General features: G+C 71.4%; 101 protein-coding genes and 2 pseudogenes (2 of these 103 only partly in view). 43 read left to right on the forward strand and 60 right to left on the reverse strand.

The annotated features are described in order from the left end of the window. Positions 1 to 243, forward strand: partial view of a proteasome activator gene (locus tag INTCA_RS16900; protein ID WP_013494143.1) — the 3' portion only. 381 nt of this gene lie to the left of the window's left edge; the window shows 243 of its 624 coding nt (coding positions 382-624); the start codon falls outside the window, past its left edge; it ends in the stop codon at positions 241 to 243. A 20-nt stretch (positions 244 to 263) separates the two neighbouring features. Beyond that, positions 264 to 2,027, forward strand: coding sequence for a metallophosphoesterase family protein (locus INTCA_RS16905; RefSeq protein WP_013494144.1), 1,764 nt, complete (start codon positions 264 to 266; stop codon positions 2,025 to 2,027). Between the two features lie 74 nt (positions 2,028 to 2,101). Here the strand turns inward: INTCA_RS16905 and INTCA_RS16910 are convergent. From INTCA_RS16910 to INTCA_RS16925, 4 genes and pseudogenes are all read right to left on the reverse strand, one after another. Continuing rightward, positions 2,102 to 3,821: pseudogene (locus tag INTCA_RS16910) on the reverse strand (AMP-binding protein). A 65-nt stretch (positions 3,822 to 3,886) separates the two neighbouring features. Continuing rightward, positions 3,887 to 4,513 (reverse strand): PH domain-containing protein, encoded by a 627-nt coding sequence (locus INTCA_RS16915; RefSeq protein WP_013494145.1) that lies wholly within the window; start codon positions 4,511 to 4,513, stop codon positions 3,887 to 3,889. 70 nt (positions 4,514 to 4,583) lie between these two features. Beyond that, positions 4,584 to 5,171, reverse strand: coding sequence for a DNA-3-methyladenine glycosylase I (locus tag INTCA_RS16920; RefSeq protein ID WP_013494146.1), 588 nt, complete (start codon positions 5,169 to 5,171; stop codon positions 4,584 to 4,586). A 65-nt stretch (positions 5,172 to 5,236) separates the two neighbouring features. Then, positions 5,237 to 5,860 (reverse strand): FMN-binding negative transcriptional regulator, encoded by a 624-nt coding sequence (locus INTCA_RS16925; RefSeq protein ID WP_013494147.1) that lies wholly within the window; start codon positions 5,858 to 5,860, stop codon positions 5,237 to 5,239. Between the two features lie 46 nt (positions 5,861 to 5,906). Between INTCA_RS16925 and INTCA_RS16930 the strand changes: the two genes are divergently transcribed. The 3 genes from INTCA_RS16930 (at position 5,907) to INTCA_RS16940 (ending at position 9,339) form a co-directional block, all read left to right on the forward strand. Then, positions 5,907 to 6,755: a phosphatase PAP2 family protein gene (locus INTCA_RS16930; protein ID WP_052338048.1), complete on the forward strand. Its 849-nt coding sequence runs from the start codon at positions 5,907 to 5,909 to the stop codon at positions 6,753 to 6,755. 93 nt (positions 6,756 to 6,848) lie between these two features. Beyond that, positions 6,849 to 8,165 carry an MBL fold metallo-hydrolase gene (locus tag INTCA_RS16935; protein ID WP_013494149.1) on the forward strand — a complete coding sequence of 439 codons (1,317 nt, stop codon included), beginning with the start codon at positions 6,849 to 6,851 and terminating at the stop codon, positions 8,163 to 8,165. Positions 8,166 to 8,217: 52 nt separating this feature from the next. Further along, entirely contained in the window at positions 8,218 to 9,339 is a 1,122-nt protein-coding gene (locus tag INTCA_RS16940; RefSeq protein WP_013494150.1) for an MBL fold metallo-hydrolase, read from the forward strand. Positions 9,340 to 9,401: 62 nt separating this feature from the next. On the opposite strand, the gene INTCA_RS16945 is transcribed toward INTCA_RS16940, so the two are convergent. Further along, positions 9,402 to 10,928 carry a sensor histidine kinase gene (locus tag INTCA_RS16945; RefSeq protein WP_013494151.1) on the reverse strand — a complete coding sequence of 509 codons (1,527 nt, stop codon included), beginning with the start codon at positions 10,926 to 10,928 and terminating at the stop codon, positions 9,402 to 9,404. Next, positions 10,906 to 11,652, reverse strand: a complete 747-nt coding sequence (locus tag INTCA_RS16950; protein WP_013494152.1) for a response regulator transcription factor — start codon at positions 11,650 to 11,652, stop codon at positions 10,906 to 10,908. Before INTCA_RS16950 ends, INTCA_RS16945 begins: the two co-directional genes overlap by 23 nt. Positions 11,653 to 11,802: 150 nt before the next feature. On the opposite strand from INTCA_RS16950, the gene INTCA_RS16955 reads away from it, so the two are divergent. Then, the gene (locus INTCA_RS16955) at positions 11,803 to 12,570 is read left to right on the forward strand and encodes a VIT1/CCC1 transporter family protein (RefSeq protein WP_013494153.1); all 768 of its coding nucleotides are present in this window, start codon (positions 11,803 to 11,805) and stop codon (positions 12,568 to 12,570) included. 283 nt (positions 12,571 to 12,853) lie between these two features. Continuing rightward, entirely contained in the window at positions 12,854 to 15,034 is a 2,181-nt protein-coding gene (locus INTCA_RS16960) for a DEAD/DEAH box helicase (protein WP_013494154.1), read from the forward strand. A 34-nt stretch (positions 15,035 to 15,068) separates the two neighbouring features. Here the strand turns inward: INTCA_RS16960 and INTCA_RS19920 are convergent, their stop codons facing one another. Both INTCA_RS19920 and INTCA_RS16965 read right to left on the reverse strand, forming a co-directional pair. Next, entirely contained in the window at positions 15,069 to 15,245 is a 177-nt protein-coding gene (locus tag INTCA_RS19920; protein WP_013494155.1) for a hypothetical protein, read from the reverse strand. A 158-nt stretch (positions 15,246 to 15,403) separates the two neighbouring features. Further along, positions 15,404 to 17,446: an NAD(+) synthase gene (locus INTCA_RS16965; protein ID WP_013494156.1), complete on the reverse strand. Its 2,043-nt coding sequence runs from the start codon at positions 17,444 to 17,446 to the stop codon at positions 15,404 to 15,406. A 170-nt stretch (positions 17,447 to 17,616) separates the two neighbouring features. Between INTCA_RS16965 and INTCA_RS16970 the strand changes: the two genes are divergently transcribed. Continuing rightward, positions 17,617 to 18,057 carry a pyridoxamine 5'-phosphate oxidase family protein gene (locus tag INTCA_RS16970; protein ID WP_013494157.1) on the forward strand — a complete coding sequence of 147 codons (441 nt, stop codon included), beginning with the start codon at positions 17,617 to 17,619 and terminating at the stop codon, positions 18,055 to 18,057. 16 nt (positions 18,058 to 18,073) lie between these two features. Here the strand turns inward: INTCA_RS16970 and INTCA_RS16975 are convergent, their stop codons facing one another. Together INTCA_RS16975 and INTCA_RS16980 are read right to left on the reverse strand one after the other, a co-directional pair. Continuing rightward, a complete protein-coding gene (locus INTCA_RS16975; RefSeq protein ID WP_013494158.1) occupies positions 18,074 to 19,138 on the reverse strand; it encodes a tellurite resistance/C4-dicarboxylate transporter family protein in 1,065 nt (354 codons plus the stop codon). A gap of 17 nt (positions 19,139 to 19,155) precedes the next feature. Next, a complete protein-coding gene (locus INTCA_RS16980; protein ID WP_013494159.1) occupies positions 19,156 to 20,349 on the reverse strand; it encodes a glycine C-acetyltransferase in 1,194 nt (397 codons plus the stop codon). Between the two features lie 367 nt (positions 20,350 to 20,716). Here INTCA_RS16980 and INTCA_RS19925 point away from each other — a divergent pair, with 367 nt between their 5' ends. Then, positions 20,717 to 20,896, forward strand: a complete 180-nt coding sequence (locus INTCA_RS19925; protein WP_169312932.1) for a hypothetical protein — start codon at positions 20,717 to 20,719, stop codon at positions 20,894 to 20,896. Positions 20,897 to 21,085: 189 nt separating this feature from the next. On the opposite strand, the gene INTCA_RS18820 is transcribed toward INTCA_RS19925, so the two are convergent. Beyond that, complete coding sequence (locus INTCA_RS18820; protein ID WP_052338049.1) at positions 21,086 to 21,304, reverse strand: hypothetical protein; 219 nt, start codon at positions 21,302 to 21,304, stop codon at positions 21,086 to 21,088. Positions 21,305 to 21,472: 168 nt separating this feature from the next. Here INTCA_RS18820 and INTCA_RS16995 point away from each other — a divergent pair, with 168 nt between their 5' ends. Next, positions 21,473 to 21,916 (forward strand): TIGR03668 family PPOX class F420-dependent oxidoreductase, encoded by a 444-nt coding sequence (locus INTCA_RS16995; RefSeq protein ID WP_013494160.1) that lies wholly within the window; start codon positions 21,473 to 21,475, stop codon positions 21,914 to 21,916. A 43-nt stretch (positions 21,917 to 21,959) separates the two neighbouring features. On the opposite strand, the pseudogene INTCA_RS20695 reads toward INTCA_RS16995, so the two are convergent. The 3 genes and pseudogenes from INTCA_RS20695 to tdh form a co-directional block, all read right to left on the reverse strand. Continuing rightward, positions 21,960 to 22,019: pseudogene (locus INTCA_RS20695) on the reverse strand (hypothetical protein); the annotation flags it as partial. Between the two features lie 33 nt (positions 22,020 to 22,052). Then, positions 22,053 to 22,751 carry an alpha/beta fold hydrolase gene (locus INTCA_RS17000; protein WP_013494161.1) on the reverse strand — a complete coding sequence of 233 codons (699 nt, stop codon included), beginning with the start codon at positions 22,749 to 22,751 and terminating at the stop codon, positions 22,053 to 22,055. A gap of 4 nt (positions 22,752 to 22,755) precedes the next feature. Further along, positions 22,756 to 23,793 carry an L-threonine 3-dehydrogenase gene (gene tdh / locus INTCA_RS17005; RefSeq protein ID WP_013494162.1) on the reverse strand — a complete coding sequence of 346 codons (1,038 nt, stop codon included), beginning with the start codon at positions 23,791 to 23,793 and terminating at the stop codon, positions 22,756 to 22,758. A gap of 94 nt (positions 23,794 to 23,887) precedes the next feature. Between tdh and INTCA_RS17010 the strand changes: the two genes are divergently transcribed. After that, positions 23,888 to 24,424, forward strand: a complete 537-nt coding sequence (locus tag INTCA_RS17010) for a Fur family transcriptional regulator (RefSeq protein ID WP_013494163.1) — start codon at positions 23,888 to 23,890, stop codon at positions 24,422 to 24,424. A 33-nt stretch (positions 24,425 to 24,457) separates the two neighbouring features. Here the strand turns inward: INTCA_RS17010 and INTCA_RS17015 are convergent, their stop codons facing one another. Beyond that, on the reverse strand, positions 24,458 to 24,973 hold the full coding sequence (locus INTCA_RS17015) for a GNAT family N-acetyltransferase (RefSeq protein WP_041307925.1): 516 nt from the start codon (positions 24,971 to 24,973) through the stop codon (positions 24,458 to 24,460). A 154-nt stretch (positions 24,974 to 25,127) separates the two neighbouring features. Between INTCA_RS17015 and INTCA_RS17020 the strand changes: the two genes are divergently transcribed. Further along, entirely contained in the window at positions 25,128 to 25,640 is a 513-nt protein-coding gene (locus INTCA_RS17020; protein WP_013494165.1) for a hypothetical protein, read from the forward strand. A gap of 107 nt (positions 25,641 to 25,747) precedes the next feature. Here the strand turns inward: INTCA_RS17020 and INTCA_RS17025 are convergent, their stop codons facing one another. Then, positions 25,748 to 26,281, reverse strand: coding sequence for a hypothetical protein (locus INTCA_RS17025; RefSeq protein ID WP_013494166.1), 534 nt, complete (start codon positions 26,279 to 26,281; stop codon positions 25,748 to 25,750). A gap of 214 nt (positions 26,282 to 26,495) precedes the next feature. Between INTCA_RS17025 and INTCA_RS17030 the strand changes: the two genes are divergently transcribed. Next, positions 26,496 to 27,077: an ABC transporter permease gene (locus tag INTCA_RS17030; protein ID WP_013494167.1), complete on the forward strand. Its 582-nt coding sequence runs from the start codon at positions 26,496 to 26,498 to the stop codon at positions 27,075 to 27,077. A gap of 61 nt (positions 27,078 to 27,138) precedes the next feature. Here the strand turns inward: INTCA_RS17030 and INTCA_RS17035 are convergent, their stop codons facing one another. The 4 genes from INTCA_RS17035 to INTCA_RS17050 form a co-directional block, all read right to left on the reverse strand. Further along, on the reverse strand, positions 27,139 to 27,759 hold the full coding sequence (locus INTCA_RS17035) for a superoxide dismutase (protein WP_013494168.1): 621 nt from the start codon (positions 27,757 to 27,759) through the stop codon (positions 27,139 to 27,141). A 117-nt stretch (positions 27,760 to 27,876) separates the two neighbouring features. Further along, positions 27,877 to 31,320, reverse strand: coding sequence for a DEAD/DEAH box helicase (locus INTCA_RS17040; RefSeq protein WP_013494169.1), 3,444 nt, complete (start codon positions 31,318 to 31,320; stop codon positions 27,877 to 27,879). 52 nt (positions 31,321 to 31,372) lie between these two features. Continuing rightward, a complete protein-coding gene (locus tag INTCA_RS17045) occupies positions 31,373 to 32,392 on the reverse strand; it encodes an LLM class flavin-dependent oxidoreductase (protein ID WP_013494170.1) in 1,020 nt (339 codons plus the stop codon). A 22-nt stretch (positions 32,393 to 32,414) separates the two neighbouring features. Then, a complete protein-coding gene (locus INTCA_RS17050) occupies positions 32,415 to 32,948 on the reverse strand; it encodes a DUF1697 domain-containing protein (RefSeq protein WP_013494171.1) in 534 nt (177 codons plus the stop codon). A gap of 52 nt (positions 32,949 to 33,000) precedes the next feature. Between INTCA_RS17050 and INTCA_RS17055 the strand changes: the two genes are divergently transcribed. Together INTCA_RS17055 and INTCA_RS17060 are read left to right on the forward strand one after the other, a co-directional pair. Further along, positions 33,001 to 33,477 carry an acyl-CoA thioesterase gene (locus INTCA_RS17055; protein ID WP_013494172.1) on the forward strand — a complete coding sequence of 159 codons (477 nt, stop codon included), beginning with the start codon at positions 33,001 to 33,003 and terminating at the stop codon, positions 33,475 to 33,477. Next, on the forward strand, positions 33,474 to 33,944 hold the full coding sequence (locus tag INTCA_RS17060) for a TY-Chap domain-containing protein (protein WP_013494173.1): 471 nt from the start codon (positions 33,474 to 33,476) through the stop codon (positions 33,942 to 33,944). Before INTCA_RS17055 ends, INTCA_RS17060 begins: the two co-directional genes overlap by 4 nt. A 36-nt stretch (positions 33,945 to 33,980) precedes the next feature. Here INTCA_RS17060 and INTCA_RS17065 read toward each other — a convergent pair whose 3' ends face one another. Further along, complete coding sequence (locus tag INTCA_RS17065; RefSeq protein ID WP_013494174.1) at positions 33,981 to 34,949, reverse strand: NADPH:quinone oxidoreductase family protein; 969 nt, start codon at positions 34,947 to 34,949, stop codon at positions 33,981 to 33,983. A 31-nt stretch (positions 34,950 to 34,980) separates the two neighbouring features. On the opposite strand from INTCA_RS17065, the gene INTCA_RS17070 reads away from it, so the two are divergent. Together INTCA_RS17070 and INTCA_RS17075 are read left to right on the forward strand one after the other, a co-directional pair. Next, the gene (locus tag INTCA_RS17070) at positions 34,981 to 36,258 is read left to right on the forward strand and encodes a DUF4921 family protein (RefSeq protein ID WP_013494175.1); all 1,278 of its coding nucleotides are present in this window, start codon (positions 34,981 to 34,983) and stop codon (positions 36,256 to 36,258) included. Positions 36,259 to 36,358: 100 nt separating this feature from the next. Beyond that, complete coding sequence (locus INTCA_RS17075) at positions 36,359 to 38,389, forward strand: NADPH-dependent 2,4-dienoyl-CoA reductase (RefSeq protein WP_013494176.1); 2,031 nt, start codon at positions 36,359 to 36,361, stop codon at positions 38,387 to 38,389. Between the two features lie 104 nt (positions 38,390 to 38,493). On the opposite strand, the gene INTCA_RS17080 is transcribed toward INTCA_RS17075, so the two are convergent. Continuing rightward, positions 38,494 to 39,522, reverse strand: coding sequence for an LLM class flavin-dependent oxidoreductase (locus INTCA_RS17080; protein ID WP_013494177.1), 1,029 nt, complete (start codon positions 39,520 to 39,522; stop codon positions 38,494 to 38,496). Positions 39,523 to 39,638: 116 nt separating this feature from the next. Here INTCA_RS17080 and INTCA_RS17085 point away from each other — a divergent pair, with 116 nt between their 5' ends. From INTCA_RS17085 to INTCA_RS17095, 3 genes are all read left to right on the forward strand, one after another. Then, complete coding sequence (locus INTCA_RS17085) at positions 39,639 to 40,124, forward strand: PH domain-containing protein (RefSeq protein WP_013494178.1); 486 nt, start codon at positions 39,639 to 39,641, stop codon at positions 40,122 to 40,124. Then, complete coding sequence (locus INTCA_RS17090) at positions 40,121 to 41,638, forward strand: PH domain-containing protein (RefSeq protein ID WP_013494179.1); 1,518 nt, start codon at positions 40,121 to 40,123, stop codon at positions 41,636 to 41,638. The genes INTCA_RS17085 and INTCA_RS17090 overlap by 4 nt, the downstream gene beginning before the upstream one ends. A gap of 129 nt (positions 41,639 to 41,767) precedes the next feature. Continuing rightward, complete coding sequence (locus INTCA_RS17095) at positions 41,768 to 42,199, forward strand: Hsp20/alpha crystallin family protein (protein ID WP_013494180.1); 432 nt, start codon at positions 41,768 to 41,770, stop codon at positions 42,197 to 42,199. Positions 42,200 to 42,372: 173 nt separating this feature from the next. On the opposite strand, the gene INTCA_RS17100 is transcribed toward INTCA_RS17095, so the two are convergent. Then, entirely contained in the window at positions 42,373 to 43,020 is a 648-nt protein-coding gene (locus INTCA_RS17100) for a 4a-hydroxytetrahydrobiopterin dehydratase (RefSeq protein ID WP_041307928.1), read from the reverse strand. A 115-nt stretch (positions 43,021 to 43,135) separates the two neighbouring features. Beyond that, a complete protein-coding gene (locus tag INTCA_RS17105) occupies positions 43,136 to 44,524 on the reverse strand; it encodes a C4-dicarboxylate transporter DctA (protein ID WP_013494182.1) in 1,389 nt (462 codons plus the stop codon). Positions 44,525 to 44,650: 126 nt separating this feature from the next. Between INTCA_RS17105 and INTCA_RS17110 the strand changes: the two genes are divergently transcribed. Beyond that, a complete protein-coding gene (locus INTCA_RS17110; RefSeq protein WP_244859849.1) occupies positions 44,651 to 46,270 on the forward strand; it encodes a sensor histidine kinase in 1,620 nt (539 codons plus the stop codon). After that, the gene (locus tag INTCA_RS17115) at positions 46,267 to 46,971 is read left to right on the forward strand and encodes a response regulator (RefSeq protein WP_013494184.1); all 705 of its coding nucleotides are present in this window, start codon (positions 46,267 to 46,269) and stop codon (positions 46,969 to 46,971) included. The genes INTCA_RS17110 and INTCA_RS17115 overlap by 4 nt, the downstream gene beginning before the upstream one ends. 488 nt (positions 46,972 to 47,459) lie before the next feature. Here INTCA_RS17115 and INTCA_RS17120 read toward each other — a convergent pair whose 3' ends face one another. After that, positions 47,460 to 47,972, reverse strand: coding sequence for a gamma carbonic anhydrase family protein (locus tag INTCA_RS17120; RefSeq protein ID WP_013494185.1), 513 nt, complete (start codon positions 47,970 to 47,972; stop codon positions 47,460 to 47,462). A 73-nt stretch (positions 47,973 to 48,045) separates the two neighbouring features. Beyond that, on the reverse strand, positions 48,046 to 48,555 hold the full coding sequence (locus tag INTCA_RS17125; RefSeq protein ID WP_013494186.1) for a MarR family winged helix-turn-helix transcriptional regulator: 510 nt from the start codon (positions 48,553 to 48,555) through the stop codon (positions 48,046 to 48,048). 141 nt (positions 48,556 to 48,696) lie between these two features. Between INTCA_RS17125 and INTCA_RS17130 the strand changes: the two genes are divergently transcribed. Then, entirely contained in the window at positions 48,697 to 49,983 is a 1,287-nt protein-coding gene (locus tag INTCA_RS17130) for an MFS transporter (RefSeq protein WP_013494187.1), read from the forward strand. On the opposite strand, the gene INTCA_RS17135 is transcribed toward INTCA_RS17130, so the two are convergent. The 5 genes from INTCA_RS17135 to INTCA_RS17155 all read right to left on the reverse strand — a co-directional run bounded on the left by INTCA_RS17135 (position 49,908) and on the right by INTCA_RS17155 (position 54,904). Further along, positions 49,908 to 50,681 carry a DUF5995 family protein gene (locus INTCA_RS17135; RefSeq protein WP_013494188.1) on the reverse strand — a complete coding sequence of 258 codons (774 nt, stop codon included), beginning with the start codon at positions 50,679 to 50,681 and terminating at the stop codon, positions 49,908 to 49,910. The two genes, INTCA_RS17130 and INTCA_RS17135, sit on opposite strands and share 76 nt — an antisense overlap. A gap of 16 nt (positions 50,682 to 50,697) precedes the next feature. Then, the gene (locus INTCA_RS17140) at positions 50,698 to 51,909 is read right to left on the reverse strand and encodes an aminotransferase class I/II-fold pyridoxal phosphate-dependent enzyme (protein ID WP_013494189.1); all 1,212 of its coding nucleotides are present in this window, start codon (positions 51,907 to 51,909) and stop codon (positions 50,698 to 50,700) included. After that, the gene (locus INTCA_RS17145) at positions 51,906 to 52,349 is read right to left on the reverse strand and encodes an SRPBCC family protein (protein WP_013494190.1); all 444 of its coding nucleotides are present in this window, start codon (positions 52,347 to 52,349) and stop codon (positions 51,906 to 51,908) included. Before INTCA_RS17145 ends, INTCA_RS17140 begins: the two co-directional genes overlap by 4 nt. A gap of 79 nt (positions 52,350 to 52,428) precedes the next feature. After that, positions 52,429 to 53,370: a formate transporter FocA gene (gene focA / locus INTCA_RS17150; RefSeq protein WP_013494191.1), complete on the reverse strand. Its 942-nt coding sequence runs from the start codon at positions 53,368 to 53,370 to the stop codon at positions 52,429 to 52,431. Between the two features lie 10 nt (positions 53,371 to 53,380). Continuing rightward, positions 53,381 to 54,904: a molybdopterin-dependent oxidoreductase gene (locus INTCA_RS17155; protein ID WP_013494192.1), complete on the reverse strand. Its 1,524-nt coding sequence runs from the start codon at positions 54,902 to 54,904 to the stop codon at positions 53,381 to 53,383. Positions 54,905 to 55,204: 300 nt separating this feature from the next. Between INTCA_RS17155 and INTCA_RS17160 the strand changes: the two genes are divergently transcribed. The 3 genes from INTCA_RS17160 to INTCA_RS17170 all read left to right on the forward strand — a co-directional run bounded on the left by INTCA_RS17160 (position 55,205) and on the right by INTCA_RS17170 (position 60,296). After that, on the forward strand, positions 55,205 to 56,275 hold the full coding sequence (locus tag INTCA_RS17160; RefSeq protein ID WP_013494193.1) for an alpha/beta fold hydrolase: 1,071 nt from the start codon (positions 55,205 to 55,207) through the stop codon (positions 56,273 to 56,275). Positions 56,276 to 56,388: 113 nt separating this feature from the next. Further along, positions 56,389 to 57,570 carry a hypothetical protein gene (locus tag INTCA_RS19930; protein WP_169312933.1) on the forward strand — a complete coding sequence of 394 codons (1,182 nt, stop codon included), beginning with the start codon at positions 56,389 to 56,391 and terminating at the stop codon, positions 57,568 to 57,570. After that, positions 57,567 to 60,296, forward strand: a complete 2,730-nt coding sequence (locus tag INTCA_RS17170) for a multicopper oxidase domain-containing protein (protein ID WP_013494195.1) — start codon at positions 57,567 to 57,569, stop codon at positions 60,294 to 60,296. Before INTCA_RS19930 ends, INTCA_RS17170 begins: the two co-directional genes overlap by 4 nt. 67 nt (positions 60,297 to 60,363) lie before the next feature. Here INTCA_RS17170 and INTCA_RS19935 read toward each other — a convergent pair whose 3' ends face one another. Further along, complete coding sequence (locus INTCA_RS19935; RefSeq protein WP_013494196.1) at positions 60,364 to 60,540, reverse strand: hypothetical protein; 177 nt, start codon at positions 60,538 to 60,540, stop codon at positions 60,364 to 60,366. Beyond that, positions 60,537 to 61,205 (reverse strand): hypothetical protein, encoded by a 669-nt coding sequence (locus INTCA_RS17175; protein ID WP_013494197.1) that lies wholly within the window; start codon positions 61,203 to 61,205, stop codon positions 60,537 to 60,539. Before INTCA_RS17175 ends, INTCA_RS19935 begins: the two co-directional genes overlap by 4 nt. Before the next feature lie 389 nt (positions 61,206 to 61,594). Here INTCA_RS17175 and INTCA_RS17180 point away from each other — a divergent pair, with 389 nt between their 5' ends. From INTCA_RS17180 to INTCA_RS17190, 3 genes are all read left to right on the forward strand, one after another. Continuing rightward, the gene (locus INTCA_RS17180) at positions 61,595 to 62,803 is read left to right on the forward strand and encodes a M20 metallopeptidase family protein (RefSeq protein ID WP_013494198.1); all 1,209 of its coding nucleotides are present in this window, start codon (positions 61,595 to 61,597) and stop codon (positions 62,801 to 62,803) included. Positions 62,804 to 62,987: 184 nt separating this feature from the next. After that, entirely contained in the window at positions 62,988 to 63,431 is a 444-nt protein-coding gene (locus tag INTCA_RS17185) for a Fur family transcriptional regulator (protein WP_013494199.1), read from the forward strand. Positions 63,432 to 63,490: 59 nt separating this feature from the next. Beyond that, a complete protein-coding gene (locus tag INTCA_RS17190) occupies positions 63,491 to 65,071 on the forward strand; it encodes a catalase (RefSeq protein ID WP_013494200.1) in 1,581 nt (526 codons plus the stop codon). Positions 65,072 to 65,132: 61 nt separating this feature from the next. On the opposite strand, the gene INTCA_RS17195 is transcribed toward INTCA_RS17190, so the two are convergent. The 7 genes from INTCA_RS17195 to INTCA_RS17225 all read right to left on the reverse strand — a co-directional run bounded on the left by INTCA_RS17195 (position 65,133) and on the right by INTCA_RS17225 (position 72,750). Next, positions 65,133 to 65,507: a DoxX family membrane protein gene (locus tag INTCA_RS17195; RefSeq protein ID WP_013494201.1), complete on the reverse strand. Its 375-nt coding sequence runs from the start codon at positions 65,505 to 65,507 to the stop codon at positions 65,133 to 65,135. 92 nt (positions 65,508 to 65,599) lie between these two features. Further along, on the reverse strand, positions 65,600 to 65,836 hold the full coding sequence (locus INTCA_RS20510) for a YbdD/YjiX family protein (RefSeq protein ID WP_013494202.1): 237 nt from the start codon (positions 65,834 to 65,836) through the stop codon (positions 65,600 to 65,602). A 2-nt stretch (positions 65,837 to 65,838) separates the two neighbouring features. Then, positions 65,839 to 68,079 carry a carbon starvation CstA family protein gene (locus INTCA_RS17205; protein ID WP_013494203.1) on the reverse strand — a complete coding sequence of 747 codons (2,241 nt, stop codon included), beginning with the start codon at positions 68,077 to 68,079 and terminating at the stop codon, positions 65,839 to 65,841. A 157-nt stretch (positions 68,080 to 68,236) separates the two neighbouring features. Then, a complete protein-coding gene (locus tag INTCA_RS17210; RefSeq protein ID WP_013494204.1) occupies positions 68,237 to 69,172 on the reverse strand; it encodes an ABC transporter permease in 936 nt (311 codons plus the stop codon). Then, entirely contained in the window at positions 69,169 to 72,054 is a 2,886-nt protein-coding gene (locus tag INTCA_RS17215; protein ID WP_013494205.1) for an alpha/beta fold hydrolase, read from the reverse strand. Before INTCA_RS17215 ends, INTCA_RS17210 begins: the two co-directional genes overlap by 4 nt. A 40-nt stretch (positions 72,055 to 72,094) precedes the next feature. After that, positions 72,095 to 72,349, reverse strand: coding sequence for a hypothetical protein (locus INTCA_RS17220; protein ID WP_013494206.1), 255 nt, complete (start codon positions 72,347 to 72,349; stop codon positions 72,095 to 72,097). Continuing rightward, entirely contained in the window at positions 72,346 to 72,750 is a 405-nt protein-coding gene (locus INTCA_RS17225) for an ankyrin repeat domain-containing protein (protein ID WP_013494207.1), read from the reverse strand. The genes INTCA_RS17220 and INTCA_RS17225 overlap by 4 nt, the downstream gene beginning before the upstream one ends. A 131-nt stretch (positions 72,751 to 72,881) precedes the next feature. Here INTCA_RS17225 and tpx point away from each other — a divergent pair, with 131 nt between their 5' ends. Continuing rightward, positions 72,882 to 73,373, forward strand: coding sequence for a thiol peroxidase (gene tpx, locus INTCA_RS17230; RefSeq protein WP_013494208.1), 492 nt, complete (start codon positions 72,882 to 72,884; stop codon positions 73,371 to 73,373). Between the two features lie 67 nt (positions 73,374 to 73,440). Here tpx and glpK read toward each other — a convergent pair whose 3' ends face one another. Continuing rightward, positions 73,441 to 74,949, reverse strand: coding sequence for a glycerol kinase GlpK (gene glpK / locus INTCA_RS17235; RefSeq protein WP_013494209.1), 1,509 nt, complete (start codon positions 74,947 to 74,949; stop codon positions 73,441 to 73,443). Between the two features lie 162 nt (positions 74,950 to 75,111). Further along, complete coding sequence (locus INTCA_RS17240; protein ID WP_013494210.1) at positions 75,112 to 77,370, reverse strand: immune inhibitor A domain-containing protein; 2,259 nt, start codon at positions 77,368 to 77,370, stop codon at positions 75,112 to 75,114. A gap of 233 nt (positions 77,371 to 77,603) precedes the next feature. Between INTCA_RS17240 and INTCA_RS17245 the strand changes: the two genes are divergently transcribed. The 4 genes from INTCA_RS17245 (at position 77,604) to INTCA_RS17260 (ending at position 82,303) form a co-directional block, all read left to right on the forward strand. Next, positions 77,604 to 79,316 (forward strand): glycerol-3-phosphate dehydrogenase/oxidase, encoded by a 1,713-nt coding sequence (locus tag INTCA_RS17245; protein ID WP_013494211.1) that lies wholly within the window; start codon positions 77,604 to 77,606, stop codon positions 79,314 to 79,316. Positions 79,317 to 79,324: 8 nt separating this feature from the next. Beyond that, the gene (locus tag INTCA_RS17250) at positions 79,325 to 79,642 is read left to right on the forward strand and encodes a hypothetical protein (protein WP_013494212.1); all 318 of its coding nucleotides are present in this window, start codon (positions 79,325 to 79,327) and stop codon (positions 79,640 to 79,642) included. 115 nt (positions 79,643 to 79,757) lie between these two features. Next, positions 79,758 to 81,620, forward strand: coding sequence for a putative nucleotidyltransferase substrate binding domain-containing protein (locus INTCA_RS17255; protein WP_013494213.1), 1,863 nt, complete (start codon positions 79,758 to 79,760; stop codon positions 81,618 to 81,620). Continuing rightward, on the forward strand, positions 81,617 to 82,303 hold the full coding sequence (locus INTCA_RS17260; protein WP_013494214.1) for an exonuclease domain-containing protein: 687 nt from the start codon (positions 81,617 to 81,619) through the stop codon (positions 82,301 to 82,303). Before INTCA_RS17255 ends, INTCA_RS17260 begins: the two co-directional genes overlap by 4 nt. Here INTCA_RS17260 and INTCA_RS17265 read toward each other — a convergent pair. From INTCA_RS17265 to INTCA_RS17275, 3 genes are all read right to left on the reverse strand, one after another. Further along, on the reverse strand, positions 82,294 to 83,202 hold the full coding sequence (locus INTCA_RS17265) for an Fpg/Nei family DNA glycosylase (RefSeq protein WP_013494215.1): 909 nt from the start codon (positions 83,200 to 83,202) through the stop codon (positions 82,294 to 82,296). The genes INTCA_RS17260 and INTCA_RS17265 overlap by 10 nt on opposite strands. Positions 83,203 to 83,303: 101 nt before the next feature. Further along, complete coding sequence (locus tag INTCA_RS17270; RefSeq protein WP_041308996.1) at positions 83,304 to 88,112, reverse strand: ATP-dependent helicase; 4,809 nt, start codon at positions 88,110 to 88,112, stop codon at positions 83,304 to 83,306. Between the two features lie 98 nt (positions 88,113 to 88,210). Beyond that, on the reverse strand, positions 88,211 to 88,741 hold the full coding sequence (locus tag INTCA_RS17275) for a dihydrofolate reductase family protein (RefSeq protein WP_013494217.1): 531 nt from the start codon (positions 88,739 to 88,741) through the stop codon (positions 88,211 to 88,213). A gap of 249 nt (positions 88,742 to 88,990) precedes the next feature. On the opposite strand from INTCA_RS17275, the gene INTCA_RS17280 reads away from it, so the two are divergent. The 4 genes from INTCA_RS17280 (at position 88,991) to INTCA_RS17295 (ending at position 94,668) form a co-directional block, all read left to right on the forward strand. Continuing rightward, on the forward strand, positions 88,991 to 89,410 hold the full coding sequence (locus tag INTCA_RS17280) for a CBS domain-containing protein (protein WP_013494218.1): 420 nt from the start codon (positions 88,991 to 88,993) through the stop codon (positions 89,408 to 89,410). A 60-nt stretch (positions 89,411 to 89,470) separates the two neighbouring features. Continuing rightward, positions 89,471 to 90,556 (forward strand): FUSC family protein, encoded by a 1,086-nt coding sequence (locus tag INTCA_RS17285; protein ID WP_013494219.1) that lies wholly within the window; start codon positions 89,471 to 89,473, stop codon positions 90,554 to 90,556. A gap of 70 nt (positions 90,557 to 90,626) precedes the next feature. Beyond that, on the forward strand, positions 90,627 to 93,851 hold the full coding sequence (locus INTCA_RS17290) for a DEAD/DEAH box helicase (RefSeq protein ID WP_244859850.1): 3,225 nt from the start codon (positions 90,627 to 90,629) through the stop codon (positions 93,849 to 93,851). Then, positions 93,844 to 94,668, forward strand: coding sequence for an SWIM zinc finger family protein (locus INTCA_RS17295; RefSeq protein ID WP_013494221.1), 825 nt, complete (start codon positions 93,844 to 93,846; stop codon positions 94,666 to 94,668). The genes INTCA_RS17290 and INTCA_RS17295 overlap by 8 nt, the downstream gene beginning before the upstream one ends. 63 nt (positions 94,669 to 94,731) lie before the next feature. Here the strand turns inward: INTCA_RS17295 and INTCA_RS17300 are convergent, their stop codons facing one another. From INTCA_RS17300 to INTCA_RS17320, 6 genes are read right to left on the reverse strand one after another with little or no spacing between them, the layout of a single operon-like run. Further along, a complete protein-coding gene (locus INTCA_RS17300) occupies positions 94,732 to 96,012 on the reverse strand; it encodes an FAD-dependent oxidoreductase (protein WP_013494222.1) in 1,281 nt (426 codons plus the stop codon). 35 nt (positions 96,013 to 96,047) lie between these two features. Next, the gene (locus tag INTCA_RS17305) at positions 96,048 to 96,770 is read right to left on the reverse strand and encodes a maleylpyruvate isomerase family mycothiol-dependent enzyme (protein WP_013494223.1); all 723 of its coding nucleotides are present in this window, start codon (positions 96,768 to 96,770) and stop codon (positions 96,048 to 96,050) included. Further along, entirely contained in the window at positions 96,770 to 97,633 is an 864-nt protein-coding gene (locus tag INTCA_RS17310; protein WP_013494224.1) for a fumarylacetoacetate hydrolase family protein, read from the reverse strand. The genes INTCA_RS17305 and INTCA_RS17310 overlap by 1 nt, the downstream gene beginning before the upstream one ends. A gap of 31 nt (positions 97,634 to 97,664) precedes the next feature. Further along, positions 97,665 to 98,858, reverse strand: a complete 1,194-nt coding sequence (locus INTCA_RS17315) for a cupin domain-containing protein (RefSeq protein ID WP_013494225.1) — start codon at positions 98,856 to 98,858, stop codon at positions 97,665 to 97,667. A gap of 11 nt (positions 98,859 to 98,869) precedes the next feature. Next, positions 98,870 to 99,121, reverse strand: coding sequence for a hypothetical protein (locus INTCA_RS20405; protein WP_244859851.1), 252 nt, complete (start codon positions 99,119 to 99,121; stop codon positions 98,870 to 98,872). A 15-nt stretch (positions 99,122 to 99,136) separates the two neighbouring features. Continuing rightward, the gene (locus INTCA_RS17320) at positions 99,137 to 100,213 is read right to left on the reverse strand and encodes an MFS transporter (protein WP_244859852.1); all 1,077 of its coding nucleotides are present in this window, start codon (positions 100,211 to 100,213) and stop codon (positions 99,137 to 99,139) included. Positions 100,214 to 100,263: 50 nt separating this feature from the next. On the opposite strand from INTCA_RS17320, the gene INTCA_RS17325 reads away from it, so the two are divergent. The 5 genes from INTCA_RS17325 (at position 100,264) to INTCA_RS17345 (ending at position 105,569) form a co-directional block, all read left to right on the forward strand. Next, a complete protein-coding gene (locus INTCA_RS17325) occupies positions 100,264 to 101,046 on the forward strand; it encodes an IclR family transcriptional regulator (RefSeq protein WP_013494226.1) in 783 nt (260 codons plus the stop codon). A gap of 59 nt (positions 101,047 to 101,105) precedes the next feature. Further along, complete coding sequence (locus INTCA_RS17330; protein ID WP_013494227.1) at positions 101,106 to 103,652, forward strand: DEAD/DEAH box helicase; 2,547 nt, start codon at positions 101,106 to 101,108, stop codon at positions 103,650 to 103,652. A 51-nt stretch (positions 103,653 to 103,703) separates the two neighbouring features. Next, positions 103,704 to 104,051, forward strand: a complete 348-nt coding sequence (locus tag INTCA_RS17335; RefSeq protein WP_013494228.1) for a PadR family transcriptional regulator — start codon at positions 103,704 to 103,706, stop codon at positions 104,049 to 104,051. Next, positions 104,048 to 104,674 carry a hypothetical protein gene (locus INTCA_RS17340; protein ID WP_013494229.1) on the forward strand — a complete coding sequence of 209 codons (627 nt, stop codon included), beginning with the start codon at positions 104,048 to 104,050 and terminating at the stop codon, positions 104,672 to 104,674. The genes INTCA_RS17335 and INTCA_RS17340 overlap by 4 nt, the downstream gene beginning before the upstream one ends. 106 nt (positions 104,675 to 104,780) lie before the next feature. Further along, positions 104,781 to 105,569, forward strand: coding sequence for a DUF1206 domain-containing protein (locus INTCA_RS17345; protein ID WP_013494230.1), 789 nt, complete (start codon positions 104,781 to 104,783; stop codon positions 105,567 to 105,569). Between the two features lie 35 nt (positions 105,570 to 105,604). Here the strand turns inward: INTCA_RS17345 and INTCA_RS17350 are convergent, their stop codons facing one another. The 9 genes from INTCA_RS17350 to INTCA_RS17390 all read right to left on the reverse strand — a co-directional run. Then, a complete protein-coding gene (locus tag INTCA_RS17350; protein WP_013494231.1) occupies positions 105,605 to 106,312 on the reverse strand; it encodes a phosphatase PAP2 family protein in 708 nt (235 codons plus the stop codon). Then, entirely contained in the window at positions 106,299 to 107,180 is an 882-nt protein-coding gene (locus INTCA_RS17355) for a phosphatase PAP2 family protein (protein WP_013494232.1), read from the reverse strand. The genes INTCA_RS17350 and INTCA_RS17355 overlap by 14 nt, the downstream gene beginning before the upstream one ends. Next, complete coding sequence (locus INTCA_RS17360) at positions 107,173 to 108,105, reverse strand: diacylglycerol/lipid kinase family protein (RefSeq protein WP_013494233.1); 933 nt, start codon at positions 108,103 to 108,105, stop codon at positions 107,173 to 107,175. The genes INTCA_RS17355 and INTCA_RS17360 overlap by 8 nt, the downstream gene beginning before the upstream one ends. Before the next feature lie 175 nt (positions 108,106 to 108,280). Next, positions 108,281 to 109,540, reverse strand: a complete 1,260-nt coding sequence (locus INTCA_RS17365) for an ATP-grasp domain-containing protein (protein WP_013494234.1) — start codon at positions 109,538 to 109,540, stop codon at positions 108,281 to 108,283. Positions 109,541 to 109,688: 148 nt separating this feature from the next. Further along, the gene (locus INTCA_RS19680; RefSeq protein ID WP_013494235.1) at positions 109,689 to 110,177 is read right to left on the reverse strand and encodes a LysM peptidoglycan-binding domain-containing protein; all 489 of its coding nucleotides are present in this window, start codon (positions 110,175 to 110,177) and stop codon (positions 109,689 to 109,691) included. Between the two features lie 158 nt (positions 110,178 to 110,335). After that, positions 110,336 to 110,854 carry a DUF4395 domain-containing protein gene (locus INTCA_RS17375; RefSeq protein ID WP_013494236.1) on the reverse strand — a complete coding sequence of 173 codons (519 nt, stop codon included), beginning with the start codon at positions 110,852 to 110,854 and terminating at the stop codon, positions 110,336 to 110,338. A 24-nt stretch (positions 110,855 to 110,878) separates the two neighbouring features. Then, positions 110,879 to 111,622: a DUF6498-containing protein gene (locus INTCA_RS17380; RefSeq protein ID WP_013494237.1), complete on the reverse strand. Its 744-nt coding sequence runs from the start codon at positions 111,620 to 111,622 to the stop codon at positions 110,879 to 110,881. Positions 111,623 to 111,692: 70 nt separating this feature from the next. Further along, a complete protein-coding gene (locus INTCA_RS17385) occupies positions 111,693 to 113,264 on the reverse strand; it encodes an MFS transporter (RefSeq protein WP_013494238.1) in 1,572 nt (523 codons plus the stop codon). Between the two features lie 123 nt (positions 113,265 to 113,387). Next, a protein-coding gene (locus INTCA_RS17390) for an ABC transporter ATP-binding protein (protein ID WP_013494239.1) crosses the window boundary here: on the reverse strand, positions 113,388 to 113,713 show its end. It continues 706 nt past the right edge of the window; only the last 326 of its 1,032 coding nucleotides appear in the window; its start codon lies beyond the right edge, outside the window; it ends in the stop codon at positions 113,388 to 113,390.

Below are 113,713 nucleotides of genomic sequence, written 5' to 3' on the forward strand. Positions count from 1 at the left end.
GACCCCGAGCTGCGGATCGCCCAGGCCCAGCTCGTCGGTTGGCTGGAGGGTCTCTTCCACGGCATCCAGACCGCGCTCGTCGCCCAGCAGATGGCCGCCCAGCAGCAGCTGCAGCAGATGCGGGCGCTGCCGGCTCCCGGCGCCTCCTACGGCACCCCGCCCGGCGCCGGACCCGGCCCGGGCCAGCCCGGTGCCCACCCCGTGCCCGGCGGCGAGCCCGGACCCACCGGCCAGTACCTCTGACCGCTGGTGCGGTTGCCACCATGCGGTTGACGAGGGGACACCCCGGATGGGCCCGGGTCGGCCTCGTTGCCCGCTGGGTCGCCATCCTCGCCGCCTGCTACCTGGGTGGCGTCGCGGCGACGAACCTGTCGCCGACGACGGTCGAGACCTCCCACTACCGAGCCACGCTGCGCCTCGACCCGGTGCCCCGACACACGCCGACCCTCCACAGCCCGACCATCGTCGGCGACGTCGATCTCGCCTTCACATCCCCCGTGCTGGCGCCCGGCCTGGACGTCGCGGTGTCCGTGCGGGAGGAGATCACCGACCTGCTCAGCCGCGGCCCGGTCAGTGTCCGCGCGCTCCAGCCGACCGACGAGGAGGTGTCCGCGGCGGTCCGCGAGGCCGCGGTCGGACTGGGCTGGCGCTTCGCCCTCGGGGCGGCGGTCGTCGCGCTCGCGATGTCCGTCGCCGTCCACTACGCGCGGCGGCGACGCCCCGAGGCGATCCACCTGGTCATGGTGGCGACGGCGCTCGTCGTCGTCTCCGGCGGCACCGGCCTCAGCACCGCCCTCACCTACCAGCCCGAACGGTTCGCCGCCCTGTCGACGACCGGTGTCCTCGGCACGGTGCAGCGCAACGCCGGGCTGCTCGCCGGGGTCGAGTCCCGGGCGGAGCAGGCGACGCCCTACCTTCGCAACCTCCTCGCCCTGTCCCAGGCACTCCAGGAGAAGTTCGTCCCGGCCGACCTGACCCAGCCCGTCGTCTCGGCCCGCATCCTGCTCGTCTCGGACATCCACGGCGCCAACCAGTACTCGCTGATGCGCACCATCGTCGAGGAGGAGGGGGTGGACGCTGTCATCGACACCGGCGACATCATCAACTTCGGGCAGGTGCAGGAAGGCGAGGCGGCCGGCATCTTCCGCGGCATCGAGTCGCTCGGAGTGCCCTACATCTTCGTCAGCGGCAACCACGACCAGTCCTCGCCCACCGACCGGGCACTGCTCCGGCGGATGGCCCGGGTCCCCAACGTCGTGCTGCTCCAGGACCCCGAGGGTGTCCACCGGGAGCTGTCCTTCCACGGGCTGCGCCTCTCCGGGTTCAACGATCCCCGCTACTTCGGTGACGACGGCGAGGACCCCGCGGGCAAGCAGGCTCCAGCGGTCGACGCCTACAACGCGGCGATGGAGGACGAGCCGGAGAGCGACCTCGTGCTCACCCATGAGCCGTATGCCGCGACCGGCGTCGCCCGCGGCCGCGTCCTGCTCAACGGGCACATCCACACGTCCGTGCTCGACGGGTCGCGGATCCAGGTGGGCACCTTCACCGGAGGCGGTGTCGTCTCCCACTTCATCGCCACGGAGGACGAGGAGCTGCGTGGGCAGCCCTACGCCTTCGACGTGCTCAGCTTCGGCCCCCACTGTGCTCTCACGCAGCTGACGCGCTACACCTACCGCAACCTCATCGAGGGTCGACCTGCCTACGACAACATCCAGGTGGTCAACGGCGCCACGATCGATCCCCGCGGCGCGGAGGAGACCCGGGCCGCTGAGGCGGCGCCCCCCGCGCCCCCCGCACCCCCGGCGCCCTCAGGGTCGCCGGAGTCCCCGGAGTCCCCGGAGTCCTCGGGCGCGCCGGTGGCCGAAGGGGAGCAACCGCGGACGTGCAGCCCGCTGGCAGAGACGACGCTCCGCCAGATCCCGACGGGGTCACCGGAGGACGGCAGCACCTCGACGCCGGCGAGCGTGACGACCTCGACGCTCGGGAGCGCGACCGCGACCTCGTCGGGGACCTTCACTCCCTAGGGCCGCCAGGGCCGTGGTTGCTGCGGATGCGTGGCTTCGGCCCGACTGCGGAAGAACTCGGCGGCCGCTCCCCGTCAGCCTCGGAGGTCGGGGAACTGCTCGTCGCGCCACTCGAGCGCGGGCTGCGCCGCTCCGGTGGCGTCCAGCTCCTCCTCGCGTCCGCGCAGCTCGACCCGGCGGATCTTGCCCGAGATCGTCTTCGGCAGCTCGTAGAACTCGATCCGGCGGACGCGCTGCCACGGCGCGAGCCGCTCGCGGGCGTGCGCGAGGATCGACCGGGCGACGTCCGCTCCGGGCTCGTAGCCCGCGACGAGCGCCACGTAGGCCTTGGGCACGGCGAGCCGCACCGGGTCCGGCGACGGGACGACAGCCGCCTCGGCGACGGCGACGTGCTCGATGAGGACCGACTCCAGCTCGAAGGGGCTGATCTTGTAGTCGCTGGCCTTGAACACGTCGTCGGTCCGGCCGACGTAGGTGACGTAGCCGTCGTCGTCCACGGAGGCGACGTCGCCCGTGTGGTACCAGCCGCCCTCCATCGCCGCTGCGTTGCGCTCGGCGTCGCCCTGGTAGCCGGTCATGAGGGGGACGGGTCGCTTCGACAGGTCGAGGCAGATCTCGCCCTCGACGGGGCCCCCTCCGTCGGGCGGGGGGACGAGGACGTTGGTCAACGGGTCGACGACGGCGACGGGCACCCCGGGCAGTGGTCGGCCCATCGAGCCGGGCTTGACCCGCGCGCCGGGCGTGTTGCCGATGGCGGCGGTCATCTCGGTCTGGCCGAACCCGTCGCGGATCGTCATCCCCCACGCCTTCTCCACCTGGGCGATGACCTCGGGGTTGAGGGGTTCACCGGCCCCGATGACCTCGCGGAGCGAGCCGGGGCCGCCGGACAGGTCGGCGTTGATGAGCATCCGCCACACCGTCGGTGGGGCGCACAGCGAGGTGACCTCGTGGGTGCGCAGCACGCGGAGCAGGGCGGCCGGGTCGAACCGCGAGTAGTTGTAGATGAAGATCGTCGCCTCGGCGATCCACGGCGCGAAGAACGAGGACCAGGCGTGCTTGGCCCAGCCGGGGCTCGAGATGTTGAGGTGGACGTCGCCGGGGCGCAGGCCGATCCAGTACATCGTCGAGAGGTGGCCGACCGGGTAGGAGCGCTGGGTGTGCTCGACCAGCTTGGGCTTGCTCGTCGTGCCGGAGGTGAAGTAGAGGAGCAGGCGGTCGTCGGGTCCGGTCCCCGGGTGCGTGGCCGGCTCCGGCTGGGTCGGACGGGTCGGCGCCCATGGCGATGCGCAGGTAGTCACCCGGTACGTCGTCGAACTTGTGGCACTCCGTCGCGTTCGTGATGACGGCTCGGGCGGCTCCGCGCTCCATCCGGTCGACGAGGTCCCCCGGACCGACTGCGACGGTGGTGGGCATGATGACGGCGCCGAGCTTCATGACGCCGAGCATCGCCTCCCACAGCTCGACCTGGTTGCCGAGCATGAGGACGACGCTGTCGCCCTTGCGGACCCCGAGCCGCGCGAGGTGGGCGGCGACCTGGTCGGAGCGCCGGGCCATCTCGTCGAAGGTGAGGGTCTGGACCGACTCGTCCTGCTCGACGATGGTCAGCGCGGGCTTGTCGTTGCCGCGCGCGACGGCGTCGAACCAGTCGACCGCCCAGTTCCACCGGTCGCCGACGTCGGGAAAGGCGAACTCGGACACGGCCCGGTCGTAGTCCTCGCGGAGCTCGACGAGGAGGTCGCGCGCCGCGCGGTAGGTCTCGGTCACGCCGGGAGTGCTGTCCATGGTCGCCGTCATGGCAAAACTCTAGGACGTCCTAGCAATCTGCATGCGTGACATCGCCCACACCCCTGAACACCCCGTCACTCCTCGGCCAGCTCGGGTCGGTCCCGTCGGCGCCCGTCCGAGCCCAGCGGCATACGGCCGTCGTCGTCCTCCTCAGCCGTCTCGTAACCCGGCCGGCCGTGCGCAGCCCGCCCCTGCGCGACCAGGCGTCGGCGCGTGTCGTCCTCGTCGATGAGCCGGTTGATCAGCTGTTGGACGTGGTTGCTGTGCGGGATGTTCCGCAGCTGCTCGTCGGGGCTGTCCCCCGCCGACTCGATGCGCAAGGACCCCGAGTTGATGATCCGGTCGACGAGCGACTGCTCGAACGAGACGTCGGTGATCTTCGAGAGGGTGATGTCCTTGCCCGACTTGCGCAGGATGCCGCGGCGGACCATGACCCGGTGCGACGTCACGACGTAGTGCGTCGTCCGCCACCGGAGGAACGGCACGACCACGGCAGGCACCGCGATGAGCACCGCGACCGCCACGAGGACCCACTGCAGGAGGTCGCCGCGCGAGTCGTCGGGCGTCGCGACGACGGCGAACCCGGCTCCGGCGGCGAGCACGAGGCCGAAGAGCACCGGGCCGGCCACGGTGAGCCAGTGCGGGTGGATGCTGCGCTCGACCCGCTCGCCCTGGGCGAGGACGTTCTCGGGGAATCCCATGCCGCCAGCCTATTGCGCGCCGCTCCCCCGCGCCCTCCCCGCAGGACACCCAGGGCCGGTGCGGTCCGCCCTAAAGCGGCCACACCCCAGAGGTCCCACGCCGGTGGCTCGTCACGAGGTGGGTGTCGATGATCCCCACCGCCTCCATCAGGGCGAACATCGTCGTCGGCCCGACGAAGGCAAAGCCCTTCTTGCGCAAGGCCCGGGACAGCGCCTTGGACTCGTCGGACACGGTCGGCACCTCCGACTGCTCGCCGGGCCTCGGCGTCTCCGCCGGCTGGAACCCCCACACGAAGTCGACGAGGCCGCCCTCGTCGCGCAACGCCACCGTCGCACGTGCGTTCTGGATCGTGGCGGTGATCTTCATCCGGTTGCGGACGATGCCCGCGTCGCCCATGAGCCGCTCGACGTCGCCCGCGCCGAAGCCCGCCACCACGTCGGGGTCGAAGTCGGCGAAGGCGGCCCGGAAGCTCGGCCGTTTGCGCAGGATCGTCGCCCACGACAGGCCCGCCTGGAAGCCCTCGAGACAGATCCGCTCGTAGAGTCCCTGCTCGTCGCGGACCGGCACCCCCCACTCCGTGTCGTAGTAGTCCCTGAGGAGCGGGTCCACCGAAGCCCACGCAGGGCGCGCCAGCCCGTCAGCGCCAATGACCGTCATGGTCCGACGATAGGGCGACGAGCCGACAGCCTGCCGCCCATGGGAGCTGTCGTATGCCGCCGGGCTCAGTCCCCGAGGACCGCTCGCATCGCGCGGGCGACCTCGTGCGCCGCGGGCCCCGGCTCGGCCTCGAGCCCGGCGATCGCCCCCATGCGGTCGGCCGGCGACCGGTTCTGGCTGAGCTTCGCCTTGGCCGAGACCGCCTCGACCCGCAGCTCGACGCCGACGACGGCCCGGAGCTGGCCCTCGACGTAACGCTCGGGCGCGTCGGTGACCGCCCACGGCTCGGCGCGGTGGTCCTCGTGACGATGGGTGAGGCGGGTGACGACGTCGCGGACGAACTCGAGGTCGTCGTGGACCGTCACCGGGCCGCTCAGCTGGACCTCGCTGTAGTTCCACGTCGGCACCGTCCGCCCGTGCTCCGCCTTGGACGGGTACCAGCCCGGGGACACGTACGCGTCCGCGGCGGTCACGACGATGACTCCCGGCGAGCCGGCGGCGATGCGTCGCCAGTGCTCGTTCGCCCGGGCGAGATGGGCGAGGACGCGACCGTCCTCGACCACGAGGGGCAGGAGCGTCACGTCCGGGCGGCCGTCCGGACCGACCGTGACGAGGTGGCCCGCGGGGTGGGCGTCGAGGAAGTCGGCGGCCGCGGCGGCGTCCATCGCGTTGAAGTGGGGTACGTACACACCGACATTGTCAGGGCAGCGGAGGGTGGTTGGGCAGACCGTGCGGATGGGAGCTGGAGCAGAGGGGCCGGTCCGTGAGCCGGAGCAGATCGGCTCGCGGGACCTCACCACGTGGCCGACCCGGCTGGGGCGGCTCCTCGTCACCGCGGGGGCCGAGCTGGGTCGACGCCTGCCGTGGGTGGGCCGGCTCTACGGGTGGTCCACCGCCAACGTCGCGTTCGTCGTGTTCGCCGGTCTGGCGCTGGGCGTGGCGGTCGCCCTCACCCGGGCCGCCGCCGAGGTCTACCAGGCGGTCACCGACCACAACGGCATATCGACGATCGACCAACCCGTGCTCGACGCGGCGGTCGGGCAGCGCACTCCCCGGCTCGACGAGGCCGTCACGTGGTTCACCGACATCGGTGGGCCGGTCGGGATGCCGGTCCTCGTCGCGGTCGTCGTCGGCCTGCTCGCCCTGCGGTGGCGGACCTGGCTCCCCGTCGTCGTGACCGTCGTCGCGGCTGCGGGCTCGCTCCTCATGACGATCGCCACCAAGGGCCTGGCCGCCCGAGCGCGTCCTCCCGTGGCGCTCGCGGTGCCGCCCTACGAGTCCTCCCCCAGCTTCCCCAGCGGGCACACCCTCAACGCGACGGTCCTCACCGCTGTGGTGGTCTACCTGCTCCTCCTCCGGAGCACCGCGACGTGGCACCGCGTCCTGGCCGTCCTCGCCGGCCTGGTGTTCGTCGTCGCCATGGGCCTCAGCCGGGTCTTCCTCGGCCACCACTGGCTCACCGATGTCGTCGCCGGATGGGCGCTCGGGCTCGCCTGGGCGTTGGCCGTGATCACGGCGCACCGGTTGTTCCTCACCCTGCGGCCTCGGGACGAGGGCCGCGGAGCCGACCCGCGTCCGGGCTGACGGCCAGACTCGCCGGCTTGGGCCTTTCCGGCCGGGCCGGCCCCAGAATGGAGATGTCCGCGCGGCTGCGCGGCTCCGACCGCAAGGAGTGTCATGCGCAGTCTGGCCACCTCGGACCGGCGGTTCGCCCGCGCCCTCTCGCGCACCATCGCCACGGTCTCGACCACCTCCCATGCGCGAGAGGTGCTCCAGGTCTTCTACCGGATGGGCGCCTCGCCCACCAGGATCGTCCCGGCAGTGCGCACCTCACCCAACTACCGCAGCCGGCGGTTCGAGGCGGACGAGCCGTCGCTCCGACCCCGGCTGCGCGCGCAGACGAGCGCCCTCCTCGCGGCGATCCGGGTGCACGGGCGGGGGCGCCCCGTCGGCGCCGTGCCGCGCGTCGTCCCTCGGCTCCCTGAGCAGGCGGGCGACCTCGCGGTCACGTGGTACGGGCACGCCACGACGCTCCTCGAGCTCGACGGGGTGCGCATCCTCATCGATCCCGTCTTCGGCGAGCGGGTCTCCCCCTCGGAGCGCTTCGGCCCGCGGCGGCTGCACCCGGTGCCGGGGCCGATCGAGGACCTGCCCGGCGTCGACGTCGTGCTCATCTCGCACGACCACTACGACCACCTGGACGCGCCGTCGATCGCGACGCTGGAGCGCACTCATCGCCCGCATTACGTCGTGCCCCTCGGCGTCGACTTCCACCTGCGGGCCTGGCGCGTGCCCACGGACCGCATCACCGCGCTCGACTGGCGCGAGTCCACCGACCTGTCCGGGCTGCGCCTGACCTGCACCGAGGCGCGCCACAACTCGGGCCGTGGCCTCGTCGACAGCCAGACGCTCTGGGCCGGCTGGGCGATGCACGGCCCCCGTCACTCCGCCTACTACGCGGGCGACTCCGGGACGTCGAAGCGGTTCGCCCACATCGGGGCCGACCTCGGTCCGTTCGACGTCACGCTCCTGCCGATCGGGGCCTACGACCCGTTCTGGCCGGACCTGCACCTGGAGCCGGAGCAGACCGTGGCGGCGCACCGCGACGTCAACCGCATCGGCAGCGCGGCCGAGGCGGTGACGGCAGACGCTGCGGGCGTGGCGGACGGCTTCATCGAGGGAGACCAGCGGATCGACACGCCCGGCGGGGCCCACGAGGAGGGCGAGACGACCACGACGGGCCGGCGCGCCGCGACCGCGGCCCGCACGTCGGTGCTCTTCCCGGTCCACTGGGCGACGTTCAACCTCGCGATGCACTGGTGGGCCGAGCCGATGCGCCGGGTTCGCCGCGCCGCTGCGGCGGCCGAAGTCCCCGTGGTCTCTCCGCGGCTCGGCGACCGCGTCGACCTGACCCAGGCGGAGCCCGACGTGGTCGCCGCCACGTACGCCGACCCGTGGTGGGACGAGTGCTCCGCACCCGAGGACCGTGACTGAGCGGCCCTCGGGGGCACGGTTCGGGGAAGGCGGGTTACCGTGGCCCGTGACCATGCTCAGGACTGCGGCCGCCAGGTCCGGCAGACGGTTCCCGATCCTGCGTCGGCTCGGGGCCCCGACGACGGCCCTGCGTGACCGGGTGCGGTCGTCGGCGCACTACCGGGACGGCCAGTTCCGGTCGCACGAGCCCACCCACTGGGTCCCGGCACCCGAGGGTGAGGGGCTGGGCCACCCGGCGGTCGCCGCGTATCGCGCGCGCGGCCGCGGCCGCCCGCAGGGCACCATCCCGGTCGAGCGGCCGGAGTGGCCGGACGCGGCCGCCGACCTCGCCGTCACCTGGCTCGGCCACGCGTCGAGCCTGGTCGAGCTCGACGGACACCGCCTCCTCCTGGATCCCGTGTTCGGTGACCGGGTGTCGCCCTCCGGCCTGGTCGGACCGCGTCGGCTCCATCCCGTCCCGTGCACCGTGGCCGAGCTACCACCGCTGGACGCGGTGCTCATCAGCCACGACCACTACGACCACCTCGACGAGCCCACCATCGCCGAGCTGGAGCGCACCCATCGCCCGCGCTACGTCGTTCCCCTGGGCGTCGATCTCCACCTGGAGACCTGGGGCGTTCCTGCGGAGCGGATCACGGCCCTCGACTGGCGCGAGGCGACGACGGTCGGCGGCCTCGTCGTGACGTGCACGGAGGCGAGGCACTTCTCGGGCCGCGGCCTCGTCCGCAACCAGACCCTCTGGGCCGGGTGGGCCCTGCGCGGTCCCCGGCACGCCGTCTACTTCGCCGGGGACTCCGGCCCGACCCACCGTTTCGAGGACATCGGGCGCGACCTCGGCCCCTTCGACCTGACCGTGATCCCCGTCGGGGCCTACAGCGAGCACTGGCCGGACATCCACCTCGACCCCGCCCAGGCGGTCCGCGCCCACCTCGACGTCAACCGCGGGGACGCCACGGGCTCGGCCCTGCTGCCGGTCCACTGGGCGACGTTCAACCTCGCCATGCACTGGTGGTCCGAGCCGATCAGATGGGCCCGCCGCTGCGCCGACGAACATGCCGTCTCCCTGCTGACACCGCGGCCGGGCGGCCGCATCTCCCTCGATGAGGGCGTCGGGGTCGCGGGGGTGGCTGAGGCGTGGTGGGAGCCGTGCGCGGCCCCCGAGGACCACGACTGAACCCAGGGCCGTATGCCGCTGGGCTCGCTCCCCGGGGGGCCGCGCGGTCCCGCTCCGGCGGGTCAGGACGTGGGCAGCACGAAGGCGAACGTCGTGTCCCCCGGACGGCTCGACAGCTCCACCCGCCCGCCGTGGGCCCGGGTCACGGCCGCGACGATCGACAGGCCGAGGCCGGTGCTCCCCCCGGCCCGGGTGCGCGCGTTGTCCCCGCGGGCGAACCGCTCGAACACGTTGGGCTGGAGGTCGATCGGCACCCCCGGACCGTCGTCGTGGACGGAGATCCGCACCCGGTCGCCCTCGGGCCTGACGGCGGTGGTGACCCGCGTGCCGGCGGGAGTGTGGGTGCGGGCGTTGGCCAGCAGGTTGGCGACGACCTGGTGCAGCCGCGCGGAGTCGCCGCGCACCTCGACCGGGTCGGGCGGCAGGTCGAGGTCCCACCGGTGGTCCGGCGCGGCCGCGTGCGCGTCGCTCACCGCGTTGACGACGAGCATCGACAGGTCGACGGGCTCGGACGCGAGCGGGCGACCGGCATCGAGCCGCGCCAGCAGGAGCAGGTCCTCGACGAGGGAGCCCATCCGCCCGGCCTCCGACTCGATCCGGCTCATGGCGTGCGTGACGGACTCGGGCAGGGCGTCCGGCTCCCGCCTCGACAGCTCGGCGTAGCCCTTGATCGACGCGAGGGGCGTGCGCAGCTCGTGCGACGCGTCCGCGACGAACTGGCGCACGCGCTGCTCACTCCGATGGCGCGCGTTCAGGGCCTCGTCCACGTGGTCGAGCATCTCGTTGAACGCCGCACCGACCTGCCCCACCTCGGTCCGGGTGTCGGTGTCCTCGGGTGCCACGCGCTCGACGAGCTGCACCTGGCCCTGGTGCAGGGGCATCCGCGAGACGCGCGTCGCCGTATCGGCGACCCGGCGCAACGGCTCCAGGCTCCGCCGGACGATCCACGTGCCGAGCCCACCGACGAGGAGGACGCCGGCCGCGACGCTCGAGGCCGCGATGAGGACCATCCGGGCGAGGGTCGCGTCGGTGGGTGCCATCGAGAGCCCGACGACCAGGGTGACGGGGACGAGGTCGTTGCCGCTGCGCAGGTTGGCCTGCTCGGCCACCATGCGGAAGCGGCCGAGAGCGCCACCCAGGTCGACGGTGCGGGGGGTCGAGCCGAGGTCGGCCGCGGTGATCGCGGCCAGGGCGGTGCCGCCGAGCTTGGTGTCCCGCTCCGGCGAGAGGACCCAGCCGAGGGCTGAGCCGGGGGTGAACTGGGCGACGAGGCTGTCGGCTCCCGGACCACCACGCCTCATGTCGTTGTCCATCATCCGCGGCGCGTGCATCGAGGCGCGCAGCTGCTCGTCGACCTGGGCGACGAGGTGCTGGTTGAGCGCGGCCACCGTGACCGCCGCCGTGGCGAGACTGAGGACGGTGAAGAGGGCCAGCATGGCGGCCATCAGCTTGGCCCGGAGCGTCCAGGTCGACAGCGGCCGGATCCGCGCGCGCACCGTGCCGAGGGCGGCGCGCGCTCGGTCGGCCGTGTCGCGGGTGGCCGTCGGTGCAGGGGTGGACGTGGCCTCAGACGGCTGGTCTGAGGACATAGCCGGCTCCTCGCATCGTGTGGATCATCGGGTCGCGCCCGGCGTCGACCTTCTTCCGAAGGTAGGAGATGTACAGCTCGACGACGTTCGCCTGGCCACCGAAGTCGTAGTTCCAGACCCGGTCGAGGATCTGCGCCTTGGACAGGACCCGGCGGGGGTTGCGCATGAGGTAGCGGAGCAGCTCGAACTCGGTCGCCGTGAGGTGAATCTCCTCGCCGGCCCGGTAGACCTCGTGGCTGTCCTCGTCGAGCGTCAGGTCCCCGACGACGAGCACCGAGTCCGATGAGCTGACCGACATCGTCGTCCGCCGCATCAGGGCGCGGACGCGGGCGACGACCTCCTCCAGGGAGAAGGGCTTGGTGACGTAGTCGTCCCCACCAGCGGTCAACCCCGAGACCCGGTCCTCGACGGCGTCCTTGGCCGTGAGGAAGAGCACCGGGACGTTCGGGTTGTCGGTTCGCATCCGACGCAGCACCTCGAGCCCGTCGAAGTCCGGCAGCATCATGTCGAGGACGACCGCGTCGGGGTCGAACTCGCGGGCCGCCCGGACCGCCTGCATCCCCGTGGCAGCCGCCCGGACCTCCCAGCCCTCGTAGCGCAGCGCCATGCCGAGCAGCTCGGTGAGGTTGGGCTCGTCGTCGACGACGAGCACGCGGACTGCAGACCCGTCGAGGCGCTGAAGTCTGGCAGCCGACGTCTTGCCCTGGTTGGTCATGGGACTCATCGAACTCCCCAGCCCTGTGCCTTGACCAGCCCTTTCCTGTGTGGTTTCTGTGAGCCTGCTGTCCCCCGTCACGCCCGGTCTGGTTCCCGCAGGGCCGGTTGGCGGACAGGGGCCCTGCGGGAGTGTCAAGATCGGGCCGTGACGACACGTGTGCCCGACGAGCCCACCCAGCCCACCCAGCCCACCCAGCCCACCCAGCGTGGGCAGCTGAACGACCAGGACCGCGACGAGCCGCACGATGACTCGATGGGCTCGCGAATCAACTGGCTCCGGGCGGCCGTTCTCGGAGCCAACGACGGGATCGTGTCGACCGCCGGCGTCGTCGTCGGCGTGGCCGGCGCGACGAGTGACAAGGCGGCCATCATGATCGCCGGGCTGGCCGCGCTCGTCGCCGGTGCGATCTCGATGGCGGCCGGAGAGTACGTCTCGGTCAGTACGCAGCGGGACTCGGAGCGCTCCCTGCTCCAGCTGGAGCGCCACGAGCTGCGCGAGGATCCCGACGGCGAGCTCGAGGAGCTGACCCAGCTGTACGAGGCCAAGGGGATCAGCCGGCCCCTCGCCGAGGACGTCGCCCGCGAGCTCACCGCGCACGACGCCCTGGCCGCCCACGCCGAGGTGGAGCTCGGTATCGACCCCGACGAGCTGACCAACCCGTGGCATGCTGCCTGGGCCTCGATGGCGGCCTTCACCACCGGGGCGGTGCTGCCCATGGTGACGATCACCTTCGCCCCGGCCGAGCTGCGCACCTGGGTCACGGTGGTCAGCGTCGTGCTCGCGCTGGCGCTCACCGGCTGGCTCGGCGCCCGCCTGGGGCACAGCCCACGACTGCGCCCCGTGGTCCGCACCGTCACTGGCGGGCTGCTCGCCATGGGCGTCACCTATCTCATCGGCGCCCTGGTGGGCACCACGCTCGGCTGACCGAGCGTCGCCGCCCGGCCGCTGCTCCGGCGGGCGGGGTGGATCTCGGCGAGTGCGTCGCTGCGTGGGTGCACGGGTGGGGTAAACTCGACGCGTCCAGAGAGCGTGGACGTCGACCCGGACTCCCGGCCATTCGGCCCCATCGGCATTCGCTGGGATCGATCTCGACGCACGTGTGGACATCGGGCTGGCTGTGCCACCCGAGAGCCGAACCTTCGGTGTGACCCCGCTGCTCAGGGCTACCGCGTCGGGACGGCCCGCACATCGCATCACCAGGAGGAAGATGCCCACGCGAGTCCGCCAACGGTCCGCCACCAGCTCCGCGAGCGCTGCCGGTCCTGCAGGCACGAACGGCCCGTCACGCTCCCGGTCGACCCAGCGAGAGGACGACCCGGCACCGATCATCCCCATCCTTGCGCGGCGGGTGCGCGAGGTGGAGGCCCGAGTCACCTCCAAGGGACGGGCCACGCCGACGAACCGGACCAAGTTCCAGGTCGTCGCCCTGCTCATGCGGGCCGAGCGAGCGCGGGTCAAGGACGCCCCGATACCCGGAGGGCTCCGCGCCGACCTGCTGAAGCGACTCGACGGCATCGCCGGCATCCTCGCCCAGATCGCCGCTCGCGACACCAGCCTGCTCGCCCTCCTCGACCCCGCGGCGAAGCCCGGCCCCGCCGCGCAGCAGATGCGCCGCGACTGGCTGCTCGAGTCCGGCGCCGAGCTGGCTCCGGAGGACCTCGTCATCACGCGGCCCGAGCCGGTCCAGTCGGTCATCCCCCCTGAGCTCGCGGCCAAGCAGGTCACCCCCCAGTCAGTGCCGGCTCGCGTGCGGGCCAACCCGTTCCTCACCCCCGATGTCTCCGCCGCCCACCGTCAGGAGTACGTCGGACGCCTGACGGGCTGGGAGCTGCTCGGACCGCTCTACCGCGCCTTCGAGCAGGGGTCCGGTGGCGAGGCCGCGTCGATGGACCTGCCGCCGAAGCCGCGCATCGACCGCTTCTCCCCGCCCGGCTCGCAGCTCATGGTGCACCAGTCGCGCTTCCTCCAGGCGGTGCAGCAGGGCCACCGGACATTCCTCCTCGCGGACGAGCCCGGACTCGGGAAGACGGCCCAGTCCGTGCTGGCAGCGTCGGTCGCCGACGCCTATCCCATGCTGGCCGTCGTCCCCAACGTCGTGAAGATCAACTGGGCGCGCGAGGTCGAGCACTGGACTCCGCAGCGCCGGGTGACCGTGATCCATGGTGACGGCGAGGACGTGGACGCGTTCGCGGACGTCTTCGTGGTCAACTACGCCATCCTCGACCGGCACTTCGGCTGGCTGTCCACCTTCGGCTTCCGGTCGATGGTCGTCGACGAGGCGCACTTCATCAAGAACATCCAGTCACAGCGGTCGCAGCAGGTCCTCGCCCTGGCCGACCGGCTGCGCGCGTCGGCTCCGGGCGGCAACCCGCTCCTCATGGCGCTGACCGGCACGCCGTTGATCAACGACGTCAAGGACTTCGACGCGATCTGGCGGTTCCTCGGCTGGATCAAGGACGGCAAGCCGGTCGCCGACATCGTCCGGCGCCTCGACGAGACCGGCTACACCCCGATGGACCGAGCGTTCTATCCGGAGGCCCGGCAAGCCGTCATCGACATGGGCATCGTCCGGCGACGCAAGGTCGACGTGGCGAGCGACCTGCCGGACAAGCGGATCGCCGACATCACCGTCGAGCTCGACGACGAGGCCGGCCGCTCCATCGAGCGGGCCGAGCGGGCCCTGGGTGAGCGACTGGCCCGCCGATACCGAGCCCAGCTCGCCGAGGGCCACGGCCACGAGGTCGACGGCGAGCCCGACGAGGCACTGCTCCGTCGGGTCGCGATGGCGGAGCTCAAGGCGCCGTCGGGCGAGGGCACCGGCGAGAACGTCTTCACCCTCGTCCGACGCATCGGGCAGGCCAAGGCGTCCCTCGCCGCCGACTACGCGGCGCAGCTGTCCCACTCGGTCGGCAAGGTCGTCTTCTTCGCCAAGCACATCGACGTCATGGACAAGGCCGAACGGATCCTGGCGGACGCCGGGCTGCGGACCGTCTCCATCCGGGGTGACCAGACCGCCAAGCAGCGACAGGAGGCGGTCGACGCCTTCCAGAAGGACCCCGAGGTCTCGGTGGCGGTGTGCTCCCTGCTCGCGGCCGGCGTCGGCGTCAACCTGCACGCCTCGTCGAACGTCGTGCTCAGCGAGCTCTCGTGGACGGCCGCGGAGCAGCAACAGGCGATCGACCGCGTGCACCGCATCGGTCAGGACGAGCCCGTCACGGCGTGGCGGATCCTCGCAGCGGGAACCGTCGACTCACGCATCGCCGAGCTCATCGACGCCAAGCAGGGGCTCGCGGCGCGCGCCCTCGATGGCAGTGACATCGAGGTGTCGAACACCGACACGGTCCAGCTCGACGCCCTGGTGACCCTGCTCCGGCAGGCCCTCGCCTGAGAGCCGCCGACCGCGGGTCACCCGAGGGGACGGCTCAGTCTGGCGTCTGGGTCGACTCCCGCCGGGTCTCCTCCGGATACTCGGTGCGCTCGCTCGACTCGTCGAGGATGGCCGCGGCCTGAGCCTCGGGATCGTCGCTGCCCACCGCTTGCTCCTCGGGGAGCAGCTCGGCGCGCTGGGAGATGTCGGACTCGTCAGGTTGTCCACTCATGCCCTGACCGTAGCAACCCGGCCCACATCGAAAGAGCAGTTCGTCCGCCCTCCTTCGGCTCGCCGCCGGAGTCAGCCACGCCGGGGCGGGACGAACTGCTCTTTCGATGGGTGGGGGTCCGCGATGCAGGCGGGACGAACTGCTCTTTCGATGGGTGGTCAGGCGTCAGGCACGTTGGCGTCGAGCTCGTCGAGCCACGCCGCCCCCGAGGCATCCGAGGGCATCCGCCAGTCACCTCGCGGCGAGAGGGAGCCACCCGCTGCGACCTTGGGGCCGTTGGGCAGCGCCGACCGCTTGAACTGGTTGGCGAAGAACCGCCGGAGGAACACCTCGAGCCAGCGCCGGATGGTCGCGAGGTCATACTCCGCACGCTCCGCAGCGGGATAGCCGGCCGGCCAGTCCCCGGACTCCGCATCGTGCCAGGCGTGCCAGGAGAGGAAGGCGATCTTTGACGGGCGGTAGCCCCATCGCAGCACGTGGTAGAGGTTGAAGTCCTGGAGCGAGTAGGGCCCGATCTGGGCCTGGGTCGACTGCGGCTTCTCCCCCTCCTTGGCCGGGATGAGCTCGGGCGTGATCTCCGTCGCGAGGATGGAGAGCAGCGTCGCGTTGACGTGCTCCTCGAACTGAGCGGATGACACGACCCACCGGATGAGGTGCTGCATCAGGGTCTTCGGGACGCCGGCGTTGACGCCGTAGTGCGACATCTGGTCGCCCACCCCGTAGGTGGACCACCCGAGGGCGAGCTCGGACAGGTCTCCCGTGCCCAGCACGATGCCGCCGCGCTGGTTGGCGATCCGGAAGAGGAAGTCGGTGCGCATCCCGGCCTGGACGTTCTCGAAGGTGACGTCGTAGACCTCCTCGCCCCGGGCGAACGGGTGGTCCATCCCCTTGAGCATCTCCGTCGCGGCGGGCCTTATGTCGAGCTCCTCCCACGTCACCCCGAGCGACTCCATGAGCCGGATCGCGTTGTCCTTCGTGTGCGCGGAGGTGGCGAAGCCCGGCATGGTGAAGGCGAGGATGTCACTGCGCGGTCGTCCGAGGCGGTCCATCGCCTTGGCCGCCACGATCAGCGCGTGCGTCGAGTCGAGGCCGCCCGAGACCCCGATGACGATGCGCGGCTGGCCGATGGCCCGGAGCCGCTGCTCGAGCCCCGACACCTGGATGTTGTACGCCTCGTAGCAGTCGAGGGCGAGGCGCGCCTCGTCGTCCGGCACGAACGGGAAACGGTCGACCTTGCGCATCAGGCCGATGTCGCCGCCGGGGGGGCCGACCTCGAACTCGACGGTCCGGAAGCCCGAGACGCGGTCCGTGAGCGTGCGCCGGTTGTCGTCGAACGTCCCCATCCGCATCCGCTCCTGGCGCAGCATGTCGAGGTCGATGTCGGCGACCGAGCGCCGCGGCCCGTCGGGAAAGCGCTCGGTCTCGGCCAGGAGCGTCCCCCGCTCGTAGATCATCGTCTGTCCGTCCCAGGACAGGTCGGTCGTCGACTCACCCTCACCAGCGGCGGCATAGAGGTAGGCGGAGAGGCAGCGGACCGAGGCGCTCCGGCAGAGCAGGTGGCGGTCCTCGGCCCGGCCCACGGTGATGGGTGAGCCAGAGATGTTCACGAGGATGGTCGCCCCCGCGAGCGCCGCCTCGGCGCTGGGCGGCACCGGGATCCACATGTCCTCGCACACCTCGACGCCGAGGACGAACCCTTCGAGGTCGGTCGCGCGGAAGAGCAGGTCCGTCCCGAACGGGACCGACCACCCGGCCACCTCGATGGTCTGGCCCCGCTGGTCGTCGCCCGCGCCGAAGTGCCGCCGCTCGTAGAACTCCCGGTACGTCGGCAGGTAGGCCTTGGGCGCGACTCCGAGGATCGCGCCGCGGTGGATGACGACGGCGCAGTTGAAGACTCGGGCGCCCCGGACGAGCGGGGCGCCGACGACGAGGACCGGCAGCAGCTCGGCGGACGCCTCGACGAGGCGGGCGATCGCCTCCTCGGCGGCGTCGAGGAGGGGGTCCTGGAGCAGCAGGTCGTCGATCGCGTAGCCGGTGAGGCACAGCTCCGGGAAGATGGCGACCGCCGCTCCCTCGTCGCTGCACGCTCGGGCCTGCTCGAGAACGGCGTCGGCGTTGCGGGCCGGGTCTGCCACCGCGACCGGCAGGGTGCAGGCAGCGACTCGGGCGAAGCCGTGGGCGTAGGAGCTGGCGAAGTCCATGGGGACAGTCAATCCCACTCGCGCCCGGAGACCGCGGAGGTGGCCCTCCTCACTACGCTGTGACCGAGCCGGTGATCCACCTCGCACGGGTCCCGTGGACCGCGAGAGCGACTACTACACTGAGTAGTACCTGAAGATCCGGGAGCCAGCCACCAACGAGGGAGACTGAGATGTACGAGATCGAGGACGACGGTCCGACGCACGTCCTGCACCCTGAACAGTCCTGGGACTTCCTCCGGGCCCGGGAGTTCGGTCGGCTCGCCTTCCATCTCGTCGGCGAGGTTCACATCGCCCCGATCAACTACGCCGTGGATGCGGAGGACCGCATCATCTTCATCACGAGCGAGGGCAGCAAGGTCTTCGGTGTCACGGCGAATCCCGACGTCGCCTTCGAGGTCGACGAGATCGTCGACGACCGCGCGACGAGTGTCATCATCCGGGGCCGGGCCCGCATCCTCGAGGGGCAGGACGCCTACGTCGTCGAGCAGCTGCCGATCCGCCCCTGGGTGCCGAGCCCCAAGACGGTGGTCGTCGCCATCCGGGTCGACGAGATCTCGGGCCGCTCGTTCGACCTGAGCCGTCCCTGGCTCCACGACATCCCGCGGGCCTAGCCGCACCGGCCGCGGTTCAGGTCCGGTCGGGGCGGACCAGGGCGGTGCCGACGCTGCGGGTCATCGCGATGAAGACGAGCAGCCAGGCAGTGACCGCGACCCAGAGCCAGCTGGACCCAATCGCCTCGACGATCGGCAGCCGATCGGCCCGTCCCAGGTAGATGCCGGCCACGGCGTACATGCCCAGGGGGAAGATGATGCTCCAGAGCGTGGGGACGTAGACCAGCGGCACCTTGCGGACGTAGTGGCGCCAGACCCCCGCGGCAACGAGCACCGGGATGAGCCAGGTCGCGAAGGCCCAGAACACGACCGACAGCCCAGCCACCAGGCCCTGCGTCGCGTCCGCCATCGGCGCTGACTCCATCTCGACGATGCGCGCGCCGGCGACCACCGTGATGGCCACGGCCCCCATCGCCACCCAGTACGGCGGGTCGAAGTCCTTCGGGTCGAGCTCGTAGAGCATGATCCGCAACGCCACGATGATCGCCGAGGCCGCATACAGGAAGACGCCGACCGACCACGAGAGCACCGCCAGGATGGCCAGCCAGGCGCGGGCATCCTCCATGACCACCTCGAGCGTCGCGGCCGACACCGCGACCGACTGGCTCGCGACGACCCAGATGAACCAGGTGCCGTTGGCGAGCGCCACCGCCGGCCGCTCCGCTCGACTGAGCACCGCGCTCCACGGGATCACGTAGCCGAGAACCAGCCAGACGCTGAACGAGACGACGAGCAACCAGGCCGTCAGCGAGTACCAGCCCTCGGCGGCTGCTCGCGCACCGAGGACGTTGGTGCCGGCCACGAACGTGAAGAACCCGAACGCCCGCTTCGGGTCCTTGAAGTCCTCGACCATGGCGTGCCGGAACGACGCGAACCGCCACAGGTTGAGCCCGAGCAGCACGACGTAGGCGACGATGCAGACCGTGAAGAGCAGGACCGAGAGAAGGCGAAACCCGGTTAGCCCCAGTCCGATCGAGATGATGCCGCTCGCCATGACCAACGCGAAGTAGCCAGGGGTGAGTCGCTCCACCAGGCCACCCACGCGACCCGGCGACGACTGCGCAAGCGAGCTCAGCGGCATACGGCCTCCTCTTGTTCTCAGCCGACCGCGTCCCGGGCCGCGATGAACGCGTCGACACACGCGCGGACGTCGTCCTCGGAGTGGGCCGCGGACAGCTGCACCCGGATGCGCGCCTTGCCCCGCGGCACGACCGGGAAGCTGAACGCGATGACGTAGACGCCACGGCCGAGCATGTGGTCGGCGATGTCGGCGGCCCGTCGCGCGCCGTCCTCGCCGGGGAACATGATCGGGCGGATCGGGTGGGTGCCCGGGAGGACCTCGAAGCCCGCCTCGCGCATGAGCCGGTCGAACAGCTCGGTGTTGCGGGCGAGGGTCTCGCGCTTCTCGCCGGACGACTCGACGAGGTCGAGCGCTGCCGTCGAGCCGGCCACGACCGCGGGCGCCACCGAGTTGGAGAAGAGGTAGGGCCGGGACCGCTGGCGCAGCAGGTCGACGACCTCCTGGTGGCTCGCGACGTAGCCACCCGACGCGCCGCCGAGCGCCTTGCCCAGCGTGCCGGTGATGATGTCGACGCGGTCCTGGACCCCGAAGAGCTCCGGCGTGCCCTTCCCGCCGCTCCCGACGAAACCCACCGCGTGCGAGTCGTCGACGAAGACCATGGCGCCGAACTCCTCTGCGAGGTCGCAGATCCCGTCGAGCGGCGCGTAGGAGCCGTCCATCGAGAACACGCCGTCCGTGACGACGACCTTGCGCTCCGCGCCGGCGGCGACAGCGGCCTCGAGCTGCGCGCGCAGGTCAGCGAGGTCGGCGTTGCGGTAGCGGTAGCGCATCGCCTTCGAGAGGCGCACGCCGTCGATGATCGACGCGTGGTTCAGCTCGTCGCTGATGATGGCGTCGCGCTCCCCGAAGAGGACCTCGAAGACGCCGCCGTTGGCGTCGAAGCACGAGGAGTAGAGGATGGCCGCGTCAGTGCCGAGGAAGTCGGCGATCTTGCGCTCCAGGGCCGTGTGCTGGGTCTGGGTGCCGCAGATGAAGCGGACCGAGGCCATCCCGAAGCCCCACTCGTCGAGCGCCTTCTTGGCCGCCTCGATGACGGCCGGGTCGTCGGCCAGCCCGAGGTAGTTGTTCGCGCAGAAGTTGAGTGCCTCGGCCTTGAGGGTCGTCACGTGCGCCGACTGCGGCGACGTGAGCTCGCGCTCGTTCTTGTAGAGGCCGGCGTCGTTGATCTCCTGCAGGGTTGCCGCAATGTCGTCCTTGACGGTGCCGTACATCGGTGTCCTTCGCGGGTGGGTCGGGTGACAGAGGCCAGCGTATGCCGCTGGGCTGGCTTCGCGCACCGGGGCCGCGGTTCCGTTGTGGGAACGGTGGAAGGCGAACCCGCAGGAGCTGGCTGGTTGTGGATTCAACTGCAGGGCAGGGCAATCCATTCGGATGGGCCGGGGCCGGGATCAGGTCGCCGGAGCACTTTCTCGTCCTTCGGGCCGGGCTGAGCCGGGGGCAGGCGCGAGCCGTCGTCCTCCTGGCTCAGCGCTCGGTCGAACTGCCCGCCACGACGCGGGCCCTACGGGAGGGGCGGATCAGCAACGTCTTCCTCGACACGGCCGGCGGGTGGTTGCTCGGTCGGCCGAGGCTGCCCTCGTGCCGAGCTCCTCGGATCCGGGTGGACTCCCCGCGCTCGCTGACGATCCGGGACCACCGCCGAAGGGCAGCGGCGGGGCTGGACGCCGCTACCGCGGCCCGAGCGGCGACGTGCTCCACCTGTCACTGGTCGACTTCACTCCGCGTCAGGGCGCTGCACCGGTCCTGTCCGACGGCTGATCTCAGCGGCGGAGCCGGGCGAGCGCCGGCGTGACGTCGCGGCCCTGTGCCTCTGCGACCAGCGTGACCAGAGAGGCCTCCTCCACAGGCCGGGCAGGCCCGGAGGTGGACGAACATCGCGTTCATCGACTGAGTGTCAGGCTCTGCGAGGATCAGCTCGGCGAACTGGTCGGACAGATCGAAACACGTTCAGGTCATGATGTGCCTCGAGGAGTCGGATCTGCCGGTAGGTGGCCGCTCGCCAGCCCCGCCGCTCGTGCCGAGGCGATCGGCGAGGACGTCGATCGGCACCTCGTCCACGAGCAGGGCCACGGCGATGCGCCGCTGGTAGTTGGTCAGTGCGACCTGCATCGCGAGCCGGACCGCGCCGGCCAGGTCGGCTGCGTCCGCGATCGTCTCGGGAGTCACGAGCGCCGAGCCACCGTCCTCGTCGCGGAGCTCGACCTCGCGGGAGGACCACGCCTGGCGGCGGATCTCGTTGGCCGCTTGGAGGATCGCGAACTTGTAGGCCCACGTGGTGAACCGGCTTCGACCCGTCCAGCGGACGACCGACCTCGCGCCCTAGGCTGTCGGAGCATGGAACCTGCCCAACAGCCATGGGCGCGTGACCGGTTCGCGACCGCCCCGGTTGCCCGGCTCGCCACCATCACAGCGGACGGGAGCCCGCACCTCGTGCCGGTGGTGTTCGTGCTAGAGCCCGACCGAGACGTGGTCTGGCATGTCGTCGACGCCAAGCCGAAGTCAACCCGCGCCCTGCAACGCCTGGCCAACATCGGCGCCCACCCTCGCGTCAGCCTTCTCGTGGACCACTACGAGGATGACTGGTCGACGCTCTGGTGGGTTCGCGCCGACGGCGACGCGACGGTCGTCGGACTCGCCCATCCCGAAGCGTCCCCCGCCCTCGATGCCCTCATCCTGAAGTACCCCGCCTACGCCGTCGAGCGCCCCGAGGGGCCGATGGTCCGGGTCGCGGTCGACGCGTGGCGTGCCTGGGCGGCCACCCCGTCGGCAGGACCGTGAACGCAGCAGCGACGGCAGCACCCAACACGAGGACCTTGACGGCAGGGGTCAACCGCGGCACCCGGACGCGGGCACGCGGTGCCGCGAAGAGCCCCCACGCCACCGCGGCGACCAGGGGCAGGCCGAGTCCGTGCCGTCATTCTCCTTCCTCGAGGAACTCCTTCGTCAGCTCGGCGAGCTCGCGCGGGTGGTCGGCGTTGAGCAGCGAGCTGCCGCCCTCGACCGTCGCGAGACGCGAACCGGCCACGGCCCCGAGGACCTGACGGGCGGCGACGATCCCCATCCGGTCGCGCGCCCCGACGACGACGAGGGTCGGCGCCGCGATCCTGCTGACCATGTCGAGGCCGTCGAAAGCGCGCAGGGCGTCGAACACCGCCAGCATCCGGGGCCGGGACACGCCCATGTCGACGAGCTTGCTCTCCGGCAGGAGCCGCAGCGCGAGCTTCTGCATCCGGAGCGCACCGGCGGACGGCCGGACCAGCGGCCCCGCCAGCACGAGCCGCCCGACCAGGTCCGGCCGCTCGACCGCCAGGTGCATGGCCACCGAGCCGCCGACGGACACCCCGAGGACGTCAGCCCGGCGGATCCCCTGCAGCTCGAGCTCCTGGGCCAGCCCCGCTGCGGCGGCGGCGAGGTCGAAGCCCACCGGGTCGCGCGGACGCAGCCCGACCATCCACGGAGCGTGCATCGGCCGGCCGGCGCCGAGCGCCGACACGAAGTCCTGCCAGACGATCGGGGACTGGCCGAGGCCGTGGAGCAGGACGAGCGGACGGGGCCCCGGTGGACCCGGCGCGGCGCCCGAGGGGACGTCGGCACCCGGCGAGCTCAGCGGCATCAGGTCAGCTCCAGTCGAGGACGACCTTCCCGCACTGCCCCGAACGAGCGGTGGCGAAGGCCTCCTCCCACTGCTCGGCGGGGAAACGGTGCGTGATGACCTGGGTGACCGCTGACCGGAAGGTCTCCGAGGTCGCGATCATCTGGGACATGGCGTACCAGGTGTCGTACATCTCGCGCCCGTAGATGCCCTTGAGCGTCAGCATGTGCGTGATGACCTTGCCCCAGTCGAGCTCGTAGGCCTGGTGCGGCAGTCCGAGCAGCGCGATCCGGCCGCCGTGGTTCATGTTGGTGATGAGGTCGGTCACCGCGGGCGCCGCGCCGGACATCTCGAGCGCGATGTCGAAGCCCTCCTTCATGCCGAGCTGCCGCTGGGCGTCGGCGAGCGACTCGCGGGTGACGTTGATGGTGAGGTCCGCTCCGGCCGCCGTCGCGAGGCCGAGCCGGTAGTCGCTCGCGTCCGAGACCACGACGTAGCGCGCCCCGGCGTGCCGGGCGATCGCGGCCGCCATGACGCCGATCGGACCGGCGCCGGTGATGACGACGTCCTCGCCGACCATCGGCCACTGGAGCGCCGTGTGCGTCGCGTTGCCCAGCGGGTCGAAGACGGCCCCGAGATCCGGGTCGAGCTGCGCCGGCTGCACCCAGACGTTGCTCGCCGGGATGACGACGAAGTCCGCGAAGGCGCCGTCCCGGTTGACCCCGATCCCCTGGGTCCGGATGCACAGGTGGCGCCGGCCGGCGCGGCAGTTGCGGCACACGCCACAGACGATGTGCCCCTCGCCGGAGGCGCGGTCGCCGACGGCCACGTGGTCGACGTCCTCGCCGATCTCGACGACCTCGCCGTAGAACTCGTGGCCGATGACGAGCGGCGGCTGCACCGTCGCTGCCGCCCAGTCGTCCCACTCCTGGAGGTGGAGGTCGGTCCCGCAGAGGCCGGCCCGAAGGACGCGGATCTTGACGTCGGTCGGGCCGCACTGCGGCTCCGGACGATCAACCAGTTCGAGGCCGGGCCCCGCGGTCAGCTTGGTGAGAGCGCGCACGAGAAGCAGTGTGCCGTATGCCGCTGGGCTCGGTCGCGCGGCCCGGGCCGGCCCAGCGCGGTGGAGCAGTGGGGCTCTCGCCGATAATGGCCCCGTGAGCGCGAACCGTGACGTCGCCCGGGTCGACTGGGCGCTGGCCCGACTTCGGGTGCTCGGCGAACGGGTGACCCCCGCGCGCGAGGCGGTGCTGCGCGTCATCGACGCCGCGGACCGCACCGACGAGCACCTCACAGCGGAGCAGATCGGCGAACGCGTCACGCAGCTCGAGCCGTCGGTCCACCGGGCGACCGTCTACCGGACGTTGACGTCCCTCACCGATGCCGGGGTGCTCTCGCACATCCACCTCGGCGGCAGCGCGACCGTCTACCACCTCGCCGTGACCCCGGGCGAGCCGGTTCGCGAACCCGGCCCGGCGTCGGTCGGTCCGGTCGACGGCGACCCCCTCGGCGACGGCCCTCTCAGCAACGGCCACCTGCACGTGCAGTGCTCGGTCTGCGGGCGGGTCCAGGACGCGCCGGTCGCCGTGCTCGACGAGGCCGGCCGCCGACTGCGCGAGGAGCTCGGGTTCGAGCTCGACACGACCCACGCGGCCCTGCTCGGCCGATGCGCGGACTGCGGCGGTACCGCATAGGCAAACCGCTGCGACAGGCCTGGTCGGGCCGGTTCAAGCTGCTGGTTCAGGCTCGGTCAGGTCGCGGCGGTAGGCCAGCAGGTCGATCCCTGGCATCGGCTGCCAGTCCCGCTCGGGCACCCGCACGAAGCCGAGTCGCTCGTAGACCCGATGCGCGGCGCGCATCGACGGCTGGGTCGAGAGGGCGACTCCCGTGAGGCCGAGGGCGCGGGCCCGCTCGAGGCACCGGACCATCAGCGCCTCACCGATCCCCTGCCCCTGCGCCGCCGGGTCGACCGCGAGCATCCGCACGTCGGCCTCCCCCGCTTCGGCAATCTCGTGGAACGGCGTCCCCGGGGCGGCGAACGTGACCGTGCCGAGCACGCGCCCGTCGGCGTCGTCCGCCGCGACCCACAGCTCCGCCCCTTCGGCACGCCGGCTCGCGTCGGCCAGGGTCTGCACATACGTCGACCCCTCGTGCAGGTGGCCGCCGCTGAGGTAGGCGCGCACCGTGACCTCGCCGACCGCGGTGAAGTCGTCCGGCACCGCGACCCTGATCGTGAACGCCATGGCCGCGATTGTCACCCAGCCACCTGCTCGACCGCACCACCGTCCCGGGGAGCGAGCCCAGCGGCATACGGCATCGGGACGTTCGCCCCTGCTGCGGCCGCGATGGCGGTGCCTAACCTCCGGTGTGCGCCATGTCACAGGAGGAGGAGACACCATGCGCAAGCAACTCACCGCACTGGCCGTGGGGGCGGCCGTGCTCACGACGGGCCTGCCGAGCGCGGCGGCGGCCGAGGGGCCGGCCCGGCCCCTCAAGGGGTGGTCGGCGCCCGCACCGGATGCCTACGGGCCGCCCGTCGACTGCCCGGAAGGAACGAGCTGGCGGTACGGCCAGACCTCGACCGGGTGGTTCTCACACTTGGGCCGGGTGACCGTCACGGTGACACACTGCACGTACGCGCTCGAGGGGCGGTTCGACCACGGAGCGACGATCCTGACTGCCGCCAACGGCGACCAGGTGTGGATGTCGTACTGGGGGACCTTCCAGCTCGACTCTCTGGAGAACCCGACGCGCAGTGACGTCTCCCTGACGTGGACCATCGCCGGCGGCACTGGACGGTTCGCGGGCGCAACGGGCGACGGGACCGGTACGGCGGTCGGCACGATCTCGGGACCGGACGGCTCCACGTGGGGAACCTGGACCGGCGACATCACCTACGGGACCACGTGAGCTGACCTGGCGCCGCACGTCCTGCGGCGCTTGCGGGGGGCACAGGTTGTCCGGCACCAGGTGCCGGACAACCTCTTGCGAGTGAGTCAGGTGGACCAGCGCAGTCCTCACCGGACGGCTTGGAGGATCCACTGGTTCACGATCTTGCCGTTGTCGAACTGGAAGACCATCAGGGCCGGCCCGAAGGCGCTGTCGAAGGACTGCATCACCAGGTCACCCTTCTGGATCGCCGTGCCCGCGTTGTCCAGGCGGAAACCTTGGTAGTCCCACCAGCTTCCGATGGCCGACGCAATGGCCTGGTCACCGGTGACGAGCCAGGGCTCGTCCGACATCCACGCGACGTTGCTCGACATCGTCGCGTCCGTCGCGTAGAGGCCGGCAATGTCAGGCTTGACACCGCTGTTGACCACGGCCGCGTAGTCGGTCAGCAGCTGGGACACCGTGGTTCCAGCGAGGTCACGTGGGGGTGCAGGGGCTTTCGCCTCGGGCACCGTGGCGCGACCGATGAGGAACCCGGCGGCCAGCCCGACCGCCAGGAGGATCACCATGAGCCAGGCCACCCAGGCGTTCCGCCGGGGAGCGATGGTCTCGGGGTGCCTCATCTCGGACGGTGTGGTCACGGGTCTTTCAATCGTTGCCATGTGTACTCACCTCCTCCCCTCTTCCTCTCCCGTTCCAGCCATATGCCCGTCGGACGGCCCGGTCCAGAGGCAAAGGTCCCCGTCTGGCAGGCAGGACGAAGGGCGGAGTGTCACGCGGGGTTGAGAGGCGGGACGTTCGGCCCTTCCCGGTCCCCGGACGGGCTGGCTGCCACGGCCGGCGGGGAGAGCGTGATCTCCTTCCGACTGCCCGGGGGTGTGGGTCTGGCGGAGGTTCCCGCGGTCGGTCCGGGCCACGCCGCTGCCCCTGTGGCTGCTCGTCCTGGGCAGGGTCATCGGGGCACTCTTCGTCGCTGTGCTGACCCTGCTGGTCATCGCCGCGGTGACGGCCGCGCTCTACCGGCCCGGACTCCCAACCGGCTGGGCCGTGGCCCTGCTGGTCCTGGTCGTGTCAGCCATCGCATTCTGCGTCATCGGGCTGGCCGTGGCCTCGATCGCGCGCACCGCCCAGTCCGCGATCGGGATGAGCCTCGGCACCCTGCTTCCGCTGTGCTTCGTCTCGGACATCTTCGTCATCGGCCCGAAGTTCCCGACGTGGCTCGACACGATCTCGTGGGTCTTCCCGCTGCGGCACGCCTCCAGGGCCCTGACCGACGCCATGACGCCGGGGGTCGAGCTCTGGCCCTCGACCGGCCTGCACCTGCTCGTCCTGCTCACCTGGACGATCGGGGCGGCGCTCCTGCTGAGCCGGACCTTCCGCACGGAACCCGGCGGTCGCCCGACTGCAGCCGAGCACGCTACTGAGCCCAGCGGCATACGGCAGAAGGTGGTTGCTTGAGCGGTGCGCAGAGGGCGGGCTCCCGTGCGGAGGCCCGCCCTCTGAGTGCGACTGCCTTGAGTCAGGCGGAGATGATCAGGCCCGCGGTTGCCTTGGCGCGCTCGAGGCGGGCCGCGACGTCCTGCCAGTTGACGACGTTCCACCAAGCGTTGACGTAGTCAGCCTTGACGTTCTCGTACTGGAGGTAGAACGCGTGCTCCCACATGTCGAGCTGGAGGAGCGGGATCTGGCCGACCGGGATGTTGCCCTGCTGGTCGAACAGCTGCATGATGTGCGGCCGCGCGGCGAGGGTGTCCCAGGACAGAATGGACCAGCCCGAGCCCTGGATGGCGTTGGCGTTGGCGTTGAAGTGCGCCTGGAACTTGTCGAAACCGCCGAAGTACTCGTCGATCGCGGCCGCGACCTCACCCTCGGGTCGTCCGCCGCCGTCCGGGCTCATGTTCTTCCAGAACACCGAGTGGTTGGTGTGGCCACCGAGGTGGAACGCGAGGTTCTTCTCGACGCCGTTGACCGCTGCGTAGTCGCCCGACTCGCGCAGCTCCTCGAGCTTTGCGACTGCGGCGTTCGCGCCGTCGACGTAGGCCTTGTGGTGCTTGCTGTGGTGCAGCTCCATGATGCGAGCGCTGATGTGCGGCTCGAGGGCTGCGTAGTCGTAGTCGAGCTCGGGAAGCGTGTAAGCCACTTGTCGTTCCTTTCCTAGAAGACGTTCAGGGGCCGCGTCCACTCTATGACGCGCGTGAGGGCGCGGGACAGGGCGCCCTGACCCGCCGCCCGTCGTGGCGGGCCCACTGACGGGCGCTCACGCCAGGTCGAGCAGGTCCTTGACGTCGTCCGCCGTGATGGCGCCAGCCAGCGCACCGCCCTCGTCCACGACGCGCTGGAAGAGATCGCGCTTGCGCTCCTGGAGGGCGACGACCTTCTCCTCGATCGTGCCGGCGGACACGAGCCGGTAGACGGTGACCGGCTTGTCCTGCCCGATGCGGTGCGCCCGGTCGATGGCCTGCGCCTCGGCGGCCGGATTCCACCACGGGTCGAGGACGAAGACGTAGTCGGCCTCCGTCAGCGTCAGGCCGAACCCACCAGCCTTGAGGCTGATCAGGAACGCCGTCGCATCACCGTGGCGGAAGCCCCGGATGACCGAGGGCCGGTCCGTCGTCGAGCCGTCGAGGTAGGCGGTGCGCAGGCCGGCAGCCGCGAGCGCGCCCTCGACGACTCGCAGGAAGCCGGTGAACTGGCTGAACACGAGGGCACGGTGGCCCTCCGCGGCGAGCTCGCGGAGCTGCTCGACGAGGAACTCGACCTTCGCGGCGGTCGCCTTGCCACGGTGCGCCTCGTCAACGAGCGCGGGGTCGAGGGCGAGCTGGCGCAGCCGGGTGAGCGAGGCGAGGATGGCGACCCGGTTGCCCTCGGCGTCGGCGAGCAGGCCGAGCACGCGTTGCCGCTCGCGTTGCAGGTGCTGGTCGTAGATGTGGCGGTGGACCGGGTGGGGATCGAGCGGCACGACCTGGACCTGCTTGGGCGGGAGGTCGAGCGCCACCTGCTCCTTCGTACGGCGCAGCATGAGTGGGCGGATGCGGCGACGGAGGTGGTCCAGCAGCTCCGGCCGGGTGCCGGACTCGATCGGCTTGCGATAGTTCTTCGTGAACACGTCCGGCCTCGGGTAGAGGCCGGGCGCGGTGAGGGACAGCAGCGCCCAGAGGTCCATGAGCGAGTTCTCCAGGGGTGTGCCGGTGACGGCGACGGTGAAGGGTGCACCGAGGCGGCGGATGGCCACATGCGTCTTGGCCTGCCGGTTCTTGACGAACTGCGCCTCGTCGAGCACCACCCCTCCCCACTGGACCGCGTGGAACGCCGCGTCGTCGAGCCGCAGCACGGCGTACGACGTCACCACCACCTGCGCGGCACCGATGGCCTCGGTGACTGTCGTGCCTCGCTTGCGGCTCGTCTCGGTCAGGGCGACGACGCGAAGGTGGGGCGCGAAGGTCTCGAACTCGCCGAGCCAGGTGCCGACGACGCTCGTCGGGGCGACGATGAGGACCGGCCCACGCCCCTGACGACCGGCGTCGTCGAGCGGTCCGAGGTCGCCGCGCTCGTCGGCCCGGGCCAGCACGGCGATGACCTGGAGCGTCTTGCCGAGTCCCATGTCGTCGGCGAGGATCCCGCCGATCCGGGCGTCCCAGAGCCGGGCGAGCCAGTGGTAGCCCTCGACCTGGTAGGGCCGGAGGGTCGCTCGGAGAGCCGCCGGCACCGGGGGCGCCGGCGTGTCCACCTCGGAGCGCAGCGCCGCGATGTTCCCGGCCCACCGGGCGCTCTGGCGGTCGACGACACCGAGAGCCGCCAGCTCCTCCCAGAGGTCGACGTGGTGAGCCGAGAGTCGCAGCCCGCCGGTCTGCGGGTCGGCGATCTCCCGCGCCTCCGCGATGAGGTCACGCAGGTGGACGAGCTCGGGCCGGTCGAGCCGGAACCATGCCCCCGACTCGAGGAGCATCACCTCCTCACCGCCGGCGAGCGCCGCGAAGAGCGGCTCGAACGGGACCTCCTCACCGTCCACCTCGACGGACACGCGCAGGTCGAACCAGTCCGTCGCGGCTCCATCGCCGGCCCCGGGACCGAACGCGGCACCATCGGACTCGCGGTCGGAGGTGCCCAGGCGGATGACGGGGGCGCTCGTCACCTCCTCGTAGACGGGCAGCTCGCCGTCGACCTCGACGAGCACGTGCTCGTCGCTCTCGAGCTCGTCCAGGTGCTCCACGAGGAAACGCGCCGCATCGACCCCCTTGAGATCCAGCCGACTCGTCAGGTGGAGGTGGCCGGTCGAGTCGCGCCAGGTCGCACGCGGAACGGCCAGCAGCGCGGTCGCCGCCTCGAGCACCGCCTGCTCGGCTGACCGGTCGCGTGTCGCGCCGCCGAACCGGGGTGTCGTGAATGCTCGGACGTGCCCGTCATAGGCGAAGCCGAGGTCGAGGCGCAGCTCGCCGGGCACGTCGGCCAGCAGGTGGACGTGCACCTGGACCCGCTGCGGGCTCGGGACGGAGTCCGCCTCCGGCGCGGGCAGGGGCACCTCGGAGCGGATCCGGACGTGGTCGCGCAGCCCCGGGACCGCCGCCCGGAGGAACGTCGCGCGCTCGTCGGCCGGCACCCTCAGTCCGTCCTCGGCCTGGCGGATCGCCTCGCGACCCAGCCCGAGGTCCTGCTCCAGCGGCAGGAGGGTGAGCGACCCGTCGGCGCCCTCGATGGCGACGCCGTGGACCGGCTCGCCCACGAGGAGCAGCTCGCCCTGCGTCTCCGGCAGGCCCTCCACCGTGACGCGCAGCAGCAGGTCGCCGGAGTCGTCCGCGGCGCGCAGGACGTGGAGCACGAGCCGGGCCGGGTCGTCGAGCACCGCCACCGGGCCCACGACGCCCTCGCCGGGAAGGATGGCGATCCCCGCGTCCCTCGCCTCCACGAGCAGGGGCCAGACCTCGGGGCCGGCGTCGAGGGCGAGCGGGGTGGCGGCGGTGAAGTAGGTGGTGTTGCCGGACCCCTTGCGGACCTCGTCGCGCAGGCGGGTCATGATCCGCTCGTGCTCCGGCAGGTAGCGCATCCCGGAGCGCCACTGGGGCAGGGCGTCGTGCCAGCTGAGGCTCTGGTGCCACGTGCCGGTGCGCGTCCGGCGGGTGGCGCGCAGCCCGTAGCCGATCTCCGGCTGCCGTTGCCACCCGGCGCCGCGGTAGATCGTGTCCACGAAGAGCCCTGCGGGCATGAGGTCGCCGCGCGGCTCGGGCGACGCAGGTGCCTGGTCAGGCTCACGCGGTCGGGGGCGCACGTGGCCGAGAACCTCCGACCAGTGCGTCTCCCGCGGTGGGCCGACCGGCGCGCCGGGGACAGCCGGCCCGTCGACCCCGACGGGCTCGGCGCTCGGGGCGGGCGGCTGCTTGCCGTGCGCGACGTCACGGGCCAGGAGGAGCAGCGCCACGACGTGCTTGCAGTCCGAGCCGACCGGGCAGCTGCAGCGACCGGACCACAACGGGGCGCGGCCCTTCGGGTGGGGCCGTGCCTCGACGATGGCCTGGTAGGTCTGTGAGCCGGTGCCCTCGACGGTCCCGAGGATCATCATCCCCTCGGGCCGCGCCGCGAGCGAGCGCACCCGGTGCTGCGCGGCGTAGTGCGAGCCGCGCTCGAAGGTGCGGGTGCCGACCTGCTGCGCGATCTCGGGGTCGGTCAGGTCCCCGACCCACGTCGCCCGACCCACGCTCCACACCATGGACCGACTCTAGGCTGGCCGTGCGACACCACGTCCGGTCGATCCACAGGCGTCAGCGCCAGCCGAGCTCCGGGGCGACGTGGGTCAGGACGCTCTCGATGACATGGGCGTTGTAGTCGACCCCGAGCTGGTTGGGGAGGGTGAGGAGCAGGGTGTCGGCCGCCGCGACGGCCTCGTCCCCGGCCAGCTCGGCGACGAGCCGTTCGGGCTCACCGGCGTAGCTCTTCCCGAAGCGGGCCAGGCCCCCTTCGAGGTGGCCGACCTGGTCCTGGCTCGCCGTCTCGCGGAGGAAGAGCTGGCGGTCGAGGTCGCTCACGATCGGGAAGATGCTGCGGCTCACCGAGACCCGCGGCTGGCGCTCGTGACCAGCGGTCCTCCAGGCCTCGCGGAACCGTTCGATCTGCTCGGCCTGGAGCTGGTGGAACGGCACTCCGGTGTCCTCGGTGAGCAGGGTGCTGCTCATCAGGTTCATCCCCAGCTCCGCGGTCCACTCGGCCGTGGTCCGCGTCCCCGCACCCCACCAGACCCGGTCGCGCAGCCCCGGCGAGTGCGGCTCGAGGCGCAGCAGGCCGGGTGGGTTGGGGAACATCGGCCGGGGGTTGGGCTCGGCGAAGCCCTCACCCTCGAGCACGTCGAGGAACACCCGGGCGTGCTCGCGGGCCATCGCCGCCGCGTCCGAACCCTCGGCCGGCACGTGACCGAAGTAGCGCCACCCGTCGATGACCTGCTCGGGTGAGCCGCGGCTGATCCCGAGCTGGAGACGACCGCCCGAGATGAGGTCGGCGGCACCGGCGTCCTCGGCCAGGTGGAGCGGGTTCTCGTAGCGCATGTCGATGACGCCCGTGCCGATCTCGATCCGGCTCGTGCGAGCGCCGATCGCGGCGAGCAGGGGGAAGGGCGAGGCGAGCTGGCGCGCGAAGTGGTGGACGCGGAAGTACGCACCGTCGGCTCCGAGCTCCTCGGCGGCGACGGCGAGCTCGATCGACTGGAGCAGCGCGTCGGCGGCGGACTGCGTCTGCGAGTGGGGCGACGGGGTCCAGTGCCCGAAGGACAGGAAACCGATCTTCTTCATCAGACCTCCGCGTGCATCGGTGTCAGCCCCACTTCTCGGCGAGGGCATGGATGACCTTGACGTTACGGTTCGTCGCCGGACCGAGGACCTTCTCGATCGCGGCGTTCGAGATCTTCGCGGCGTGGTAGGGCACGTCGAACTGGAAGTGGACGGCCCTGTTGCGCACGAGGATCCGCTCGCCTTCGCGTGAGAGTGCCTCCACCCGTTCGCGTTCCGCAGCGCTGGGGGCCGACTTGAGCAGGCTGACGTACTGGCCGTATGCCGCTGGGCTCGCTTCCGCCAGGCCGGTCGCGTCGTGCGCCACCTGGGTCAGCTCCCGCGGGGTGAACGCCATCGTCACCACGGGAAAGCGGCGGTCTGCCTCGAACAGCGCCTCGAGTGCCCCCTCGACCTTGGCGCGGGAGCGCATCGGGCTCGTCAGTCGCACGTTGCCGGTCTGGATGTGCGTCTCGACGTCGCCGTACCCCTCCTTCGTGAGGAGGTCGCGCAGCTCGGCCATCGGGTACGTCCGGGCCCCGACGTTGACGGCGCGCAGGAAGACGATCCAGGTGGACATGAAATGCAGGCTACGTGGCCCACGGCCGCGTGTCGTCGGGCAGGATGGGCGGGTGGTCGACCCGCGCACGCTGACGCTCTCCGACTTCCCGGTCCATCGCCCGGTGACGACTCGATGGTCCGACAACGACATGTACGGGCACCTCAACAACGCCGTCTACTACGAGCTGTTCGACTCGGCGATCAACGGCTGGCAGGCCGACCACGTCACCATCGACCCCCTGACCGACCCGACCCAGGGCGTCGTCGCCGAGTCAGGGTGCACGTTCTACGCGGAGGTGGCCTTCCCGACCCCGATCGTCGTCGGCCTGCGCATCACGCGGCTGGGGACGAGCAGCGTCACCTACCAGCTCGGCCTCTTCGTCGACCCCGCGGCCGCCTCCGTGGGCGACGGCGCACCGAAGGCGGTGGGCCACTGGGTCCACGTGGAGATCGACGCCGACACCCGCAAGCCCACGCCGATCCCGGAGCACCTCCGCCGGCTGCTCGAGTCGGCGGTCGTGGACGATCCGTCACAGGACGAGCCGTGAGCATCGAGTCGGCGGAGGAGCCCTGGGACTCGTGGAGCGCCCGCACGGCTGAGCTGCTGGCCGAGCTGGGTCCCGACGACTGGGTGACCTTCGTCGTCCACGTGGACTCCGCGGCAACCGTCGCGGAGCGGAGGGCGCAGGCGCGGAAGGGGTGGCGCCGGGCGCTCGCACCACCGCGACCCCCCGCAACCGTTCCGGACACCTTCCTCCAGGCCCGGCTCATCGAGGGCGTCCTCGCCCTCGAGTGCATCGCCGACGCCGAGTTCGAGGGCGTCACCGACCTGACACCTCGAGAGCTCGACACGCTCGTCACGCTCGGCTGGGAGCGCCCCGGGGCTGAGCCCGACCTGACCGCGACCTTCCCGGTGTGGGAGGCGGCTGACGCCGCGGACCTGCTCGCCGCGAGCCTCCGTGGCGTGCTGGGCGCCGAGGTGCCGAGCAAGGTCGACGTCCGCCGCGGCCCCTGACCCGGTCAGGAACTGCACACTCGACGGGGGGCCGGCTCAGCGGACCCGCAGCGTCAGCTTGCCCACGGCCCGTCGCTCGTCGATCTCGGCCAGCGCGACGGCGGCCTCGGCGAGCGGGTGGGTGCCGCCGATGGGAGGGTCGATGGCGCCGTTCTCGAGGAGGGGTGTGATGGCGTCCCACTGGGCCCGGAGGTAGCCCGGCTCCCCCAGCCACATCGCACCCCAGGCGACCCCGACGACGCTGATGTTGTTGAGGAGCAGCCGGTTCACCTTCACCTCCGGGATCGCACCCGCGGTGAACCCGATGACGAGGAGGCGCCCCTCGGGGGCGAGGCTGCGGAGGCTGTCGGTGAACCGGTCGCCCCCCACGGGGTCGACGACGACGTCGGCCCCCCGGCCCCCCGTGAGGTCCTTGGCCGCGGCGAGGAATCCCTCGGTGAGGATGACGTGGTGCGCGCCGGCCCGCTCGGCGACGGCGCGCTTCTCCTCGGACGAGACGACCGCGATGACCTGGGCACCCATGCCCCGGGCCAGCTGGACCGCGGCCGTGCCGATGCCGCCGGCCGCACCGTGGACGAGCACCGTCTCACCGCGCTCGAGCCGCGCCCGCCGCACGAGCGCGAAGTGCACCGTGAGGTAGTTCATCAGGAGGGCCGCGCCGGTCGTGAAGGAGACGCTGTCGGGCAGCGGGAAGACCATCGCCTCGGGCACCGCGACCGTCTCGGCGAAGGCGCCGAGGATCGGGAAGGCAGCGACTCGGTCGCCGGGCTCGAAGCGGCTGCCCTCCGGCGCCTCCCGCACGACCCCGGCGCACTCGGCCCCGAGAACGAAAGGGAGGTCCGGCTTCATCTGGTAGAGGCCCCGGGTCAGCAGCACGTCGGGGAAGCTCACCCCCGCCTCGTGCACGTCGATGAGGACGTCGCCGGGCTGAGGTGTCGGCTCGTCCACCTCGTCGACGGTGACGGCCGCGGGTCCGTCGAGGGCAGAGACTCTGGCTGCGCGCATGGACGGGAGACTAGCGGCCTAGGCTGGCCGGGTGCTCGATCCGCTGACGACGCTCCCCGACGGGACCATCAAGCAGGTCAACCCGTTCACCGGCACGAAGGTGTGGACGCTGCCGGGCCGGGGTCGCCGCCCGATCGACCGGGTCGCCCGCCCCCCGCTGCCGATCGACCCTGCGGACGCCGACCGGATCTGCGCCTTCTGCCCGGAGCGGGTCCTCGAGACGACCCCGGAGATCGCGCGGCTCGTCCGCGACGAGGCGTCCGCGGACGGGTGGCGGGAGGTGCGGGGCCTGACCGCGGAGCAGGTCGCGGCCTCCCCGGCGGACTTCCGGCTCGTGCCGAACCTCTTCGAGATCCTGTCCTTCGACTACTGGCACCTGACCCACGGCTGGGAACCGACCGCGGAGATGACGGCGCGACGCGAGACCTACCTGTCGACGCCGGTGGGGCGCGAGCACGTCGAGCGGCTGGCGCGGATCCGGATCGCCGCTCGATCCGCCGAGGGCACCGTCGACGGCCCGCTCACCGATGCGGAGGTCGAGCGCGAGGCGACCGGGCTGTTCGCCGGCAACCACCTGCTCGTCGTCGCGCGCCGGCACTTCGAGGAGGGCGCCCGGGACGACTCGCGCCTGCGCGGCTCGGGTCGGCTCACCCCCGAGGAGCACCGGACGTACGTCGACTTCTCCATCGGCACGATGCGCGACGTCTATCGCGACAACGAGCACGCCCGCTACGTCAGCGTCTTCCAGAACTGGCTCCAGCCCGCCGGAGCCTCGTTCGACCACCTGCACAAGCAGGTCGTCGCCATCGACGAGCTCGGCGCGGACCTCGAGCGGGAGGTCGAGCACCTCGCCCAGGAGCCCGACCTCTACGAGCGATGGGGGCAGCGGTATGCCGCTGAGCGCGGTCTCCTGGTCGCGCGCACTCCCAGCGCGGTGGCCTTCGTCGGGATCGGGCACCGCTTCCCCTCGCTGGAGGTGCACTCGCTGGTGACGGACCGGTGCCCGTGGGAGCTGACCTCCGACGAGGTCCGTGACTTCGCCGACCTGCTGCACGCCTGCCACGCCGCGACCGGGGTGGAGGTCCCGAGCAACGAGGAGTGGCACCACCGCCCGCCGTCGGTGGACCTGCCGATGCCGCTCCGGGCCGTGCTGAAGTGGCGGATCTCGACCTTGGCCGGGTTCGAGGGCGGGACGAAGATCTACGTCAACACCGTCAGCCCCTGGTCCGTCCACGAGCGGGTGGTCGGCCGGTTGCGGGGGCTCGTCGAGGCTGGGGCGGTGTCTGCGACGGTTCGGCCCGCCGACTGAGCGTCCGGACGGCGGCGAGCCCGGCGGGGGCAGGCAGGCCATTGTGACGTATGCCGCTGGGCTGGCTACCCGGGAGTAGCGGCCCGATACGCTCGGGCGGGTGAGTAGCTACCCCCGCCTCCTCCAGCCGCTGGACCTGGGCTTCACGACGCTGCGCAACCGCGTCGTCATGGGCTCGATGCACACCGGTCTCGAGGACCGGGCCGCGGAGGTGGACCGCCTCGCCTCGTACTTCGCCGAGCGGGCTCGGGGCGGGGTCGCCCTCATGGTGACGGGGGGCTACGCGCCGAACCTGGAGGGTTCCCTCTACCCGGGAGGGTCCGTCCTCATGACGCCCCGCCAGGCCCGCCGGCACCGGCGGGTCACCGACGCAGTGCACCGCGAGGGCGGCAAGATCGCCCTGCAGATCCTCCACGCGGGGCGGTACGCCTACCACCCGCTCGGCGTGACGGCGTCGACGAGCAAGGCCCCGATCTCGCGCTTCACGGCCCGCGGCCTGTCCGAGGCCGGCGTCCGCCGGCAGGTGGAGGCCTACGCCCGCTGCGCCCGGCTGGCCCGCGAGGGCGGGTACGACGGGGTCGAGATCATGGGGTCGGAGGGCTACTTCCTCAACCAGTTCCTCGCCCCGCGGACCAACCAGCGCACCGATGCCTACGGCGGCACCCCGGAGAACCGCCGACGCCTCCCGGTCGAGGTGGTCCGAGCGGTGCGCGAGGCGGTCGGGCCGGACTTCATCGTGATCTACCGGCTGTCGATGCTCGACCTCGTCCCCGACGGCCAGTCCTGGGAGGAGATCGTCGCCCTGGCCAAGGAGGTCGAGGCGGCCGGCGCGACCATCATCAACACCGGGATCGGCTGGCACGAGGCCCGGGTCCCGACGATCGTCACCTCGGTCCCCCGAGGCGCGTTCGTCGAGGTCACCGCACGGCTGCGGCCCGAGGTGTCGATCCCGGTCATCGCCTCGAACCGGATCTCGATGCCGGACCTCGCGGAGCAGGTCGTGGCCGACGGCAAGGCCGATCTCGTATCGATGGCGCGGCCCTTCCTCGCCGACCCCGACTGGGTGCTCAAGGCGGCCGAGGGACGGGCCGACGAGATCAACACGTGCATCGCCTGCAACCAGGCGTGCCTCGACCACACCTTCGCGAAGAAGACGGCCTCCTGCCTCGTCAACCCCCGGGCGGGCCACGAGACGCTGCTCGTGCTGGCTCCGACCCGCACGGTCAGGCGCGTCGCCGTCGTCGGGGCCGGACCGGCGGGCCTGGCCACGGCCGTGGCGGCTGCCGAGCGCGGCCACGAGGTCGAGCTCTTCGAGGCGGCTGACGACATCGGGGGTCAGTTCGCCATCGCGATGCGGATCCCTGGCAAGGAGGACTTCGCCGAGACGATCCGCTACTACCGGCGCCGCCTCGACGTCACGGGCGTCAAGGTCCACCTGGGGCGGCCAGCCTCCGTCGACGACCTGACCGAGTTCGACGAGGTCGTCGTCGCGACGGGCGTGGAACCGCGGATCCCTGACCTTCCGGGGGTCGACCACCCCAAGGTCATCACGTACGCCGAGCTGGTCCGTGACGGCGCACCCGTCGGGCGGACCGTGGCCGTCATGGGCGCCGGTGGGATCGGGGTCGACGTGTCCGAGTTCCTGACGCAGGGGCACCACACCGTCGACTCCCCGTTGTCCGTGGCGGAGTGGATGGCCGAGTGGGGGGTCGGTGCGCCCGATGCCTCGCGCGGCGGCCTCGTCAGGCCGGCCCCGGCACCGTCGCCGCGGGAGGTGCACCTCCTCCAGCGCAAGAGCACGACCATCGGGAAGGGGCTCGGCAGGACGACAGGCTGGGTGCACCGGGCGGCGTTGAAGGCCAAGGGCGTCCACCACCACGTCGGGGTCAACTACGAGCGGATCGACGACGCTGGGCTGCACATCAGCTTTGGGGAGGACCATCGCGACCCGCAGGTGCTCGACGTCGACACGATCGTCCTCTGCACGGGGCAGGAGTCGGTCAACGGTCTCGCCCCGGCCCTCCGGGGCCGCGGCGTGAACGTCCACGTCATCGGCGGTGCGGACGTCGCCGCAGAGCTCGATGCGAAGCGCGCCATCAAGCAGGGCACCGAGCTCGCCGCCAGCCTCTGACCGACCCGACATGGGCTGCGCTCTCGACCCACCACCGTCGAGTGCGCAGAACCTGCCGTCCCATCGCCCCTCGCGCGGCGAACCCATCGCGAGGAGCAGGAGCCTCACGCCAGCAGCTCGCGGACCCGGGGCGCCACCTCCGTGGCATAGAGCCGGATGCTCTCCATCCGCAGCTCGTGCGGCAGCGTGCCGACCGAGTACTTCAGCTGGAACCGGGTCGCCCCGAGGACCTGCACCGTGTCGGCGATCTTCCGGGCCACGGTCTCGGGGGACCCGCAGTAGACCGCACCCTCGGGGCCGAGCTGCTCCCTCGCCTGCTCCATCGTCATGGGCGCCCAGCGGCGCTCGCGTCCCAGCTTGTTCATGTACGCGACCTGGTGCGGGAGGAACTCCTCGAGGGCCTGCTCGTCGGTCGCCGCGACGTAACCGGGCGAGTGCACCCCCACGGGCCGCGGCTCCTTGCCCATCTCCTCGAGGGCGCGCCGGTAGAGGTCGGCGAGAGGAGCGAACTGCCGCGCCGACCCGCCGATGATGGCGATGACGACCGGGAAGCCGTAGTGCGCCGCCCGGACCACCGACTGCGGCGTGCCGCCGACCCCGACCCAGACGGGGAGATGACCGGACTCGGTCGCCGGCTGGACGAACTCGACCTCGACCGGGGGTCGGATCGAGCCCTGCCACTTCACCGGCTGCTCGGCGACGACCGCCGCGAGGAGGCTCAGCTTCTCGTCGAAAAGCGTCTCGTACTCGGACAGGTCGAGGCCGAACAGGGGGAACGACTCGATGAACGAGCCTCGCCCGACGGTGATCTCGGCTCGGCCGCGGGAAATCGCGTCGACCGTGGAGAATCGCTGGAAGACCCGGATCGGGTCATCGGACGACAGGACGGTGACCGACGTGCCGAGCCGGATCCGCTCGGTCCTGGCCGCGAGCGCCGCGAGCACCGTGTCGGGCGCGGAGATCGCGTAGTCCTTGCGGTGGTGCTCCCCCACGCCGAAGAAGTCGAGACCGAGCCGGTCCGCCAGCTCCCCCTCGGCGAGCACCTCCCGGATGACGACCGCCGGGTGGAGCGGCTGCCCGTCCGGGCCGTTCGCGATGTCGCCGAAGGTGTCGAGGCCGAGTTCGAGGCTCATGGACCCCACCGTAGGCGACTGTCCCCTCGGAAGGCAGCGGACTCCGGGGGCGTCGGGGAGCGAGCCCAGCGGCATACGGCCTGAGGGGACCCCGGCACATGTGAAACGGTGGGCACGTGCAGCTGCGTGAGCCCGCCAACCTCGTCTCTCCGAGGGCCGTCCGGATGTGGACGGTGGAAGCGGTCCTCGGCGCGCTCTTCCTCGGCGCCGCTCAGGTCGGCTGGTGGCTGCTCGACCACGCAGCCGACCGCACCCTCCACGTCGTCCTCGCCGTGGCCTGGCTCGTGCTCTCCACCGCCTACGCGATCGGGATGCCCCGCTGGCGCTACCGCGTCCACCGCTGGGAGGCGACGCGGCACGCGATCTACACCCAGACGGGCTGGCTCAACCAGGAGCGCCGGATCGCCCCTCTCTCCCGCGTGCAGACCGTCGACCTCGAGCGGGGACCCCTCGCCCAGCTGTTCGGCCTCGCGACGGTGACCGTCACGACCGCGTCGGCCGCCGGACCGCTGGAGATCGCGGGGCTGGACCTCGAGGTCGCGCGCGGTCTCGTCGACACGTTGACCACGGCCGCCGTCGCGGAGAAGGGTGACGCCACGTGACCGAGACGCGGCGACCGCTCCCCGAGCCGGAGTGGCGACGCCTCGACAAACGGATGCTCCTCATCCACCCGCTCCAGACGCTGCTCCAGGCGCTGCCGGCCATCCTGGCGATCTTCGTGGCCCGGATCGGCGCTGAGGACTCCGACCGCTGGGAGCTGCTCGCGCTGCCCGTGATCGTCGCCTTCGGACTGCTCCGCTGGCTCACGACGCGCTACCGGATCAGCAGCGAGCAGATCGAGCTCAAGCACGGGCTGCTCCACAAGCAGACCCGGACGGCGCGACTCGACAAGGTGCGAACGGTGGACCTGACCGCCCAGCTGCACCACCGCGCGCTGGGCCTGGCCAAGGTCGAGATCTCCACGGGCAGCGGCGGCAAGGACCGGCTCGTCCTCGACTCGCTCAGCATCGCGGAGGGGCGGCGGCTGCGCGGCGAGCTGCTGCACCGGCTCGGGGCGGGTGACCCGGTGACCGCGACCCTGCCCGCTCCCACGGGACCCGCCGTGGACATGGAGGCGCCTCCCCCCGGCACGGAGGCGGCAGGCGCGGACGAGGATCTGCTGCGGCTCGACCCGTCGTGGGTCCGGTTCGCGCCGTTCACGATGACCGGCATCGGCACGGCGGCGGCGATCTTCGGGTTCGTCAGCCAGGGGCTCGGGCGCTTTTCCGAGCAGGGCGACCTGTACGAGTCCGGGGCCACCTGGGTCCGTGAGCTGGCCTGGTGGGTCAACCTGCTCGGGGTGGTGGTCATCGTGTCCCTCCTCGCGGTGGGCGCCTACGTCCTGTCGTTCTGGGGATTCCGACTGTCACGGAGCCCGACCGGCAGCCTCCACACGCGACGCGGCCTGCTGACCAGCCGGGAGGTCGGGATCGACCACACGCGGGTCCGGGGCGTCGAGCTGGGGGAGCAGCTGGGCCTCCGGCTCGCCGGCGGTCGTCGCCTCAAGGCCCTGAGCACGGGACTGCAGGGCGAGGCCGGGGGCGGCTCCGACTGGCTGTCCCCACCCGCCCCCGTCGACGTCGTCGCCGGCGTCGCGACCCTCGTGACCGGGGACGCCGGTGCGGTCTCCGACGCCCTCATCCCGCACGGACCCGCGGCGGGCCGACGCCGCCTCACTCGAGCCGTCCTGCTGCCGCTGGCCCTGACGGCGGCGCTCGCCCTGGGGTGGATGGTGGGGGACTGGCCCGGGTGGCCGCTGTGGTTCGCGCCAGGGTCGGTGGCCGGCGCCTGGCTCCTCGGTCGAGACCGTTACCGCGGCCTCGGCCATCTGGTCACCGACCGGCACCTCGTCAGCCGCAGCGGCTCGCTGGACCGGCGCCGCATCCTCCTCGCACGCGACGGGGTCATCGGCTGGAAGATCCGGCAGTCCTTCTTCCAGCGGCGCGCCGACGTGGTCACCCTCGTCGCCACCACGGCTGCCGGTCGCCAGCACTACGACGTGGTGGATCTGCCTCCGGACCGGGCGTACGAAGTGCTCGGCGAGGTCAGCCCCGAGCTGGTGACGCAGTTCACCTGATCGATTCTGGGGACGTCTTGACGTGGTCGGGAATTGGTTGCAAAGTTGAGTCGTTACCACTCAAGAAAGGTGCGTCTGCTCGGCTCTCCGCCGCGCAGCTGTTCGAGTTCAGTTGAGGAGTGACTGCACATGACCAGGACCTTCGACCCGTTCCGGGAGATGGACCGACTCTTCGGCGAGGGGTTCCGCACGGCCACGCCGGCCCCCATGCCGATGGACCTCTACCGCCGCGGTGAGACCTTCGTCGCGCAGATCGACCTGCCGGGAGTCGACCCCGGCTCGATCGACATCGACGTCGAGGACAACACCCTCACCGTGCGCGCCGAGCGCCTCAGGGAGAACCTCGACGACGTCCGCTGGCTGTCGCACGAGCGGCCGACGGGGACGTTCGCCCGCCAGCTCTCGCTGGGGCGTGGGCTCGCTCTCGACGACATCCAGGCGGACTACCGCAACGGTGTCCTCACCCTGACGATCCCCGTCGCCGAGGAGGCCAAGCCGCGCAAGATCGCCGTGTCGCACGGCGACGACCAGAAGGCGGCGATCGAGAGCCAGGCCAGCTGATCACCAGCGACCGCTGAGCCGTCCGCGTCCCAGCGGTCGCAGGCACCTCGGGAAACCCCCCTCTCCGAGACGGCAGGGCCCCGCCTCCTCCGAGGCCGGGGCCCTTACCGCGGGTCCAGTGGCTCGGCTCCCGTGAGGCCCTCACCTGCAAGGAGTCCGCGCGCTGCATAGGCTCAGCGGTCGAGGCAGGTGCAGACGCAGGCCCGGTTGCCCTCCGGGTCGGCGAGGACGACGAAGGACGGCGCGTTGTCGTTGTCGACGACGGCACCACCCGCAGCGACGGCCGCAGCGATCCGCTGCTCGGCGATGTCGTGCGGCACCCACACGTCGAGGTGGAACCGCTGACGTGGAGTGCGATGAGCGTCCGTGTCCTGGAACCAGAGCAGCGGCACCCGCCCCTTGGGGTCGACGACGTCCGCGCCGTGCAGCGCCTCAGCGCTCCCCGTCAGCAGCGCCGCCCAGAACGGGCCCACCGCAGCGACGTCCGCCGTGTCGAGGGCGAGCTCGATCTCGGCCACGGCGTGCGGCTCGGCCGCGACGCCCTGCTCGCGCGCGATCTCGCTGATGCGGTGGGCGAGGTCGAGATCCCGCTCGGTCAGGGCGCCGACGTCGTGGCTCATCAGCTTCAGGTCGACGTGCGGATAGGTGAGGGTCACGTCGGGGTGGTGGTTCATGGCCTCCGCCGCCTCACCGATCGCGGTGACGAACCGCAGTCCCGCGGCGAAGTCACCAGTGAGGTAGCGGGCGTGGAGCGCCTGGGCCAGCTTGCGCCAGTCGACGAGGCCGGCGTCGAGAATCTGCACTGTCGTGAGGCTGTCCATCACCTCAGTATGGTCCTGCCGGTTCGTGGGTGAGGGCTGCCGTAGGGCGCCTCACCCGCGCCGCCGCTGGACCCGCCTCCGAGCGGAAGCGAGCCCAGCGGCATCCGGGCTGATGTCAGCGCGCGCTGGCGGTGACCGGCGCGGGGTCCTCGAGAGCGGGAGCCGGGGAGTGCTCCGCATCGATCATGCTCGCTTCGTCGAAGGGGACATGCCCGTCGAGCACTGCCGCAACCTGCACGCGGTCGATCTGGCCCGTCCACGTGCCGACGAGCACGGTGGCGATCGCGTTGCCGGCGAAGTTCGTCAGGGCGCGCGCCTCACTCATCATCCGGTCGATACCCACGATGAAGCCGACGCCGTCGACGAGGTCGGGGCGGTGTGACTGCAGACCTCCCGCCAAGGTGGCGATCCCGGCGCCGGTCACCCCGGCCGCGCCCTTGGACGCGATCATCATGAACACGAGCAGGCCGATCTGCTCCCCCAGGCTGAACGGCTTGTCCATCGCCTCGGCGATGAAGAGGCTGGCCATCGTCAGGTAGATGGCGGTGCCGTCGAGGTTGAACGAGTAGCCGGTCGGCACGGTGATGCCCACGACGGGGCGGGCGACGCCGAGGTGCTCCATCTTGGCGATGAGACGCGGCAGGGCCGACTCGGACGACGAGGTCGAGAGGATGAGGAGGAACTCCCGACCGAGGTACCGCAGCAGCGAGAAGACGCTCACGTGGCTGACGATGCGCAGGATCGTGCCGAGCACCCCGAAGACGAACAGGGCGCACGTCACGTAGAACGCCACCATGATCAGGCCGAGGCTCTTGAGGGCATCGACCCCGGTGGCCCCCACCACGGCAGCCATGGCGCCGAAGGCGCCGACCGGCGCGAGCCACATGACCATGGCCATGAGGCGGAAGACGAGCTTCTCCACGTGCTTGATGCCCACGAGGATCGGCTCACCGGCCGGACCCATCTTCTGCAGGGCGAAGCCGACGAGCACGGCCACGAGGAGGGCCTGCAGGACGGACCCGGCGGTGAGGGCCGACACCAGGGTCTCTGGGACGAGACCGAGGATGAAGTCGGTGGTCGTCTCGGCTCCGCCCGACACCTGCTTCTGGCCTGCCGCAGCGAGCTCGTCCGTGAGGTGCAGACCAGCACCGGGCTGGACGATGTTGCCGACGACGAGCCCGATCGCGAGGGCCACGGTCGACATCGTGAGGAAGTAGCCGAGGGCGAGGCCGCCGACCTTGCCGACCTGGGCGGCGCGGCGCACCGAGCCGATCCCGAGGACGATGGTGCAGAAGATGATCGGGGCGATCATCATCTTGATGAGGCTGACGAAGAAGGTGCCGAGCGGCTTGAGCTCCTTGCCGAGCTCCGGCCAGATCAGCCCGACGGCGATGCCGAGGAGCATCGCGATGATGACGGCGACATAGAGGAAATGGGTGCGGTCGCGCCTCGTCGTCGCCCGGGGCTTCGGGGCGTCGACGGCGCTGTCGGCGGTGTGACTCACAGGGGGCCTCCGTTGGCTGGGCCCGGCGGTCCCGGGCCTGAGTGATGTGATGAGCGTCGCGGCCGAACTGACTAGGGTCACGATTGTGTTCATTGAGTTCTCGGACGCATCGCGGCAGCACCACTCGTGGCGGCACCGCTCGTGGCTGCCGTGAACCCGAGCCGCTGGAGCGTCGCGACGCAGACGTTCGTCCTGCAGGTGGGTCTCGCGGTTCTCGTCATTGCTGCCGGGCTCGCGGGGACCTTCGTCCAGGCCCAGCACGCCGGCGACCGGGAGGCCATCGCGCGGGTCACTGCGGTCGCGGAGACGGTGGCGGCCACACCCGCGGTGGTGGCGGCCGTTCAGGGCAGCGCACCGACAAAGGCCCTCCAGCCCTACGCGGAGCGGGTCCGGCTGGAGTCCGGCACGGACTTCGTCGTCATCATGGACCGGGACGGCACCCGCTTCACCCATCCCGACCCGAAGCAGATCGGAGGAACCTTCATCGGCCACACGTCGGCAGCCCTGGCCGGCGGCGTCGTGATGGAGAACTTCACGGGCACGCTGGGGCCGTCGACCCGGGTCGTGGTGCCGGTGGTCGACTCGACCAAGCCTGCGGCTGCACAGGTCGTGGCCCTGGTCGCCGTCGGCATCCGCACGTCGGCTGTCGGTGAGCGGGTCCGCGTCCAGCTGCCGGGCATCCTGGCGGCTGGGCTGGCGGCGGCGGTGCTCTCCGGCCTCGGCACCGCTCTCGTGGCCCGTCGCGTCCGCCGTCAGACGCACGGGTTGGGTGAGCGCCAGCTCCGGGAGATGTACGAGTACTACGACGCCGTGCTCCACGCCGTGACCGAGGGTCTCGTCATCACCGACCTCGGTGGGCGGCTACGGCTGGCCAACGACGAGGCGGTCCGACTCCTCGGCCTCCCCGACGACGCGATCGACCGGCCCGTGTCATCGCTCGGCCTCACGGCCCCGCTCACCGCTGCGCTCAGTGACGACGAGCCGCGCGAGGACGAGCTCCACGTCACGTCGGCCCGGGTCCTCGTCCTCAACAAGGGACCTGCCCTGTGGAGAGAGCGGCGGCTCGGGCACGTCACCACCCTCCGCGACCGGACCGACCTGGAGGCCCTGACCGGTGAGCTCGACTCGGCTCGCGGTCTGACCGAGGCGCTCCGGTCGCAGGCCCACGAGACGGCGAACCGGCTGCACACCATCGTCAGCCTGATCGAGCTGGGCCACACCGACCGGGCGCTCGCGTTCGCCACGGACGAGCTGCACGTGAGCCAGGTGCTGACCGACCAGGTCGTCGGGTCGGTCGAGGAGCCGGCCCTCACCGCGCTCCTCCTCGGCAAGGCCGCCGAGGCGAACGAGCGGGGCATCGAGCTCCTCGTCGCCCCCGACGTGCGCTGGCCCCCCGGGGCAGCGCCCGTCAGGGACGTGGTCACCATCGTCGGCAACCTCATCGACAACGCGCTGGACGCGGTGGCCGGGTCGCCGGGCGAGCGGCGGGTGGTCTTCGAGGCCACCGTGGAGGGTCCGGCTGCCGTCGTGCGCGTCTCCGACACCGGCCCGGGTCTCCCGGACGGCGCAGTCTCCGACGCGTTCCGGCGCGGGTACTCGACGAAGGAGGCCGGTCGGGCCGGACGACGTGGCATCGGGCTCGCTCTCGTCTCACAGACCGTCGAGCGCCTCGGCGGGACGCTCGACGTCAGTGGCCCGCCCGGCGCGACCTTCACCGTGCGCCTGCCGTGGGGTGGTGGACCATGACCACCGAGGCGCTGAGGGTCCTCGTCGTCGAGGACGAGCCGGTGGCGGCCGAGGCCCACACGGCCTATGTCGACCGGGTGCCGGGCTTCACCGTCGTCGCGACCGTCGCAACGAGCCAAGCGGCCTTGAAGGCGTTGCAGGACAGGGACATCGATGTCGTCCTGCTGGACATGAACCTCCCCGACCGACACGGCCTCGATGTCGTCCGGGCCATGCGCGCGGCGGGCCACCGGGCGGATGTCATCGCCGTCACGTCCGCCCGCGACCTCCAGGTCGTGCGGGCCGCCGTCTCTCTCGGCATCGTCCAGTACGTCCTCAAACCCTTCGTCTTCGCCACGCTGCGCGACCGGCTCCTCGCCTACCGCGACTACCGCAACCAGGTCACGGCCGGGACCCAGGTGGACACCCAGGCCGAGGTCGATGAGGTCTTCGCCGGGGCCCGGGTCCATGCGGAGGCGCGTCTCCCCAAGGGGATGAGCGCGGAGCTGCTCTCCCGGGTGTCCCGGGAGCTGCGTGAGTCGACGTGGTCGGAGCAGGACCAGCGCGGACTCTCGGCGCGTGAGCTGGGCGAGGCGCTCGGGATCAGCCGGGTCACCGCCCGGCGCTACGCCGAGCACCTGTGCGACACGAAGGTGGCGGTCCGACGCTCCCGCTACGCCGGCGCGGGGCGACCCGAGGTGGAGTACCTCTGGTCGAGGTGAACGAGCCTCCCGGCCGCTCGCGACAGCCGAAGTAGGCGGTGCCGATCTGGACGATGAGGTCGCCGCCCTGCCGGTGGTGCCCCGCCCATCACCTTGGCGCCCGGCAGCCAGGCCTCCTGACCGGCGTGGGCGAGGGTCCGCTGCTTGATGACGGGGTAGCCCTCGGTGTACTCGATGTCGTTGTCGGTGCCGAACCCGCGGTAGTTGTTCTCGAGCTTCGCCGATGCATGGATCCAGGCCCGCTGGTCGCGGCTGAACGGCCGCTCCTCGTCGTTGCCCGCGACGATGTAGTGGCGCAGCTCAGGACCGATCCTCTCGATCAGGTAGCGTCCGTGTCCGACGACGGGGAGGTTGCGCAGCAGGGCGTGCTTCCGCTGGATCAGGTCGTAGGCGGCGACGCCGCCGAACCGACGAGGGACAGCCCGGTCTTCGTCAGTGCCGGCCTCAGGGCGCGGGTCCTTCCGTGGGTCGGCCCGCTGCCGGGACCCTCAGGCGCGGGCGTTCTGGTGGACGTCCTTCAGCCCCACGTACCCCTCGGCGTTGGCGCGAATCCGCTCGAGGTCGGCGTCGGTCAGCTCGCGCCGCACCTTGCCGGGCACGCCCGCGACGAGGGACCGGGGCGGGATGACGGCGCCCTCCTGGATGACGGCTCCTGCGGCGATGAGGGAGCCGGCGCCGATGTGCGCCTCGTTGAGGACGATCGCGCCCATCCCGATGAGGCAGTCGTCCTCGATCGTGCAGCCGTGCAGGACAGCCCGGTGGCCGACGGAGACGCCGGCGCCGATGGTCGCCGGCTTGCCCGCGTCGGTGTGGACGATGACCCCGTCCTGGAGGTTGCTGCGCTCGCCGAGCACGATCGGCTCGAGCTCGGCACGGAGCACGGCCGTGTACCAGACGCTCGAGTCCGCCCGGAGCTCGACGCGGCCGATGAGGTCCGCACTGGGGGCCACCCAGGCGGTGGCGTGGACGTCGGGGGTGTGGTCACCGAGGGGAATCAGCATGAGGAGAGGGTATGCCGCTGGGCTCGCACCGTGCCCCCGGGCACCTTTGCGGGTGGCCGGCGGTGCGTTCGGCTCAGGCCTCGACCCGGTCGAGCTGCTCGATGACGCGCTCGAGGAGCCCGGCGAGCTCGGCTCGTTCGTCAGCTGTGAGACCACGGAGGATGTCGCTCTCGACGACGTTGGACTCGCGGATCGCCTCGCTGAACAGGTCCCAGCCGTCGCCGGTGAGCGAGATGAGGGTCCGCGTGCGGTTGGCCTCGTCGGGGCTGCGCCTGATCAGGCCACGCTCGGCCATCTTGTCGAGGCGGTGGGTCATCGACGACGGTGCGACATTGGTCAGGTCGGCGAGCTGGCTCGGAGTCAGGCAGGTCTCCCCGGCCTTGGCGAGGGCGGCGACGACGGCCCACTCCCCCTGGGTGAGGCCGAGGTCGGCGAGCTGCCGGCCGTACCACTGGTCGAGCTTCTTGGTCACGCCGTAGATCGCGGTGATGACGCGCTGGACCGACTCCTCCCCACCCGCCGCCACGTAGGCCGCGACGGCCTTGCGGTGCTGCTCCTGGGCCGTCCTCGGTCGTGTCGCCACAGTCCGATTGTGGCACGAGTTGTTTGACTGCTAACCTTTCGATATCGAACTTAGGGTTCGAAATGTTCGGCATCGAAGCCGCGAAGCCCACGGGCGGTCGCCGAGTCGCCCCCACGACACCAGAAGGGGTGTGACACTGCCATGCGCGCCAAGCTGCTCATCCTCGCGTCCTCGATCGGGATGCTGGGCTGGGGCGCCGTGCTCCCGTACCAGTACGCGTACGCCGCGGACACCCGCGGCTGGGGGGCTCTCGCAGCCGCGGCGGCCTCGTCGCTCTTCTCCGTCGGGGCGCTCGTCGCAGCGCCCTTCGCCGGCCGGCTCAGTGACCGGTTCGACCCGGTGCGTGTGGCCGTCCTCGCCCAGCTCCTCGGCGCGGCCGGTGTCGGCGCCCTCGTCCTCGTCGACACGCCCGCGACGTTCCTGCTCGGGATGTTCGTCTTCGGCCTCGGCCTGTCGGCTGCCATGCCTGCGAAGCAGGTCATCGTGCTGCGCTGGGTCGGGATGCACGACCGCCGGAAGGTCTTCGCCTACAAGTTCACCGGCGAGTCCATCGGGATGGCGATCGGCGCCTACGTCGCGGGTCACCTCGTCGACCTCGCGCGGGCGGACGGGCTCGACGTCGGCTTCGTCACGGCCGCGCTCGGCTTCGTCCTCTCGTCGGCGATCATCTGGAGCGCCGGCTTGGGGGCCACGACCCACCCGGACAGCGGCTTGGACAGCAGCACGGCAAACCCGGGCCGGCCGCTGGATGCGCTCCGGGCCATCGGCTCCAGCCCGGCCCTACGGTGGACAGCGGTCATCACCGTCACGCTCGCACTCGGCTTCTACGCGCAGTTCGAGGCGGGCCTGCCGGCCTATGCGATCACCGTCCTCGACGTCGACTCGGCGGCGATCGGCACTGCTGCGGCGGTCAACGCGATCATCATCGTGCTGCTGCAGGTCGTCGTCGTGCGCCTCACCGCGCGGCGCAGCGCCCCCGCCCTGCTCATGGCGGTCGGCTCGATCTGGGTCCTCGCGTGGCTCATCCTGTCGGCGGCGCAGTTCCGGCCGGAGATCGCCGCGGCCCTGTTCATCACGACGTTCGGGGTCTTCGCGGTCGGCGAGACGATGTACTCGCCGGTGCTCAACCCGCTGACCGCGGCGCTCGCCCCGCAGGGGATGGTCGGCCAGACCCTGGGGACGTTCGCGGCTCTGCAGACGACGTTCTCGGCGATCGGCCCGCTCGTCGCCGGCGCCCTGCTCGGTGCCGGGCTGGCGGGCAGCTTCCTCGCGCTCCACCTCGGCATCAGCGTCGTGGCGGTGTATGCCGCGTGGCGGCTGCGGCGCGTCATGGCGGCCCGCCCGGCGCCCGTTCAGACGAGCTCGTCGACCGGGGTCAGCAGCAGCCGGCCGGCCAGGCCGACCGAGCGGGAGAGCGTGGCCGCGTAGTCGCTGCGCAGCGGCTCGTGCCCGTCGAGCCGCCAGAGCACGTTGGCGTTCGTCCACGCGGCGTCTCTCGCCCGGTTGATGCTCCAGGCGCCGACGAGGTCGGCCACGGGGCCGGCGTGGGCCCGGTCGACCTCGAGCGCGAGGCCGTCGAGGAACGTCCGGCGCACCTCCTGCTGGACGGCCGCGAGCAGGGCGTTGACCTTGAGGTAGTCGTCGCGGATGCCCGGGCTCGTGGGCGCGAGGTGCAGCTCGCGGCAGGCCGCGACGACCGCCATCGGGAGATCGTGGTTGATGTGGGCGTTCATCCCGGCCAGGGCGAACTGGATCGGCAGGCGGCCAGGCGCGCTCCGCAGCTCGAGCACCGGCGCCCACGCGGCTGTCGGCGCGTTGCTGCGGAGCGTGTCGAGATAGAGGCCGGCGAAGAGGATGTCGAGCCGGGTCAGGAAGCGGACGTTGCGGAAGTGGCCCTCCGTCGCCCGCTCCAGGACGAGCTCGGTGACGCGCAGATACATGCGACTGAAGGCGCGCACCCCGTCGGCCGGGTCGAGGGTCGCGTCCACGGCCCGCATTCGCTCGACGAGCGCCTCGATGGTCGCGATGGACCCGACCTCACCCACCGGCGCGGCCGGCCCTGAGCCCGGCCGACGGCCGGTCCACCAGGAGCGAACCCCGTCGACGATCCCCGAGAGCCAGCCCATGCTCGACGGTAGCGGGTCAGCCCTGGTCGTGGAACCGGCTGATGCGCTCGATCGCCTCGCCGACCGCCGCCGAGCCGGCGGCGAAGCTGAGGCGGACCGAGCGGGTGCCGGCTCGGTCGTCGAAGTCGGCACCGGGCGTCAGGGCGACCCCTTCGCGGTCGAGCAGGTCGGAGGCGTATGCCGCTGAGCTCGGCCAGCGGTCCAGCTGACCTCCCAGGTCGGCGTAGTAGTAGAACGCGCCGTCGGCGGGCGCTGCCGTCCCCCAACCCAAACTGGGTGCATGGTCGAGGAGGAGCCTGCGGGTTCGGGCGAACTCCTCGACCGCCTCGTCGCACTCGGCGTAGGACTCGTCGGTGAAGGCCTCGACCGCGGCGTACTGCGCGGGGGCCGGCGGGCAGAGCGCGACGTTGCCGGCCAGGGCGTCGACGGGGCGGACCAGGTCCTCGGGGAGGAGCAGCCAGCCGAGCCGCCATCCGGTCATGCCCCAGTACTTGGAGAACGAGCTGACGACGATGGCCGAGTCGTCGAGCTCCCACGCGCACACGCCGCGGGGGTCGGGAGCGCCGGGCTCGGGGTAGGTCACCCCGTGGTAGATCTCGTCGCTGACGAGGCGGACGCCGCTGGCCGCGCACCACTGGCTGATCGCCGTGAGCTCGGCCCGGTCGACCATGGTCCCGGTGGGGTTGGCGGGCGAGGCGACGATGAGGCCCGCGAGCGGCGCCTGCCGATGCGCCGCCTCGAGCAGCTCGGGCGTGGGCTGGAAGCGCACGTCCGGCCCACAGTCGATCTCGACCACCTCGCAGCCGAGGGCCGCGAGGATGTTGCGGTAGGCCGGGTAGCCGGGGCGGGCGAGGGCGACGCGGTCACCGGCGTCGAAGGCGGCGAGGAAGGCGAGCAGGAACCCGCCGGACGAACCCGTCGTGATGGCGACGCGGGCGGGATCGACGTCGAGGCCGTACCAGCGGCGGTAGTGGCCGGCGAGCGCCTCACGGAGGGGGCAGATCCCGAGAGCAGAGGTGTAGGTGAGGGGCTGGCCGGAGGCGTGCACGGCGGCCGCCGCACGCGACACCGCGCTGGGCGCACCGCCCGACGGCTCTCCCGCACAGAGCGAGATGATGTCTCGTCCGGCTGCACGGAGGACGGCCACGCGGTCGAGGACGTCCATCACCTCGAAGGGCGGGACGTCGGAGCGGCGGGACGGCTGGAGCCGGTGGGGCGTGCTGGTCACGCCTCCAGTGTCCTCGACTCGAGGAGCCGCTTGGCCGTGTCCAGGCCGGCGACCTCGGCGCCCATGCTCTTCTGCACGATCGGTCCGAGGAAGAGCTTCTTCACCCCGGTCAGCGGAGCGGAGATCGACATGGTCACCCTGGTCCCGCCCTCGACCGGCTCGAAGTCGTAGGCGACGTCCGGCCGGAGCGGACCCGCGACCCCGACGAACGCGACGCGACGACCCGGCACGAGCTCGGTCACGCGGATGTCGGCCGGGACCGTCCCGCCGCCCGGGCCCGAGACGCGCTGCCGGAAGACGGTGCCGACGGCGAGGGGGCCGTCGGCCGAGATCTCGGCGAGGGAGCTCCGCCAGGCGAGGCCGTTCGTGGGGTCGGCCAGGAAGGCGAACACCTCGTCGACCGGACGGGCGATGACCACGGAGCGTTCGACGGCCGGCATGCCGCCAGTGTCCCGGAGACGGGCGGGCCGCGCCATGCGGTCCGGACACCGGGGCGGCGGCAGGACGTGCACACCCGACTCAGCGGGAGGCCGCCCTCCTGCGCTCGAGGCGGTGGAAGACCGTCCAGTAGAGGATCCCGATCATGACGCCGCCTCCGACGATGTTGCCCAGGGTGACCGGCAGCAGGTTGCCCGTGAGGAAGTGCGACCAGGTGAGGTCGGCGAAGGTCGCCGGGTCGAGTCCGGTGCCGGCCCAGAAGTCCGCACCGGCGAAGTCCTTGATGAGGATGCCCAGAGGGACCATGAACATGTTGGCGACCGAGTGCTCGAAGCCGGAGGCGACGAAGAGCGCGATCGGCATGGTGACCGCGAGCACCTTGTCGGTCGTCGTCCGGCCCGAGTAGGCGGCCCACACGGCGAGGCAGACCATGAGGTTGCAGAGCACGCCGAGGAAGAACGCCTCCGTCATGGTGTGGTGGAGCTTGTACGACGCCGTGGAGAGCACCACCTTCCCCCAGCCACCGCCGGCGCTCTGCCACGTGCCGGCGAGGAAGACGAGCCCGACCATCGTCAGCGAGCCGATGAAGTTCGCGACGTAGACGACCGTCCAGTTGCGCAGCAGCTGGAGCCAGGTGATTCGTCCGCTGGCGGCGGCGGTCAGGGTGAGGGTCGACGACGTGAACAGCTCGGCGCCCGTGAGGACGACGAGGGTCAGGCCGGTGGAGAAGGTGAGCCCGCCGAGGACCTTGGCGACACCCCAGGGGAGGACCTGCGCCCCCACCTGGCTCGTCGTGAAGAAGATGAAACCGAGGGCGATGTACCCACCGGCCGTGAGGCCGAGGAGGAAGGACTTCAGCTGGCTGCTCGTGGCCTTCGCGAAGGCGGCGTCCTCCGCGGCCTTCGCCATCTGCGCCGGGGACAGGATGGTGAGCGACGGGGCGATGGGCTCGCTGGTCTGGACCGCCGGGGCGGGTGTGCCGGCCCGGGCGTTCGCCGCGGCGCCGGTCGCAGTGGTGGTCATGGCTTTCCCCTCAGATCCGCGCGTTGATGGCCTGGTAGCCGGAATCCTCACGCGTGCCACCCATGCCGTCGCCGACGGTCCGGTAGTCCGCGATCCACTCGGCGGAGCGGAGGTACTTGATCATCTTGTAGCCGACGTAGGACTCGACGCGGATCCGCAGGGGGGCCCCGAACGTCCAGGGCAGCGGCTTGTCGTTCATCGACCACGCGAAGATCGACTCGTCCTCGGAACAGTCCTCGATCGGGATGCACGAGTAGAACGGCTCGAGCGGGCGCCCGTCGTGCATGCTCTGCGCCAGGCCGAACGAGGTGACGAGCAGGTACTTGGCGTCGGCCGGCGGGGGCCCGGCCAGTGCCATGACGTCCATGACCTTGGGCCCCTTCCACTTGGCGATGCCGGTCCACCCCTGCATGCACGCGTGCGCGACGATCTGCTCCTGCTGCGGCAGCGCCTTGAGCTGCTCGAACGGCACTCGGACGATCCTGTCGGGATCGTTGGACGGACCGATCTCGAGGACGTAGTCCCGGAAGTCGTTCGCCGCCAGCTCGTGCCACTCAGGCGACTCGTCGGGCTTGGGGTAACGGCCGTTGGTCCAGTGGTAGGGCGAGATGTCCTTCTCCGTGTAGGCCTGGCCCTTGCGGTTGCGCGGCTTGAGCTTGTTGACCGTCAGCCTGCGGAACGGCTCGAGCAGGGCGAAGAGGAACTTCTGCGTCGCACGCCGGTCGCGGAGGCTCAGGTGGCTGATCGCGATCCACGCGATCACGACGAGGGCGATCGTCGTGAGCAGGATCGTCGTGGCCTGCGCGACCCGCGCCGGGTCGTACTCGCCGAACACCATGTGCGTCACGTTGTACTCGCGGTGCGAGATGAACACGAGCGCGACGTGTCCGAGGATGAACCCGGACAGGACGACCATCCCGAGGAAGTGGATCGACCGCGCGGCCTGGCGACCGCCGAACAGCTTCGGGTACCAAGGGAACCGGCTGCTCACGGCCGGGGACATGACCGGACCGGTCACCATCATGAGCGGGGCGACGAGGAAGACGATGCTGAAGTACGTGAGCCGCTGGAGCGCGTCGTAGGGCGTGAAGTGCTCGATGGACGGCACTCCGAAGCCGACATAGATCTTGAGCGACCCCCATGCCTCGGGGAAGACGCTCCACGACGTGGGCACGATGCGCTGCCACTCACCGGTGAGGAACAGCAGCGACACGTACACGAGTCCGTTGAGGACCCAGAGCATGGTCACGAGGCCGTGCCAGTGACGGCCGAGGCCGGGGTTGCGCCCGCCCGGAAGGGTGAGCCAGCTCGGCGGCTCCAGCTCGTCGTCGTGAGCCGTGTAGGCGCCCTCCTCCGGCGGCACGACCCGCTTGGTGAACTTGATCCACTCGGTGCCCGGCCCGCAGTCGCTGCGCCAGTAGAACCGCGGATGGGTGGCGATGATCTGCCAGCCCGAACGCAGCAGGAGGCCGATGAGGAAGAAGTTGAGCAGGTGGGTGATGCGAAGCCAGGAAGGGAAATCGAACTCGGACATCGAGGACTCCGGTGTAGGTCGGTGGCGGCTACTACGTCACGTAGGACTACGGTGCGTAGTATTTATACGGCCGCGGCCGTGGTAAATCAATCGATGTGACGCACCACACGTCGTCAGCGAGTCGACCCACCCGCTACCGGATCATGCGGTGGCTGGTCCACACGACCACCAGTCGGCCTCGCACGTCGCACCCGACTTCCACATCGACCCGGCGGACGTGTGGGCTGACGACACACTGACTGACCCGCGTCCGGGTGGTAGACACGACGTCGTTCGCCCGACCGCCGAAGGGACTGCACCGTGGCCACTGAATCGGACTTCACCTGCTCCATCGTCACCACTCCACGACTCGCGATGAACGTGTGGACCAGCGGCCCAGAGGACGGCCGTCCCCTGCTCCTCATCCATGGCAACCTCACGACCGGCGGCTTCTGGCGGTACGTCGCAGCAGAGCTGCCCAGTGAGGTGCGCGTCATCGCGCCGGACATGCGCGGCTTCGGCCTCACCGACGCAGCACCCATCGACGCCACGCGCGGCCTCGGCGACATGTCGGACGACGTCCACGCGCTGCTCGAGACCCTCGGCCTGGCCGGGGCTCGGCGCGTCACCGCGGCCGGATGGTCGATGGGCGGCGGCATCCTCCAGCAACTGCTCCTCGAGCACCCGGACGACCTCGGCGCCCTCGTGCTCCTCGCACCCGTCTCCCCCTACGGCTTCGGCGGGACTGTCGATGCCGAGGGCCGGAAGGCCTTCGATGACGCCGCCGGAAGCGGTGGCGGTGGCGCGGCGCCCGAGTTCGTCCGGCGCATGCGGGAGAAGGACCGGAGTGAGGACGACCCGACGTCGAGCCCCCGGATCATCCTGCGCTCCTTCTTCGGGGCCGGCGCCAACGCCGCGAACGTCGACGAGGACTTCCTTCTCACCGAGGCACTGACCACGCGGATCGGCGACGACTTCTATCCGGGCGACAGCCGACCCTCCGAGAACTGGCCCACGCTCGCCCCCGGCGATCGAGGCGTGCTCAACACGATGTCGCCCATGCACTACAACACCTCGGCCATGGCGCGGAGCACGGCCGGCATCCCGATCACCTGGGTGCACGGGAGCGACGACGCCGTCTGCGCCGACCGCTCCATGTTCGACTTCGGCACGCTCGGTGAGCTGGGGGCGGTCCCCGGATGGCCGGGCGCCGGAGTGCTGCCACCGCAGCCGATGAAGCAACAGACCCGCGCCGTGCTCGCCGGCTACGCCTCCCAACCCGGGCAGGAGGACCTCGTCAAGGAGGTCGAGCTGGAGGGCATCGCGCACGGGCTGCCCCTCGAGGTCCCTGACCGGATCGCTGCCGAGATCGTGGCACTCACCCCCCGCTGAGGTGGGGGCGGCTGGGAGGGAGCCCAGCGGCATACGGGATGGCGGTGGCGCTGTGGCGGATCACACCGGCCCCCGGCTTGGTGCTGACCACGGGATTATCTACTGTGGGTTCCGTGCAAAAACATAGGCCGGGTGTCTCGCTCACCCGGGCCGTCTTCCTCCTCCCCGCCGGCCTGGCGATGCTGGCCGGCGCCGACGCCGCCCTGCTCCTCGTCGGAGTCGGCGCTCCCGTCACCGCGGCGCGCCTCGGCGACCTGCACGGCATGCTCATGGTCGCCGGGTTCCTCGGCACCCTCATCGCGATGGAGCGCGCCGTCGCCCTGCGGCACCCGCTCGCCTTCGTGGCCCCCGGACTGCTCGGGCTCGGCGCGATCGCCCTCCTCACCCCCGCACCGCTCGCGCTCGGCCAGCTCCTCCTCGTCGACGGTTGCATCGCCCTCGTCGCCGTCTACGGAGCGCTCTGGCGCCGCAACCACGACGACGTCGTCCTCGTCGAGCTGCTCGGCGCCGTCCACCTCACCCTCGCCGCCGCCCTCTGGCTGCGCCTCGACGTGCCCTGGCTCATGCCGTGGCTCGTCGGCTTCATCGTCCTGACCATCTGCGCCGAGCGCGTCGAGCTGGCCCGCCTCGCCATGCCCGCGTCCGGCGGCCGCACGCTCGTCGTGCACGCCGCGGCGCTCACCGGCACCCTCATCCTGACCCTCGTCGCCCCCGACGTCGGCGCCCGCGCCACAGGCCTCGTGCTCGCCTCGATCGTCATCTGGCTGGTGCGCCACGACGTCGCCCGGCGCACCGTCCGCACCTCCGGGCTCCCCCGGTTCAGTGCCGCGGCCCTCCTGGGCGGCTACGCCTGGCTCCTCCTCGCCGCGGTCACCTGGGTGGTAGCCGGGGCCCAGACCGAGGGGTTCGCCTACGACGCCGTCGTCCACGCCGTGATGCTGGGCTTCGGCATGTCCATGGTCATGGCCCACGCGCCGATCATCCTCCCGGCCGTCCTCAAGCGCCCCCTGCCCTACCGGTCCATCATGTGGCTCCCCCTGGCGCTGATGCACGTCGGCCTGATGACGCGCATCGTGGCGGGCGACTTCGGTGGGCTGCGGACCGTCTGGCAGGTCGGCTCGGTGACCAACGTCGTCGCACTGCTGCTCTTCTTCGTCGTCGCCGCCGGCTCGAGCATCGCCGGACCGGTCCGGCGCCCCAGCCGCCGGCCCCGCACCACCTCCAGCACCACCTCCAGCACCGCCCCGTCCGAGACCGTCACCACCGCCCCCACCGGCATCCGGAGCCCCTCATGAGTACCCGCGGCACGTGGTTCATGCGCGACCGACCCGTCGTCATCTGGTTGATCGCAGCCTTCCTCGTCAGCCTGGTGCACCCCTTCTTCGCCTACTCGCGGTGGCTCATGGTCCACCTCGTCGTCCTCGGCGCCGTGACGCATGCGGCCATGGTGTGGAGCGTCCACTTCACCGAGGCCCTCCTCAAGACCCGGGCCGGGTTCGAGGAGCGGCGGCTCCAGACGATCCGGCTCAGCGTCTTCCAGAGCGGGGTGCTCTTCGTCCTCGTCGGCGTGCCGACCCGCGTCACCGTGCTCACCATGATCGGCGCGACCCTCATCTCGGGGGCCGTCCTCTGGCACGCGGTGATGCTCGTCCGGCGGCTCAGGGCCGCGCTTCCCGGACGGTTTCGCATCACCGTGCGCTACTACGTCGTCGCCGCCCTCTTCCTGCCGGTGGGCGCGACGTTCGGCGTCCTCCTGGCCAGTGGCCATGACCACTCGGCCGCTGCCGCCGACAGCACGCACGCCCACCTCCTCGTCGCCCACACCATGGTCAACCTGCTCGGCTGGATCGGGCTGACGATCCTCGGGACGCTCGTCACGCTGTGGCCGACGATGCTGCGCACCCGCATGGCCGACACCGCCGAGGCCGCGTCCCGGCGGGCCCTGCCCGTCCTCGTCGCCGGCATCTCCCTCGTCGTCACGTCGCCGTTCATCGACCAGCCCGTCGTGGGCGCGATCGGGATCGGCCTCTACCTCGCCGGGACGCTCTGGGTCTACCGGCCCATCCTCACCGCGGCCCGCCGACGGCCGCCGTACGCCTTTCCGACCCTCTCGGTCGGCGCCGGCCTCCTCTGGCTCCCCGTCGGCCTCCTGCTGATGGCCTGGTCCCTCGGTGCGCGCGGCTCGTGGGAGGCGATCGCCGACAACTACGGCGCCCTCACCACGATCTTCGTCGTCGGCTTCGCACTGCAGGTGCTCCTCGGCGCCCTCTCGTACCTGCTGCCCGTCGTCGTCGGGGGCGGCCCCTCCGTCGTGCGGGCCGGGATGGTCGAGCTCGAACGGTGGGGGACCGCCCGCGTCACCGTGGCCAACCTCGGCCTCGCCCTCTGCCTGCTCCCCGTCCCGAGCCTCGTGCGCGTCGTCGTCTCGGTGCTGACCCTCGCCGCTCTGGCCACGTCGATCCCGTTGATCTTCCGCGGGATCCGCGCCTCCGTCGCGGCCAAGCGGGCCAAGGAAGCGGCGGCTGAGCCCGGCGCGGGCCCCGGCGACACCCGACTCTCCAAGGACCAGGTCGCCGCCCGGACCGCGCAGTCGCAGGCCCAGAGCTGGTCGCGCCCGCAGCTGATCGCTGGTGTCGCGATCATCGCGGTCGGGGCCACCCTCGGCGTCGGCCTCGACCCCACGGCCGCCGGCCTCACCGTCGCGAGCGGCCCCACTCCGGCCGCAGCCGCGGTCGCCCCGACCGGGGACACCACGACGGTCAAGGTGACGATGAAGGACATGCGGTTCACGCCCGACTCGGTCGACGTCCCCGTGGGCAACCGGCTCGTCATCGAGGTCGCGAACACCGACGCCGGCGACGTCCACGACCTCGTTTTGGCCACCGGCGAGCGCTCCGGACGAATCAACCCCGGCGGCACCGGACGGCTGGAGGTCGACGTCGTCCGCTCCTCCATCGACGGCTGGTGCTCCGTCGTCGGGCACCGCCAGATGGGAATGCTCTTCACCGTCAACGCGATCGGCGCGGAACCATCCGGCACCTCCGCCGATGCCGCGAGCGGCAACGACCCGGCAGCCCACGGCTCGGCCGGGCACGGCACCCCAGGGGGACCGGGAGCCAGCCCCGCGATCGACTTCATGGCGAAGTGGAAAGCCGGCTCAGCGGCATACGACCCTGTCCTGCCACCCCTGACCGACGAGAAGGTCCGGCGGATCACCCTCACGGTCCGCGAGGTCGAACTCGAGGTCGCCCCCGGTGTCACCCAGACGAGGTGGACCTACAACGGCTCGTCCATCGCGCCAACGCTCCATGGCCGGGTCGGCGACACCTTCGAGGTCACCCTCGTCAACCAGGGGTCGATGGGGCACTCCATCGACTTCCACGCCAGCGAGCTCGCCCCCGAGGGCCCGATGCGCACCATCCAGCCCGGCGAGAGCCTCGTCTACCGCTTCACGGCCAAGCGCTCCGGGATCTGGATGTACCACTGCAGCACGATGCCGATGACCTCCCACATCGCAGCGGGGATGGCCGGCGCCGTCGTCATCGAGCCGGAAGGGCTCCCGGCCGTCGACCGGTCCTATGTGCTGGCACAGTCGGAGATCTACCTCGGCGCCCAGGGCGGTCCCGTCAACGCAGACAAGGTGATGGCCGAGCAGCCGGACGCCGTCGTCTTCAACGGGCACGCCAACCAGTACGTCGACCACCCCCTCGAGGCCCGGGTCGGTGAGCGCGTGCGGATCTGGGTGCTCGACATCGGCCCGAACCGGCCCACCTCCTTCCACGTCGTCGGTGGGCAGTTCGACACCGTCTACAAGGAAGGGACCTACCTGCTGAAGAACGGGCGCGGGGCGCTCGACCCGCCCGGCGCCACGACCGGTGGGGCCCAGGCGCTCGATCTCGCTTCGGCACAAGGCGGCTTCGTCGAGCTGAGCTTCCCGGAGCCGGGGCGCTACCCCGTCGTCAGCCACATCATGGTCGACGCGGAGCGCGGCGCCCGCGGGTTCATCGAGGTGCGCGACTGAGGCCAGTCCGAGAGCGGACGCGGCAACGGGGTGCCTCCTGCGTTCGAGGAGGCACCCCGTGCCACGCCTACTTCCCGGCGGACCTCAATGCGAACACCAGCATCGTCGCGAGCACCAGTGCGGCGCCGATCCACCCCAATGGGGCGAGGCTCGAGCCGCTGTAGGTGCCGAAGAGGACGAGCGGTGGCACCAGCAAGAAGACCCAGGCCCAGCGCCGCAGATCGCGAGTGGCGCGCTCCGTCATGATGTCCTCGCACAGTAGAAGATCGTCGTCGCGGTCACACTGCCTGCCGCAGCCACGCACGCAGCGCACAGGGTGCCGAAGCTGACCGCGCATACGACGCCGCAGGAGATCGAGATCGCGGTGACGACCCACGCGGACACACCTTGGCGATTCAGACAGTCCTTGAACTTCGACCACGACCACTGGGCAGTGATGACCTCGTCCTTCGCGGCTGCGCCCTCGGCCGAGTACGGCTCCACAGCCCCGAGCTCATCGACGATGATGTCGCGCTGGAGAGCGCCATCCGACCACAGGGTCAGTCGGCCCGCCGACGACAGCCCGAGGTCGCGAAGCAGGATCTGGGTGGCGCCGGAGAGGGCGCCTTCCTTATCGAAGAAGACGGTCAAGGTGCTCGGCTCGACAACCGCAGAGCCCTGGAGCTGGTACTGCACCATGTAGCCTTGGGCGAACTCTCGCACCTGAGCAGACGGTACATGAAGACCAAGACCAAGCGGGCCGTGAACCTCCACCTCCCCGGAAGCGATGAGCCGGTCCGCACGACTGAGCCACCTCTGACGCTGGCCCTTGTCCAGCAATCGTGACTGCGACTCGACCTCGGCGGCCCTCTCGACGAGGTGCTCGGCGCCGGGTACGTCGGCGAACCCGCCGTCGGTAGCACTGGACATGACGACCGTTCCTACCACCGGAGCGGGGGCTGGAGCTGCAACTCCGGGCAGCAGCGGGATCGTCGCTGCAGCGATGACGCTGACAAAGAATCCCCGAAACACTCGAATCCCCGATCTGTCGTGGCGCGGTGGCGCCTCGTGACATGCCGGAGACCGGTTGTCCCCCGACCGCAAAGGAACCTAGCGACGCTGAGCCGGGTGGGCAAGTTGGCGAGTTCGATTGCCACACATGTTGAATGATGTTCACCCTGTGGACGCACCGACTTTCGCCGCCTGCCCGTCTGCGTCAATGCAGGACGGCGCTCCGGGTCAGGGAATCCTGGCCCGCCCTTTGGGCGGGCCATCGTCAACTCCTGCGCCCGGACCACCTCCTCAATAGGGTGGCCCACATGAGCACCCGCAGTCTGGAGATCGCGCAGTCCATCGGCCCGGATCTCGTGGCCTTGCGGCGGCGGCTGCACCAGGTGCCTGAGATCGGGCTGGACCTCCCCCGGACCCAGGCCATCGTGCTCGAGTCGCTCGAGGGGCTCGGGCTCGAGATCACCACGGGGCACGCCCTGTCGTCCGTGGTCGCCGTCCTCCGCGGCGGGGCGGTCCCCGACGGGGAGCCCCGGCGGTCTGTCCTGCTCCGCGGGGACATGGATGCTCTCCCGGTGACCGAGGAGGTCGAGGTGGACTACCGCTCGACGAACGGCGCGATGCACGCGTGCGGCCACGACCTGCACGTCGCGGCGCTCGTCGGCGCGGCGCGGATTCTCGCCGAGCAGCGTGCCGAGCTGACCGGCGATGTCGTGCTGATGTTCCAGCCGGGCGAAGAGGGGCCGGGCGGGGCGGCCCCCATGATCAAGGAGGGCCTGCTCGAGGCGAGCGGCACCACGGTGAGTGCCGCCTACACCGTGCACGTGTTCTCTGCGGAGCACTCGCTCGGCACGTGGTTCGGGCGGCCGGGACCGCAGATGGCCGCCGTCGACGAGGTGACGGTTCGGGTCATCGGGCAGGGTGGTCACGGGTCGCAGCCGCACCGGGCCAGCGACCCGATCCCGGCGGCCTGCGAGATGGTGCTCGCCCTGCAGAGCCGGGTGACCCGGGGCTTCGACGCCTTCGACCCGGTGGTCGTGACGGTCGGACGGTTCGCTGCAGGCACCAAGGCGAACATCATCCCCGACGACGCCGTGTTCGAGGCGACCGTGCGGACGCTGTCGAGCGCCGCCCGGACCCAGGTGATCGCCGACCTCGAGCGGGCCTGCCGCGGGATCGCGCACGCCCACGGGCTCGAGGTCGAGCTCGCCTGGGCTCCTGGCTATCCCGTGACGGTCAACGACGAGAGCGAGTTCGACCACGCCCGCGACACGGTCATCGACCTGTTCGGCGCTGACCGGTGGGCGGACATGGCCGACCCGGAGCTCGGGTCCGAGGACATGGCGATCGTCTTCGAGCACGTTCCGGGGGCCTACCTCAACCTCAGCGCGTGCGCGACGGGCGACCCCGAGCTGGCCGACGACAACCACTCGCCGCGGGCCGCCTTCGATGACTCGGTCCTGCCGGACGCCGCGGCCTACCTCGCCGAGGTCGCCCTCCGCCGCCTCGCCACCCTCTGACGCAACACACCCGCTTACGTCCTGGAGGTGCCGCCTGCAGGGGGCATCAGCAGGACGTAAGCGGGTGTGTTGCGGGGTTTGGCCTGCACACTCGAGGTGTGGGGCGCAGCGCACCGCCCACTTGAGACGGGACTCTCTTTTCTTGACTCATTCCAGATCAGGTGGTTGAGTCGAGGGCGTGACCATGACGGACCCGACGACCATGCTGCGGGACGCGCAGCTCCGGGTCACCCGTCCACGCCTCACCGTGCTCGAGATCCTCGCTCACCACCCCCACGCCGACGCAGACACCATCGCCCGCAGCGCCCGTGACAGCCTCGGCAAGGTCTCGACCCAGGCGGTCTACGACGTCCTCGCCGCCCTCACCGAGGCCGGCCTCGTGCGCCGGATCGAGCCGGCCGGCTCCCCCGCGCGCTTCGAGCTGCGCGTCGGCGACAACCATCACCACCTCGTCTGCCGCGTCTGCGGCAAGATCGTCGACGTCGACTGCGCCGTCGGCGAGCGCCCCTGCCTGCACGCCTCCCACGACCACGGCTTCGAGATCGACGAGGCCGAGGTCGTCTACTGGGGGCGCTGCCCCGCCTGCAGAGCCAGCCGACCGGACGGCGCAACCGCGTCCGCTGACTGAGCCCAGCGGCATACGACCTGCTTCCGCCAACGCAACGCACACACAACACGAGGAGACACATGTCTGTCGAAGGACCCCGCCAGGACCCGGGCAATACCAAGCCGCTGACCACGGTCGCCGGCGCACCCGTCTGGGACGGCGAGAACAGCGTCACGGCCGGCCCGCGCGGCCCCATGCTCCTCCAGGACGTCTGGTTCCTGGAGAAGCTCGCCCACTTCGACCGGGAGGTCATCCCGGAACGGCGCATGCACGCGAAGGGCTCGGGCGCCTACGGCACGTTCACGGTGACGAACGACATCACCCAGTACTCCTGCGCCAAGATCTTCGCCGAGGTCGGCAAGCAGACCGAGATGTTCGTCCGCTTCTCCACCGTCGCCGGTGAGCGCGGCGCGGCTGACGCCGAGCGCGACATCCGCGGCTTCGCGGTGAAGTTCTACACCGAGGAGGGCAACTGGGACATCGTCGGCAACAACACCCCGGTCTTCTTCTTCCGCGACCCGCTGCAGTTCCCCGACCTCAACCACGCGGTCAAGCGCGACCCCAAGACCAACCTGCGCAGCGCGGAGAACAACTGGGACTTCTGGACCAACCTCCCCGAGGCGCTGCACCAGGTCACCATCGTCATGTCCGACCGCGGCATCCCGGCGAGCTACCGCCACATGCACGGCTTCGGCTCGCACACGTACTCGTTCTACAACGCCGAGGGGGAGCGCTTCTGGGTCAAGTTCCACCACCGCACCCAGCAGGGCATCAAGAACCTCACCGACGCCGAGTCCACGGCCCTCATCGGCGAGGACCGCGAGTCGCACCAGCGGGACCTCTTCGAGGCGATCGAGAACGGCGACTTCCCGAAGTGGAAGCTCTACGTCCAGGTGATGCCCGAGGCCGACGCGCTCAAGGTCCCCTACCACCCGTTCGACCTGACCAAGGTGTGGCCGAAGGGTGACTACCCGCTCATCGAGGTCGGCGAGTGGGAGCTGAACCGCAACCCGGAGAACTACCACGCCGAGGTCGAGCAGGCCGCCTTCTCCCCGGCGAACGTCGTGCCGGGCATCAGCTTCTCGCCCGACCGGATGCTGCAGGGGCGGCTCTTCTCCTACGGTGACGCGCAGCGCTACCGGCTCGGCGTCAACCACCACCAGATCCCCGTCAACGCCCCCAAGGCGGCCGGCACCGTCAACAGCCCGCACCGGGACGGCGCGATGCGGATCGACGCGGGCGCGACCCCGGCCATCACGCCGAACTCCTACGGCCGCTACTCGAGCCAGCCGCAGTACCGCGAGCCGGCGTGGCGGATCGACCCCTCCGCGGACCGGTTCAACCACCGCGAGGACGACCAGGACTACTACACGCAGCCGGGCATCCTCTTCCGCGAGAAGATGACGCCGGAGCAGCAGCAGGCCCTCTTCGAGAACACCGCCCGGGCGATCTCGGGCGCCTCGAAAGAGACGATCGAGCGCCACATCGCCAACTGCACCAAGGCCGACCCGGCCTACGGCGCCGGCGTGCGCGCGGCGATCGACGCCCTCAACGCGGCCGCCGCCGAGGCGGACGACGTCGCCAAGGGCGCGGCCAACGCCAACGCCCCGGTCGACGGTGCCCCGGTGGACCGTTCGGACGACATGGCCGACCTGCTCTGACGCTCACCGGACCAGGAAGCCCCGCCACCCCGGAATGGGGGGCGGGGCTTTCGGCTGTCGGTCAGCGGCGGGCGGCCACTGCGAGCAGACCGCCGGCGAGGCCGAGGTTCTTCAGTGCCTGGGTGCGATGCATGGCCCGGGCCGTCGGGTCCGACTCCTTCCAGAACGCGTGGCCGGCGATCGTCGTCGGCACGAGGGAGGCCACCAGTCCGAGCGCGGCCGCTCGCGGCAGGATGCCGAGGGCGAGCGCGGCGCCCCCGACGGCCATCGCGGCACCGTTGAAGCGAACGGCCGCCTCGGGGTTCGGCAGGCCGAGGTTCGCGGCGGACACGACACGGCCGCCGGGGTCCGAGGCCGCCCCGTAGCCGAGCCAGGCGAACGTCGCCCCGAGGGCGAGACGGGAGAGCCGGTCACCGGCTGATGCGGCGAAGGACATGGCTGCTCCTGTTCGTTGGGTTGGCCGGACCACGGCGTATGCCGCTGGGCTCGCTCGGAGCCCAGCGGCAGCTCAGCGGTCGGCTGGGTGGGTCAACAGCACCGGCCCTGCGGGTTCTGCTCCAGCCAGTCCATGTGCTCCCGCCAGAACTCCTTCTCGGTCGGGGGCTGCTGGTCCGGATGGTTGGCCGCGAGGTGGGCGCAGTAGCGCTCGTAGGCGTCGGCGCCCATCACCCCCCGTAAGTAGCCGACGGCCCCGCGGGCGCCCGCCAGGCCCCCCGAGAAGAGTCTCGAGAGTCCCGACGGGCTGGCCTCAGAGGATGCGCGCATGCTCAATGGTGCCGCACCGGCCGCGTCACGGGAACCTTCTCCCACTCCTCCTCGAGCTCGCGCTCGGGCGGTGTCGGGAAGAGGCTGGCCGGCGCGAAGATCCGCGACTCGACGCGCGGGTCCTCCGTGTCGACGCCGACCTTGCCGCGCAGGGCCCGCACGGTCGCGATGAGCGATGCGATCAGGACGATGAGCGTCAGCACGACGAAGACGACCGACAGCGTCCCCTGGACCGTCGTGTTGCGCACGACGGCCTCCATCGCCTCGACGGTCTTGGCCGTGCCCAGGCTGGTCTTGCCGTCCTCGAGAGCAGTGCGGAAGGCGTTGTTCTGGGCCCAGTAGCCGACCGCCGGCACCGACGAGAAGATCTTGAACATCGACGCCGTGACGGTGATGACCGCCGCGAAGGCCAGCGGGAGGATGACCACCCACAGGTACTTCGACTCCACCTTGCGAGCGACGATCGTCATGACGACGGACAGCGCGATCACCGCGAGCAGCTGGTTGGCGATGCCGAAGAGCGGGAAGAACGTGTTGATCCCGCCGAGCGGATCGGTGACGCCGAGGAGGAGGATGTAGCCCCACCCGGCGACCATGATGGCCGTGCAGATCCACGCCCCCATGGTCCACGACGTGTCCTTGAACCTCGGGATGAAGTTGCCGATGGTGTCCTGGAGCATGAAGCGCGCGACTCGGGTGCCCGCGTCGACGGCGGTGAGGATGAAGAGTGCCTCGAACATGATCGCGAAGTGGTACCAGAAGCCCATCAGCGCCGTGCCGCCGAACCACTGGTGGAGCACCGTGGCGATACCGACGGCGAGGGTCGGCGCCCCACCGGTGCGGGAGACGACGGACTCCTCGCCGACGTTGCGCGCCAGCTCGGACAGCATGTCGGGGGTGAGGTTGACTCCGGACAGGCCGAGCGAGTTGACGAAGGCGACGGCGCCCTCGACAGTGCCGCCGGTCGCGGCTGCCGAGGAGTTCATCGCGAAGTAGATCCCGCGGTCGATGGTGATCGCGGCCACCAGGGCCATGATCGCGACGAACGACTCCATCAGCATGCCGCCGTAGCCGAGGAAGCGCGTCTGGCGCTCCTTCTCCACGAGCTTGGGGGTCGTCCCCGATGAGATGAGGGCGTGGAAGCCGGACAAGGCTCCACAGGCGATGGTCACGAAGAGGAACGGGAAGAGCGACCCGGGCACCACTGGCCCGTCGTCACGGCTCGCGAACTCGGACACGGCCGGGAAGTTGACCTCGGGCCGGACCACGATGATGGCGATCGCGAGCAGGAAGATGACGCCGATCTTCATGAAGGTCGACAGGTAGTCGCGCGGTGCGAGCAGCAGCCAGACCGGCAGCACCGCGGCGATGAAGCCGTAGATGATGATCATCCAGGCGATCGTGGTCCGGTCGAGGTGGAAGAGCTCCGCTCCCCACGCCGACTCGGCGACCCACCGGCCCGAGATGATGGCGAACATCAGCAGGACGAAGCCGATGACGGAGACCTCCATGACCTTGCCCGGCCGGAGGAACCGGAGGTAGACGCCCATGAAGAGCGCGATCGGCAGCGTGAGGCCGACCGAGTAGACGCCCCACGGGGAGGCGCCCAACGCGTTGACGACGACGAGCGCGAGGATCGCCGTGATGATGATCATGATGGTGAGCGTGGCGATGAGAGCGGCCGTGCCGCCGACGATGCCGAGCTCCTCGCGGGCCATCTGCCCGAGCGAGCGTCCACCACGCCGCATCGAGAAGAACATGACGAGGTAGTCCTGCACGGCTCCGGCGAGGACGACGCCGACGATGATCCAGATCGTGCCGGGCAGGTAGCCCATCTGGGCCGCGAGGACGGGTCCGACGAGCGGTCCGGCGCCGGCGATCGCGGCGAAGTGGTGACCGAAGAGCACCCGCCGGTCGGTCGGCATGAAGTCCTTGCCGTTGTCCCGGTACTCGGCGGGGGTGGCTCGGGTGTCGTCCGGCTTGGTGATGTGACGCTCGATGTACTTCGAGTAGAACCGGAAGGCGATGAGGTACGTCGAGACCGCGGCGAAGACGAACCAGATCGCGTTGATGGTCTCACCACGGACGATGGCGATCATCGCCCAGGCGACGGCGCCGACGAGGGCCACGACGACCCAGGTGACGATCTTCTGCGTAGTCCAGCGCCGGTCGTACTCGTCGGCGACCTGGGGATCCACCGCCGCAGGCGGCAGCTCGGTCTGATCAGGGGCGATGTTGCTCATCTACCTCACCTCTCGGGGACGGGATGCAGGCGGCACGCCGAGCGGCCGAACGTCGGCCTCCGGCGGTCACGTCGTCGTACGCTACTCCGCCGCACCCGCCGCGAGGCGTCCCGGGTGGGGTGTCTTCTCGCTCTTTTTGCGGGCCGACCCCGACCCCCTAGCTGAGGATGTCGACCCGCCGGAACCGCCGGTACGCGAGCAGGGTGAAGGCGACCGCCCACACGAGGGACCAGAGGGTCCCGTGGACCATGTCGGTCCACTGGGGCTCGATCGCGAGCGCGTCCTGCCAGGCGCGTCCGTAGTGCCCGGGGAGGGCATTGCGGTAGGGCTCGAGGGCGTCGAGCTGGTCGAGGATGTTGGCGAGGATGTTGATGAGCACGGCGCCGCCGACGGCCGCGAGCGGCGCGTCGGACCGGGTGCCGAGCCAGAAGGCGATGGCGGCGATGGGCAGCAGCGTGATGAAGATGTAGCCGCAGGCGAGCACGAGCCGCGGCAGGAACTGGCCCCAGGTGAGGTTCTCGCCGAGGGGGTTGGTCAGCGGGTCCCAGCCGTAGGCGATCCCACCGACGAGCAGCGCCCACGCGGGCAGGAGGGCGGTCGCCAGCGCGGTCGAGGCGAGGCCGATGACCGCCTTGCTCGTGAGCAGCCGCGCGCGCCGCACGGGCGCGACGAGCAGGTAGCGCAGCGAGGACCACGAGGCCTCGCTCGGCACGGCGTCGCCGCAGAAGAGCGCGGCGATGAGGATGAGGAGCAGCTCGGAGGCGAGGAAGACGACGACGAGGCTGAAGTTCGCCGCACCGCTCTGCGCGAGGTCGAAGATCCGGGACGCCGCGCTCCCGCGCCGGTTCTCGGCGTCGTCGCCGAAGGCGAAGGCGATGACGAGGATGAGAGGCAGCGAGAGGAGCAGACCGAACGCGACGAGGGTGCGCCGGCGCCCCCATTGCCGTCCCCACTCGGCGCGCCACGACAAGGGGTCGCGCACCCGGGTGATGCCGTCTGCCGCCCCACGGGGGCTCCGCCACCGTGCACTCCCGTCGTGCTCCTGGCCTGGGCTCGCTTCCAGCGCAGGCTTGCTCGTCTTCGGCTGGGTCATCGGGCCCGCACCTGCCTCAGTCGTTCGATGAGGGACGCGTCGCCGGACTCCGTGGAGCCGGACCCGTTGGCGGACCCGTTGGCGGACGCGCTGGAGATGACGCCGAGGAAGACCTCCTCGAGGTGCCGCCTGCTGCTCACCCCGACGACGGGCAGGCCGGTCTCGACCGCTGCGGCGACGACCTCGACGCGGGGGCGCTGCGCCACGACGACGACGCGGGTCCCGGTGTCGCGGCGCACCTCGGTGATCCCGTCCACGCCCCGCAGCGCCCCGAGCCGGCTCGGGATCCCGGGCGACTCCGAGTCCTCGTCGGCCTCGACCGCCGCGGGGTCGAGGTCGAGGATCGTCGTGTCGTCGCTGTCGACGAGGTCGGCGACGAGGCCCCGGGTCACGACGCGACCGGCGTGCATGACGACCACGTGGGTGCACGTCATCTCGACCTCCGCCAGCATGTGGCTGGAGACGACGACGGTGCGGCCGGTCTCCGCGTAGCGACGGAGGATGGGGCGCATCGCGGCGATCTGGGGCGGGTCGAGCCCGTTGGTGGGCTCGTCGAGGACGAGCAGCTCGGGCAGACCGAGCATCGCCTGGGCGATGCCGAGGCGCTGCTTCATCCCGTGGCTGTAGGAGCGCACCGGCCGGTCGACGGCCCCGCCGAGCGCGGCCACCTCGAGGACGTCGTCGACGTGCGCCTCAGCCAGGGGGCGGCCGGTGGCCGCCCAGTACGCCTCGAGGTTCTGGCGCCCGGTGAGGTGCGGCAGGAAGCCGGGGCCTTCGATGAGGGCGCCGACCCGCTCGAGGACGTCGGACCCGGCGGACACGGGCTCGCCGAGGACGTGGACGGTCCCCGAGTCGGGCGCGATGAGGCCCATGACCATGCGCATCGTCGTCGTCTTGCCGGCGCCGTTGGGGCCGAGGAGCCCGACGACCTGGCCCTTCTCGGCACGCCAGGACACGCCGTCGACGGCCCGGTGGCCGTCGGCGTAGGACTTGACGAGGTCGGTCACGACGAGGGGGACGTCGGCGAGGTCGGGCCGCGGTTCCTCGTGCCGCCGCTGCCGCCGCCGCCACAGCGCGGTGCCGACCGCGAGGAGGAGCAGCGCCGTGAGGATGCCGATGGCCAGGGCCGACTCGGTGTCGGTCCCGGCGATGGACGTGCCGACGGGGGTGGCTTCGACGACGGGCACGGTGAGGTCCGCCCCGGCCTCGATGGCGATGCGCGCCGGCTCGCGGTCGTTGGCGTAGGACGCCTCGGTGCTCGTCAGGAGGACGCGCCAGCGGCTCCCGGTCGGCATCTCGTAGGTGGCGGCGGGGAGCGAGACGGTCACCGTCGTCGGTCGGCCCGGGGTCACCGGCAGCCGGATCGGGGCGACGAGCGACACCGGCAGGGTGGCCTGCTCACCCGAGATCCGCCACAGCGAGGCGAAGAGGGTCACCGTCGGTCGGTCCGAGGTGACCGTCACGGTGAGGGTCGGCGATCCGGCCACGGTCAGCGAGCGTGGCGCCGGCTCCGTCTCGAAGGCCGTCGAGAGCCCCGGCAGGGCCGCGATCTGGTAGGTCGACACGGTGGTGCCGAGGTTCGCGAGGCCGGGGACCGCGACCATCGACGCCGGCTGGCCGCCGGGCGGGTGGAGCAGGGCCCCCGTCGTCGCGGCCAGCGGAAGTCGCGCGGTCGCCACGGTCGCGGTGTCGCCGAGGCCCGGGTACTCGGGCATCGTCCACAGGTCCGCGGGCTGTCCGCGGCGGCTCGAGGGGGTCGGGAAGGTGAAGCCCGGCACCGGCCGGGCCGACTCGCGCGACGCGCCGTCGCGGACGTAGTGGTCGAGCCAGGCCTGCGCCGCCTCGGTCTCCTCCGCCTCACGGCTGCTCGGGCCGTCGTGCCCGCCGTCGCTCCACCGGACGGCGAACGGGGTGCCGGACGCCGCGAGGGCGCGCGCCGTCGCGTCTGCGTGCTCGAGCCCGAAGAGGGAGTCGGCGATGCCCTGGACGAGCAGGGTCGGGGCGGTGACGCGGTCCAACGTCGGCCGCGGGCTGTTCCTTCGCAGCTGGGCGACGAGCTCACGGCTGGGCGCACCCGTCTCGGACGCCTCGAGGAACTCGGCGCAGATCGTGGGGTCGAAGCGGCCGCACGTCGTGGGCGGCACGTTCTGCACACTCGAGCGGGGGGAGGCGTTGGCGCCGAGGAAGAAGTTCGACGCCCAGACCTGCTTGAAGGGGCCCGGCGTGTCGATCGGCTTGCGTCCGGCGGGGGTGGGGCCGGTCGCCGTCGTCGCCGACTGCGGGAAGAACGCATCGGCGAGGTCGTTCCACGTGATCGCCGCGACGACGGCGTCGACCCGCGGGTCGGCGCCGGCGAGCATGAGGCCGAGCGCACCGCCGTAGGAGCCGCCCATCACCCCCACGCGCGGGTCGCCTGTCACGTCCTGGACCACGTCGGGTCGGGCCGCCACGAGGTCGACGAGCGCCTTGGCGTCGGCGATCTCGAAGTCCGGGTCGTTGAGATGGATCCGCCCGCCCGAGGCGCCGTGACCGCGCGCGGACCACGTCACGACGAGGTAGCCGCGCTGCTGCAGGTCGGTCGCCTCCGCCGCCACCGAGTCCTTGGAGCCACCGAAGCCGTGGGCGAGCAGGACGGCAGGGTGGCGCCCTCCGCCGGCCGGCGTCCAGACCTCTGCGTCGAGCGTCACCGGGCTGCCGTCCGCCTCGGCACCGACCGGGACCGAGAGGTCCTGGGACGCGGCCGCGGTGGTGGTCGCTCCGACGGTGGGCCCGCCCCACGCGGGCGCCGTCAGGGCCGCACTGGCGGTCGCCACCACGGCGAGCCCGAGCGCGACCAGACCGGCACGGAGCCGGGGCGGGCGGGCCCGCGATGACAGCGACATTGCCCAATTGGACCACGGCAGGACGCCCGTCCCGGACGGATCAGGCTCGGGGGGCGCCCCGCTCCAGCAGGTAGGCGACGACGAGGCACGTGATGAGGACGATGGCCGGCGGGAGGAGCCGGGCCGCGCCCTCGAGCTCGAGCCACTCGTAGGGCGCCACCGTGAAGTCGAAGAGCTCGAGCTCGAGCAGGTACCGGAGCATCGGGAGGAAACCGAAGACGAGGCCGACGGCGCCGATGACGTTGATGAGGAAACGGCGACCGGCTCCGGTCTCGCCCGCTGCGGGCTGGGTCACTCCGCCACCTCGAGCAGGTGGGTGCGCCCGAACATCTCGGCGGCCTGGCGGGCGGTCGGGGTGCCCGTGTCCAGGTCCGCCCCCGCGGCGACGAGGGCGCGCACGACCGGCTCCTCCCCCTTGAAGATCGCGCCCGCGACCGGTGACTGGTCCCGGGAGTTGCGCAGGTCGACGTCGGCGCCCCGGGCGAGCAGGGCGAGCACCGTCTCCTCCCGCCCGTGGTACGCCGCGAGCATGAGGAAGCTGTTGCCGTCGGCGTCGGTCATGTCGACGGGCACCCCGTGGTCGAGGAAGTCGAGCAGGTCCGCGGTCTGCCCGGTGCGCGCGAGCTCCATGGCGATGTCGATGATCCGCCGCCGTTCCTCGGGCGAGAGCGATCGGGATCCGGGGGTGTCTGTCATGCCCACCAACCTACTGACGGCACCGGCCAGTGAGGGCGAGCCCAGCGGCATACGCCCCGGTTTGCCCCTGCTGCTGTCCGGGACCCGGGACGGAATGGCAACTCGCGAGTAACCGGGATAGAAACGACCGCATGGCTACCACTGCACTGCGCGGCACCCCCGTCGAGACGACCGGAGACCTGCCCACCGTCGGCGACGTGGCACCGGACTTCGTCCTCGCGGGCGCCGACCTGACCGACGTCCCCCTCAAGCACGGCACGCGGCTCGTGCTCAACATCTTCCCGAGCATCGACACCGGCGTCTGCGCCCAGAGCGTCCGCCGCTTCAACGAGCTCGCCGGCGACCTCGACAACACCGAGGTCATCTGCGCGTCCGAGGACCTGCCCTTCGCGCTCAAGCGCTTCTGCGGCGCCGAGGGCATCGACAACGTCGTCGCGGCCTCGAGCTTCCGGTCGACGTTCGGCGAGGACTACGGGGTCACCCTCGCGGAGGGCACGATGCGGGGCCTCCTCGCCCGGTCCGTCGTCGTCATCGACGAGGAGGGCACCGTGCTCCACACCGAGCTCGTGCCCGACATCTCGCAGGAGCCGGACTACGACGCGGCCCTCGCCGCCCTCAGCTGACCAACGATCGAAAGAGCGGTTCGCGACAGAGTTCATGTCGCGAACTGCTCTTTCGATTGCCTTTCGATCAGGGGGTGTCGGCGTCGACCCAGTCGAGGGTGCGCTGCACGGCCTTCTTCCAGTTGCGGTAGAGGCGCGCGCGCTCGGCCGGGTCCATCGACGGCGACCAGCGCCGGTCCTCGCCCCAGTTGGCGGTCACCTCGCTGGGACCCGACCAGTACCCGACCGCCAGCCCAGCGGCATACGCCGCCCCGAGAGCCGTCGTCTCGGCCACCCTCGGGCGGACCACGTCGACGCCGAGCAGGTCGGCCTGGAACTGCATGAGGGTGTCGTTGACGACCATCCCGCCGTCGACCCGCAGCTCGGTCAGCGGGACGCCTGAGTCCGCGTTCATCGCGTCCAGCACCTCGCGGGTCTGGAACGCGGTCGCCTCCAGGGCCGCCCGCGCGAGGTGGCCCCTGTTGACGAAGCGGGTCAGCCCCACGAGCGCGCCCCGCGCGTCCGGCCGCCAGTGCGGCGCGAAGAGCCCCGAGAACGCGGGGACGAAGTAGGCGCCGCCGTTGTCGTCGACCGATGCCGCCAGCGTCTCCACCTCGGCCGCGTCGCGGATGAGGCCGAGGTTGTCACGGAGCCACTGGACGAGTGACCCGGTGACCGCGATCGAGCCCTCGAGGGCGTAGACGGGCGCAGCCGAGCCGAGCCGGTAGCAGACCGTCGTCAGCAGCCCGTTCGCCGACGGCACGATCTCCTCCCCCGTGTTGAGGAGCATGAAGTTGCCGGTGCCGTAGGTGTTCTTGGCCATTCCGGGCTCGAGGCACGCCTGGCCGAAGGTCGCCGCCTGCTGGTCGCCGAGGATCCCCGCCACCGGCACGTCGAGCAGGATGCCCGGCTGGCAGGTGCCGTACGTCTCCGACGACGAGCGGATCTCCGGGAGCATCGCGACGGGCACCCGCATCTCCGCGGCGATCGCCTCGTCCCAGGCGAGCGTCCGCAGGTCCATGAGGAGCGTGCGGCTCGCGTTGGTCACGTCGGTGACGTGGACGCCGCCGTCGGGACCGCCGGTGAGGTTCCACAGGATCCAGGTGTCCATCGTCCCCGCGAGCAGCTCGCCCCCCTCCGCGCGGTCCCGGGCGCCGTCGACGTGGTCGAGGATCCAGCGGATCTTGGGCCCGGCGAAGTACGTCGCGAGCGGCAACCCGGTCCGCTCCGCGAAGCGGTCGGGCCCGACCGCGCCGGCGAGCTCGTCACAGATCGCCTGGGTCCTCGTGTCCTGCCACACGATCGCGTTGTGGACGGGCCGCCCGGTGGCGCGGTCCCAGACGACGGTCGTCTCGCGCTGGTTGGTGATGCCGACCGCGACGATGCGCTTCGCGTCGAGGTTCGCCTTGCCGAGGGCGCCCCCGACGACGGCCCGCGTGTTCTCCCACACCTCGAGGGGGTCGTGCTCGACCCAGCCGGCCCGGGGGAAGATCTGACGGTGCTCGCGCTGGTCCATCGCGACGATGCTTCCGGCACGGTCGAACACCATGGCCCGCGTGCTCGTGGTCCCCTGGTCGATCGCGACGACGTAGTCCATGCGCCGACCGTAGCGCCCGTCCCGTCGTGGCCGGCTCGCCACACCTCAGCCGTATGCCGCTGGGCTGGCTCGCGCGGCCCGGCCGGGTCCCCGGGGCGGGCGGAGAGGGCCGACACCGGGTGGTGACGGCCCTCTGCTGCTGCAGTGCTCAGGTCGTTGCCGCTACTTGGCGGGCCGGACCTCGACCTGCATGAACCCGGTCGGGTTGATCTTCACGATCCGGATCTGCGTCCCCGTGTTGGGGTTCATCACACTGCCCCCCGGGTTGGCCGGGTCGTAGTACGTCGTGCGGTCGTCGAACACCGGGACAGCCGGAAGGCTGGACACCGGCGACAGGACACCGCCGTGGTGGATGTTCGGGATGCCGTCCGTCGGCGCGAGGGTGAACGTCGCGTCGTACGTCTGGATCCGGTTACGCCAGACGTCGTTGTCGACCCGGTAGAGCGCCTGGTAGTGGGCGTCGATCGGCAGGAGCAGACCCTGACCCGGGTGTTCCGAGACGTTGTTGTCGGGCTGCGACGTGTCCCACAGGTTGATGAGCAGGCCGTCCTGGTAGGCGAAGTGGTCGACGTAGTCCGGCATGTCCGGGTAGCCGAAGTAGTACGGGCCGGTCTTCAGCGTCGAGTCGTAGCCCCGGTAGGTGCGGTACTCGGCGACGTAGTACTGGCTGTACTCTTTCGACTCGGTGCCCGTGGTGATGCGGAAGCCGTTGAAGGTCCAGCCCGCATCCGCCTCGGCACCGTCGATCGGAGAGCCGGTGACGTTGATCTCGTCGACCATGAAGCCGGCCTCGTTGACGCCGCCGTCGCTGTTGTAGCCGAAGCCGAGCAGGACGTCGCCGGAGTAGGCCGACAGGTCGGCGGTGAGCTCGACCCACCCGTCCGAGAAGCCGTCGATGCCGCCGGCCTTCACGCTCGAGTTGGACAGGTTCGTCGGCACGGTGGCCCACGTGGTGCCCCCGTCGGTGGAGACGATGACGCTCGCGTAGTCGTAGCCCTCCTCGATGCCGTAGTTGACCATCGCGGAGAGCGAGGCGCCCGCCGGCAGCGTGAACGTCCGGTACATCTTGTTGTTGAGGTTGTTCGCCGAGCCGCTGAAGTAGAACTTCTCACCGGCATAGGGCTCGGCGATCTGCTCCGTCACCGCCTTCGTCGGCAGGACGACGAAGAGCCCCTGCGCCTGTCTGGTGTTGAACTCCATCGGGCCCATCCTGTGAGCCGACCTCGCACCTGCGCGTGCCACCTCGTAGTTGAGCCAGCCGAGCTGGAACTTCTCCCACGCGCCCATGTGACTCGACTTCGAGCCGATGTCCTCCGTGCCGTCGCCCATCCACGAGCCCGAGGACATGAGGGTCCAGAAGCCAGTGCCGTTCTCGCCGCCGGACGTGTCGTAGAGGTCTGGCAGGCCGAGGTCGTGGCCGTACTCGTGCGTGAAGACGCCGACGCCGCCGTTCTCCGGCTGGATCGTGTACTTGCCGACCCAGATGTCGCTGTCGCCGATCTGGATCCCGCCGAGCTTGTTGTTCGCCGGGCCGGTGACGCCGATGTCGCCGTAGAAGGCGTACCAGCTGTGGCTCCAGATGGCCGCGTCGCCGAGGACACCGCCGCCGGCCTCGTTGCCCTCGCCGGCGTGGACCGACTGGAAGGTGTCGATGTAGCCGTCCGGCTCGTCGAAGTTGCCGTCACCGTCGTAGTCGTAACGGTCCCAGACGTCGAACTGGCTCAGGTACTCGTTGATCTCCGCGGGGGTCTTCCCCGCGGCGACCTGCGCGTCGTACCAGCCGTTGACGGAGTCCTCGAGGAAGTACCAGACCGCGTTGCCACCGGCGGGGTTGTCGATGTCATCGTCGTAGCTTGCGGCCTCACCCGGCACCTGGATCCAGTCGGTGACGTCGCCGTGGACCGTGTAGCGGTTGGAGGACTGCTCGATGTAGAAGTTGCGCATCGAGTTGGCACCCTTGGAGTCGTCGAACAGCAGGTCCACGTAGGACTGTCGGTCGAAGTCTGTCCGCCACATCGTCGTGTTGTTGACAGCGCGGTCCGGCTCGGGGATCTGGTTGTGCTCCAGGTCGTCGAACTCGCCGAGCACGGTCCAGAGGGCGCCTTCACCCTCGCGCTGAAGCTGGACGTACTGGCCCTTGGCGGCCTCGTAGGCCTTGCCCTTGGCCTTCCCGCTGAGCCTGGCCTCCAAGGCCTTCTGCTTCAGCTCGAGCTGGTTGCTCGTGAGCGGGTCCATCCGGTTGTCGGTCCGCTGGGGTCCGGACCGGCTCTCTCCGTTGGGGCCCTGCGCCGCACCCGCGGCCGCGCCGGACGTGCCACCCGGGCCCGTGGGACCGGTGACGCCTGCGGCGTAGACGGGGGCGACGGCAGTGACGGCCAACACGACGCCGAGCGGCAGTGCCCGGCGAACGAGTCGATTCATGTGACGCCTCACTTCCGTGGGGCCGGCCCGACCGTCGGGCCACGCCCGTGGGGTCCACGCTGGCACTCGCAGGTGCCCTGCGGTAGGTATCTCGCGCGGTGTGACCTACGTCATGCCGGCTGGGCTGGGACCGACACATCGTCACGAAGCCGGCCCAGCGGCATACGGCCAGCGACAGCGGAGCGCCTTGGCTAGGGTGGGAACGTCACCGCACCCGACGTGAGGGGAAGGGCATGACGACTCCGGTGCGCCTCGACGCGGACTACCGCTCGGCGGCCTGGAGGCGGCTGGCCGGCAAGCACTTCGACGTCCTCGTCGTCGGCGGTGGGATCACCGGGGCCGGTGTCGCGCTCGACGCAGCCACGAGAGGGCTCGCCACCGCCCTCGTCGAGCAGCGCGACTTCGCGTCGGGCACGTCGTCCCGCTCCTCCAAGCTCTTCCACGGGGGACTGCGCTATCTCGAACAGATGAACTTCGACCTCGTCCGCGAGGCCCTGAGGGAGCGCGACCTCACCCTCAAGACGATCGCACCGCACCTCGTCCGCCCGGTGTCGTTCCTCTACCCGCTCACCGGACGCGGGTGGGAACGGCCCTACGTCACCGCCGGACTCACCCTCTACGACTCGATGGGCGGCACGCGCTCGATGCCGCGGCACAAGCAGCTGACCCGCAGCGGCGCGCTGAAGCTGGCACCGGCCCTCAAGCGGGAGTCGCTGACCGGCGGGCTCCTCTACTACGACGCACAGACCGACGACGCCCGGCACACGCTCACGACGGTCCGCACCGCAGCCGCCTACGGGGCCACCGTCATCAGCTCCACCCGGGTGACGGGGCTCCTCCGGGCGGGTGAACGGGTCGTCGGCGCCGTCGTCGAGGACGTCGAGACGGGCGAGCGCCAGGACGTCCACGCGTCGGTCGTGATCAACTGCACCGGCGTCTGGACCGACGAGATCCAGGAGATGGCCGGCAGCCGTGGGCACTTCCACGTCCGCGCGTCGAAGGGGGTCCACGTGGTCGTGGCCCGCGACCGGATCAACTCGGAGACGGGCCTCATCCTGCGGACCGAGAAGTCGGTGCTCTTCGTCATCCCGTGGGGCACCCACTGGATCATCGGCACGACCGACACCGACTGGGAGCTCGACCGCGCCCACCCCGCGGCGACCCGCGCCGACATCGACTACCTCCTCGAGCACCTCAACACCGTCCTGAAGGTCCCCCTCACCCACGACGACATCCAAGGGGTCTACGCCGGTCTGCGTCCCCTCCTCTCCGGCGACTCCGCCCTCACCGCCCAGCTCTCGCGGGAGCACGCGGTGGCGCGCCCGCAGCCCGGCCTCATCTCGATCGCCGGCGGCAAGTACACGACGTACCGGGTCATGGCGCAGGACGCCGTCGACGCGGCCCGGGAGGACATCGGCGGCGACGTCAGCGACAGCGTCACCGAGTTCATCCCCCTCTCCGGCGCGGAGGGGTACGTCGCGCTCGTCAACCAGCTCGACCGGCTGGCCCGCAAACAACAGCTTCCCGTCTGGCGGGTCCGCCACCTGCTCGAGCGCTACGGCTCGCTCGTCCACGAGCTCTTCGCCCTGGCCGAGGACGACCGGAGCCGGTACGAGCCGGTCCCCGGCGCAGAGGAGTACCTCAAGGCCGAGATCGTCTATGCCGCGACGCACGAGGCCGCGCTCCACCTCGACGACGTCCTCACCCGGCGCACCCGGATCTCGATCGAGACCCCGCACCGGGGTGTCGACAGCGCCCGGGCCGTTGCCGAGCTCGTCGCGCCGGCGCTGGGCTGGGACACCGGCCGCATCGAGGCGGAGGTGGCCGCCTACGTCGCCCGGGTCGAGGCCGAGCGGGAGTCGCAGCAGGAGCTGGTGGACTCCGAGGCGAACGCCGAGCGGCTCAGCGCCCCCGACCCCCGCCGGATCCCGGCCAGCAGGCAGTAGGCCCGGGTGTGAGCACGCACCGGCGGTTGCTCGTCGCGCTCGGCGCGGCAGTGACCCTGATCGTCGCGGCGTGCAGCGCGGGCGAGCCGAACGGCGTCGTCCCCGGACCTGTCGGCACCGCCGACACCACCGCCACCACCACCGGCACTGGAGGGGCAACGTCGCAGCCCACCACCGCCCCGCTGCGGGCCGGTGAGAAGCTCACGCGAGTGGTCATGTCCGCCGGCTACCTGCCCCGGGCGCCGCATGGCGGCACCGATCGGGGTGACCCGGTCCTGAGGCACGCGCCCGCTCAGGCGTACGGGTTGAGTCGTGAGGACATCTGATCCTGCTCCTGACGTTGCGGTGCTGGTTCTGGCTCGACCAGCCCAGGTCCGGCGACTGGTCCCCGACAGCCCTGCTTGAGCCACGTGACGGCGTCAGCGGTGCGACGATGGCGACGTGGCCGATGTCGACATCCCGGAAGTCACCGACTTCCTCGCAGAGCACGCCCCGTTTGCGGCGGTCCCCCGCGAGGACCTGGAACAGCTCGGCCGGCGCCTCACGGTCCGCTACGCCCGCCGGGGCACGCACCTGATGAGCGTGGGCAAGGGGAACGACGAGGTCTTCGTCGTCCGCTCCGGCGCGGTGCAGATCACCGACGAGAACGGCTCCCTCGTGGCACGGGGCGGGGAGGGGACCGGCTTCGGGACGACCGCGCTCGGCGGACGGCCCTCCCGCTTCGACGTCGTCGCGATCGAGGACAGTCTCCTGCTCGTCATGGCGTCCGACGTCTTCACCGAGCTCGCCGACCGTCAGCCCGTCGTCCGGGACTTCTTCTCGGAGCAGCGAGCGGCGCGACTCAGGCACGCCTTGGTGTCCTTCCCTCAGCAGGACCGGCACAGCGCGATTCTCCAGACCCGACTGCGTGACCTGCTCCGTCGTGCGCCGATCACGACGACCGGCGAGACCACCATCCGCGAGGCTGCCGAGCTGATGGCCCGCGAGCAGGTCTCGTCGCTGCTCGTCGTCGACGGCGAGCGCCTGACCGGCATCGTCACCGACCGGGACCTGCGGACCCGGGTGCTGGCCGCCGGCCTCGAGACCACTCGGCCGGTCAGCGCCATCATGACACCGGACCCGGTGACCTCCTCCCCGGACGACCTGGCCATGGAGCTCGTCCTGCAGATGACGTCCCGCAACATCCACCACATGCCGGTGGTGGAGGGCGACCGGCCGCTCGGCATGCTGACGAGCACCGACCTCATGCGGCTCGAGCGCGCCAACCCGATCCACCTCGTCGGCGACGTGGCCAAGGCGAAGGACCTCGACGCACTGGTGCTCCTCAGCCAGCGGCTGCCCCGGATCATCGACCAGCTCGTCCACGAGGACGCCACCGCCGACGGCATCGGGCGCATCATCACCGCCGTGGGCGACGCCATCGAGAAGCGCCTCCTCACCATGGGCGAGCAGCTCCTCGGCCCCGCGCCGGTGCCCTACGCCTGGATCGTCCTCGGGTCCCAGGCGAGGCTCGAGCAGGGTCCCGGCAGCGACCAGGACAACGCACTCGTCCTCGCCGACGAGGTGCGGCCGGAGCAGCTCGCGTGGTTCGAGTCGCTCGCCTCGTTCGTCGGCGACGGGCTCGTCGCGTGCGGATACCCCCCGTGCCCCGGCGGCATCATGGCCAGCAACCCCGAGTGGCGCCGGCCCCTCCACGAGTGGAAGCGGATGTTCGCCCGGTGGATCAACGAGCCGACTCCGGACGCGGTCCTGCGGTCCGCGATCTTCTTCGACCTCCGGCTGCTCCACGGCGAACGCACTCTGGTGGAGCCGCTCCAGGCCCAGGTCTCCGCGACGGCTCGTCAGAGCGGACGGTTCCTCGCCCACCTGGCCCGCAACGCCGCGCGCAACGAGCCCCCGCTCGGCTTCTTCCGCGGCTTCGTCCTCGAGCGCAAGGGGGAGCACAAGGACACCGTCGACCTCAAGCGGGGCGGCTTCCACGCCATCGTCGAGATCGCGCGGGTCCAGGCGCTCTCGCGCGGCCTCCCCCAGGTCAACACGCTGGCTCGGATCAGCGCCGCCGCCGGGGCCGGAGCCCTCGCAGCCGAGACCGCGGCCGACCTCCACGACGCCTTCGAGTTCATCCGCTACGTCCGGCTCGTCCACCAGGCGCGCCAGCTCCGGGAGGGCCACGAGCCCGACAGCTTCGTCTCCCCTGACGAGCTGAGCAGCTTCGAGAAGCGCCACCTGAGGGACGCCTTCCACATCGTCCGGTCTGCTCAGCAGACCGTCGTGCAGAGCTATCCGCTCGGGTTCGTCACGTGATCCGGTCGCTCCTGGGGCCGGAGCGACGACGATCACGCCTGGCCGAGCAGGCCCCGGATGGACCCGTCCGCGAGCTGCTCACCACCCCCCAGCCGACCGCGGGCACCGACGTCAAGGACCTGCGGCTGCTCGCCGTCGACCTCGAGACGACCGGCCTGGACCCACGCACGGACCACATCCTCACCGTCGGCTTCGTCCCGGTCGACGGCCTCGTCATCGACCTGTCCGGCGCGACCCAGCTCCTCTGCCGGGCCGAGGGCGACGTCGGCCAGAGCGCCGTCGTGCACGGCATCACCGACGACGCCCTGGCGGGTGGCCTCCCCCTCGCGGACGTGGTCGACCGGGTGGCCGCCGCGCTGCGGGGACGGGTCCTGCTGGCCCACCATGCCGTCATCGAGCGGGAGTTCCTCGCGGCGGCGTGCGAGCGGACGCACGGCGTCCCGCTGCCCATGGAGGCGGTCGACACGATGCAGCTGCAGGCGCGGGTCCTCGGCAGCCAGAGCGGAGCCGACCTCCCCCCGGGAGCGCTGCGTCTCGGCACGGCCAGGGCCCATCTGGGACTACCCCGCTATGCGGCGCACCAGGCCCTCACCGACGCCTTGGCCTGCGCAGAGCTCTACCTCGCGCAGGTGGCCCGGCTCAGCGGCGGGCAACCGATGTCCCTCAAGGCGCTTCAGCGCTGACGCGCCGCCTCCCCCCGCCCCCGTCGGCCCCGGCCGGTTTCCCGGCTCGTCTCCCGGCTCGTCTCCGAGCCGAGCGGGGCCTGGGGCCGTCCGTCATCGGTGGGGCCGAGACCCCCTTGGCAGGACGGGCAGTAGAACATCGTCCGCTCCCGCGTCGCCGGCCCGATGAGCGCGACGCGCACGGTCGTCCCGCAGCGTCGGCAGGGGCGGCCGCTGCGGCCGTGCACGTAGGTGGTCTCTCCCTTGGCCAGTGATCCCGTCGCCGACTGGACGGCGTCCCGGCGTCCGGCGTCGATGAGCCGGTGGGCCCGGTCCACGACCTCCTCGAGCGCGGGTCGGCCGAGGGTGGACGCGTCCGCCCACGGGTGGAGGCGCAGCGCGAAGAGGGTCTCGGCGGTCCACAGCGTCCCGAGCCCGGCCAGGTTGCGCTGGTCGAGCAGGGCCTCGCCGATCGGCACGGCGCACGCGGCCAGATGGTCGACGGCGCGGTCGGGGTGCCAGTCGTCGCCGAGCAGGTCCGGACCGAGGTGACCGACGAGGTCTGCCTCCCGGGAGGTCTCGACGAGGTCGAGCATGCCGAGCCGCAGCCCGAGCGCCGTCCAGTCGGCCGTGGCGAGGAGGGCTCGCAGGTGCGGAGAGCGACGCCAGCCCGGCTTGAGGCGGGGGGTCGGCTCGATCCGCCACTGGCCCTCCATCCGCAGGTGCGAGTGGAGGGTGAGCCCACCCTCCAGCCGGTGCAGGAGGTGCTTGCCGCGGCTCACCACCTCGAGCGTGCGACGTCCGCGGAGGTCGGCCGTCGCGAGCGTGGGCCAGCGCAGGTCGGACTCGACGACCTCCCGCCCGGCGAGCGCCTGGTCGAGCCGGTGCGCGGTGCGCCACACGGTGTCACCCTCCGGCACGTCGCTCTCCCTTCCACGCCTCAGGTGTGCAGTCCATCATGGGCGAGGCACCGGTTCGCCGCACTCGGCCACCCCGAGCGCAGGGCCGCCGCACCAGCAGGTCACCGGCGCAGGCGCAGCCCTCTCGGGGTCATGTGGAAGCCGGCCTCGGACAGTGCAGCGACGAGGGGGTGGTCGGACCCGAGCACCGGCGCGCCGTCGGCCTTCTCGACCGTGAGCCGCCCGAGCGCGCCCTCGCGCACGGCCAGGGCGAGGGCGTCCGCCGCGGCCTGGAGGGTCGCGGGGTCCTCGGCCCAGCACAGCATCGTCCTGCCACCTCGCTCGACGTAGAGCACGAGCGCGCCGTCGACGAGGACGACGAGCGCGCCGGCCTTGCGGGCCGGTTGGTGTCCCTTGCGGGCCGGGAGGTCGGCGGCTCCGTCGGTCGGCCGGTCGGGCCAGGCCAGGGCCGCCCCGTAGGGGTTGGCCGGGTCGCTCGCGGCGAGCACGAGCGCACCGGACGGCGAGTCAGGTCGTATGCCGCTGGGCTGGCTTCCCGGGACCAGCCGCCCCATCGAGCGGAGCCGGTCCACGGCGCCCGTCGACCCGAACTGTGAGGCGCCCAGTGACTCGACGAAGTAGCCCCGCCTGACCCTGCCGGCCTCCTCCGCGGCGGCGAGCACCCGGTAGACGGCGGCGAACCCGCCGGGCACCTCCTCCGAGACCACGGAGCCGCGGGTGAGCACCCCGTAGCGGTCGAGAAGCAGCTCGGCCGTCGTCACCGCCCGGACCGTGGGATCGGACTCCGGGGTGGGCAGGAGCGTCCAGCGACCGACTCCGGTGGGCGGTGCGGATCGTTCCGGAGGCAGGGCGGACAGCGACCCGCGCAGCGAGCCGAGCCGGCCGAGTGAGCCGCGCCGCCCGGCGTAGCGGGCCGAGCGAGGGGCGGTCGCGGTGCGTCTGTGGGCGGTGCGGCCCCCCGACAGCAGCGCCCGTAGCGGTGCGACGGTGTCGTTGGTGACCCGCCCGGACCAGAGCAGCGACCACACGGCGTCGAGGACCTCGCCGTCACGCAGGTCGGCCCCGGCGGCGCGGACCCGCTCGGTCAACGGGTGGAAGAACCAGGCACCGCCGCCGGCCAGGGCTTCGAGGACGGCGTCCTCAGCGTCGGTCAGGTCGGTCGGCGGTGGCGGCGCCAGGGTGAGGTGGGCCGTGTCGGCCAGGTGCAGGCTGACCCAGCCGTCGTCCCCGGGAAGCGAGCCGTGGCCGCGCCAGACGACCTCGCCGGAGCTCATCACCTCGTCGAGGAGGGCCGGCCGGTAGTCGGCGACCCGGGCCGGCAGCACGAGGGTCTCGAGGGCGCTGGCGGGGACGACGGCGCCGGTGAGCTGCTCGACGGCGCGCAGGAGTCCTTCGCGCCCGCGCTGCCCGCTCCCGATGCCCTGCCACTGCGGGAGGAAGCGGGCCAGGTCCCCCTGGCCCACGGGCTCCACCTCGTGGCGCAGGGCGGCAAGAGAGCGTCGCCGCAGGAGCCGCAGCACCTCGGCGTCGCAGAACTCCGCCCCGTGTCCACCGCCGCTCTCCGTGGGCAGGAGCTCGCCCTCGACGACCCGGCCGGCCGAGACGAGGCGCCGCAGGGCGTCGTGGACGACGGCCGGACCGAGCCCCCACCACTCGGCGACCGTGTGCACGGTGAAGGGTCCATGGGTCCGCGCGAACCGGGCCACGAGGTCACCGAGCGGGTCGGGCACGGACTCGAGGAAGACCGTCGGCACTCCCACCGGCAGGGCCGTGCCCAGGGCGTCGCGGAGGCGTCCGGCATCCTCGACGGCGGCCCACCGATCCGCACCGGCGACCCGGACGGCGATGACCCGACGCGCCGCCTCCAGCGACTGCAGAGCCGCGACCACCCCGGAGGCGACGAGCTCCTCGGTGGAGCGAGCGACGACGTCGGTGGTCGACAGCGGCCCGAGGACGCGGACGAGGTCGGCGAGGTCGTCGGCGTCCCGGGCGGCCCGCTCGGGGGTGAGCCGCTGGAGCTCTGCCTCGGTCCGGGCGACCGCCGCGGCGTCGAGCAGGTCGCGCAGGGCCAGGGCGTCGCTCTGCCCGAGCAGCTCGGAGAGCAGGGTCGGGTCGAGCGCCAGCGCGGCGGCCCGCCGCTCGGCGAGCGGGGAGTCGCCCTCGTAGAGGTACTGCGCGACGTAGCCGAACGCCAGGGACTTCGCGAACGGGCTCGGCCGGGCCGACTCGACGTCGACGACCGACACGGCGCGGGAGCGGATGTCGGTCATCAGCTCGACGAGGCCGGGCACGTCGAAGACGTCCTGGACGCACTCGCGGACCGTCTCGAGGACGATGGGGAAGGTCGGGTACCGGCTCGCCACCTCGAGCAGCTGGGCGGCGCGCTGACGCTGTTGCCACAGCGGCTGCCGCCGGTCCGGGCGACGCCTGGGCAGCAGCAGCGCACGGGCGGCGCACTCACGGAACCGGGCCGCGAAGAGCGCGGAGCCGCCGAGCTCCTGCGTGACGAGTTCGGCGACGTCCTCCGGCTCGAGCGTGACGAGCTCGACGAGCTGGCGCCCGATCTCGCCGCTCGTCGCGGACGGCCCGGGGGCGCCGCCGGAGTCGTCGAGCTCCAGGTCGGGGAGCCGGAAGACGATCCCGTCGTCGCCGTGCATGGCCTGCACGTCGATCCCGAAGCGCTCGCGCATCCGCGCCGCGACACAGAGTGCCCACGGCGCGTGGACCTGCCCCCCGAACGGCGAGAGGACGGCGACCCGCCAGTCGCCGATCTCGTCCCGGAAGCGCTCCACCACGATGGTGCGGTCGTCCGGCACGTGCCGGGTGGCCTCCTGCTGCTCGGACAGGTAGGCGAGCAGGTTGTCGGCCGCCCACTCGTCGAGCCCGGCCTCGACGACCCGCGCGCGGGCCTTTGCAGGCGAGAGGCCGACGACCTCGCGGACGAAGGCGCCCACGGCCCGGCCCAGCTCGGCCGGCCGCCCCTGCTGGTCGCCCTTCCAGAACGGCAGTCGGCCGGCCTGCCCCGGCGCCGGCGTGACGAGGACCCGGTCGTGGGTGATGTCCTCGATCCGCCATGACGACGTGCCGAGGGTGAACACGTCACCGACCCGCGACTCGTAGACCATCTCCTCGTCGAGCTCGCCGACCCGCCGCCCCGGTCCCTCCCCGGAGGCGAGGAAGACCGCATAGAGGCCCCGGTCGGGGATGGTGCCGCCGCTCGTCACGGCGAGGCGCTGCGCACCGCGCCGCCCGGTCAGCGTGTCGGTGACGCGGTCCCAGACGATCCGGGGTCGCAGCTCGGCGAACTCGTCGCTCGGGTACTTGCCGGCGAGCATGTCGAGCGTCGCCTCGAGCACGGACCGCGGCAGCGCGGCGAAGCTCGCGGTGCGCCGCACCAGCGCCTCGACGTCGTCGACCGTCCACTCGTCCAGCGCGCACATCGCGACGACGTGCTGGGCGAGGACATCGACCGGGTTGGCCGGGACGCGCAGGCTCTCGATCGCGCCCGCGCGCATCCGCTCGACGACGACTGCCGTCTGGACGAGGTCGCCCCGGAACTTCGGGAAGAGGACTCCCCTGCTCACTGCTCCGACCTGGTGACCCGCCCGGCCCACCCGTTGCAGTCCGCTCGCCACGCTGGGCGGGCTCTCGACCTGGACGACGAGGTCGACCAGACCCATGTCGATCCCGAGCTCGAGGCTGCTCGTGGCCACGACGGCGGGCAACCGGCCGGCCTTGAGGTCCTCCTCGATCGCGGCGCGGTGCTCCTTGCTCACCGAGCCGTGGTGGGCCCTCGCAAGGACCGCGGGCGCGCCTCGGCCGGCTCCCGACTGCGCCATCACCTGAGCGGGTGGTCGCAGGGGCCCCGTATGCCGCTCAGCCGGCCCCGCGCCCACGTCGCCTTCGCTGGGAGCGAGCTCAGCGGCATACGCCTCCGTCTGTCGTTCCTCCCAGATCTCGTTGAGGCGGGCGGTGAGCCGCTCGGCGAGGCGTCGCGAGTTGGCGAAGACGAGCGTCGACCGGTGCTCGGAGATGAGGTCGGCGATCCGCTCCTCGACGTGCGGCCAGATCGACGCGCGCGGCGCGTTGCCGGCGGCCGGGCCGGACAGGTCGGGCACGCCGGGCGAGAGCTCGGCGGGAGCCCCTGAGAGCTCCCCGAGGTCGGGGACGGGCACGACGACGTCGAGGTCCCACTCCTTGGTGGACGGCGGCTGGACCACCTCGACCGGACGGCCCCCGGCGAGGAATCGCGCGACCTCCTCGACCGGCCGCACGGTGGCCGACAGGCCGACCCGCTGCGCCGGCTGCTCGAGCAGCGCGTCCAGCCGCTCCAGCGAGAGCGCCAGGTGGGCTCCGCGCTTCGTGCCGGCCACGGCGTGGACCTCGTCGAGGATGACGGTCTCGACGCCACGCAGCGCCTCCCGCACCGACGACGTGAGCATGAGGAAGAGCGACTCCGGCGTCGTGATGAGGATGTCGCTCGGCGTCCGGGCGAACGCGCGCCGCTCCGCCGCAGGGGTGTCGCCGGACCGGACCGACACGCCGATCTGCGGGACCGGCAGGCCCAGGCGGGTCGCCGCGTGCCCGATCCCGACGAGCGGTGCCCGCAGGTTGCGCTCGACATCGACCGCGAGCGCCTTCATCGGCGAGATGTAGAGGACGCGGCACCGGGCGAGCCGGTCCTCCGGCACCGGGTCCCGGGCCATCCGGTCGATGGCCCAGAGGAAGGCGGACAGCGTCTTGCCGGACCCGGTCGGCGCGACGACGACGCAGTGGTGGCCCGAGGAGATCGCATCCCAGGCACCCGACTGGGCGGTGGTGGGCGCGCGGAAGCTGCTCCGGAACCACGCCGCGGTCGCCGGAGAGAAGCGGTCGAGCACGTCGTCGCTCGCCTGGTCCTGTGTCGCCATCGAGCCCCAGCCTGCCACCCCGAGGTGACACCAACCTGGGACATGCTCCAGACGCCGGACGGCAACGGTCGCCTCGAGCTCTTCGAGGACCGCAGCCATCACCGGGGAACGTAGGTCAGGCGCAGCACGTCCTCGGCGACCTGCTCGCTGGCCACGAGGCGCAGCCGCGGCCGAGGCCCGGCGAAGTAGGGCTTGCCGTGACCGAGCACCACGGGGTGCAAATAGATGCGGAACTCGTCGATCAGGCCGAGCCGGCCCAGGCTGTGCGCCAGGCTCGGGCCGGCGACCTCGATCTCTCCGTCGCGCGTCGCCTTCAGGTCGGTGACCACGCGCTCGACCTCGTCCGGCACGAGCGTGGCGTTGGGACCGACCGACGCCAGCGAGCGCGACACGACCCACTTCGGCTGCTTCCGCCACGCGGCGGCGTAGGCCTGCTCGTCCGCATCCCAGTCGGCCTGCTCGTCGTCCCAGTAGCGCATGACCTCATACATCTCGCGGCCATACACAGAGCCCGTCTGCGCCTCGGCCTGCTCGATGAAGTGGCGGAACAGCTCGGGGCTGGGCCCGAATGCCGTGTGGTCGACGTAGCCGTCCAAGGACTGGTTCATCCCGAACACGAGTCTGGCCATGTCCACCTCCCCTTTCTGCGCCTGCCCTCGATCATCGCCCATCCGGCCCTGGCGCCGTCGGACTCGGAGGGCGACTGCTCGAGTGATCTCAGGGTGTGTCGATCCATCTTGTCGGGGTACGGCGTCCGGAGGAGAGTGGAACGTGGGCGACGTGCCGGGTGGCCGCTCACGCCCCTGGGTGTCATCGCCAGCACGCGCCGACGCGCCGCCTCCACCACCACAGCCCGTGAGGGATGAAGGAGGAAAGCCATGACGACCGCCCGAGACATCATGAACCCGGGAGCAACCTGCGTCAGCGAGGACCAGACCGTGCTCGAGGCAGCACGGATGATGCGCGACATGGGAGTGGGGTCGCTGCCGATCTGCGGCAACGACCAGAAGCTGCACGGCATCATCACCGACCGCGACATCGTCGTGAAGTGCCTCGCCGAGGGCAAGGACGTCGCGACCTGCACCACCGGGGAGCTCGCCCAGGGCGAGATCACCTGGGTCGACGCCATGACCGACGTCCGCGAGGTCGTCGACGTCATGGGCCGCGACCAGATCAAGCGGCTGCCCGTCATCGAGAACCACCAGCTCGTCGGCATGATCAGCGAGGCCGACCTCGCCCGGCACCTCGACGAGCACCAGCTGAGCGAGTTCGTGGAGAAGGTCTTCGCCCGTCCCTGACCTTCTCAGCCCTCGCACGACCGGGCCCATCCCGGTTCGCCGGCATCTACGTTGAGTCCCATGGAGCCCGGACCGTCCCCGCAGCCCGGGCTTCCTGGCGACCGGCCACTGCGGCAGCTGGGCCGCAGCCTCGTCACGATGGGGCCGCACCGGGGGGCCCACCGGGTCGCCCTGCGGGCCGGGATCTCGGTCCTCGTCCCGCTGCTCCTGCTCGTCTCGATCGGGCGACCGGAATTGACGCCCTACGCCGCCTTCGGGGCCTTCACGTCCCTCTACGGACGCGCGCACCGCCACACCGACCGCACCGGCATGCAGGCGATCGCCGGTGTGGCCCTGGTCGCCTCCGTCACCCTCGGCGTCGCCGTCTCGCTCGCACCCGCATCGCAGTGGCTGGTCGTGCCGGTCGGTGCCCTGCTCGCCGCGTGGGGCTCGCTCACCTCGGATGCCTACCGGTGGCACCCGCCGGGACCGCTCTTCCTCGTCTTCGGCTTCGCCGTGTGCGCCATGGTCCCAGCCCAGCCGATGGACCTGCTCGTCGCGCCGGCGGTGGCCGGCGCCAGCGGGGTCTTCTCCCTGCTCGTCGGCCACGTGGGGGCGCTGCGCGACCCGGCGTCGTGGGCGCGGCCCGTGCTCCCGCGGCCCCGGTTCGGCGACGCGCTCGAGCCGACCGGCAGCCGTGCCCACCTCTTGCGCTACCTCGTCGCAGTCACCGCCTCGGGCGCCCTGGCGACCACCTCGGGGTGGGAGCACCCGTACTGGGCCATGGTCGCGTCGGTCGTCGTGCTGTCCGGACCCGACCTCGCCTCCCGCTTCGTGCGGGGCCTGCAGCGGATCATCGGCACTCTCCTGGGGGTCGGGGTGGCGGCCGCGGTGCTCGCCTGGGCTCCCCATGAGGGGGCCGGCGCGGTCCTCGTCATCGCCGGACTCCAGATGCTCGCGGAGCTGTTCGTCGGGCGGAACTACGCGCTGGCGCTCCTCTTCGTCACGCCGCTCGCGCTCCTGATGGGCCAGCTGCTCGCGCCCTCCCCCGTCGGCCCGCTGCTGCGCGACCGGCTGCTCGAGACGGTGCTCGGCGCCCTCGTCGCGATGGTGGTGCTGCTCACCGTGCCGGACCGGCTGCCGCGCCCGCGACGCGCCCCCGGGTGATCTCGCGCCCCGCACCGAGTGGTCGCGACACCCCGGTCCGGGCGCCGGGCCTGCGGCGCCACCCGTTGCCGTGTCGTCTAAATTGATCGGTGCCGCGGGACGCGACGCCCTCGTCCGCCTCCGCGGCGACCTGCCCACAGTGGTCGACGAAAGGTGGCGGCGCGTGCTCGTGCTCCACGGCTTCTGGTCGCCGGACCGCGGGCTCCGCCTGTGGGCGGAGGACTCCGAGCGCACCGTGACCAGCCCGAGCCAGGCCGTGCGCTCGGCCCGGCCACACCCCTTCGCGGCGTCGGAGGACACCCTCGCCGGACTGGGGACCGGCACCCTGGGCGAGGCGGTGCTGCAGCTTCCGTCGCTGGCCAGGTCCCCGCTCGACTCCCCGGAGCTGGTCCGCGCCACTCCTCGCAGCGCGGCCCGCAGCCGGCCCGCGCTGCTGCCCTGGCGGGTTGCCACTCTCGATGTGCCTCCCGCCGATGCGCTCGCCTGGCTGCTCGCCGTGGCCGACGGTGTCGACGGTGTCGACGTGCGCGGCGGCAACGACTCCGACGTCCGTCATGGCGCCTCGGTCGGCTACTGGGCCGACGTGGCGTCCTGGGCCGGGGAGCTGGTCGACCGCCGTCGCGTGCTCCCGGCCGTGGCGACCGACGCCGGCCGGCCCGTCGCGCTGTGGCGACCGGCCCTCCAGGGCCAGGACGTGGTCGCGTTCGGCGCCCTGGTGGCCGCCATGCCACCGGTCTGCCGAGCGGAACCGGTTCACTCGGATGCGCACGAGCTGGTCGTGACCGCGGTCCAGACCTTCACTGATGTGGGAATGCGTCGGAGTATGGGTCCGGGCCTCGACCTCGTTCCGCCGCGCCGGGGCCGCCGACCGCGGCAGACGCCCACGGCCGAGGCGTGGCTGGCGGCTCTGACCGCGCCGAACGGCCACTTCGAAGCCGACCCCACCGAGGTGGACCGGCTCGGGCTCGAGCTGGCGTCGTGGGCCGAGGTCGCAACCGGTCGGATGGGTCCGGCGCGGGCCACCTTCCGACTCAGCGAGATCGAACCCGTCGCCGGTGATGACGGCACGGCAGTCGCGGCGGCGGAGGAGGACAGCTCCGACGGGACGGCGGTGTCGCCGGCCTCGACCCGCTGGCGCCTCGAGTTCCTGCTCCAGTCCACCACGGATCCGAGCCTCATCGTCCCTGCGGCCCAGGCCTGGGCCGACGACGGGAGCCTGCGCCGCTGGCTCGACCGCCCACAGGAGATGCTGCTCGGCGAGCTCGGCCGGGCCAGCCGGGTCTACCCGGCGCTGTCCGCCGGCTTGCGGCAGGCCCGGCCGGAATCAGTCGAGCTGGATGCCGACGGCACCTACCGCTTCCTGTCGGAAGCCGCGCCCGCGCTCGACGAGGCGGGTTTCGGGCTGCTCCTGCCCGCCTGGTGGGACCGGCGATCCCGCCTCGGGCTCAAGGCCACCGCCAGCACGCGGCGTGACGCCGCCGTCACCGGCGGCTCCTTCGGCCGGGACGCGCTCGTGGACTTCCAGTGGCGGCTGGCGGTCGGGGACGAGTCCCTGACCGACGACGAGATCGCCGCGCTGTCCGAGGCCAAGGCGCCCCTCGTGCGCCTCCGCGGGAAGTGGGTCGCGGTGGACGCCGAGCAGCTGCGACGCGGCCTCGAGTTCCTCCGGCGCGAGCCGGCTCCGGTCCGGACCGTCGCCGAGGTCCTGGCCCTGGCAGCAGCCCACCCGGCCGACGTGGACACTCCCCTCCCCGTGACGGGGGTGGCCGCTGATGGCTGGCTCGGCGACCTCCTGGGCGGCAGCGTGGGCGGCGGCAGCGGCGACTCGGTGACCCGCGTCGAGCCCCCGGCCACCTTCACCGCCACGCTCCGTCCCTACCAGGCGCGTGGCCTGGCCTGGTTGTCCTTCCTTTCCACACTGGGTCTCGGGTCGTGCCTGGCCGACGACATGGGCCTGGGCAAGACGGTTCAGCTGCTCGCCCTCGAGGCGACCCAACGCGCGGCCGACCCGCAGGCCGGTCCGTCCCTCCTGCTGTGCCCGATGTCCCTCGTCGGCAACTGGGAGCGCGAGGCCGCCCGGTTCGCTCCGGCCCTGCGGGTCTACGCCCACCACGGCCGCGAGCGGTTGCGCGGAGCGGAGCTGAGCCAGCGGTTGGCCACGACGGACCTGATGCTCACGACCTACGCGACCGCCACCCGCGACATCGACGACCTGGCGGGGCATGACTGGCATCGCGTCGTGCTGGACGAGGCCCAGGCGATCAAGAACAGCCTGTCGCGGACCGCCAGGGCTGCGCGCCGGCTGCGCGCCGGCCACCGGGTCGCCCTCACGGGCACCCCGGTCGAGAACCGCCTGTCCGAGCTCTGGTCGATCATGGACTTCGTCAATCCCGGGATGCTCGGGACCTCGCAGTCGTTCCGCACCCGTTACGCCATCCCCGTGGAGCGGCACGGTGCGACCGAGCCGGCCGAGCGGTTGCGCACGATCACCCGTCCCTACATCCTGCGCAGGCTCAAGTCGGACCCGACGATCATCGACGACCTTCCCGAGAAGCTGGAGCTGAAGGAGTACTGCCGGCTCACGGTCGAGCAGGCCTCGCTCTACCAGACGATCGTGGACGACATGATGGCCCGGATCGAGGGGTCGGAGGGGATCGAGCGACGCGGCAACGTGCTGGCCGCGATGGCCAAGCTCAAGCAGGTGTGCAACCACCCCGCGCAGGTGCTGCACGACCGGTCGGCCATCGGCAGCCGTTCGGGCAAGGTGATCCGGCTGGAGGAGCTCCTCGAGGAGATCCTGGCCGAGGGAGACCGCGTGCTGTGCTTCACCCAGTACACCGAGTTCGCCGAGATGCTCGTGCCGCACCTGTCCGCACGCTTCGACACCGATGTCGCCTACCTGCACGGTGGCACGCCGAAGAAGCGGCGCGACGAGCTGGTGACCCAGTTCCAGGGCGATGGAGGCGCCCCGATCTTCCTGCTCAGTCTGAAGGCCGGTGGCACCGGACTCAACCTCACGGCCGCCAACCACGTCATCCACCTGGACCGGTGGTGGAACCCCGCCGTCGAGAACCAGGCCACCGACCGGGCCTACCGGATCGGGCAGCAGCGCCGCGTGCAGGTCCGCAAGTTCGTCTGCACCGGCACCCTCGAGGAGAAGATTGACCAGATGATCGAGGAGAAGCTGGCGCTGGCCAACCTCGTCGTCGGCGACGGTGAGCGATGGCTGACCGAGCTGTCGACGGACCAGCTCCGCAGCCTCTTCGCCCTGTCCGAGGAGGCCGTCGGTGAATAGGTTCTTTCCCCCATCCAGGCCGCGCGCGGTCCAGGGTGGCCTCGTCGCCCGGAGCAAGCGCGGCGCGATCGGCCAGCAGTGGTGGTCGGAGCGCTTCGTGGCCGTCCTCGAGGGCATGGGTATGAGCGGCCGGCTCCAGCGCGGCCGGACCTACGCCCGCAAGGGCCAGGTCCTCTCGGTGGACGTCGACGCCGGTGTCGTCACCGCCCTCGTGCAGGGCAGCCGTGCGCGGCCCTACCGGGTGCGGATCGGGATCACGGCGTTCGGCAAGGCGGAGTGGGCCGCGATCGAGCGTGACCTCGCCGGACATGCCTGGTACCTCGCCAGGCTCCTGGCCGGCGAGATGCCCGAGGACATCGAGGAGGTCTTCAGGGGGATCGGGCTGTCATTGTTCCCGGCCCAGGCCCGCGACCTGTCGTTGGACTGCACGTGCCCGGACTGGGAGGTCCCCTGCAAGCACCTCGCTGCGACGTTCTACCTGTTGGCCGAGGCCTTCGACGACGACCCCTTCCGGATCCTCGCCTGGCGCGGGAGGGCACGCGAGGAGCTCCTCGACAACCTGCGAGCGGCACGGTCCGACCAACCGCCGGGCGCCGCCGATTCCGCCCCGTCGGGCGCGCCGCTCGAGGACCTGCTCGACAGCTACTTCTCCGTGCAGGGCAGGCTCCCTCGGACGCTCGCGCCGAGCTCCTCCACGACGGCGCTGCTCGACCAGCTGCCTCCCGTCGACGTGACCGTGCGTGGGCGCGCCCTGACCGAGCTGCTCCGCCCGGCGTACGAGCGCGATGAGGCGCCGACGACCGGCGGCATCGTCTGAGACCTCTCCGTATGCCGCTGGGCCCGCTTCCGCGCGGAAGCCGGCCCAGCGGCATACGACCTCTCAGACGGAGGTGGCGGCCGCCTGACGCTGGGACTCGGGGACGAACATGTCCGCCTCCTCGTCGGGCGTGAGCGCCGTCGGACCGTAGAGCCAGTCGACGTAGCTGTAGTCGTCGACCGAGCGCTCGCGCAGCACCGCGTTGCGCCACACGCGTGCCTCCCCGTCGACGTGCCAGAGCTCGCCCCACGCACGAGCCGTCGTCAGCACGCGCCGGCAGTGCTCCGGGCGGACCGCGTCGTACGCGGAGAGCACACCGTCCCAGTCCAGCTCGGCGACGGATCGGCCCGCGGCGAGCTGGCGGCCGACGTGCTCGGAGAGCACCCACGCGTCCTCGATGGCCATCACGGCGCCCTGGGCGAGGTACTGCAGCGGCGGGTGGGCGGCGTCGCCGAGGAGAGCGACCCGGCCGGTGACCCAGTTCAGGATGGGGTCGCGGTCGAACATCCGCCACCAGCGGTCCCGCCACATGAGGGGAAGCCCCTTGGTGACCTGCTCGCAGGAGCCCGCGAAGGCGTCGTCGAGCTCATCTGGCGTGCCCCAGTCCTCTTCTCCGGCAAGGGCCTTGGGCGACTCGAACACCGCGACCTGGTTGAACATCTCGCCGCCCCGGAGGGCGTACTGGACGAAGTGCCGCTGCGGTCCGACATAGACGACGACGTCGTCGGTGGACACGTCGTTGGCGGCGACCTGGTCGATGGGCACCGCTCCGCGGTAGGCGACGTACGACGAGCTCACCGGCTCGTCGTCCGAGATGAGCGGGCGGGCGACGGAGTGCAGCCCGTCTGCCGCGATGACGACCGGGGCCTCCTCGCGGCCCTCCGCGTGGACGACCGCCGCGCCACCTTCGGTCTGTTCGTAGCCCGAGACGGCGACGTTGGTGACGAGGTCGACCCCGACGGCCCGGGCTGCGCGGAGCAGCGTGCCGTGCAGGTCACTGCGGTGGATGACCATGTACGGGTAGCCGTAGCGCGCCTCGGTGGCGGCGAGGTCGAGGCGGGTCAGCTCGGACCCGTCGACCGCGTCCTTCATGACGATGTTGCGCGGGAGGACACCGAGGGACTTCACCTCGTCGAGGAGTCCCCACTGGTCGAGGATGCGGGTGCAGTTGGGGGCGATCTGCAGGCCGGCGCCGACCTCGCCGAACTCGGCGGCGCGCTCGAGGACGCGGACGCGCAGTCCCTGCTGGGTCAGGGCGACGGCGGCGGCCAGGCCGCCGATCCCGCCGCCGACCACGAGGACGTCGACGGCGGAGGTGGCCTTGCTCAGGGCGTTGGGGGTCATGTCACATCTCCTTCGATGTTCGGTGCGAGCCGGGCTCAGAGCCAGCGGGAAAGGTCGGGCAGGTCGCCATCGGCGGCACCGTCGGCGCGGAGCCCGGTGGCCAGCCGGCCGGAGAGGTAGGCGGCGAGCTCGCTGAGCGGACCACGAACCGTGGTCGCGTCACCGGCTCCCGTGACGTCCCAACGGCGCTCGTTGTCGGTCGGCGCGAGGTGCAGCGCCGGGCCGTCACTCGCGGACGACCGCTTGGCGACGATGTCGTCGAGGAGCGCTGCGTGGAACTCCGCGGGCAGGTCGGCGTAGCCCACGGAGCCGCCGAGGTCGACGGCGTGGACCATCACCTCGCGGGTGCGCATCCACGGGATCTCCGTGGCCGGGACGAGGCGCCCCTGTGCGGTGCGGACCTCGCGCTGCCACTGCTGTTCGTCGAGACTCGCGAGGCCGGCGCCGAGGTCGGCGGCCGAGCGGCGGACCCATTCGCGCAGCTCGGTGGCGGGGCGCGTGGCGCCCACCTCGATGTCGGCGTTGCGCTGGTCCGGCGAGGAGTACATCGGGGTCTCCTCGCCGGTCCTCGCCCACGTCACGAGGTGGGCCAGCGCCTCGGCGTTCGCCGCCACGTGGGCGGTGACGTGCTTGCCGGTCCAGCCCGGCAGTGCCGTCGGTCCGGCGAGCTGCTCGTCGGTGACGCTCTCGAGCGCCGTCCAGAAGAGCGTCGTTCCCCGCGCCATGAGGTCGCGGGAGAGCGCTGGCTCGGGTGCCATCAGCGGGGCCCGTCCGGCCCGTCGGCGACGACGACGTTCTCGCAGCGACCGAGCCCCTCGATCTCGGTGACGAGCTGCTGCCCGGCCTGGAGGTACCGGGCGGGCTTGCGGGCGTGGCCCACGCCTCCGGGCGTGCCGGTCGCGATGACGTCGCCCGGGCGGAGGGTGATCATCGTCGAGACATACTCCACGAGGGCCACCGGGTCGAAGAGCAGGTCACCGGTGTTGTCCTCCTGCATGACCTCGCCGTCGACCTCGCTCCGGATGGCGAGCGCCGGCCGGACCCCGCCGGGGAGCTCGTCGGGGGTGACGAGCCACGGGCCGAGGGGCGTCGTGGCCTCCCAGTTCTTGCCCTGGAGCCACTCGCGGGTTCGGAACTGCCAGTCCCGGCAGGTGACGTCGTTGAGGACGGCGAAGCCGGCGATCGCGGCCTCGGCCTGCTCGGTCGTGGCGCGGCGCACCGTGGCGCCGATGACGACGGCGAGCTCCGCCTCCCAGTCGAGCTCCTCCGTCTCGACCGGGCGCTTGATGTCGTCCCCGGCGCCGACGAGGGTGTCGGCGTACTTGCTGAAGAGCGTCGGGTGCTCGGGGAGGTCGCGTCCCATCTCGAGGATGTGGTTGCGGTAGTTGAGCCCGACGCAGACGATCTTGCCCGGGTGGGTGACGAGCGGGGCGTATGCCGCTGAGCCGGCTCCCAGCGCCTCCTCCGTCTCGCGCGGGGCGGCGTTGGTTGCCAGTTCCCGCCAGTTCGGCTGGGCGAGCAGCGTCCCCACGTCGGGGAAGCCGAGGGCGACGGTCGTCGGCCCGTCGACGCGGACGGCCTGGGTGCCGCCGTCGGCGGTGCGGATGGTGGCGAGCTTCATGGTGTGTTCCTTCGGGTGGTGCGGCTGTGTGTCAGGCGTCGACTGAGCTGCGGGCGAGGTTGAGCTTCTCGAAGATGGGGGCGTCGCTGAACCGGAAGAGGTCCAGGGCGCCGGAGTCCGAGTCGGAGGCCGAGGCCTCGGACCGGATCGACAGGGGCTGCCACGACGGGACGACGAAGAGGTCGCCGCGCGTGACGGACCACGTGAAGTCGCCCACGGTGACGGTCCCCGAGCCGTCGAAGACCTGGTAGACCGACGACCCGGTCTCCCGACGCGGCGCGGTCTCGACGCCGGCAGCGACCCGGTGGAACTCGGTGCGGATGGTCGGCAGGACGTCGAGGCCGTTGGTGGGGTTCGTGAAGCGGATCGCCGCGTGGCCGCGCTCCAGCGTTGCCCCGTGCCCCTCGGCCTCCAGCTCGAGCTGGTCGGTGAGCGCCCGGTCGGTGTGCTCCCAGCGGTAGCAGAGCAGCGGGCTGCCCTGGGTCGAGCCGAGCTGGGACACCGGCGCGATGCCGGGGTGCCCCCACAGCCGCTGCGACCGCGAGCGCTCCGGCGTGATCCGCTCGGCGTCGGAGATGACGTCCCGGCCGAACTCGAAGAACTGGCCCTCGATCTCGTACTGGAACGGGATGTCGAGGCCGTCGATCCACGCCATCGGCCGGTCCGCCGCGTTGTGGTGGGCGTGCCAGTTCCAGCCGGCCTGCGGGAGGAAGTCGCCGCGGCTCATCGGGACCGGGTCCTGGCCGACGACGGTCCACACTCCCTCACCCTCGACGACGAAGCGGAAGGCGTTCTGGGTGTGGCGGTGCTCCGGGGCGTCCTCGCCGGGCATGAGGTACTGGATCGCCGCCCACAGGGTCGGGCTGGCATATGGCTTGCCGCCGAGGGACGGGTTGGCCAGGGCGATGGCCCGTCGTTCGCCACCTCGGCCGACCGGCACGAGGTCACCCGCACGCCCGGCCAGCTCGAGCAGGGTGGCCCACTCCCAGCGGTGCGGCTGGGCCTTGGACCGTGGGTGCGGCGGCATGAGGTCGCCGATCTCGGTCCAGAGCGGGACGAGCAGCTCCTTCTCGAAGCCGCGGTAGAGGTCCTCGAGCTCGGGCGTCACCGTCGGCTGGTCCGGCGCGTCGACCGCCTTGATGCTGACCGGGGTGTCGGGGTCCGTCTGCACCGCTCGGGCCCGGGGGGTCTCGGAGCTCGCTGAGGTGTTCACCTGGGTGGTCATCGGAGTTCCTTTCAGTGGACGAGGAGCTGGTCGCGGATGTCAGCGGGTTGAGCTGCCGGCCGGGTGGCGAGCATGGTGATGAGCAGGAGCACGGCCGCGATGCCGGCCGCGATGGAGAACGCGAGGAAGTTGCTCCCGACGCCGAGCCCGGCCGCGAGGAGCCAGCCGCCGACCTGCGGGGCGAGGACGGCGCCGATCCGGCCGACGCCGAGGGCGAAGCCGAGCGACGTGCCGCGCAGCCGGGACGGGTAGTGCGTCGCCACGGCCGCGATGATGAGTCACTGGGTGCCGTGGGTGCCCACACCGGCGAGGATGAGCGCGCCGTAGATCGGCAGGAGGTCGGTCGGGTAGGTGAGCAGGAAGGCGAGACCGAGCGCGGCGGCCGCCGCGGCGAAGATCGCGCTGCGGAGGGGGCCGAAGCGCACTCCGGCCCAGGCCGTGACGACGGATCCGAGCACGGCGCCGAGGTTGAGGGCGAGGAGGAAGTGCAGGGGCTGGCCCATCTCGAACCGGGCGTCCGAGCCCATCAGCTTCGGCAGCCAGGTGCCGAGGCCGTACCAGGCGAAGAGCGTCGCGACGGTGGCGGCGGCGAACAGGACGGTCGGCCGGCGCCACTGCCCGCTGAGGATGGTCCGGAAGCCCGGGGCGTGCTCCTCGCCGGTGTGCTCCGAGGCGTCGTGCACGAGGGAGTAGCGGGCTTCGACCGCGAGTGCCTCGTCCCTCCGGCCGTGGGCGCGCAGCCACGTGGGCGACTCGGGCAGGAGCACGAAACAGAGGGGCAGCAGGACGACGACAGCCAGGAACGCCACGGCGTACATCGAGCGCCAGCCGAGCTCCGGGAGGAGCCGCAGGCCGACGAGGGCGGCGGCCGAGCCGCCGATCGGCACTCCGGACATCATGATCGTCGACACGGCAGAGCGGTGCTTGCGCGAGACGAACTCCGCGGTCAGGGCGTTGGCCGAGGGGACGAGGCCGCCGAGCCCCAGGCCGGCGATGAAGCGGAAGAGCCCGAAGATCTCGGGCGTCGTCGCGATCGCACAGAGCGCCGTGAAGAGGGAGAACCACAGCGTGCACCAGAGGATCGTCCGGCGCCGACCGAGCCGGTCAGCGAGGTAGCCGGCACCGAGGGCGCCGATCAGCATCCCGGCGAAGGCGAGGCTGCCGACGAACCCGGCGGTTGCCGGGGTCAGGTGCCAGCCGGGCTCCTCGAGGAGGGCCGGGATGGTCGTGCCGTAGACGATCAGGTCGTAGCCGTCGAAGACGACGATGAGCCAACAGAGCAGCGTGACGAGCCAGGCCGGGCGGGTGCCCAGCGCGGTGGCGACATTTGGAGGATTCAGGGGCTTCGTTGCCATGAGAGGAGATGATTCGTTAGATTCACCATGGGAGAACAGAGGATTCTGCTATGAAGAACAAACCCCACTACGCGCTCCAGAGTGTGGACCACGCGCTCCAGCTCGCCGTGATCCTCCAGGTGGAAGGACCACAGACCGTGACCGAGGTGGCACGGCGGCTCGACGTCGCCCGGTCAACGGCGCACCGACTGCTCTCGATGCTGGTCTACCGGGACTTTGCCCGGCAGGGCGGGGACCGCCGGTACTACCCCGGCCCGGTCATCTCCCTCGAGGCGGGTGGCAGCGACCACACCGGGGTGCTGCGCGGGGTGGCGATGCCCCACCTGCAGGTGCTCGTCGACCGCACCGGCGAGTCGGCCAACGTCATGGTGCTCGCCGGTGACTACGTCCGCTTCATCGCCTCCGTGGAGTCACCCCACACGTTCCGGGTGGGCAACCGCGAGGGGATGGTCTTCCCCGCCCACCTGACGTCGGGGGGCAAGCCGATGCTCGCGGACCTCTCGCCCGAAGAACGCGCCGACCTGTACGACCCCGCGCGGTGGGAGGGCCGGGAGGACGAGCGGCCCGACGTGGACGCACTCGAGCGAGAGCTCGAGGTGGTCCGCCGCCGCGGCTTCGCGATCAACCGGGACCGGACCGAGACCGGGGTCACCGCGATCGGTCGGGGGCTGCGCGTCGCCGAGCAGACCAGCGCCGCCGTCACCGTCTCCATGCCGACGGTCCGCTTCCAGGAGGAGCGCCTCGTCGACGTGGTGAGCGCGCTCGCCCTCGCGACCCGGGACATCGAGCACGACCTCGAGGCACGGCTGCATGCCGAGCGCTGGTGGGGCTGAGGCGGTGGAGCGCGCCCTCGCCGTTCGCGCCGCCCCCAGCTGAGCGGCATACTCACCGAGTGAAGAACCTGAGCGAGCGGATCCCATCGGAACCGGATCCCGACCTCCTCTACGAGGTCTTCACCGGATGGGCCACCGAGCAGGGGCTGTCGCTATACCCCCACCAGGACGAGGCGTTCCTCGAGGTACTCAGCGGCAGCAACCTCATCCTGTCCACGCCGACCGGCTCCGGCAAGTCGCTCGTCGCGACGGCCGCACACTTCACCGCGCTCGCCGAGGACCGCGTCTCCTTCTACACCGCGCCGATCAAGGCCCTCGTGTCGGAGAAGTTCTTCGCCCTGTGCGACCAGTTCGGGGCGGACAACGTCGGCATGATCACCGGCGACGCCTCCGTCAACGCGGACGCCCCGATCATCTGCTGCACGGCCGAGATCCTCGCGAACATCGCCCTCCGCGAGGGGACGGCCGCTGACATCGGGCTCGTCGTCATGGACGAGTTCCACTTCTACTCGGAGCCAGACCGAGGCTGGGCCTGGCAGGTGCCGATCCTCGAGCTGCCGCAGGCGCAGTTCATCCTCATGTCGGCGACCCTCGGCGACGTGACGATGTTCCGGGACGACCTGACCCGGCGGACCGGCCGGTCGACGGCAGTGATCGCAGGCACCGAGCGACCGGTGCCGCTCGAGTTCGCGTACGCCGAGACCCCGCTCCACGAGACGATCGAGGAGCTCCTCGAGGCGCAGCGAGCCCCCATCTATGTCGTGCACTTCACCCAGGCTTCGGCGCTCGAGCGAGCCCAGAGCCTCATGGCAGTCAAGATCACCTCGCGCGAGGAGCGCGACACGATCGCCGAGCGCATCGGCGCCTTCCGGTTCGGCGCGGGCTTCGGCCGGACGCTCTCCCGGCTCGTCCGGCACGGGATCGGGGTGCACCACGCCGGCATGTTGCCGAAGTACCGCAGGCTGGTCGAACAGCTCGCCCAGGACGGTCTGCTCAAGGTCATCTGCGGAACGGACACCCTCGGCGTCGGAATCAACGTGCCGATCCGCACCGTCCTGCTCACCGGGCTGACCAAGTTCGACGGCACGAAGCAGCGGACGCTCAAGGCGCGCGAGTTCCACCAGATCGTCGGCCGGGCGGGCCGGGCCGGCTTCGACGCCCGCGGCTGGGTCGTGGCCCAGGCGCCGGAGCACGTCATCGACAACCTCCGCGCCGTGGAGAGGGCGGGCGACGACCCGAAGAAGCAGCGCAAGGTCCAGCGCAAGAAGGCGCCCGAGGGCTTCGTCACCTGGTCCCGTGAGACGTTCGAGCGCCTCATCGCCGCCGAGCCGGAGCCACTCCAGCCCCGGCTCCGCATGTCGCACGCCCTGCTCATCAACCTGTTGGCGCGACAAGGCAACCCGGTGGCCCACGCGGTGCGGCTCATCCGCGAGAGCCACCACGAGGAGAAGGACCAGCGCCGCCTCGGCCGACACGCGCTCGTCCTGGCCCGGGAGCTGCTCACCTCGGGTGTCGTCGAGCGGCTCCCGACGGCGGACCAGTCCGGGCGCCGCCACGCGCTGACCATCGACCTGCAGCGCGACTTCGCGCTCAACCAGCCGCTCGCCCCGTTCGCGCTCGCCGTTCTGGACACCCTCGACCCGGACTCCGAGACCTTCGCGCGCGACACCGTGTCGGTCGTCGAGGCGATCCTCGAGGATCCACGCCAGGTCCTCTGGGCGCAGGAGCACCAGGCGCGCGGAGAGGCCGTCGCCGCGATGAAGCTCGACGGGATCGAGTACGAGGAGCGGATGGAGCGGCTCGAGGAGATCACCTGGCCGAAACCGCTCGCCGACCTCCTCGAGGTGACCCTGGCGGCCTACCGACAGACCCATCCCTGGGTGTCGGCCGACGCGCTCTCCCCGAAGTCCGTGGTCCGCGAGATGTACGAGCGGGGCATGACCTTCAACGAGTTCGTCTCTGCCTATGGGTTGTCCCGCTCCGAGGGACTGGTCCTGCGCTACCTCACGGACGCCTACCGGACGTTGCGCCACACCGTGCCCGAGACGCACCGGACCGAGGAGCTGGAGGACATCATCGAGTGGCTCGGGGAGCTGGTGCGCCAGACCGACTCGAGCCTCCTCGACGAGTGGGAGGACCTCGTCAACCCGACGGCGGTCCTGGCCCGGGCATCAGCCGAGGTCGCCCCACCCAGTCGACCGATCACCGCGAACGAGCGCGCCTTCACCGTGCTCATCCGCAACGCCATGTTCCACCGCGTCGAGCTCGCCGCTCGCGACCAGTGGGAGGCGCTCGGCCAGCTGGAGGCCCGGGTCGCCGAGCTCACTGATCCCCCGCAGAAGGTCGTCATGGATGCCCAGGCGTGGAACGACGCACTGGGCGCCTACTACGACGAGCACGACTCCATCGCGACCGACCAGCAGGCCCGCTCCCCCGCCCTGCTCCAGGTCGAGAAGCTGCCGACGACCTGGCGGCTGCGCCAGGTCGTCATCGACCCGGAGGACCACCGGGACTGGGCCGTCACGGCCGAGGTCGACCTCCTGGCGAGCGACGACGTCGGCGCCGCCGTGCTCACCGTCACGGGATTCGAGCGCCTCGGGGGCTGACCGAGCCGCAGCCCTTGCCAAACACCTGCGTCGCTGGGTACCTTGTCACACATGGTACCCAGCAAGGAAGCGATCCTCACCAACCTCCGACGGGGGGCACTCGAGTACTGCGTACTGGCGATGCTGAGCGAGAGACCGCTCTACGGTTTGGACATCGCCCGCAGCCTGACCGGCGACTCCGTGCTGCTGGCCAGCGAGGGCACGCTCTATCCGCTCCTCGCCAGGCTGCGTCGGGCCGGTCTCGTCGAGACGACGTGGCAGGAGTCGCCCAGCGGACCCCCGCGCCGGTACTACGCCATGACCGACCAGGGGAGGCTGGCCGTCGAGGCCTTCACCCGAGCCTGGACCCCCTTCCGCGACGCGGTGGACGCGGCGCTCACCCAAGGAGAGACACGATGAACGGCACCACCCACCCCCTCGTCGCGGCCTACCTGGACGACCTGGCCCGGATGCTGGGCGACCTCGAGCCCGGTGAGCGCGCCGAGCTCGGTCCTGCTGATGCGATCGCCCAGGCGGCCTACGCCGACAGGGCCGCGCCACCCGGATATCAGCGGGGCGCGCGCGTCCCGTTGACAAGCCGTCCCTGGGTCCCCGTCGTCGTCGCGCTCCTGCAGGGCCTGTCCCTGCTTCTCGTCATCCTGGTCGTCGGCGCGAGCGTCGGCTGGGTCGAGGAGTCGAGCGCCACCCCGGCGGGGGAGACGTCCGTGACGACCTATGGGGGGAGCAGCCTCGCGGCCGCTCTCGCCGGCGGGCTGGCTGCCCTGCCCCTGTGGATCGTCATGGCTCTGCTCGTCGGCATCTCGGTCCTCTGGAGGCCGCGCGAGAAGGTGGCCCACCTGCTGGTCGTGCCGGTGGCGGCTGTCCTGTTCGCCGCCGGGCCGAGCCTCGGGTGGTCACTCGCGGGCCCGGCGGGCATGGTCGTCGCCGCGTGGACCGTGCTCGCCCTGGTCGTCGCAGGAGGGGGATGGCTGCTCTACCGGCTCACCATCTCGGCCCGGCGTCGGGCGTCTGCCGCCGGCTGACCCACCACCGCCACGGCGTGTTGCGGGCATTCCTCGCGCGCGACACCTCGCACGGGGTAGAGGTGTCTCCATACGCCGCGAGTGCGGCACCGGAGATGAGGGAGACATGGACGGAAACAGCGTCAAGCAGGCGGCGCGTGAGGCCGGCAACCAGGATGCGCTGCTCATGGCGGCTCGGGTGGGCTACGCGGTCAACGGGGTGCTGCACCTGCTCATCGGCTGGATCGCCCTGCAGATCGCCTGGGGAGTCGGCTCCTCTGGCAGTGCCGACCAGTCGGGTGCGCTCGGTTCGCTGGCGTCCAACACGATGGGCCGGATCATCCTGTGGATCGGGGTGGTCGGCTGGCTCGGCCTCGGTCTGTGGCAGGCCATCGAGGCGGTCATCACTCGCGAGGAGGCCAAGGACCGGGCCAAGTACGCGGCGAAGGCCGTCGTCTACTTCGTCCTGTCCTGGTCGGCCTTCGAGTTCGCGCGGGGCGGCTCTTCGTCGAGCAAGGAGCAGTCCTCCGACTTCACCGCCAGCCTGATGAGCCAGCCGTTCGGGACGGGCCTCGTGGTCCTCGTCGCCCTGGCCATGGTGGGCGTCGGGGTCTACCACATCCACAAGGGGTGGAAGCGCAAGTTCCTCTCCGACCTCGTCGAGCACCCCGGCCCGACGGTGGTGAAGCTGGCCCGCTTCGGCTACATCGCGAAGGGCGTGGCCCTCATCGTCGTCGGCAGCCTCTTCGTCACCGCGGCCCTCGAGAACGACCCCAAGGAGGCGACCGGGCTCGACGGCGCGATGAAGACGATCCTCGAGGCGCCCGCCGGACAGTGGCTGCTCACCATCGTGGCGCTCGGCTTCGTCGCCTTCGGGATCTACTCCTTCGTTCGCGCGAAGACCGCGCGGGTCTGAGCAGTCGTCCCCGGGCTGTCCACCCGACCCAGGGGTCAGGAGTGAGACGTGGCGTGCCGGCGACGCAGCCAGTGCCAGGCGAGCAGGGCGCAGACGACGCCGTTGAGCATCCCGAGGAGGACGTCCGTGAGATGGTGCATCCCCCGGTAGAGCCGGGCGTAGGACACGAGGACCGGGACGAGGATGCACACGGTGGTGACGAGTCGGCGGAGCCAGGTCCGTTCGATCCGCTGCGCCATGAAGGCGAAGGACAGGTAGAGCGCCGTCGCGGCACCCACGTGCCCGCTGGGGTAGCTCGACGTCGGGGGCGCCGGGTCGAGCTTCTCGACGTCGGGCCGTTGACGGCCGACGATCCAGGCTGCGATGACGAAGACCGTGGCCTGGATCGAGATGGCGATCGCGGGGATGACGGCGTACCACCACTGCCGGGTGCGCCACAGGATGATGAGGCTGATCACGGCGCAGGTCCCGATGATGATCTCGGTGTTCCCGAGCCGGGACCAGATGGACGTCGTCGTGTCCCACAGCGCCGTCCGGGAGCGGCCCTCCTGGAGCTCGCGGTTGACTGCGGTCTCACCCTCGAGTCCGCCGAACGGGCCCATGATGAGCCACCCGGCCGACACGATGACGCCGAAGAGCAGCACGCTCGGGCCGAGCACTCTGGCGGCAACGTCCCGCCAGGCCTCCCGCGCGCTGGGTTTGGACTCGTCTCGCTGCCAGCGGTGGAGGTCAACGCTCATCATCGTCGCTTTCTTCAGGGGGTTGGGGGTTGAGGCTGTGCGGCTCTGGGCCGGCGGTGCCCTCGGGGGGCAGCGGGGCGTCCTGACTGGCCGGGTTCCAGCCGAGGTAGCCGACGTAGGAGGCGATCCCGAGGCCGACCCCGAGGAGCAGGCCCGCGGTGACGTCGGACGGGTAGTGCACGCCGAGGAAGACGCGGTCGAGCCCGGTGATGAGGGCGAATGCGACGGCGGCGCCGGTCACCCACGGCTTCGCCCGCTCCGAGAGGACGGGCCAGACGAGAAGCGTGAGGATCGTAGCGGCAGCGGCGGCGTTGGCCGCGTGCCCGCTCGGGAAGCTGTAGCCGGGGGCCTGCTCGATCGGATCGCTGACGATGGGGCGGGCGCGCCGGACGACCTCCTTGAGGACGAGCTGGAGGTTCCAGGCCACCATCATGGTGACGAAAGCCCAGAGCGCCCGGGTCTTGAGGTGGTGTCGTCGCCAGATCCAGAGGCACACGAGAGTTCCGGCGATGTAGACCCACTTGGGCTGGGTCGCCTCCTGCCACATCACGAGCAGCTCGCGCAGCACCTCGTTGGTCCGCGTCACCTCCGTCGCTTCGGCGATCGCGGCCTCGTCGATGTCGAGGACGGGCGTGACCTTCTGCTGGACGACGAACGCGAGGAAGGTGACCGGGGCGGCGAAGAGGAGACCGTAGCCGACCGCCTTGAGCATCCGACGTCCCCGGCCGTATGCCGCTGGGCGCGCTTCCGGGGCGGCCCCCTTCGGGTGGGTGGCGGGGTGGGTGGCGGGGTGGGTGATCGGGTCCGTCGCCCGGTCCGTGAGCCGGCGCGAGGTGCCGTCAGCGGTCTGGTCCGGGAGGCGGTCAGGCATGGCGCACCACCAGTGACGACGGTTCGACCCGGATGTCGAGCCTGCTGCGCGGGCCGACCGGGTCGCCGTCGATCTCGGTCTCGGTGGGCCGGTTGGCGACGATGGTGAAGTCCCGGCCCCGCATCCGGTCGAGGCGCTGGTGGCCGACGCGGTGGCGCGTGCTGACGTCGGCGATCACCGACGCCCACCCGAACGCGCCGCGCGGGGCGATGACGACGGCGTCGAGGACGCCGTCGTCGTACTCCGCCTCGGGCATGAGCTCGATGCCGCCCTGCAGGGTGCCGCAGTTGCCGACGATGACGGTCCGGGCGTGGCGCCGCAGGCGGTCACCCGGCTGGCCGACCACGCCGGCTGCCCCGCTGGCGGTGACCTCCACCGTGAAGCCCCGGTTGAACAGGTTGCCCAGCCCGGACAGGAGGTACGCGGGCCAGCCGAGCACGCCCTTGACCCGTTCGTTGGTCCCGGCCATGATCTCGCCGTCGAAGCCGAGTCCCGTCATGATGAGGAAGACCTCCTCGGGGTCGTCGTCCGCCGCCACGAACCCGACGTCCAGCCGCAGGTCGGAGCCGGTGAGCAGGGGCTCCATCGCGTCCTCGATGGAGTCGACGGGCAGGTCGAGGTTCCGGGCGAGGAGGTTGCCGGTGCCGCCCGGCAGCAGGCCGAGCGCGACGTCGGTGCCCACCAGGGCGGTCGCGACGGCGCGCACCGTGCCGTCGCCGCCGAGGGTGGCCACGACGTCCGCGCCGGCCTCGACCGCCTCGCGAGCCTGCTTCTCGCCGGTCTCCTCGGCCGTCGTCGGGATCCACTGGGGCTCGTCCCAACCATGCCGACGGCAGGCCTCCGCCACGACACCTTGGTCGGCGTCGAGGTCGTCGACCTTCATCGGGTTGTACACGACGGTGACACGTCTTCGAGATTCCGGCATGCTGCATCTTCCTCGCTCGCGGCCCCCGCCACCAGTAACGTACCCAAGCGAGTCGCCGGACTACCCTGCGCCAGGGCACGCCACGGCGGGCGTCGTCGAGTGCTGGACGTCGCGCCCTGCCCCGACCGCGCCGGTGGGTCACGATGGCCGCCCGCCCGGCCCAGCGGCATACGGGCTATCCGCGGACCGCCAGCCGGGCCTCCTCGTCGCGGAACCACAGGCCGAGGAGGCCCTGGAAGTGGGCCATGAACCGCTCGCGCTCGGGCTCGGGGTAGGTCGTCTCCACGGTCCGGCGGAGCATCCGGGTGAAGTCGTCGCTGCCGAACCACTCGAGGGCTGCGGAGTCGAGGTGGCCGAGGTGCCGCGCGCACCACTGCTCGTAGGCGGCCGTCTCGAAGTACTCGTCGGCGATCGCCAGGTAGGCGTCGAGCTTCTCCTTGTCGGACAGGTCGGCTCGGTCGGCCAGGTCGAAGTAGCGCCGCGTCTCGAGGTCGACCGTCCGCGAGCGGCGGCCGGTGACGAGGCAGTACGCCGACCAGCGCACCAGGGCCTTGATCGCCCACGGGAAGTAGTAGTGCAGCGAGGTGACGGCCACGTCGGGGCACGCGTTGGCGTAGTCGATGGGGTAGACGTCATCGCCCTTGACGAGCATCTCGCAGGAGTTGAACTCCCAACCGAAGAAGGCGTTGACGATCCGGCTCAACGCGGCGGTCTCCCGCCCGGCGCTCGGGCTGAGGAACCCGTGGCTCACCGCGTAGCGGTTGTGCATCGGCTCCTCGGGACGAAAGTTCATCACCATCGTCTCGGGGCCGATCGAGAGCGCCCGCGCGAACACGTCGTAGTCGATCGTGGCCTGCAGGTGCATGAGCATCTCGCCAGACTCGTCGTAGGCGCGGACGAGGTCCTGCTCGTCGTCGATCCGCGAGACGCCGCGCCAGCCACCGCCGTCGAAGGGCTTCATGTAGAGCGGGTAGCCGAGGTTGCCCGCGAGCTGCTTGAGGTCGAACGGCCGGTTGTACTTCGCGCTCGTGTAGGCCCAGCGGACGTTGTCGACGGGGTTCTTGTAGGGCACGAGGACCGTCTGGGGCACCTTCAGCCCGAGGCGCATCAGCGCGCAGTAGGCACTGTGCTTCTCCATCGACTGGAAGGTGAACGGGCTGTTGAGCAGGTACACGTCGTCGACGAGCGCGGCCTTCTTGAGCCACTCGCGCGGGTGGTAGTACCAGTGCGCGAGCCGGTCGATGACGAGCTCGGTGCGCACCGGCTGGCGCAGGTCGAACGGCTCGATGGTGAGCCGCTCGGAGGTCAGCTCGTGCGTGACGCCGTCGTCCGTCGTGATGGGGCCCACCAGCGCGAGCAGCGACTCGAACGCCGTGGGCCAGTCCTCCTCGGCGCCGAGGAGCAGACCGATGAGGTGGGTGCGGGGCTCAGCCATGTGCCGATCCTTGCAGGGGTGTCAACAGGCCAGGCCGTATGCCGCTGGGCTCGCTCCCGACGCAGGCCGACTGGGGTGCCGGGCGGGAGCGGCCGAGGGCCCGGCCGGTGCGGCCGGGCCCTCGGGGGCAGTGGAGAGTGCTCGACGATCAGTCCTCGGGAATGATGAACGTCTGGCCCGGGAAGATCAGGTCCGGGTTCTTGATGTGGTTGATTCGCGCGATCTCGCGCCACGAGACGCCGTAGCGCTCGCCGATCTCACTCAGGGTGTCGCCCTTCTTGACCGTGTACTTGCGGTGCTTCGGCTCGTCGTCGTGCTTCGCGGCGGGCTTGGTGGCCGGCTTCGGCTTGGTCGTCTCGGTCGGTGCCTCGGCCTGGGGCGGCGCGGGCTTGCCCGACCGGGCCGCGGCCTCGTCGGCGGCGGCCTTGGCCTCCTCCGCCTTCTGCTTCGCGACGGCAGCCGCCGCATCGGCCTCCTTCTTGGCCTCTGCAGCCTTCTCGGCCGACTCGGTCCTGGCCTTCTCCTCAGCCTCCTTGGCCTTGGCCGCGGCCTCGTCAGCTGCCTTCTTGGCCTCTTCGACGGCGTTGTCGTCGTCGTCGATTCCGAGGGCGTCCTTCAGACTGTCCAGAAATCCCATGGGGGTCCTCTCATCTGCTCGCGCGCGGGGCGGGCTGCCCCGTGGCGGATCTTCGACGCTAGCCGCATCCGGAGCGCCGATGGCCCTTCCGGGCCCGGCGATCTGCCTTGATCCGGGAGATTCGCCCGGATCAGGGCCTTGGCATCAGGGCCTTGGCATCAGGAGGTGACGGCTCCGACCCGGGCACGCCGGGTGATGTCGGCACAGTCGAGGCAGATCTCCTCGGGAATGAGGCCGAGTCGCATGAGCTGGCCGAACAGGACGCAGCCGACGCAGACGCCCAGGATCGACTCGAGGGCCGGGAAGACCACCATGACGACGGTGACCGCCACCAGCGCGACGAGCGCTCCGCTCGACCCGGTGGACCCGTGGACCAGCCAGAGGACCGTGGCGGCGAGGGTGAGGACCGCCCCGATCGAGGCGGCGAACCGCTTCGGCGCCCCGGCCGTCGGGCGGCGGGGTGCGGAGACCCGGGGCCGCACCCACGCTTGGACGAGCCGAGCGACGGGGCTGGCCTGCGGGCCGAGGGCGGCCCGGAGCGTGAAGTCGACCGCGAGCACGGCGAGGAGCCACCACTGCTGCGTCGCGAGCGTGGCGGTGGAGATGACGAGGACGACACCGGCGACGAGGCGCACCGTGACGTCGTCCACCACCGACGGGAAGCGAGAGAAACTCATACTCCATTATGCATTGCATAAGGGTCACTTATGAACGGTGTATCGCTTCGTGGACGTCTCCGCTGGTCTGTCGAGCTCCGAGCGCGTGGCCCGGGCCGGGCCGAGGTGCTCGACGACGTGGAAGCCGAGGTCGATGAGGAGCTTGCCCCCCATGAGGACGGTGATCGCGGAGACGTCGTCGACGATCCCGCTGCCCGGGCCACCCATGAGGACGAACCCGCCGATGACGGTGATGTGCAGCGCGAGCAGCCGGGGGTAGGGCGCGGTCATCGCCCACTCCGCGGTGGCCCGGGTCCGCTCCTGGCGGCCGAACCAGTGCAGACCCAGCGAGAGCGCATGGCTGAAGAGGATGAGGGCAGCGGCGGCGGCCCAGTCGAGGAGCCGTCCCTGCAGGCCCACCCGGGCGATGAGGACCGCTGACAACACACCGTGCACTGCGGTGAACGCCCCGAACCGCAACCCGAAGAGGCGCGCGCGGTCCCGGTCGCCGGTGACCCACGAGCGGGCCCGACTCGCGTGGGCCGGGTCCCGCACGGTGAGGAGGCGGACCATCGTCGTGAACCAGACGACGAGGTTCTCGACCCAGTAGAGGAGCAGGGCGTCGCCGACGCCGAACCGCCCCTCGAGAACGGCCCAGATGGGCAGGAGGTTGGCAAGGACGAGCACCACCGCGCTGAGCAGACGCGACCCGCCGGCGGGAAGCCGCCGACCGAGCCGCACCATGAGCTCCACGCCGAGGATCCGCAGGAGGAGGGCCACGGCCAGCATGCTGCCACAGTCGGCGACGGTCGGCGCGGCGAGAGCGCCCGGGCCGCCGGACCCGGGCGCCCCGCAGGAGTCAGTCCGTGGGCCGGAGCACCCGCATCGTCGCCACCGCGACGACGACGAACAGGGCGGCGCCCACGCCTGCCACGACGTTGAGACTCGTCGTGAAGGCACCCTCGGCCACGGCCAGCAGCTCGTGCGCCGCCGCCGCCGGAAGGTGGGCCGCGGCCTGGGCGGCGCCCGCGAGCGAGTCGAGCGCGACGGTCGTGGCGCTGGAAGGGTGCTCAGCGGCATACGGCTGGAGCTCGCCCCGGTAGACGAACGCGGCGAGCGAACCCAGCCCGGCGACGCCCACCGCGATGCCGAACTCGCCCGACGTCTCCGAGAGCGAGGCCACCGACCCGGCGCGCTCCGGCGGCGCGGACTGCATCATCACGGACATCGTCAGCGTCGACGGCAGCATGATGCCGAACGACGTCAACACCATCCCGGCGACGAGGAGCCCGAGCCCCGCGGCCGGACCGACCTGCGTGTAGAGGGACAGTCCGGCCGCGCAGACCGCCAGACCGCCCGCCATCGTCCGCCCCGTCCCGAGCCGACGCGCGACGGACGCCGACGAGGCCGACCCGACGAGCAGCGCGAGGTTGGCCGGGAGCATCCACAGCCCCGCGCCCAAGGGGTCGAGCCCGGCGACGAGCTGGAGCCACTGCGTGCTGAGGAACGACACCCCCGCCATGACGACCCCTCCGACGAGCATGGCCGCGAGAGCCGTCGAGAAGGCCCGGCTGCGGAACAGCGCGAGGTCGACGAGCGGGTTCTCGATGCGGCGCTGCCGACGGAAGAACAGCACCCCCACGGCGAGCCCCGCGACGAGCGTGACGCCCGCCGTGGCCGAGTTGCTGCCGCGAGCGATCTCCTTGAAGCCGTGGATCATCGGCAGGATGGCCGCGAGCGAGAGGACGGAGCTCGTCAGGTCGAGGCGCGCACCCGTCCGTCGGTCGGACTCGGGGAGGACCAGGTGCCCGACCACCACGAGAAGCACCATGAAGGGGACACCGAGGAGGAACGCCGAACCCCACCAGAAGTGCTGCAGGAGGAGCCCACCCACGAGGGGGCCGGCCGCCATGCCCCCCATGAAGCAGCTGTACCAGATGCCGATCGCCGTCATCATCGACTTCTCGTCGGTGAAGATGGTCCGGATCAGCCCCATCGTCGACGGCATCAGCGTCGCCCCGGCCATCCCGAGGACCGCCCGCCAGAGGACGAGCTGCCCCGGGGACGCGGCATACGCCGCACCGACGCTCGCGAGGCCGAAGGCCACGGCCCCGACGAGGAGGAGCCGCTTGCGCCCGATCCGGTCGCCGACGGCGCCCATCGTCACGAGGAAACCGGCGAGGACGAACGAGTAGATGTCGAGCATCCACAGCTGCTGCGTGGTGCTCGCGCCCAGGTCAGCGGCCAGGGCCGGAAGCGCGAGGTAGAGCACGCTCACGTCGAGGCTGAGCAGGAGCGCCGTCAGCGCGAGGACGCCGAGGGCGACCCATTGGCGGGGGCCCGGCCTGCTCGGCTCGGCGGTCGGCTCGGGGGTGTGCTGGCCACGCCCAACGGGAGCGAGGCGGGATGTCTCGGTGGTCGTGTCGCTCATGGGAGTTCCTCCGGTCAGGTGGGGCATCACTGCGTTCACCTGTGTGTCGACCGGGGAGTCCAGTACTCGACACGACCACCGAGACCTTCTCGCGAGAGTCCTGCTGGTCAGATCATCGTCGCGTCACGAGACGGCGCCGATGACCTCCTTCTCCTCCGCGAAGTGGCACGCGCTCGGGTGGTCGGACCCGGGCCGAACCGTGAGCGGGGGCTCCTCCAGCGCGCAGATCTCCTGAGCCTTCCAGCACCGGGTCCGGAACCGGCAGCCCGACGGCGGGTTGGCCGGCGACGGGACGTCACCTTCCAGGATGATCTGGGTCCGGCGGCCCCGGAGGCTCGGGTCCGGCACCGGCACAGCCGAGAGCAGCGCCTGGCTGTACGGGTGCGTCGTGTGCTCGTAGATCTCGTCCTCGTTGCCCGTCTCGATGACCTTGCCGAGGTACATCACGG

The sequence above is a fragment of the Intrasporangium calvum DSM 43043 genome, assembly GCF_000184685.1.
GTDB lineage: Bacteria > Actinomycetota > Actinomycetes > Actinomycetales > Dermatophilaceae > Intrasporangium > Intrasporangium calvum.

Bases quoted from the DNA above. Each gene is read 5' to 3' on its own strand.
- INTCA_RS16905 (WP_013494144.1), top strand. From the start codon at position 264: ATGCGGTTGACGAGGGGACACCCCGGATGGGCCCGGGTCGGCCTCGTT.
- INTCA_RS16915 (WP_013494145.1), bottom strand. From the start codon at position 4,513: ATGGGATTCCCCGAGAACGTCCTCGCCCAGGGCGAGCGGGTCGAGCGC.
- INTCA_RS16920 (WP_013494146.1), bottom strand. From the start codon at position 5,171: ATGACGGTCATTGGCGCTGACGGGCTGGCGCGCCCTGCGTGGGCTTCG.
- INTCA_RS16930 (WP_052338048.1), top strand. From the start codon at position 5,907: ATGGGAGCTGGAGCAGAGGGGCCGGTCCGTGAGCCGGAGCAGATCGGC.
- INTCA_RS16935 (WP_013494149.1), top strand. From the start codon at position 6,849: ATGCGCAGTCTGGCCACCTCGGACCGGCGGTTCGCCCGCGCCCTCTCG.
- INTCA_RS16940 (WP_013494150.1), top strand. From the start codon at position 8,218: ATGCTCAGGACTGCGGCCGCCAGGTCCGGCAGACGGTTCCCGATCCTG.
- INTCA_RS16945 (WP_013494151.1), bottom strand. From the start codon at position 10,928: ATGTCCTCAGACCAGCCGTCTGAGGCCACGTCCACCCCTGCACCGACG.
- INTCA_RS16950 (WP_013494152.1), bottom strand. From the start codon at position 11,652: ATGAGTCCCATGACCAACCAGGGCAAGACGTCGGCTGCCAGACTTCAG.
- INTCA_RS16960 (WP_013494154.1), top strand. From the start codon at position 12,854: ATGCCCACGCGAGTCCGCCAACGGTCCGCCACCAGCTCCGCGAGCGCT.
- INTCA_RS19920 (WP_013494155.1), bottom strand. From the start codon at position 15,245: ATGAGTGGACAACCTGACGAGTCCGACATCTCCCAGCGCGCCGAGCTG.
- INTCA_RS16965 (WP_013494156.1), bottom strand. From the start codon at position 17,446: ATGGACTTCGCCAGCTCCTACGCCCACGGCTTCGCCCGAGTCGCTGCC.
- INTCA_RS16970 (WP_013494157.1), top strand. From the start codon at position 17,617: ATGTACGAGATCGAGGACGACGGTCCGACGCACGTCCTGCACCCTGAA.
- INTCA_RS16975 (WP_013494158.1), bottom strand. From the start codon at position 19,138: ATGCCGCTGAGCTCGCTTGCGCAGTCGTCGCCGGGTCGCGTGGGTGGC.
- INTCA_RS16980 (WP_013494159.1), bottom strand. From the start codon at position 20,349: ATGTACGGCACCGTCAAGGACGACATTGCGGCAACCCTGCAGGAGATC.
- INTCA_RS16995 (WP_013494160.1), top strand. From the start codon at position 21,473: ATGGAACCTGCCCAACAGCCATGGGCGCGTGACCGGTTCGCGACCGCC.
- INTCA_RS17000 (WP_013494161.1), bottom strand. From the start codon at position 22,751: ATGCCGCTGAGCTCGCCGGGTGCCGACGTCCCCTCGGGCGCCGCGCCG.
- INTCA_RS17015 (WP_041307925.1), bottom strand. From the start codon at position 24,973: ATGGCGTTCACGATCAGGGTCGCGGTGCCGGACGACTTCACCGCGGTC.
- INTCA_RS17020 (WP_013494165.1), top strand. From the start codon at position 25,128: ATGCGCAAGCAACTCACCGCACTGGCCGTGGGGGCGGCCGTGCTCACG.
- INTCA_RS17025 (WP_013494166.1), bottom strand. From the start codon at position 26,281: ATGGCAACGATTGAAAGACCCGTGACCACACCGTCCGAGATGAGGCAC.
- INTCA_RS17040 (WP_013494169.1), bottom strand. From the start codon at position 31,320: ATGGTGTGGAGCGTGGGTCGGGCGACGTGGGTCGGGGACCTGACCGAC.
- INTCA_RS17045 (WP_013494170.1), bottom strand. From the start codon at position 32,392: ATGAAGAAGATCGGTTTCCTGTCCTTCGGGCACTGGACCCCGTCGCCC.
- INTCA_RS17050 (WP_013494171.1), bottom strand. From the start codon at position 32,948: ATGTCCACCTGGATCGTCTTCCTGCGCGCCGTCAACGTCGGGGCCCGG.
- INTCA_RS17065 (WP_013494174.1), bottom strand. From the start codon at position 34,949: ATGCGCGCAGCCAGAGTCTCTGCCCTCGACGGACCCGCGGCCGTCACC.
- INTCA_RS17080 (WP_013494177.1), bottom strand. From the start codon at position 39,522: ATGAGCCTCGAACTCGGCCTCGACACCTTCGGCGACATCGCGAACGGC.
- INTCA_RS17095 (WP_013494180.1), top strand. From the start codon at position 41,768: ATGACCAGGACCTTCGACCCGTTCCGGGAGATGGACCGACTCTTCGGC.
- INTCA_RS17100 (WP_041307928.1), bottom strand. From the start codon at position 43,020: ATGGACAGCCTCACGACAGTGCAGATTCTCGACGCCGGCCTCGTCGAC.
- INTCA_RS17115 (WP_013494184.1), top strand. From the start codon at position 46,267: ATGACCACCGAGGCGCTGAGGGTCCTCGTCGTCGAGGACGAGCCGGTG.
- INTCA_RS17120 (WP_013494185.1), bottom strand. From the start codon at position 47,972: ATGCTGATTCCCCTCGGTGACCACACCCCCGACGTCCACGCCACCGCC.
- INTCA_RS17130 (WP_013494187.1), top strand. From the start codon at position 48,697: ATGCGCGCCAAGCTGCTCATCCTCGCGTCCTCGATCGGGATGCTGGGC.
- INTCA_RS17135 (WP_013494188.1), bottom strand. From the start codon at position 50,681: ATGGGCTGGCTCTCGGGGATCGTCGACGGGGTTCGCTCCTGGTGGACC.
- INTCA_RS17145 (WP_013494190.1), bottom strand. From the start codon at position 52,349: ATGCCGGCCGTCGAACGCTCCGTGGTCATCGCCCGTCCGGTCGACGAG.
- focA (WP_013494191.1), bottom strand. From the start codon at position 53,370: ATGACCACCACTGCGACCGGCGCCGCGGCGAACGCCCGGGCCGGCACA.
- INTCA_RS17155 (WP_013494192.1), bottom strand. From the start codon at position 54,904: ATGTCCGAGTTCGATTTCCCTTCCTGGCTTCGCATCACCCACCTGCTC.
- INTCA_RS17170 (WP_013494195.1), top strand. From the start codon at position 57,567: ATGAGTACCCGCGGCACGTGGTTCATGCGCGACCGACCCGTCGTCATC.
- INTCA_RS19935 (WP_013494196.1), bottom strand. From the start codon at position 60,540: ATGACGGAGCGCGCCACTCGCGATCTGCGGCGCTGGGCCTGGGTCTTC.
- INTCA_RS17175 (WP_013494197.1), bottom strand. From the start codon at position 61,205: ATGTCCAGTGCTACCGACGGCGGGTTCGCCGACGTACCCGGCGCCGAG.
- INTCA_RS17180 (WP_013494198.1), top strand. From the start codon at position 61,595: ATGAGCACCCGCAGTCTGGAGATCGCGCAGTCCATCGGCCCGGATCTC.
- INTCA_RS17185 (WP_013494199.1), top strand. From the start codon at position 62,988: ATGACGGACCCGACGACCATGCTGCGGGACGCGCAGCTCCGGGTCACC.
- INTCA_RS17190 (WP_013494200.1), top strand. From the start codon at position 63,491: ATGTCTGTCGAAGGACCCCGCCAGGACCCGGGCAATACCAAGCCGCTG.
- INTCA_RS17195 (WP_013494201.1), bottom strand. From the start codon at position 65,507: ATGTCCTTCGCCGCATCAGCCGGTGACCGGCTCTCCCGTCTCGCCCTC.
- INTCA_RS20510 (WP_013494202.1), bottom strand. From the start codon at position 65,836: ATGCGCGCATCCTCTGAGGCCAGCCCGTCGGGACTCTCGAGACTCTTC.
- INTCA_RS17205 (WP_013494203.1), bottom strand. From the start codon at position 68,079: ATGAGCAACATCGCCCCTGATCAGACCGAGCTGCCGCCTGCGGCGGTG.
- INTCA_RS17210 (WP_013494204.1), bottom strand. From the start codon at position 69,172: ATGACCCAGCCGAAGACGAGCAAGCCTGCGCTGGAAGCGAGCCCAGGC.
- INTCA_RS17215 (WP_013494205.1), bottom strand. From the start codon at position 72,054: ATGTCGCTGTCATCGCGGGCCCGCCCGCCCCGGCTCCGTGCCGGTCTG.
- INTCA_RS17225 (WP_013494207.1), bottom strand. From the start codon at position 72,750: ATGACAGACACCCCCGGATCCCGATCGCTCTCGCCCGAGGAACGGCGG.
- tpx (WP_013494208.1), top strand. From the start codon at position 72,882: ATGGCTACCACTGCACTGCGCGGCACCCCCGTCGAGACGACCGGAGAC.
- glpK (WP_013494209.1), bottom strand. From the start codon at position 74,949: ATGGACTACGTCGTCGCGATCGACCAGGGGACCACGAGCACGCGGGCC.
- INTCA_RS17240 (WP_013494210.1), bottom strand. From the start codon at position 77,370: ATGAATCGACTCGTTCGCCGGGCACTGCCGCTCGGCGTCGTGTTGGCC.
- INTCA_RS17245 (WP_013494211.1), top strand. From the start codon at position 77,604: ATGACGACTCCGGTGCGCCTCGACGCGGACTACCGCTCGGCGGCCTGG.
- INTCA_RS17270 (WP_041308996.1), bottom strand. From the start codon at position 88,112: ATGGCGACACAGGACCAGGCGAGCGACGACGTGCTCGACCGCTTCTCT.
- INTCA_RS17275 (WP_013494217.1), bottom strand. From the start codon at position 88,741: ATGGCCAGACTCGTGTTCGGGATGAACCAGTCCTTGGACGGCTACGTC.
- INTCA_RS17280 (WP_013494218.1), top strand. From the start codon at position 88,991: ATGACGACCGCCCGAGACATCATGAACCCGGGAGCAACCTGCGTCAGC.
- INTCA_RS17285 (WP_013494219.1), top strand. From the start codon at position 89,471: ATGGAGCCCGGACCGTCCCCGCAGCCCGGGCTTCCTGGCGACCGGCCA.
- INTCA_RS17300 (WP_013494222.1), bottom strand. From the start codon at position 96,012: ATGACCCCCAACGCCCTGAGCAAGGCCACCTCCGCCGTCGACGTCCTC.
- INTCA_RS17305 (WP_013494223.1), bottom strand. From the start codon at position 96,770: ATGGCACCCGAGCCAGCGCTCTCCCGCGACCTCATGGCGCGGGGAACG.
- INTCA_RS17310 (WP_013494224.1), bottom strand. From the start codon at position 97,633: ATGAAGCTCGCCACCATCCGCACCGCCGACGGCGGCACCCAGGCCGTC.
- INTCA_RS17315 (WP_013494225.1), bottom strand. From the start codon at position 98,858: ATGACCACCCAGGTGAACACCTCAGCGAGCTCCGAGACCCCCCGGGCC.
- INTCA_RS17320 (WP_244859852.1), bottom strand. From the start codon at position 100,213: ATGGCAACGAAGCCCCTGAATCCTCCAAATGTCGCCACCGCGCTGGGC.
- INTCA_RS17325 (WP_013494226.1), top strand. From the start codon at position 100,264: ATGAAGAACAAACCCCACTACGCGCTCCAGAGTGTGGACCACGCGCTC.
- INTCA_RS17335 (WP_013494228.1), top strand. From the start codon at position 103,704: ATGGTACCCAGCAAGGAAGCGATCCTCACCAACCTCCGACGGGGGGCA.
- INTCA_RS17340 (WP_013494229.1), top strand. From the start codon at position 104,048: ATGAACGGCACCACCCACCCCCTCGTCGCGGCCTACCTGGACGACCTG.
- INTCA_RS17345 (WP_013494230.1), top strand. From the start codon at position 104,781: ATGGACGGAAACAGCGTCAAGCAGGCGGCGCGTGAGGCCGGCAACCAG.
- INTCA_RS17350 (WP_013494231.1), bottom strand. From the start codon at position 106,312: ATGATGAGCGTTGACCTCCACCGCTGGCAGCGAGACGAGTCCAAACCC.
- INTCA_RS17355 (WP_013494232.1), bottom strand. From the start codon at position 107,180: ATGCCTGACCGCCTCCCGGACCAGACCGCTGACGGCACCTCGCGCCGG.
- INTCA_RS17360 (WP_013494233.1), bottom strand. From the start codon at position 108,105: ATGCCGGAATCTCGAAGACGTGTCACCGTCGTGTACAACCCGATGAAG.
- INTCA_RS17365 (WP_013494234.1), bottom strand. From the start codon at position 109,540: ATGGCTGAGCCCCGCACCCACCTCATCGGTCTGCTCCTCGGCGCCGAG.
- INTCA_RS19680 (WP_013494235.1), bottom strand. From the start codon at position 110,177: ATGGGATTTCTGGACAGTCTGAAGGACGCCCTCGGAATCGACGACGAC.
- INTCA_RS17375 (WP_013494236.1), bottom strand. From the start codon at position 110,854: ATGAGTTTCTCTCGCTTCCCGTCGGTGGTGGACGACGTCACGGTGCGC.
- INTCA_RS17380 (WP_013494237.1), bottom strand. From the start codon at position 111,622: ATGCTGGCCGTGGCCCTCCTCCTGCGGATCCTCGGCGTGGAGCTCATG.
- INTCA_RS17385 (WP_013494238.1), bottom strand. From the start codon at position 113,264: ATGAGCGACACGACCACCGAGACATCCCGCCTCGCTCCCGTTGGGCGT.